General features: G+C 69.0%; 84 protein-coding genes and 2 tRNA genes (1 of these 86 running past the window's edge). 44 read left to right on the top strand and 42 right to left on the bottom strand.

Annotated features, from left to right (window positions below; all coding sequences use genetic code 11):
• Together D7X99_RS10980 and D7X99_RS44435 are read left to right on the top strand one after the other, a co-directional pair.
• Nucleotides 1-1,026, top strand: the 3' portion of a protein-coding gene (locus tag D7X99_RS10980) for a hypothetical protein (protein WP_147476113.1). 567 nt of this gene lie to the left of the window's left edge; the window shows 1,026 of its 1,593 coding nt (coding positions 568-1,593); the start codon falls outside the window, past its left edge; the stop codon is at nucleotides 1,024-1,026.
• 461 nt (nucleotides 1,027-1,487) lie between these two features.
• Nucleotides 1,488-2,738: a hypothetical protein gene (locus D7X99_RS44435; protein ID WP_249348995.1), complete on the top strand. Its 1,251-nt coding sequence runs from the start codon at nucleotides 1,488-1,490 to the stop codon at nucleotides 2,736-2,738.
• 11 nt (nucleotides 2,739-2,749) lie between these two features.
• On the opposite strand, the gene D7X99_RS10970 is transcribed toward D7X99_RS44435, so the two are convergent.
• The 3 genes from D7X99_RS10970 to D7X99_RS10960 all read right to left on the bottom strand — a co-directional run bounded on the left by D7X99_RS10970 (nucleotide 2,750) and on the right by D7X99_RS10960 (nucleotide 6,140).
• Nucleotides 2,750-3,286 (bottom strand): AAA family ATPase, encoded by a 537-nt coding sequence (locus tag D7X99_RS10970; RefSeq protein ID WP_121777721.1) that lies wholly within the window; start codon nucleotides 3,284-3,286, stop codon nucleotides 2,750-2,752.
• A 103-nt stretch (nucleotides 3,287-3,389) separates the two neighbouring features.
• On the bottom strand, nucleotides 3,390-4,313 hold the full coding sequence (locus D7X99_RS10965; RefSeq protein WP_169826773.1) for a DUF2381 family protein: 924 nt from the start codon (nucleotides 4,311-4,313) through the stop codon (nucleotides 3,390-3,392).
• A 27-nt stretch (nucleotides 4,314-4,340) separates the two neighbouring features.
• A complete protein-coding gene (locus tag D7X99_RS10960; protein WP_306465347.1) occupies nucleotides 4,341-6,140 on the bottom strand; it encodes a serine/threonine-protein kinase in 1,800 nt (599 codons plus the stop codon).
• Nucleotides 6,141-6,337: 197 nt separating this feature from the next.
• Here D7X99_RS10960 and D7X99_RS10955 point away from each other — a divergent pair, with 197 nt between their 5' ends.
• The gene (locus D7X99_RS10955; RefSeq protein ID WP_121777735.1) at nucleotides 6,338-6,697 is read left to right on the top strand and encodes a helix-turn-helix transcriptional regulator; all 360 of its coding nucleotides are present in this window, start codon (nucleotides 6,338-6,340) and stop codon (nucleotides 6,695-6,697) included.
• 4 nt (nucleotides 6,698-6,701) lie between these two features.
• Here D7X99_RS10955 and D7X99_RS10950 read toward each other — a convergent pair whose 3' ends face one another.
• On the bottom strand, nucleotides 6,702-7,871 hold the full coding sequence (locus D7X99_RS10950; protein ID WP_121777720.1) for a serine/threonine-protein kinase: 1,170 nt from the start codon (nucleotides 7,869-7,871) through the stop codon (nucleotides 6,702-6,704).
• A 109-nt stretch (nucleotides 7,872-7,980) separates the two neighbouring features.
• The gene (locus tag D7X99_RS10945) at nucleotides 7,981-8,754 is read right to left on the bottom strand and encodes an alpha/beta hydrolase (protein ID WP_121777719.1); all 774 of its coding nucleotides are present in this window, start codon (nucleotides 8,752-8,754) and stop codon (nucleotides 7,981-7,983) included.
• A gap of 117 nt (nucleotides 8,755-8,871) precedes the next feature.
• On the opposite strand from D7X99_RS10945, the gene D7X99_RS10940 reads away from it, so the two are divergent.
• The 4 genes from D7X99_RS10940 (at nucleotide 8,872) to D7X99_RS10925 (ending at nucleotide 11,915) form a co-directional block, all read left to right on the top strand.
• Nucleotides 8,872-9,540 carry a response regulator transcription factor gene (locus tag D7X99_RS10940; RefSeq protein ID WP_121777718.1) on the top strand — a complete coding sequence of 223 codons (669 nt, stop codon included), beginning with the start codon at nucleotides 8,872-8,874 and terminating at the stop codon, nucleotides 9,538-9,540.
• Between the two features lie 13 nt (nucleotides 9,541-9,553).
• Nucleotides 9,554-10,747 (top strand): HAMP domain-containing sensor histidine kinase, encoded by a 1,194-nt coding sequence (locus D7X99_RS10935; RefSeq protein ID WP_233613287.1) that lies wholly within the window; start codon nucleotides 9,554-9,556, stop codon nucleotides 10,745-10,747.
• Between the two features lie 432 nt (nucleotides 10,748-11,179).
• Nucleotides 11,180-11,434 carry a hypothetical protein gene (locus D7X99_RS43605; RefSeq protein ID WP_233613286.1) on the top strand — a complete coding sequence of 85 codons (255 nt, stop codon included), beginning with the start codon at nucleotides 11,180-11,182 and terminating at the stop codon, nucleotides 11,432-11,434.
• A 10-nt stretch (nucleotides 11,435-11,444) separates the two neighbouring features.
• On the top strand, nucleotides 11,445-11,915 hold the full coding sequence (locus D7X99_RS10925) for an SMI1/KNR4 family protein (RefSeq protein ID WP_121777716.1): 471 nt from the start codon (nucleotides 11,445-11,447) through the stop codon (nucleotides 11,913-11,915).
• Between the two features lie 130 nt (nucleotides 11,916-12,045).
• Here D7X99_RS10925 and D7X99_RS10920 read toward each other — a convergent pair whose 3' ends face one another.
• Nucleotides 12,046-12,582 (bottom strand): hypothetical protein, encoded by a 537-nt coding sequence (locus tag D7X99_RS10920; protein ID WP_121777715.1) that lies wholly within the window; start codon nucleotides 12,580-12,582, stop codon nucleotides 12,046-12,048.
• Between the two features lie 78 nt (nucleotides 12,583-12,660).
• Nucleotides 12,661-13,320, bottom strand: coding sequence for a LysR family transcriptional regulator (locus D7X99_RS10915; protein WP_233613285.1), 660 nt, complete (start codon nucleotides 13,318-13,320; stop codon nucleotides 12,661-12,663).
• A 176-nt stretch (nucleotides 13,321-13,496) separates the two neighbouring features.
• On the opposite strand from D7X99_RS10915, the gene D7X99_RS10910 reads away from it, so the two are divergent.
• A complete protein-coding gene (locus D7X99_RS10910) occupies nucleotides 13,497-14,204 on the top strand; it encodes a glutathione S-transferase family protein (protein ID WP_121777714.1) in 708 nt (235 codons plus the stop codon).
• Nucleotides 14,205-14,255: 51 nt separating this feature from the next.
• Here D7X99_RS10910 and D7X99_RS42775 read toward each other — a convergent pair whose 3' ends face one another.
• Nucleotides 14,256-14,492, bottom strand: a complete 237-nt coding sequence (locus D7X99_RS42775; RefSeq protein ID WP_233613284.1) for a SelT/SelW/SelH family protein — start codon at nucleotides 14,490-14,492, stop codon at nucleotides 14,256-14,258.
• 188 nt (nucleotides 14,493-14,680) lie between these two features.
• Nucleotides 14,681-15,109 (bottom strand): hypothetical protein, encoded by a 429-nt coding sequence (locus D7X99_RS10905; RefSeq protein WP_121777713.1) that lies wholly within the window; start codon nucleotides 15,107-15,109, stop codon nucleotides 14,681-14,683.
• Between the two features lie 354 nt (nucleotides 15,110-15,463).
• On the opposite strand from D7X99_RS10905, the gene D7X99_RS10900 reads away from it, so the two are divergent.
• From D7X99_RS10900 to D7X99_RS10890, 3 genes are all read left to right on the top strand, one after another.
• Nucleotides 15,464-16,714 carry a hypothetical protein gene (locus D7X99_RS10900; protein WP_147476112.1) on the top strand — a complete coding sequence of 417 codons (1,251 nt, stop codon included), beginning with the start codon at nucleotides 15,464-15,466 and terminating at the stop codon, nucleotides 16,712-16,714.
• 139 nt (nucleotides 16,715-16,853) lie between these two features.
• Complete coding sequence (locus D7X99_RS10895; RefSeq protein WP_158626980.1) at nucleotides 16,854-18,248, top strand: hypothetical protein; 1,395 nt, start codon at nucleotides 16,854-16,856, stop codon at nucleotides 18,246-18,248.
• Nucleotides 18,249-18,772: 524 nt separating this feature from the next.
• On the top strand, nucleotides 18,773-20,050 hold the full coding sequence (locus D7X99_RS10890; protein ID WP_121777710.1) for an APC family permease: 1,278 nt from the start codon (nucleotides 18,773-18,775) through the stop codon (nucleotides 20,048-20,050).
• 16 nt (nucleotides 20,051-20,066) lie between these two features.
• Here D7X99_RS10890 and D7X99_RS10885 read toward each other — a convergent pair whose 3' ends face one another.
• Both D7X99_RS10885 and D7X99_RS10880 read right to left on the bottom strand, forming a co-directional pair.
• Nucleotides 20,067-21,329, bottom strand: a complete 1,263-nt coding sequence (locus D7X99_RS10885; RefSeq protein ID WP_121777709.1) for a DEAD/DEAH box helicase — start codon at nucleotides 21,327-21,329, stop codon at nucleotides 20,067-20,069.
• Nucleotides 21,330-21,438: 109 nt separating this feature from the next.
• A complete protein-coding gene (locus D7X99_RS10880; RefSeq protein ID WP_121777708.1) occupies nucleotides 21,439-22,443 on the bottom strand; it encodes a hypothetical protein in 1,005 nt (334 codons plus the stop codon).
• 432 nt (nucleotides 22,444-22,875) lie between these two features.
• Between D7X99_RS10880 and D7X99_RS44430 the strand changes: the two genes are divergently transcribed.
• Both D7X99_RS44430 and D7X99_RS10870 read left to right on the top strand, forming a co-directional pair.
• Nucleotides 22,876-24,621 carry an FAD-dependent oxidoreductase gene (locus D7X99_RS44430; RefSeq protein WP_121777707.1) on the top strand — a complete coding sequence of 582 codons (1,746 nt, stop codon included), beginning with the start codon at nucleotides 22,876-22,878 and terminating at the stop codon, nucleotides 24,619-24,621.
• Between the two features lie 37 nt (nucleotides 24,622-24,658).
• Complete coding sequence (locus D7X99_RS10870) at nucleotides 24,659-24,997, top strand: UBP-type zinc finger domain-containing protein (protein WP_121777706.1); 339 nt, start codon at nucleotides 24,659-24,661, stop codon at nucleotides 24,995-24,997.
• A 13-nt stretch (nucleotides 24,998-25,010) separates the two neighbouring features.
• Here the strand turns inward: D7X99_RS10870 and D7X99_RS10865 are convergent, their stop codons facing one another.
• The gene (locus tag D7X99_RS10865; RefSeq protein WP_121777705.1) at nucleotides 25,011-25,643 is read right to left on the bottom strand and encodes a glutathione S-transferase family protein; all 633 of its coding nucleotides are present in this window, start codon (nucleotides 25,641-25,643) and stop codon (nucleotides 25,011-25,013) included.
• 90 nt (nucleotides 25,644-25,733) lie between these two features.
• On the opposite strand from D7X99_RS10865, the gene dnaG reads away from it, so the two are divergent.
• Nucleotides 25,734-27,485: a DNA primase gene (dnaG, locus tag D7X99_RS10860; protein WP_121777704.1), complete on the top strand. Its 1,752-nt coding sequence runs from the start codon at nucleotides 25,734-25,736 to the stop codon at nucleotides 27,483-27,485.
• 44 nt (nucleotides 27,486-27,529) lie between these two features.
• On the opposite strand, the gene D7X99_RS10855 is transcribed toward dnaG, so the two are convergent.
• Genes D7X99_RS10855 through D7X99_RS42770 form a run of 3 tightly spaced genes read right to left on the bottom strand, consistent with a single transcriptional unit; the run spans nucleotide 27,530 to nucleotide 29,388 of the window.
• Entirely contained in the window at nucleotides 27,530-28,201 is a 672-nt protein-coding gene (locus D7X99_RS10855; RefSeq protein WP_121777703.1) for a hypothetical protein, read from the bottom strand.
• Between the two features lie 9 nt (nucleotides 28,202-28,210).
• Nucleotides 28,211-29,026 (bottom strand): peptidoglycan recognition family protein, encoded by an 816-nt coding sequence (locus D7X99_RS10850; RefSeq protein WP_158626979.1) that lies wholly within the window; start codon nucleotides 29,024-29,026, stop codon nucleotides 28,211-28,213.
• A complete protein-coding gene (locus D7X99_RS42770) occupies nucleotides 29,020-29,388 on the bottom strand; it encodes an SH3 domain-containing protein (protein WP_158626978.1) in 369 nt (122 codons plus the stop codon). Before D7X99_RS42770 ends, D7X99_RS10850 begins: the two co-directional genes overlap by 7 nt.
• Nucleotides 29,389-29,486: 98 nt before the next feature.
• On the opposite strand from D7X99_RS42770, the gene D7X99_RS10845 reads away from it, so the two are divergent.
• Nucleotides 29,487-30,185, top strand: coding sequence for a hypothetical protein (locus D7X99_RS10845; protein ID WP_147476110.1), 699 nt, complete (start codon nucleotides 29,487-29,489; stop codon nucleotides 30,183-30,185).
• A 176-nt stretch (nucleotides 30,186-30,361) separates the two neighbouring features.
• Here the strand turns inward: D7X99_RS10845 and D7X99_RS10840 are convergent, their stop codons facing one another.
• Nucleotides 30,362-31,291 (bottom strand): LysR family transcriptional regulator, encoded by a 930-nt coding sequence (locus tag D7X99_RS10840; protein ID WP_121777700.1) that lies wholly within the window; start codon nucleotides 31,289-31,291, stop codon nucleotides 30,362-30,364.
• Between the two features lie 95 nt (nucleotides 31,292-31,386).
• Here D7X99_RS10840 and D7X99_RS10835 point away from each other — a divergent pair, with 95 nt between their 5' ends.
• Nucleotides 31,387-32,403 (top strand): MBL fold metallo-hydrolase, encoded by a 1,017-nt coding sequence (locus tag D7X99_RS10835; RefSeq protein WP_216672125.1) that lies wholly within the window; start codon nucleotides 31,387-31,389, stop codon nucleotides 32,401-32,403.
• Nucleotides 32,404-32,635: 232 nt separating this feature from the next.
• Here the strand turns inward: D7X99_RS10835 and D7X99_RS10825 are convergent, their stop codons facing one another.
• On the bottom strand, nucleotides 32,636-33,268 hold the full coding sequence (locus D7X99_RS10825) for a glutathione S-transferase family protein (protein ID WP_121777698.1): 633 nt from the start codon (nucleotides 33,266-33,268) through the stop codon (nucleotides 32,636-32,638).
• A 90-nt stretch (nucleotides 33,269-33,358) separates the two neighbouring features.
• Here D7X99_RS10825 and D7X99_RS44640 point away from each other — a divergent pair, with 90 nt between their 5' ends.
• The 4 genes from D7X99_RS44640 to D7X99_RS10800 all read left to right on the top strand — a co-directional run bounded on the left by D7X99_RS44640 (nucleotide 33,359) and on the right by D7X99_RS10800 (nucleotide 36,666).
• On the top strand, nucleotides 33,359-33,841 hold the full coding sequence (locus D7X99_RS44640) for a CHC2 zinc finger domain-containing protein (RefSeq protein WP_121777734.1): 483 nt from the start codon (nucleotides 33,359-33,361) through the stop codon (nucleotides 33,839-33,841).
• A 33-nt stretch (nucleotides 33,842-33,874) separates the two neighbouring features.
• Complete coding sequence (locus D7X99_RS44635) at nucleotides 33,875-34,207, top strand: hypothetical protein (protein WP_121777697.1); 333 nt, start codon at nucleotides 33,875-33,877, stop codon at nucleotides 34,205-34,207.
• Between the two features lie 1,065 nt (nucleotides 34,208-35,272).
• A complete protein-coding gene (locus D7X99_RS10805; RefSeq protein ID WP_121777695.1) occupies nucleotides 35,273-35,506 on the top strand; it encodes a hypothetical protein in 234 nt (77 codons plus the stop codon).
• A 77-nt stretch (nucleotides 35,507-35,583) separates the two neighbouring features.
• Entirely contained in the window at nucleotides 35,584-36,666 is a 1,083-nt protein-coding gene (locus D7X99_RS10800; protein ID WP_147476109.1) for a hypothetical protein, read from the top strand.
• Nucleotides 36,667-36,774: 108 nt separating this feature from the next.
• Here the strand turns inward: D7X99_RS10800 and D7X99_RS10795 are convergent, their stop codons facing one another.
• Together D7X99_RS10795 and D7X99_RS10790 are read right to left on the bottom strand one after the other, a co-directional pair.
• Entirely contained in the window at nucleotides 36,775-37,311 is a 537-nt protein-coding gene (locus tag D7X99_RS10795; protein ID WP_121777693.1) for a hypothetical protein, read from the bottom strand.
• A gap of 163 nt (nucleotides 37,312-37,474) precedes the next feature.
• Complete coding sequence (locus D7X99_RS10790; RefSeq protein ID WP_147476108.1) at nucleotides 37,475-40,183, bottom strand: T9SS type A sorting domain-containing protein; 2,709 nt, start codon at nucleotides 40,181-40,183, stop codon at nucleotides 37,475-37,477.
• Nucleotides 40,184-40,651: 468 nt separating this feature from the next.
• On the opposite strand from D7X99_RS10790, the gene D7X99_RS10785 reads away from it, so the two are divergent.
• The gene (locus D7X99_RS10785) at nucleotides 40,652-44,464 is read left to right on the top strand and encodes an SIR2 family protein (RefSeq protein WP_121777691.1); all 3,813 of its coding nucleotides are present in this window, start codon (nucleotides 40,652-40,654) and stop codon (nucleotides 44,462-44,464) included.
• A gap of 176 nt (nucleotides 44,465-44,640) precedes the next feature.
• Here the strand turns inward: D7X99_RS10785 and D7X99_RS10780 are convergent.
• Nucleotides 44,641-44,714, bottom strand: a tRNA-Arg gene (locus D7X99_RS10780).
• 408 nt (nucleotides 44,715-45,122) lie between these two features.
• Between D7X99_RS10780 and D7X99_RS10775 the strand changes: the two genes are divergently transcribed.
• Entirely contained in the window at nucleotides 45,123-46,712 is a 1,590-nt protein-coding gene (locus tag D7X99_RS10775) for an MBL fold metallo-hydrolase (protein WP_121777690.1), read from the top strand.
• Nucleotides 46,713-46,751: 39 nt separating this feature from the next.
• On the opposite strand, the gene D7X99_RS10770 is transcribed toward D7X99_RS10775, so the two are convergent.
• On the bottom strand, nucleotides 46,752-47,210 hold the full coding sequence (locus tag D7X99_RS10770) for a DUF3592 domain-containing protein (RefSeq protein WP_368667758.1): 459 nt from the start codon (nucleotides 47,208-47,210) through the stop codon (nucleotides 46,752-46,754).
• Nucleotides 47,211-47,266: 56 nt separating this feature from the next.
• Here D7X99_RS10770 and D7X99_RS10765 point away from each other — a divergent pair, with 56 nt between their 5' ends.
• Nucleotides 47,267-47,827, top strand: coding sequence for a hypothetical protein (locus D7X99_RS10765; RefSeq protein WP_121777688.1), 561 nt, complete (start codon nucleotides 47,267-47,269; stop codon nucleotides 47,825-47,827).
• A 20-nt stretch (nucleotides 47,828-47,847) separates the two neighbouring features.
• On the opposite strand, the gene D7X99_RS10760 is transcribed toward D7X99_RS10765, so the two are convergent.
• Entirely contained in the window at nucleotides 47,848-49,521 is a 1,674-nt protein-coding gene (locus D7X99_RS10760) for a protease pro-enzyme activation domain-containing protein (protein ID WP_121777687.1), read from the bottom strand.
• A 95-nt stretch (nucleotides 49,522-49,616) separates the two neighbouring features.
• Between D7X99_RS10760 and D7X99_RS10755 the strand changes: the two genes are divergently transcribed.
• From D7X99_RS10755 to D7X99_RS10740, 4 genes are read left to right on the top strand one after another with little or no spacing between them, the layout of a single operon-like run.
• Nucleotides 49,617-51,809, top strand: coding sequence for a TOMM precursor leader peptide-binding protein (locus D7X99_RS10755; protein ID WP_121777686.1), 2,193 nt, complete (start codon nucleotides 49,617-49,619; stop codon nucleotides 51,807-51,809).
• Between the two features lie 3 nt (nucleotides 51,810-51,812).
• A complete protein-coding gene (locus D7X99_RS10750; RefSeq protein ID WP_121777685.1) occupies nucleotides 51,813-53,765 on the top strand; it encodes a radical SAM protein in 1,953 nt (650 codons plus the stop codon).
• 3 nt (nucleotides 53,766-53,768) lie between these two features.
• A complete protein-coding gene (locus D7X99_RS10745; RefSeq protein ID WP_121777684.1) occupies nucleotides 53,769-54,926 on the top strand; it encodes an amidohydrolase family protein in 1,158 nt (385 codons plus the stop codon).
• 10 nt (nucleotides 54,927-54,936) lie between these two features.
• A complete protein-coding gene (locus D7X99_RS10740; RefSeq protein WP_121777683.1) occupies nucleotides 54,937-56,334 on the top strand; it encodes a SagB family peptide dehydrogenase in 1,398 nt (465 codons plus the stop codon).
• Nucleotides 56,335-56,350: 16 nt separating this feature from the next.
• On the opposite strand, the gene D7X99_RS10735 is transcribed toward D7X99_RS10740, so the two are convergent.
• The 6 genes from D7X99_RS10735 to cysD all read right to left on the bottom strand — a co-directional run bounded on the left by D7X99_RS10735 (nucleotide 56,351) and on the right by cysD (nucleotide 65,500).
• The gene (locus D7X99_RS10735; RefSeq protein ID WP_158620662.1) at nucleotides 56,351-56,764 is read right to left on the bottom strand and encodes a BMA_0021/BMA_0022 family TOMM bacteriocin; all 414 of its coding nucleotides are present in this window, start codon (nucleotides 56,762-56,764) and stop codon (nucleotides 56,351-56,353) included.
• A 1-nt stretch (nucleotide 56,765) separates the two neighbouring features.
• Complete coding sequence (locus tag D7X99_RS10730; protein ID WP_233613283.1) at nucleotides 56,766-60,857, bottom strand: TOMM system kinase/cyclase fusion protein; 4,092 nt, start codon at nucleotides 60,855-60,857, stop codon at nucleotides 56,766-56,768.
• An 8-nt stretch (nucleotides 60,858-60,865) separates the two neighbouring features.
• Complete coding sequence (locus D7X99_RS10725) at nucleotides 60,866-62,653, bottom strand: ATP-binding protein (RefSeq protein WP_121777681.1); 1,788 nt, start codon at nucleotides 62,651-62,653, stop codon at nucleotides 60,866-60,868.
• 99 nt (nucleotides 62,654-62,752) lie between these two features.
• Nucleotides 62,753-63,313 (bottom strand): adenylyl-sulfate kinase, encoded by a 561-nt coding sequence (gene cysC / locus D7X99_RS10720; protein WP_121777680.1) that lies wholly within the window; start codon nucleotides 63,311-63,313, stop codon nucleotides 62,753-62,755.
• A 10-nt stretch (nucleotides 63,314-63,323) separates the two neighbouring features.
• The gene (locus D7X99_RS10715; protein WP_121777679.1) at nucleotides 63,324-64,589 is read right to left on the bottom strand and encodes a sulfate adenylyltransferase subunit 1; all 1,266 of its coding nucleotides are present in this window, start codon (nucleotides 64,587-64,589) and stop codon (nucleotides 63,324-63,326) included.
• Nucleotides 64,589-65,500, bottom strand: coding sequence for a sulfate adenylyltransferase subunit CysD (cysD, locus tag D7X99_RS10710; RefSeq protein ID WP_167548012.1), 912 nt, complete (start codon nucleotides 65,498-65,500; stop codon nucleotides 64,589-64,591). The genes D7X99_RS10715 and cysD overlap by 1 nt, the downstream gene beginning before the upstream one ends.
• 229 nt (nucleotides 65,501-65,729) lie before the next feature.
• On the opposite strand from cysD, the gene D7X99_RS10705 reads away from it, so the two are divergent.
• Entirely contained in the window at nucleotides 65,730-66,500 is a 771-nt protein-coding gene (locus D7X99_RS10705) for a thioesterase II family protein (RefSeq protein ID WP_121777678.1), read from the top strand.
• A gap of 2 nt (nucleotides 66,501-66,502) precedes the next feature.
• Here D7X99_RS10705 and D7X99_RS10700 read toward each other — a convergent pair whose 3' ends face one another.
• Nucleotides 66,503-67,285: a 4'-phosphopantetheinyl transferase superfamily protein gene (locus D7X99_RS10700; protein WP_121777677.1), complete on the bottom strand. Its 783-nt coding sequence runs from the start codon at nucleotides 67,283-67,285 to the stop codon at nucleotides 66,503-66,505.
• Nucleotides 67,286-67,389: 104 nt separating this feature from the next.
• Here D7X99_RS10700 and D7X99_RS10695 point away from each other — a divergent pair, with 104 nt between their 5' ends.
• From D7X99_RS10695 to uraH, 10 genes are all read left to right on the top strand, one after another.
• Complete coding sequence (locus D7X99_RS10695; protein WP_121777676.1) at nucleotides 67,390-68,577, top strand: phosphatase domain-containing protein; 1,188 nt, start codon at nucleotides 67,390-67,392, stop codon at nucleotides 68,575-68,577.
• A 194-nt stretch (nucleotides 68,578-68,771) separates the two neighbouring features.
• Nucleotides 68,772-70,025 carry a glycosyltransferase family 2 protein gene (locus D7X99_RS10690; RefSeq protein ID WP_121777733.1) on the top strand — a complete coding sequence of 418 codons (1,254 nt, stop codon included), beginning with the start codon at nucleotides 68,772-68,774 and terminating at the stop codon, nucleotides 70,023-70,025.
• On the top strand, nucleotides 70,022-71,122 hold the full coding sequence (locus D7X99_RS10685; protein ID WP_121754910.1) for a hypothetical protein: 1,101 nt from the start codon (nucleotides 70,022-70,024) through the stop codon (nucleotides 71,120-71,122). The genes D7X99_RS10690 and D7X99_RS10685 overlap by 4 nt, the downstream gene beginning before the upstream one ends.
• A gap of 32 nt (nucleotides 71,123-71,154) precedes the next feature.
• Nucleotides 71,155-72,282 carry a hypothetical protein gene (locus D7X99_RS10680; RefSeq protein ID WP_121777675.1) on the top strand — a complete coding sequence of 376 codons (1,128 nt, stop codon included), beginning with the start codon at nucleotides 71,155-71,157 and terminating at the stop codon, nucleotides 72,280-72,282.
• A gap of 110 nt (nucleotides 72,283-72,392) precedes the next feature.
• Entirely contained in the window at nucleotides 72,393-73,064 is a 672-nt protein-coding gene (locus D7X99_RS10675) for a hypothetical protein (RefSeq protein WP_233613281.1), read from the top strand.
• Nucleotides 73,065-73,153: 89 nt separating this feature from the next.
• Nucleotides 73,154-74,596, top strand: coding sequence for an FAD/NAD(P)-binding protein (locus D7X99_RS10670; RefSeq protein ID WP_121777674.1), 1,443 nt, complete (start codon nucleotides 73,154-73,156; stop codon nucleotides 74,594-74,596).
• Nucleotides 74,593-75,939 (top strand): allantoinase AllB, encoded by a 1,347-nt coding sequence (allB, locus tag D7X99_RS10665; RefSeq protein WP_121777673.1) that lies wholly within the window; start codon nucleotides 74,593-74,595, stop codon nucleotides 75,937-75,939. The genes D7X99_RS10670 and allB overlap by 4 nt, the downstream gene beginning before the upstream one ends.
• Nucleotides 75,940-75,966: 27 nt before the next feature.
• Nucleotides 75,967-76,989, top strand: coding sequence for an allantoicase (alc, locus tag D7X99_RS10660; protein WP_121777672.1), 1,023 nt, complete (start codon nucleotides 75,967-75,969; stop codon nucleotides 76,987-76,989).
• On the top strand, nucleotides 76,986-77,498 hold the full coding sequence (gene uraD / locus D7X99_RS10655; RefSeq protein ID WP_121777671.1) for a 2-oxo-4-hydroxy-4-carboxy-5-ureidoimidazoline decarboxylase: 513 nt from the start codon (nucleotides 76,986-76,988) through the stop codon (nucleotides 77,496-77,498). Before alc ends, uraD begins: the two co-directional genes overlap by 4 nt.
• On the top strand, nucleotides 77,495-77,836 hold the full coding sequence (uraH, locus tag D7X99_RS10650; RefSeq protein WP_014397447.1) for a hydroxyisourate hydrolase: 342 nt from the start codon (nucleotides 77,495-77,497) through the stop codon (nucleotides 77,834-77,836). Before uraD ends, uraH begins: the two co-directional genes overlap by 4 nt.
• A 4-nt stretch (nucleotides 77,837-77,840) precedes the next feature.
• Here the strand turns inward: uraH and D7X99_RS10645 are convergent, their stop codons facing one another.
• Nucleotides 77,841-79,472, bottom strand: a complete 1,632-nt coding sequence (locus D7X99_RS10645) for a Rieske 2Fe-2S domain-containing protein (protein WP_121777670.1) — start codon at nucleotides 79,470-79,472, stop codon at nucleotides 77,841-77,843.
• Nucleotides 79,473-79,723: 251 nt separating this feature from the next.
• The gene (locus D7X99_RS10640) at nucleotides 79,724-80,776 is read right to left on the bottom strand and encodes a carbohydrate-binding protein (protein ID WP_121777669.1); all 1,053 of its coding nucleotides are present in this window, start codon (nucleotides 80,774-80,776) and stop codon (nucleotides 79,724-79,726) included.
• Nucleotides 80,777-81,158: 382 nt separating this feature from the next.
• On the opposite strand from D7X99_RS10640, the gene D7X99_RS10635 reads away from it, so the two are divergent.
• Nucleotides 81,159-82,157, top strand: a complete 999-nt coding sequence (locus tag D7X99_RS10635; protein ID WP_121777731.1) for a TerC family protein — start codon at nucleotides 81,159-81,161, stop codon at nucleotides 82,155-82,157.
• Nucleotides 82,158-82,255: 98 nt separating this feature from the next.
• On the opposite strand, the gene D7X99_RS10630 is transcribed toward D7X99_RS10635, so the two are convergent.
• The 7 genes from D7X99_RS10630 to D7X99_RS10600 all read right to left on the bottom strand — a co-directional run bounded on the left by D7X99_RS10630 (nucleotide 82,256) and on the right by D7X99_RS10600 (nucleotide 89,257).
• Complete coding sequence (locus D7X99_RS10630) at nucleotides 82,256-82,546, bottom strand: hypothetical protein (protein WP_169828068.1); 291 nt, start codon at nucleotides 82,544-82,546, stop codon at nucleotides 82,256-82,258.
• 236 nt (nucleotides 82,547-82,782) lie between these two features.
• Nucleotides 82,783-82,854 (bottom strand) — tRNA-Val (locus D7X99_RS10625).
• Nucleotides 82,855-82,940: 86 nt separating this feature from the next.
• Nucleotides 82,941-83,225, bottom strand: a complete 285-nt coding sequence (locus tag D7X99_RS10620) for a hypothetical protein (RefSeq protein WP_120581302.1) — start codon at nucleotides 83,223-83,225, stop codon at nucleotides 82,941-82,943.
• Nucleotides 83,226-83,240: 15 nt separating this feature from the next.
• Nucleotides 83,241-83,666 (bottom strand): hypothetical protein, encoded by a 426-nt coding sequence (locus tag D7X99_RS10615; RefSeq protein ID WP_121777667.1) that lies wholly within the window; start codon nucleotides 83,664-83,666, stop codon nucleotides 83,241-83,243.
• A 9-nt stretch (nucleotides 83,667-83,675) separates the two neighbouring features.
• Complete coding sequence (locus tag D7X99_RS10610) at nucleotides 83,676-85,298, bottom strand: Hsp70 family protein (protein ID WP_121777730.1); 1,623 nt, start codon at nucleotides 85,296-85,298, stop codon at nucleotides 83,676-83,678.
• Between the two features lie 154 nt (nucleotides 85,299-85,452).
• Complete coding sequence (locus D7X99_RS10605; protein WP_121777666.1) at nucleotides 85,453-87,522, bottom strand: ATP-dependent helicase; 2,070 nt, start codon at nucleotides 87,520-87,522, stop codon at nucleotides 85,453-85,455.
• A 46-nt stretch (nucleotides 87,523-87,568) separates the two neighbouring features.
• Nucleotides 87,569-89,257: a HEAT repeat domain-containing protein gene (locus tag D7X99_RS10600; RefSeq protein ID WP_121777665.1), complete on the bottom strand. Its 1,689-nt coding sequence runs from the start codon at nucleotides 89,255-89,257 to the stop codon at nucleotides 87,569-87,571.
• Between the two features lie 134 nt (nucleotides 89,258-89,391).
• Between D7X99_RS10600 and D7X99_RS10595 the strand changes: the two genes are divergently transcribed.
• The gene (locus D7X99_RS10595; RefSeq protein ID WP_121777664.1) at nucleotides 89,392-90,240 is read left to right on the top strand and encodes a CHAP domain-containing protein; all 849 of its coding nucleotides are present in this window, start codon (nucleotides 89,392-89,394) and stop codon (nucleotides 90,238-90,240) included.
• Between the two features lie 95 nt (nucleotides 90,241-90,335).
• On the opposite strand, the gene D7X99_RS10590 is transcribed toward D7X99_RS10595, so the two are convergent.
• From D7X99_RS10590 to D7X99_RS10575, 4 genes are all read right to left on the bottom strand, one after another.
• Nucleotides 90,336-91,532, bottom strand: coding sequence for a glycosyltransferase family 2 protein (locus D7X99_RS10590; RefSeq protein ID WP_121777663.1), 1,197 nt, complete (start codon nucleotides 91,530-91,532; stop codon nucleotides 90,336-90,338).
• A 155-nt stretch (nucleotides 91,533-91,687) separates the two neighbouring features.
• Complete coding sequence (locus tag D7X99_RS10585; protein WP_121777662.1) at nucleotides 91,688-93,619, bottom strand: zinc-ribbon domain-containing protein; 1,932 nt, start codon at nucleotides 93,617-93,619, stop codon at nucleotides 91,688-91,690.
• A 9-nt stretch (nucleotides 93,620-93,628) separates the two neighbouring features.
• Nucleotides 93,629-93,928 carry a helix-hairpin-helix domain-containing protein gene (locus D7X99_RS10580; protein WP_233613275.1) on the bottom strand — a complete coding sequence of 100 codons (300 nt, stop codon included), beginning with the start codon at nucleotides 93,926-93,928 and terminating at the stop codon, nucleotides 93,629-93,631.
• A gap of 119 nt (nucleotides 93,929-94,047) precedes the next feature.
• Nucleotides 94,048-95,325, bottom strand: coding sequence for an aspartate kinase (locus D7X99_RS10575; protein WP_121777660.1), 1,278 nt, complete (start codon nucleotides 95,323-95,325; stop codon nucleotides 94,048-94,050).
• A gap of 146 nt (nucleotides 95,326-95,471) precedes the next feature.
• On the opposite strand from D7X99_RS10575, the gene hutH reads away from it, so the two are divergent.
• From hutH to D7X99_RS10555, 4 genes are all read left to right on the top strand, one after another.
• Nucleotides 95,472-96,998, top strand: a complete 1,527-nt coding sequence (gene hutH / locus D7X99_RS10570) for a histidine ammonia-lyase (protein ID WP_121777659.1) — start codon at nucleotides 95,472-95,474, stop codon at nucleotides 96,996-96,998.
• A 424-nt stretch (nucleotides 96,999-97,422) separates the two neighbouring features.
• Entirely contained in the window at nucleotides 97,423-98,007 is a 585-nt protein-coding gene (locus D7X99_RS44630) for a DUF6310 domain-containing protein (protein WP_346729766.1), read from the top strand.
• A 1-nt stretch (nucleotide 98,008) separates the two neighbouring features.
• Nucleotides 98,009-98,752 (top strand): DUF5953 family protein, encoded by a 744-nt coding sequence (locus D7X99_RS10560; RefSeq protein WP_121777658.1) that lies wholly within the window; start codon nucleotides 98,009-98,011, stop codon nucleotides 98,750-98,752.
• A gap of 279 nt (nucleotides 98,753-99,031) precedes the next feature.
• On the top strand, nucleotides 99,032-115,343 hold a 16,312-nt coding region (locus tag D7X99_RS10555), incomplete at its 3' end, for an SDR family NAD(P)-dependent oxidoreductase (protein WP_121777657.1).

The following is a 115,343-nucleotide window of genomic DNA, read 5'->3' as shown; positions in this document are numbered from 1 at the left end:
CGCTGCGTGTCCCGGATCGCCGCTGGGGGCAGCGCGGCCTGTGCGCTGCTTCGCGACGGCACGCCCTGGTGCTGGGGCGCCAACCCGCCTGGAGCGCACGGAACCGCGGAGCGGAGGCCTTCACCGCTGCGGCTGCTGGCTGGCAGTGCCGTCGCACTGGGCATGGCAAACGGCATCGAGTGCGTGAGGACCGCCACCGGCGCGGCGTACTGCGCGGGAGGCACCCTTGATGCGTCTGAAACAGATTACGGAGAGCCGGGCGGACATCCCGTGCGCGTCCGGCACCTGGAGGGCTCCACGGAGCTGAATGAAACGCAGTGCGTCCGGCTGACCGATGGCTCCCTGGCGTGCTGGGGGGCCATCGAGAGCAGCCAACCCGGCACGGGAGATGACACACCGGTCCGGGTCCCCAAGCTCCCGCTGGAGGCGGTCTCCGTCGCCGCGGGGACGAGCCACGCGTGCGCGGCCCTGCGCGACGGATCCTTGTGGTGCTGGGGGCGCAGCGAGTACGGCGCACTGGGATTGGGAGACGTCCGCTCCCGCACCGTGCCCACCCCCATCCCTGGAATGAGCGACGTGGTGCGCGTGGCGGCGGGGTACCAGAAGACGTGCGCCTGGAAGAAGGATGGCTCGCTCTGGTGCTTCGGAGACCTGCTGATGGATGAGCCCTCCCCAGCGATCGCCAGGGTGCCGGTGCAGATGAAGGAACTGGGCCACCCTGTGGAGGAGGTGGTGTTTGGCTTTCGCCACACCTGCGCGCGCACTGCGGGGAACATCTTCTGCTGGGGAGAGAACACGGAAGGCCAGAGCGGGGGCTCCGAACTTCGTGCGCTGATGTCTCCCGTGCGGATCTCCGGGCTGACAGGTCAGGCCGTCGCGCTGGCCGCCGGAGACGCGTTCACCTGCGCCATCACCGCTGAAGGCTCCGCCTGGTGCTGGGGCCGCGGCACCGACGGACAGCTCGGCACGAAGCGCAAGAACTCCAGCGCGCGCCCCATGCGCGTCCAACTGCCCTGCCCGGGCTGACACGACAAAGACATCTCCGGTTCACGGTATCCGTGGCCGGGCCCGTGTCGGCCGAAAGGCCCAGTGGGGCAGCCTGCGCAGCGAGCTCGGGTGGGCCTTCTGTGGCGGGAGCGCGGTGTCGCAGCGGATAGGACGCGAGCGCGCCCTGCACGACGAAGCCTTCCCCCATCCCCGTCCGCGAGAGGCTCCGGCGGAAGGAGGAAAGGGAATGTGCGCGCGATGCGCGACAGGAAACCGTCGGATCAAGGGCATGGACGCTCCGGGAGTGGGTACGAAGGGGATTAGCCCTGGTGGCGTGACCAGGGCGTGACGGCGCACCCCGCGTCCGCGCTGCAGGAAAAGCGCCAGACCTCAGCGCAGAACATCAGGACATAGACGTAAAAGCTGAATATCTAGTAAATACCCGAAGCGGTCCGGGTTGGCTTGACGCCGGCCCATGCCCCCGAGGGAAGGCTATGTCCATGCTCCAGAATCGCTTGCTGACGGCATCCGTGGTCCTGCTGGGATTGAACGGGTGTGGTGGTGGTGAAGGCTTGGAGGGGCCGGTGGACGGGCTGCCGGCGGAGTCAGCGGTGGCCCAGGGCGTGGTCGCGCAGGCCGCGCCCGGGTGCCTGGCTACCGACGTGGACACGGACGGCGACGGCGTCTGCGACAAGGTGGAGGCGCAGTACGGCACCAACCCGCAGAGCACCGATACGGACGGCGACCGCCTGAGCGATTACGCGGAGCTGTTCGGTTCCGGGGGAGTGGACCTGCCGGCGCTGGGCGCCAACGCACGCCGCAAGGACATCTTCATCGAGGCGGACTACTACGCCAACCGCAAGCCCACGCAGGGAGCGCTCAACCGGATCATCACCGCGTTCGCCAACGCGCCCGTGTCCAACCCGGACGGCAGTACGGGCATCACGCTGCACCTGGCGCTGGACCAGCAGATTGCGGCCGCGGACGCGGACACGGACCTGAACCCGGTGTGGACGGACTTCGACAAGATCAAGGCGAAGTACTTCGCCGCCGCCCGCGCGCCTTTCTTCCACTACATGCTGTTCGCCAACACCTACAGCGGTGGCACCTCCAGCGGCATCTCGCGAGGCATCCCGGCCCACGACTTCGTGGTGACGCTGGGCGGCTGGTCCACGCCGGGCGGCACGGAACTGCAGCAGGCCGGCACCATCATGCATGAGCTGGGGCACAACATCGGCCTGCGCCACGGCGGCACGGACAACGCCAACTACAAGCCCAACTACCTGAGCATCATGAACTACGAGTATCAGGTGTATGGCTTCACCATCAGCGGCGCGGCGAACGTGTTCGACTATTCGCGCGTGCGAGTGGCGTCCTTCAGCGAGGCGGCCATCAACGAGGTCGCGGCGTTCACGCCCGTGGCCCCCACCACGGAGACGGACCTGGCGAAGATTGGCGGGTTGCGCTTCGTCAATGTCCAGGTTGCTGGCACCGCGAGCGCCAACCTGGACATGAACGCCAACGGCACCATCCAGACGGCCACCTACGCCCGGGACCTCAACCGCGACGGCAGCAGCGCCACGGTGTTCCCCGCGTCGCAGAACGACTGGTCGGTGCTGATGTTCGACGGCGGCGGCACCATTGGCGACAGCGCGCTGGGCACGTCCCGCACGCTGGACCGCGAGCCCTTCCTGGTGGTCCCGGAGCGGGTGGAGCCCTGCCTCACCGCGGACCAGGTCGCCGCCCGGTAGTCCAGACGGCGTCAGCCTCGCTTGAGGCGCTCGATGACCTGGGAGACCCGCGAGGCACCGGCCCCGTGGACGGAGAGGACCTCCACTCCCAGGTCATAAGGATCGTCGAGCAATAGCCAGGCGAGCTTCTCGTCCACCTCCCTGCGCAGATTCGAGTCTTCGTGCGCGGGGAGGCGGATGCGATCGCGCTCCTCGATGGGGACGTAGACGACGAAGTCCAGGGTCTTGAGGGTGGAACGGATCCGGGTCAGCCACTCCTCGACTTCGAACGCATCGGAGTCCTCGTGCGTCAGGAGGTACCCGAGAAAGTCGAGGGGGCTGCGATCAAACAGGACGTTTCGCGTGTCTTCTTCTTCGAGCAGCTCCAGGGAGCGACGGAGCTGTTCGAGGAAGTCCTCCAGACACGGTGGAGACGCGAACTCGTAACCCTCTTCTTCGAGCAGGTGGTACGGCTCGTCGACGACCCGATACTCCGGGAGCTCTTCCCCCAGGTCTTCAATCAGCGTCGATTTGCCCACGCGGTGCGTGCCACTCATCGCGATGCGCATGCGTGCCGGACTCCTCTTCCTGCGACTCCGGTGACGGGGAGGAGGCGCTCGGCCCCTTCACGGCTCACCCCGGTACAATGTGTTTCGCGTGTGGACACTGGCGTCAGGGCCCTTCAGGGAACGTGATGTTCCGCAGCGTGAGGGTTCGTGGCCCGTCCGCCTCCCACAGCTTGAGCGAGAAGGGGCCCTGCACGGAGGCCGCCGGGGCCTCCGCTTCGACCACAAGGCGCTTGAGCGCTTCGTCCGAAATGGGTTGCTCCTGCCAGATGCGAAGCACCTTCAACTCTGCTCCGGCCTTGTTTCGAAGCATCGCCCCTTTCGCGCGCCAGGGTGCACCACCGGCTATTACTGCCAGACTGGTTTCCACCGCGACCCTCGCAGTAGAGCGATAGGTGTTGACAAAGGATGACGTGAACCGCTTCTCGGCATCCAGTGAGACGGCGTCGCTCACGTTACTTCCAAGCACGCCGTGTTTATCCATGGCGCTGGTGGAGATGAGCCCCGCCAGTCCAGCAGGTGCTTCATGCTCCGCCACCACCCGTGCGTTCTCCTCCTTGAAGCGCGTGAGCTCGGCCTGAAGCTCCCTCACCTCTTGCTGATAGGTCGCGACCGTCCGCCTCCGCCGATAGACCTCGACGAGGGGCTGGGCCTTCACGGGGTGAACTCGCAGGAGAAAGGACGCGCTGACTGGCGCAGCCCCGTCCCTGAAGTGCACGACCAGCCGAAACGTTTCGGCGGCAGTCACGCGAGAGGACGGCACCAGACGAAGCGTGGTCTGCCCCAGATCCACCAACTCAAAGCGGTCCCGCTCCTCCAGCTCGACATCCTCGCGCTTCAGCCCGGCATCGAAGAGGAGCGTCGTTGAGAGCCCCGCGCTGATGACAATCTCAGATGCGGCTTGGACCTCCTCCGGGGAAAGTTCGATCCGGCGCACTCTGGGCCCAAAATCCAAGGCTTCGGATTGCGCGGTCGCGGCTCCGCTTGCGAGCAGAAGTCCCAGAAGAATGGCAATGGAGGACGAGGTCACTCGGCGATTTCTCCCAGAAGCATCTGGCTACTCGAACTCACTCACCGCCTTCAGGGTCGCGAGCCCGAAGATTCGAGCACTGGTTGATGACTCGTCTCCAGGCTCTCGCTTCATGCCTCGCCCACCGCTCGTCGCATAGACCTCGAAGCACACGGGAAAGCTCTCGCCCTTCCTCGTCGTTGCCCATGTCAGTCGTCCATATACGCGGTCTCTCACGAAGAGCCGGCCCGAAAACAACGTCAGGCTCGGGATGTCCCCCGCCCGGAGCCCCAGGGTCAACTGACCTGGACCCTCTTGGACGGAGACGAACCGCTCATCGAAGTCAAAACCCGCGTCGAACTCTTGACCGATACGGATGTGCCGCTTCTCCATCGCCTCCACGGCTCCCTCAGGGCAAGGCTCGGGAGGAGGACTCGAACGCACCTGGGTTCCAGGACACCCGAGCGCCGCGCAAGCCGCCGCCGTGCCGACCGCACGGGCCATGACGCGCATGCCCTTCTTCGTGGGCTTCGAGGGGAGCTGAAGGGGCAGCGTGTCTTTCGGCGGCGTCGTCACGGTGGCTGAAACCTCCTGGAGCGTCGCGGGGAGAGCGACGGCCGCGGCGGTGGTCTTCGGTCCGGTGAAAGCCGCGGCGCGGTCAGCTTGAGGTGACTTGCCAGAGGTCGCTACTTCCTGCACCGCCCCCGCCACGACGAGCGCCCCGGCAAGCGCCATCCAGGCGCGGACGGCCCCGCGCTTCCCGGGCGCCGCACGCACGGTCGACGCGGGAGGCGGCACCTCCTTCGCCATGGCAGCCGCGCCCATCGCTGGCGCATCTCCCGGGGGAAGTCGCTTGCCCCGTCGGGGACGGTGCCGGGGCTCGTTCACCCACTGATCGAGGCTGTCGAGGTCCTGCCCTTCCGTCGTCGCGGAGTCCTCGGCATAGGCGTCGCAGAGGGGTACGTCCCACGTCGCGTCCGCGCCACGCAGCGCCTGCTCCAGGGATTCGCAAAAGACCTGGGCGCTCGGCGTGCGGGCCTCGGGTGTCTTCCCCAGCAGCCGCAGGCACACGTCACCCAGCGACCGAGGCACCCGCGCGTTCTCCTCGTGCGGCGGCGTGGGCGCGCTGGAGAGAATCGCCTCCGTCACACCGGCGGCGTCCGGGCCATCAAAGGGGAAGCGCGCCGTCAGCAGCCGGTAGGAGACAAGGCCCAGCGCCCACAAGTCGTCCGCCGGGCCCGCCGTATAACGGGCGTCCGGCGCCTCGCGGTGGGCTCGCAGGAAGCGCCACGCCTCCGGAGCGCGGTAGTCCACCGTCCCGGGCGGTAGGATGTCCGCCGTCAAGTCACGCGCGCCCGCGTAGTCGCCAATGCCGAAGTCCACCAGCTTGGCCACGCCATCCGAGGCACGCACCATGATGTTGGCCTCCTTCACGTCCCGGTGCACCACCGCGCCCGCATGGGCCGCGGCGAGCCCCCGCGCCACCCCCAGCAGCACGTGCGCCGCCTGCCGCGCCGTGGGGTTGTGCGCGTCCGCCCATTCGTCCAGCCGGGGTCCGTCCACGTACTCCATGGCGATGACGACGAATTGCGGCTGGACCACCGGTAAGTAGCCATGGCCCAGGATCCCCACCACGTTGGGGTGCCGCAGCCGGGTGAGGATGGAGACTTCGCGATCCGCCCGCTCGCCCACGCGCGGCAGGTGCAACAGCTTCAGGGCACAGCGCTGGCCCTCGCAGCGCGCCAGGTACACCGTGCCGAAGCCGCCCTGCCCCAACTGGCGCTCCACCGTGTAGCCCAGCACCTGGACCCCAGGAGACAGCACGGCCGGAGGCGGCCCCCGCATCATGACGGCCTTCCTTCGGGCTCCCAGGCGTCTTGCATGCGGCGTCCTCCCAGCGGGGGCGCGCACCCTACCAAAGACATAAAAAATCCGGGAATCCCTCCCCTTCGCGCGCGCCCGACAGAAAACCCGTGGAGTCCATCGAGACCTTTTCGACCTCCAGCATTCATCCCCTCCGTGTCCTCGGCTACGCTGCGCCCGCCATGAACGAAGAACTCGGCATCACCATTGGAACGGAGGCCCGCGCCGCCCGTCAGCACCTGGGCCTGACGCAGGCCGAAGTCGCGGAGCGCGTTGGACTGGTGCACCCCGTCTACAACCGCCTGGAGCGAGGGAAGATGCTTCCCAGCGTCCCCTCCCTCTACCGCATCTGCCGGGAGCTGCGGGTGTCCCCCGAGAAGTTGATGGGGCTCACCGCGACGGGCGACGTGCGCAAGGGCACGAAGCCCAAGCCCCAGGAAGAGGACGCTCCGGAGCTGCGGCGTCTTCTCCACCTCGCGCGCAAGCTGGACGAGGAGGACCTCGCGGCCCTCCTCCATGTCGCCTCGGCGCTGGCGCGCTGACGCCCTACTCCTCTTCCAGGTCCTCCAACCCGTAGGCGTCCAGCCCATTGCCGAAGAGGTCTCCTTCGCCGAACTCCACTTCGTCGCGAAGGACGCTGCCCTCCACCAGCACCTGGGCCCACTCCGCCGCGGCTTCCTGCCGGCCGTAGCCCGGGTGCCGCTTCGCCAGGGCGACTCGCATGGCGTCGCGCATGTCCGCCGCCGTGGCGAACCGCTCCTCGGGGTTGGCGCGCAGCGCGACATGCAGCATCGCCTTCACGTCCGCGGAGAGTGAAGCCACGGCTTCCTCGACGTCCTCCGGGCCGAAGCTCGCCAGCAACACCTGCATCTGTGTCAGCGGCAGCGAGGAGACGATTTCCGTGAAGAGATAGCGCAAGTTCGCGGGAGGGAGCGGCACGTCCTCCACGTCGAAGAGGTGCTTGCCGGTGAAGAGCTCCACCAGCAACACGCCCAGGCTGAACACGTCGGAGCGCGGCGAAAGCGGCGCTCGCGCCAGGTACTCCGGCGAGGCGTAGGCCACATCGCCCCGAACGAGGTTCGCGGGCGACTCCGCGCGCCCCACCACCAGCGAGTACGCCGCGCCGAAATTCGCCAGCTTCACCTCGCCTTGCGTCCCCACGTAGACGTGCCGGGGGTTGACGTCACGGTGAATGACACCCAGCGACTGGCCGGTCGCGTCCGTCAGCATGTGCGCGTGTTGAAGGGCCTCCGCGATCTCCGCACCGACATAGAGGGCGAACGCCTCGGAGACGGGCCGGCCGCGCACCACGCCCGCACTCACCAGCGTCTCCAGCGAAGGACCCGCCACCGACTCCATGACGACGTGCAGCGCCCCCTGGTGCACCTTACGGTGGAAGACCTGGGCAATGGCCGGGTGGCGAAGGCGGAAGGCCAGCTGAATCTCCTCCCCCAGGCGCTTGCGCTTAAGATAGGTGGAGGGGTTCGCCAGCCTTCGCACGAGGCAGAAGCCGGGCAGCGCGTTGTCGTGCTCCGGGAAGCGCTGCGCCAGCATCAGCAGCTCACCCGTCGGCATCAGCACCAGCTCGCGGACCGCCTCGTAACGAATGCCGTCGATGGTGAAGAGGTGCACGGGCCTCTCGCGCGTCGGCGGAAGCTGCCTGCGGCGCGGGGAGGCTTCGGTGCGTGCCAGGTCGTCGGTCGTCGTGTCGGGCATGGCTCCTCGGGAGGCGGAAGAGAGGCGGCGGCGTCCCTCCGGGAGTCTGAGCGAAGTTGACCTTTAAAGTCCAGACATACGAATCCCAAAGGTCCACTCCATTGGCCTGTCAGGTCTCGCCCAACCAGCGACGGACCTCGTCCAGGTACTCGCGCGGCAGGGCGTGCCCGCTGTCGAAGGCCCGGCGCGTCTTGCGCTTGGAGGGCGCGGCCTTGAACAGCTTCTGGGTGTCCTCCTCGGTGGAGAAGGGATCGCGGTTCGCGGTCAACAGCAGCCAGGCCTGATGAACCTGGCCCATCCTGTTCACCGGGGCGGCGTCGTCCAGCGCGGGGTCGACATGGGGTGGCACCATCGTCACCAGATGGGTGATTCGAGGCTCGCGCGAGGCCAGCAAGAGTGCCACCTGGGCCCCCATGCTGTAGCCGGCGACGAGCACCCTCGGCGGCTTCTTGCCGTTGGCGAGTACCTTCGTGAGGAGCGCCTGCGCATCGCGCACGGTGTCGACAATCATCGCTTGATAGGGACCGGGCTCCCCTGCGTGCGCTCGCTTCGCGAGGGCTCCGGGCCGCGCGTCGGGGGTCGCGCGTGCGCCGTGCCGCCTCGCATCCATGAGGTAGACGCGATAGCCGGCACTCCGCAGATGCTCCGTCAGGGCCCCCCCGAAGGTCGGCTCCGAATCCGACAGCCAGTCGTCCTTGCTCCGGGTGAGGCCGTGAAGCAGGACGGCCACGGGCGGATTCGTCCCCTTCCCTTCCGGCTCCAGGACCCACGCGGGAATCCGCTCTCCATCCTCCGCGCGGACCTCAAGGGGGACCGCGGAGCTCGCGGCGTGGGCCATGGAGGTGACCAGGAACATCAGACCCAGGAACAGCGAACGCATCATCACGGGACTCCTCGTTGGAGAGAGGCCGTGAAGGGTGCGGGAGCGGCGGTCAGCCAGGCGTCACCCACGCGCTGACATTCGTTTGACGTAGCTGCGGGTAGCATCCGGATTACTTCCATGCGCGTGCTCGTCATCGAGGACAACCGCGACCTCCAGGCCAACATCGCGCGGTTCCTGGAGCCGGACTTCCAGTTGGACTTCGCGAGCACCGGGCCCGAGGGGCTCGCGCTCGCGCTGGGCCACCCGTACGACGTCATCGTGCTGGACGTGATGCTGCCCGGAATGAGCGGCCTTGAGGTGTGCGAGCGATACCGGCAGGTCGCGCCCCGGCTCGTCCCCATCCTGATGCTGACCGCCCGGGACACGCTCGAGGACAAGGAAGCGGGCTTCCAGGCGGGCGCGGACGACTACCTGGTCAAACCGTTCTCGCTGCGTGAGTTGCGCTGGCGCCTGGAAGCCCTGGCGCGCCGGCCCGTGCCTCCGAGCGGACGGAAGCTCACGTGGGGCGGGCTCACGCTGGAGCCGGAGAGCGGGCTCACGCGCTGGGGTGGGCGCTCCGTCCGGCTCAACCGCACCGAGGCACTCCTGCTGCGGTGGCTGATGGAGGCCGCCCCCGAATCCGTTCCCGCGGCCACGCTGGCGGAGCGGCTCTGGGGGGACGACGCGCCCGAGTCCAGTGCGCTGCGCACGCACGTCTATGCCCTGCGCAAAGCGCTCGCGGGGCTGGGGCTCGACGATGCCATCACCACCCTGCGCAACGAGGGGTACCGCCTGGATGCGCGCTAGGTCGAGCAGGTCGGTGCGCGCCGTACTCCAGCGCGCCATGGGGCTGTCCGCCGCGTTCGCGCTGGTGCTGATGGGTGGGTTCTTCACGCTCTTCAGCTACGACCTCGAGGACGTCATCTTCAGCCGCATTGTCGCCGCGGAGGCGGACCGGACCGAGCCAGGTCACGTCCCCGGAATCACGCGGTATGACGGCCACGCCGCGCTGCCGCCCTGGCTCGCGGAGCGCCTGCGTCCGGACGCACCTCCGAGAGAGTACGAGGTGGCCGCCGGGAGTCACGGACACTTCCACGTCGCGGTGCGCCCCGGCGCTGGAGGGGACCGCCGGTACTTCGCGTTCGACGTGACGCGCCTGACGAGCACGACGGACCACCTGAAGCGGACCGCTGGACTGCTTGTCACCAGTGCGCTGCTGGCGTTGCTGGCCGCCGCGCTCCTCGCCCGCCTCGTGGCTCGCAGGCTCGGTCGTCCGCTGGAGCGGATGGTGGAGTGGATCCGAACTGAAGGAGCAATGGCGCCCGAGGATGACGGCGGAGTGGCCGAAGTCCGGGCGCTGCGGGACGCGCTGCTCGCACGCGACGCGCGCATCCAGGAGCATTTGGAGCGTGAGCGGCGGTTCAACCGCGACGCCAGTCACGAGCTGCGCACCCCCCTGGCCGTGGCCCAGGGCGCGGTGGAGATCCTGGAGTTCGATCCGCCGCGAGACACGGAGACGTTCGACCGGCTGCGCCGGGCCGTGAGCCAGATGGGCCTGCTGACGGAGGGCATCCTCTGGCTGGCCCGCGAGCGCCGCTCCGAGGAGCGCTGCGACCTGCACCGCGTCTCGCGAGAGCTGCTCGCGTTGTACGGCCACCTGCGGCGCAGTGACGGCATCGAGCTCACCATCGAATCCGCGGGCGAAGTCCACGCGCCCGTCCCTGCATCCGTCGCCAGGGTGATGATGGGAAACCTCCTCAAGAACGCGCTCGCCTACACGGACGAAGGGCGCGTCGTGATCACCATCGAGCCCCAGGCGTGGACCCTGACCGACACGGGGGCTGGCTTTGGCCGCGCCGAACCCGGGAGCGAGAGCCACGGCATCGGCCTGTCGCTGGTGGAACGGCTGGCCCAGCGCTTCGGGTGGACGCTGTTCATCGAAGCCCTGGAGCCCCGAGGTACGCGCGTACGGTTGAACTGGCGCCGAGAAGGCGACACGCCAACCATGAGTTGAAGCGAACGTTTGGCCTAGCGACCCTGGCCGTGCTGTCATCGATTGCCATGACAGCTGCATTCGTCTTCCGCGACACCGTGAGCTCAGCCGCGCTCCTCGCCCTCGTAGGGTGCGGTTCGGCCACCGTCGGCGGAGGAGGAGGCCCGGCGCACACGAAGTGGGTCAGCCCCAACTTCACGACGCCGGACGGCGGACAACTGCGCACGACCATCTACTACGGGCCATGGCAGTGCACGCCGCGTTCCTGTCCCGCTGCGAGTCGAAGTGCGCGGCCCAGGGACTCCCCCTCATGGGTTGCATGTGGCTGGCCGACATCAAGGGCGACTGGCAGGGGCGCTACCTCTTCATGCCCGCGGAGGCCGGTGGTCGCCTCGCAATCACCCACTGCTGCTGCGACTACCGACAGTCGCCGACCCAGAAAGCCTTCGGAAGGTGTGGTCCCGCTCCCGCATCCGCTTCCGTGAGGAGTGGGCCAAGGAGCTTGGCACCTGGCCGAACACGGCGGGCCGAGCGTGGCCCGGTCACCACCTCCGCGACTTCCTCCATGGAGGGGCTCCAACGGCTCCTGGGAACATCCTCCCCGTTCCCGATGAGGTGCACACCGTCATCAACGCCGAGTCCCCGGCCTGCTACGCGCCCGGAGGGAAGTGGCTGACGCCCGGCCCCGAGCGCCCGTACGCGGACTGAGCGCACAATCATGTCCACGAACATTCAGCGCCTGCTGGCGGAGATTACCCACCGCCACTTCCCAAACCCACCTGCGACGCCAGCGCAGATCGTAGCGTTCGAGGAACGCGTAGGCTGGAAGCTCGATGAGGACCTCCGAGCCTTCTACCTGCACTGTGACGGAGCCGCGCTTTTCAGGCCCTGGCCGGACACCAACTTCTGGATTCTTCCTCTCGCGCAGGTGCGCCGCGGGCGAGTGGCAATCCAGGGGAGAGATGCGGACGCCAACGGCCCCCCCGACTGGTATGCACTCGTGGATCTTCAGGACACGGACTTCATCCTGGTGGACGTGTCGCAACGCCGAGGTCCCTACCCGATGCGCGACGGGTACCATGGGACGTTCCCGGACCCGGTCCATACGAAGGTCATCGCGCCGTCGTTCAGCGAGTTCCTGGAGAATGCGCTGGCCAGCGAGGACGATTTCTTCTGGCTGGACGGATGAACTCCCCTCGCGCTTTGAGTTCCTCGTGCCCGGTGAGCAGCCATTGCCCGCTCTGGACTCACGCGAGAAGGTGCACCCGGGCCCTTGCCTGCGCACCGGCAAGGGCCCGGTTTTGAGCGGGCGGATCAACTCAGAGCAGGTAGCCCCAGCCGATCTTGGTGTCGTAAAAGAAGCCATTGTGATCGCTGACTTCGATGATGATCGTCCAGTGGCCGTTGCCCCAGTTGTAGAAAGCGATCTTGAACAGGGACATCTGGCCTGACTGGCCCCAGGGGCCGATGAGCGTGCCAGCCATCACCGTCGCCTGAGCGTCGCCGTCCGGCAGCTCGTAGGTCGGCAACTCACTGCCGAGCACGTCGGAGAGCTCACCCGTCGCGTGCAGCAACGCCTCGATCGCGAGCGCGCCTTCCCCGTTGGTCACGACGTGGGGCGCGAGCCTCGGCGCTCGCCCCTCGGCCCACGCCTGGCGGAGTTCCGACGCGCTGGCGGTGCCCACCGTGTCGAGCAACACCTCGCCACCCGTCACCGGAATCGACCACACGCAGCTCGGGAATCCGGACGGCGGCGAGCCTTCCCCGGCACACACATCCCCCACGTCAGGTGTGGCAGCGAAGCTCGCGCTCGTGGACATCACCAGAACAGCCAGCGTGACAATCGACAGGTTCATTCTCGTATTCATGAGTCCTCGCAAGTTGGGCCGTCGACCGACCGCGTATCCAGTCGCGGCAGGCGTCTGCACAAGCAGTCACAATCCCACCGCAATGCATATCATGCTCCAGCAATTCCGGCGAACAGTGATTTCACAACCTCGACGTTGATCAGTCCGGCTGACGTAGCAGGTCGGCGAAGCGCGTCGATGCAGGTGGCTCACGCCTCGCCGGCGCCCTCCATCAGGAAGTCGATGACGGCGCGCACGGCGGGCAGCTGGCCCCTGCGGTGTGGCGTCAGGATCGTCGTCGTCACCGTGCCCGCGGTCCAGGCGGGAAGCACACGCACCCTCGGGCCTGCGAATCCTGCCGCGACTGGACAGGTAGCCGGGCGACGCCACCAGGATTGTGGACTCCACCAGGTCCACGAAGCGGTCCGTCGCGTGAAGCTCGACGCGCACCTTGGGATGCGCCAGCAGCGGCAGACGGTCCGCGAACCGGAACTGCGCCGTGGGGACCGACGTGGTGATTCGCACCACGCCACGGGGCTCCGCCTGCCGGCGGCGCACCACGTTCTCCGCGGCCTCCGCCTCCATCACGGCTGCGCGGGCATGGTCGAGGAAGTCCCGCCCCACGTCCGTCAGCGTGAAGCTCCGCGACGTGCGCTGAATCAGCAGGGCGCCCAGCGCGTCCTCCAATTCGGCCACGCGCTTGCTCACCGTGGATTTGGGAATGCCCAGCCGCCGCGGCGAAGCCACCGCTCTCCACGGCCTGGACGAAGAGATGGATGTCATTGAGATTCAAGGGCCGCGCCTCATCGTCCACGGGTGTGGACCTTGCGTTCGCGTTCCGCTGTCTACACGGCGCGCGTTGCCACGGCCATCTTGTCCCCATCGAAGGCATCACGCCTTCCCCTTCGGACAGGAGCATCACCATGGCACTGCCTACCCTCTTCTACGGTGTCCCCTCTGACTGCTCGTTTGGATCCATCGTCGCGCTGGAGTGGCTGGGCCGGCCCTACCAGCTGTGCCGCATCGCCATGCCGGAGGACGTCACCACCGCGGACTACCGCCGGATCAACCCCATCGCGGAGACGCCCACCTTGATGGCGGAGACAGGCGCGCGCATCAGCGAAAGCATGGCCATCCTCAACCACCTGGGCGCGCGCGGCGTGGGCACCGGACTGTCGTTCGCCCAGGGCACCGAGGACTTCGACCGGTTGAACCAGATGCTCGCGTACCTGAACACCACCTTCTTCGGCGCCTTCTCGCCGCTCTGGTACGCGCTCGAGCACGCCGAACTGCCGGAGTCCGAAAAGCAGGCGCTGCGGAACCTGGGGGCCCGCAAGGTGGTCTCCGCGCACGCGAACCTGGAGGCACTGATGGGCGATACGCCATGGCTTCTGGGCGACCACCGCACGCTGGCGGACGCCTACTTCATCGGCATCGCCCGGTGGACCCGGTACCACGAGGTGCTGGACCGCCGCGACTACCCGAAGCTCCAGGGCCTTTTCGAGCGGCTGGAGGCGGACGCTGGCGTGCGCTTCGCCCATGCCATTGAAAAGGGCGAGACGCCGCAGGGCAGCGGCGCATTCCAGGGGCACATCCGCCTCGCGGAGGCACTGCGACGGCTGCTCGCGTGAGGTGGGAGGCCCCGCCCGCTCTCCCAGGAACGGGCGGCGAAGCCATCGACGTCACGGGTTCAGGGCGCGGTACACCGCGTCCACCACCTCCTGCTCGGTGGGGAACGCCAGGCCGGTCTTCTTGATGACGACCTTCCCATCCACCGCCACTTCAAAAACCCCCGACCCGCCCTTCTTCAGCTCCGCATCCACTTCCAGTTCGTCCTTCAGTACTGCCGCCGCACGGGCGGCCCGGGGCAGGTAGCCTCAAGCGGTACAGTAGGTGATGGAAACCTTCGCGTCGGCCATGGTGTGCCTCCTGACGGAATGGGACACCGCGCGGGGATGCGCGGCACCTGCACCATCGTGACTCCCCGCCCCGCCCCGCGCCAGCACTCCGGAGGCGCAGCGGACGGCCCTGTGTCGCGATCAGAGCGTTGGACGTCGCGGTCGCGGTCAGAGTGCCAGGAGTAACGGCGCGGACGTAGAAGGACCCTTCATTCATTTTGCACGTTCTGGAGGCTCACCGCCGCGTCTGAGCAGTCCGGACTCAGGTGGCAGGCCGCACCTACGTCCGACGCGGCCAGCGTCACGGTGAGCACCGGCAGCGCCGCCAAGTTGGCCGTGCTGTCCCAGCCCCGTACCGCCACCACCTCCGAGCAAGTCCCCGCGTCCATCACCTGGGCCGGCGTTGCGAAGCACACGCTGCGAAATGGATTTACCACCGCCTGGACGACCACAGGAAAGATGTGCGGACGCGTTGCTGGGTCGTATCCGCTAACGCTGACCCGGTTGAGGATGATCCAGTTCGGCGTCCCAAGTCCCGGATGGCGACCTGGGAACATCAGCCCCTCTACCTTCGCCTTCTGTGCCTCGGCCAGGAGCGTCTCGACGCCGCGATACGCCGCTGCGGCGCGGTGCTCCATCGCATGGCGCGGGGCAGCCTACTGTCTGCGGGCGTCCTCGCTCAGATGCGAGGCGGGTTGGGCGACGGTCGATACGCCCGGAGGCCGCCCAGGCCCAACGAGCCGCTCCGGCCATGCATCGGGGCTCCTTGCGGCGGACCCTCTCCAGGCGCGGGTTCAGGATTGCGGACGGTCTGGAGCTAGTCCTGTAGGGGCTTGTTAGCCTTGAGTAGAGCCTCACCTCGCTGGCTCATCTTGCTCAACTGGTGGTGAGTTCCAGGTCCTGATGGTCCTCCAGCAATAGGGCCAGGGGCGAGGCGAAGAGGCCCTTGGGACGCAGGGATGACGGGGTGCTCATCTACCTATTTGGGGTTAATGAGCAAGACGCAGGCTCTCATTAGGATGGTGGCTCCAATTTCGTCCGGTCTCAACGGATGGCTGATTGTTCAGGAGCACCCCATGCCGTCGTCGTTACCCCTCATCGGTCTGATCGGGCTGGGATTCGAGCCCAAACTTGACGATCTGCTTGGCGAGCTGTCCACGGGCGCGCTGTCGGCCCTACTCAAGCATCCCGTGAAGTCGTGGAAGGCGGCACGGCAGCATGTCGCGACACTTGGAGCTGACGAGTGCACGAGGCTTCTTCTCATCGTGCAGAGGCTCGTGACAGGGTGCCGCATCGACAAGGAGTTGTTGGAGGACATCGCCCGAACGCACTCCATCCCCTACCTGAAGGCGACCCCTGCGGATGTAATCGTTTTCCACCTGGTCGAGAGGCTTGGGATCTCCAGCGTGGACCCCATCATCGAACAAGCACTGAGGCCCGGGCTTATCGAGTTCTCGGGCACCTTCGGTTCATTCACCGCTCCTAAGATTGAGCTCGAGAAGGTCGAGCCGAATGAGTTCGGGACCGCCTTGGAAAAGCACCTGCAGGCGATGCTCTCCGGAAGCAAGAAGGAGGATCGTCAAGTCAAAGTCCGGATTGAGCGTGTAAAAGGCGGGTTGCTCGTGGTGGTCTACTACGAGCGTCCCAATAAGGATGGCCGTGAAATCACGGCCAAGAAGCAGTTGAGGATCGCCTCGTTCAAGCGAGGGGCGGGGTGGACGTACTTCCGGTTATCACCCGACAAAAAAGGGACCTTGCTGACACAGCGTACGCCCGGGCAGAAGCTCGCGATCGGAGTCCGCAGAGCCCTGGGTGCGGTGCTCTGGGGAAACCCGGATGCAATTCCGATCTCGGCGGCCCATAAGTACAATCTGGATGTCTTCAAGGATCCGGGGTTCTTGATGCCGGCGGTCTCCATTCCCGGTTTCAATGTCACCGGCGTGCGGTTGCGACAGATCGAGGTCCTATCGGCGAACGGCAACCTCCTCAAGGTGACCGCGACCACAGACGCTCAAGATGCATTGAGCGACTTCCGCAGGCTATCCAGGGAGGCGAAGGCCTTCACGAAGGAGGTGGAGGTAAAGACCGTGGAGGTGCGAATCTCGTATCTGAGCGACAACGGCAGGACGAAGGTCGCGAAGGCTATGCTCAAGCCCGGCGCCATCCATATGCACGAGGAACATTTCCTACTCATGGAGTCCCACTTGCATGCCTGGGGGATCACCGATGCTACAGGCGGCTGACCGCCTGCTGAGCATCCTCCTGGCGATCGGGAGTGAGCGGGTTCGGTACTCAGCCGCCTCGGAGGCACTGGAGGAACTCGCGTCAGTCGGGGTCATTACACTGACCGCAAGTTCAGTTCCCGACTGCGACGAGGACGTGATGCCGGAGCTCAGTGCAGATGACACCCGGTTCATTCCGGTGGATGCGCGACAGGTGCTGCGGGAAACGGTCGAGCGCTCCGGATTCACTGTGGGAGAGGAAACACAGGGCTTCGTCGAACTCCATCGTTCCGGGCTGCCAGCGGGATGTGCCGTCTATTTCCTTCTAAGGAACTCGCCAGCGCTCTATGCGATCCGGGCGCTCTCCAAGGCATCGGCCCTAATCGTCCTCCATGTCAACGACGACATCGAGGATGCACGGGAGAACATGTTCCTGCACACGCTGGGCGTCCATGCGGCCCGCCTGCGCACCCTGGAGGCCATGCTCTCCCCAGGCGCACTTGAATCCCTGGTGGAGATGCTGCAGGCGGCCTTTTCCGTGGCGTCGACCGCACTTGGGGAAGTGCCATCTCCTGCGCTTGTTCCTCAAATCGATCCAGAACGGCGCGAGCTTTCGGAGGCGGATCCCCTCCTGCTGCCGATCTACGCATCCACGTGCAAAGACCGTCTCTTCGAGGAGGCGACGGCCCGGGTGCTGGATGCGATGTTCCAATGGCACCTCCCGCTGGGAATCGCCTTTTCTGGGAGAACCGTCCCTGACGGAGTCGTTTTCCGCGGCCGCAACGGCCCATCGAACCCGCAGGAGGTCGCGCACTACGACTGCAAGTCGAAGTCGACGGACTCTTACAGTCTTTCGACCGGAGATGGAGATCAACAAGGGCGCTACCTGGGCATCCAGCGCCGTCTGGAAGCGGAGCGCGGTTGGAGAGGACGGGGCGTCCTTATGTTCACGCCTGCAGTGGAACCGGATGTCATCGCGGGGAAGACCCAGAAGGACGCCTGGGCTCGTGTCCTTGTCGAAAACCGAGAACTCATCTTCATCCCCGCGCAGGTGACACACCGTTGGTGGGAGCTTCAGCGGTTAGAGGCCACGTGGCAGCTCAAGGCTTTCGTTTCGCCTGCACTCATATGGGCGGCGCTATTTGATTTCAAACTAGAGGGCATTGGTACGGATGTCGCCCAGCGCCTCTTCCCCTCGTCGAGGAACTCCGCTCGCCTGCTGAACGTGGCTGATGCGGAGTTGATCTGGATCGCAGGCCTGCATGGATTTCCTCCCGATTTGGATGCGGTGACGGAGAGTCTTCAGTCCGCAGATCGAGAAGCCAGGATCGAGGAGAAGCTGAGACTGCCCGCATTGGTGACTCGATTCGTCGATGCACTGGCAAAGAAGGATTCAAGCCTCGACTCCATCATGCGTGCGACAGGACTTCATGCTCCAGCGGTCGAGTACCTTCTACAAAGCAGGCCCATGTCGAATCGATGGCGCGTCGACACAAGTCCTTATCTGAGCGCAAGCCTCCTGCGTCTTCGGGGCCAGGTAGAGCAGAGCGCTTGAGCCGGTTATTCTGCGATCCCGTCCCGCAGGGCGTGCGGATGCCCACGTTGGCGCCGCTCTTGGTGTCGAGCGGTGCCAGCCGGTCCACATCCTGGCTCACCGAATGGGGCGGCAACCGCGTTGGCAGCATCAGCGGAACCGGGGCGATTCAGCTGCCACGCAAAGACCAGCGTGTCCTACGACCCGCTCACGTCGGCGCCTCCGAACGTGAACGGGATGAGCGCCTCGTACTTCTCCTCGTCGGTGAGCCAAGCGGGTGGCGGCGTCGGGACGATGAACAACACGTCGGAAAATCCGCGCCGCGCAGGGAGACGCCGCTCAACAGACAGCGATAGTCGTACGCGCCCACGAGTCGGCGAAGCTACTGCCTTGCCCATGCCCTTCGGAACCAGTTCGATTGGAGGCGAAGGACAGGAGCACGGCTTCTCGCGAATTCGCGGATTCGCCGCATCTGTGCTCCAGTGGGTTCCCCTCCCCCTCCGTCCATGACCACCGGAACCCATTCGCCTCCTCCTGAGCCAGGCATGCGGCGCGCGGTATCGCGCTGGGAAATCGTCGGCTTCTCCATCAACGACGTCATCGGCAGCGGTGTCTACCTGCTGCCCGCGGCGGCCGCCGCGAACCTGGGCTCGGCCAGCACCGGCGCCGTCGTGCTCGCGGGGCTGGCGGTGCTGCTGCTCGTGCTCTGCTTCGCGGAGGCGGCCAGCTACTTCGACAAGCCCGGCAGCGCCTATCTCTACACGCGTGAAGCCTTTGGAGAACGGGTGGGGTTCCAGGTCGGCTGGATGACCTGGCTGGCGCGCGTCTCGTCCGTGGCCTCGTTGTCCGTCGGCTTCTCCCGCGCGCTGGGCTTCCTGTGGCCCGCGGCGAACTCGGGCCTGGGCCAGGGCCTGGCCATCGCCGTGCCCTTGCTCGCGCTCACCGCCATCAACGTCGTGGGCGTGAAGAGCGGCGCTCGCACCGCGGTGTTCCTCGCCGTCACCAAGACGGTGCCACTGCTGGTGTTCATCGCCGTGGGCCTTTTCTCCGTGTCCGTGCCGCTGGCGACGTCGGTGGCTCCCAGGGATGGAGGCAACCTGGGGTCCGCGGTGCTGCTGCTGCTGTTCGCCTATGCCGGCTTCGAGAACACGGCGGCTCCAGCGGGTGAGTTCAAGAACCCACGCCGCGACGTGCCCTTCGCGCTCATCGTGCAGATAGGCGTCGTCACGCTCATCTACACGGCGGTGCAGTGGGTGGCGCTGGGCACGCTGCCCGGGGTCGCGGACGCGCAGACGCCGCTCGCCAACGCCGCCGAGCGGTTCCTCGGGGGTTGGGGTGGGCTCCTCATGGCGGTGGGCGGGGTGCTGTCCATCCTGGGGACCAACAGCAACACCGTGCTCGCCGGACCGCGCTACCTGTACGCGCTGGCCCAGGATGGCTTTGGCCCGGCCGCGCTCGCCACGCTGCATCCGCGCTACCGCACGCCGACGGTCGCCATCCTCACGCAGACGGCCATCGCCCTGCCCCTGGCGTTCTCCGGCTCGTTCGAGGTGCTCGCCACGCTCTCCGTGGTGGCCCGGCTCGCCACGTACTTCGGCACCGCCCTGGCGGTGCCCGTGCTGCGCCGCAAGCTCCAGGCGCCCCCGAACGCGTTCCGCATCCCGGGGGGGCCCGTGATTCCCCTCGCCGCCGCCGCACTGTGCGTCGTCTTCGCGCTGAGCGCGGAGCGAGAGAACCTCGTCGCCGGGGCCATCGCGCTCGCGGTGGGCTTCGTGCTCTACCGGTTCCAGCGAAAGCCGGACGGCAAGGCTGCGCTCGGATAGCGCGAAATGAAGGGCGCTACGGCTTGCGCTTCGGGGGAGCGGCGGCGGCGGCTTCGCGCAGCTTGTCCTTCTTGCTCTTGCGCCGGCCCTTCACGCCGCCGTTCGGATCCAGCGGCGGTGCGGCGGACACGGCCGTCTGCGTCGGCTCAAAGCCCGCCACCTGCTCTCGTGCGACGGACAGGTTGTTGCGCTTCTCGATGAGGCGGAAGTGGGCTTCGGTGTCCGCGCTGACGAAGCTGATCGCCACGCCCTGGTCGCCCGCACGCCCCGTGCGGCCGATGCGGTGCACGTAGTCCACGGTCGAACGCGGCAGGTCGTAGTTCACGACCGCGGGCAGGCCCGCGATGTCCAGGCCGCGCGCGGCGACGTCGGTGGCGACGAGGACGCGCACGCGCTTCGCCTTGAAGTCCGCGAGCGCCTGCGTACGGGCCCCCTGGCTGAGGTCTCCGTGCAGCGACGTCGCGGGGATGCCGGCGCGGTTGAGCTTCAGCGCGACATGGTCCGCCGCGTAGCGGCTGGCGACGAACGTGAGGACGTGGGACCACGCGTGGGTTTCCAGCAACTGCCGCAGGAGCATCGTGCGCCGGGGCGCATCCACCTGGATGGCCCGCTGGAGGATGAGATCCGCGGAGGGCAACTCGCCGTCATCGACGTCGATGCGCGTGGGCTCGTGCAGCAGTCGCTCCGCGAACGTACGCACGGCGGGCGGGAACGTGGCGGAGAACAGCAGGTTCTGGCGGCGCGCGGGCAGGAGCGTGAGCAGGCGGTTGAGCTCGTCAGCGAAGCCCAGGGAAAACAGCCGGTCGGCCTCGTCGAGCACCAGCGTCTCCACCTCCCCCAGCCGGAGCGCGTTCTGCTCCACGAGGTCCAGCGCGCGGCCCGGTGTGGCCACGACGACGTCCGCGCCGCCCCGGAGCGCCAGCATCTGCGGGTTCGCGGAGACGCCGCCGACCGCGAGGCAGGTCTTCAGCGGCTTCTTCAGGTGACGGCCATACCGCTGGAGGGAGTCGACGATCTGGGCGGCGAGCTCCCGCGTGGGGACCAGGATGAAGGCCCGCACCGGCCGGACCGTCCCACCCGGCCGGGCGCGCAAGGCCTCCAGGAGGGGCAGCAGGAACGCCGCGGTCTTCCCCGAGCCCGTCTTCGCCGAAGCCTGGACGTCGCCGCCGCGCAGCACCACGGGGATGGCCGCGCGCTGCACCGGCGTGGGTTCGTCGTATCCAAGTTCGGCCACGGCGCGGACGAGCGCGTCCGACAGGCCCAGTGAAGCGAAGGTCATGGGAGGGGAGCCCTGGGTAGCACGACGCGTCGAACCCTATCCTACCTGGCGCGGGGGGCGGCGGCTTCACGCGCGGCGGGGCCACGATGGCCTTGGGTGGCGTGATCCATCAGAGGTTGCTTTCCTCGGTGTCCGGATCCAGGCGCACGAGGTACGGCGGGACGGTCCACTTCAGGGCCTGGTCCAGGTTGCCCGTCCTCGCGCTTCCGAGGAGCAGGATGGGGGCGAGCCCCATTCCCGTGATGAAGTCCCCGGTGCCGTCGGTGCGCCGTCGGTACTCGGCGATGGCATCCTTGAGGTGGGTGGTACCACCGCGCGAGGCGATCAACGCGTTCAACATGCCCGCGGCGTTCACGCCCTTGGTCACCGCCGCCCGCAGCGCATCCCTGTACTCGTCGTACTCCTCTTGCGTGAGCACGCTCTGCTGACGGATCCGCTTGAGGTAGCGGAGCTTCGGAATCAACGCGTCGCGCTGGTCACGCAGCAGGCTGCCCATGAGCGGGACCTGTCCCGCCGGGTCGTTGTGGAAATACTGCTGCGTCAGGTCCATGTCGCCCAGCGAGATGTCGACATCCATGTGGATGCCCCCGACGAAGTAGAGATAGAGCAGTCGCGCCAGGTCCGAGAAGTATTTGACGTCATCCCAGATGCCAGCCAGCGCGGATTTGCCGGCCCGGCTCGCCAGCTCCGTCAACCAGCCACCGCTGTCGAGCCGCTCGATGGCGAGGACCCGAAAGCCCGCCTGCTCCAGCCTGCGCCGTTGGGTGGCGCGCAGGGGCCGCTTGTCCTGGGGCGCTTGAGGGCGCTTGGAGAAGATGAAGACGCCCTTCGTCTTCGCGATCGCCCCTTCGAGGTGCGAGTCCAGCACCCGCTCGACCTCGTCGGAATACCAGAGGTGACACGTCCAGCCCGCCCGCTTCGCCCGGATCCCATCGGCGATCAGCTCTTCGACCACCGCGGGACTCATGGGTCCGCCGGTCCAGAAGCGATGGATGTTCTTCGGGATGGCGTGCGTCGTCCCCATCGGAGAGCCGAGGATCCCCGAGATGATCAGCGCCTCCTGGGCCTGACTGGGATGCAGGTGCACCTGCCCGGTGGTCGAAGCACGGGGCATGGCGAAGAGGCCTCGAGGGACCTCCAACAAGGGCGCGGGCGTGAGGCTCGCGGACGGGCGGGACCTCCGGATATCGAACAGCCGAACGGGAGTCTCACCCACGCTCGGCCCCTGGGGACCGTGCTCCGCGCAGATGCCGAGCGAGCAGAAACGACACGTGTCGCGAACCCACTCACCGATCAGCGCTCCACTTCGATGCGCCGGGTCATGGCAGATCCCCAGATCACAGAATGCACACATGGCCTGCGTCCTCGAAGGGTGAACGAGCGTCGAAAGCGCGCAGTCTGTCCGCAGGCACGTGTCACGGGAATGGGTGCACCGAGACCTCCTGTCCCTGCCTCCGTTTTGACACGGGCACGGCAGGCGGCCGGTGGAGCACCCTGCCCGTGCGCTGTCGCCCGCGCGTCCCGTGCCCATGCATTGAGCACGGTCATGCCTCCCCCTCCCTTGCCTCCGAACCTCGAGTCGCGCCGTCCCCAGATGTTCCCCGTCCTGGACGCCCGGGACATCGAGCGCATGCAGCGCTTCGGTGAGGTCCGGCACTTTCGTGATGGGGAGTGCCTCTTCGCGGCCGGGCAACCGAGCCCTGGGATGCTCGTGCTCGCCCAGGGCCGGGTGGCCCTCTCCCGGCGTGATGGCCTGGGACACTCGATTCCCATCGTGGAGGAGGGCCCGGGCCAGTTCCTCGGTGAAGTGGCCCAGCTCTCCGGACGCCCCTCACTTGTCGACGCTCACGCGGTAGGGGAAGTAGAGGCGCTGGTCATCCCCCCGCACCGGCTGCGTGCGCTGCTCGTGGCGGAGGCGGACCTCGGCGAGCGCATCATGCGCGCCCTCATCCTGCGCCGCGTGGGCCTGCTCGAGACAGGCGCCGGTGGGCCCGTCCTGGTGGGCCCTCCCGAGGGCGCGGGCAGGGTTCGTCTGGAGGGTTTCCTCTCGCGCAATGGCCACCCGTATCTAGCGCTGGATCCGGCGCAGGGCGCGGAGGCGGCTTCACTGCTTGAGCGCTACTCGCCACACGCGGAGGAGCTCCCGCTCGTGGTGTGCCCGGATGGCTCGGTCCTGAAGAATCCCTCCGAGAGCACCCTTGCCCGAGCGCTCGGACTGCTGCCGGAGGGGGCCTTCGAGACGCACTATGACGTCGCCGTGGTGGGCGCGGGGCCCGCGGGGCTCGCCACCGCCGTGTACGCGGCCTCCGAGGGACTGCGGGTGCTCGTCCTGGATCAGCGGGCCTTCGGGGGGCAGGCGGGCGCGAGCGCGCGCATCGAAAACTATCTGGGGTTCCCCACGGGCATCACCGGCCAGGCGCTCACCGCGCGCGCCTACGTGCAGGCGCAGAAGTTCGGCGTGGAGATGGCCATCCCGGCAGAGGTCGCCTCCCTGCGCTGCGCCGCCCCTGGCGCGCCGCTCACGCTCGCGCTGACCGACGGGCGCAAGGTGCGCACGCGGACCGTGGTGGTGGCCAGTGGCGCGCGCTACCGCCGTCCCGCGCTCGCGAACCTCGGCCAGTTCGAGGGCCGTGGCGTCTTCTACTGGGCCAGCCCCATCGAGGCGCGCATGTGCGCCGACGAGGAGGTCCTGCTCGTCGGCGGTGGCAACTCCGCGGGCCAGGCGGCCGTGTTCCTCGCGGGCCACGCGCGTCGGGTCCGAGTGCTCGTGCGTGGCAGGGAGCTCGCGGCGAGCATGTCCAGCTACCTCGTCGAGCGCCTGGCCGCGTCCCCTCGCATCGAGCTGGTGATGGAGACGGAGGTGGTAGAGCTGGTGGGCTCGGACGAGCGCGGCCTGCGGCGCGTGCGCTGGCGGCACCGACCCAGCGGGCGGGAGGAGTCGGACGACGTGCGTCACCTCTTCCTCTTCATCGGGGCGGATCCGGCCACGGAGTGGCTCACGGGCTGCGGTGTGGCACTGGACGCGAAGGGATTCGTGCGCACGGGCGCGGTGCTCGGCGAGGAGCCACTCCATGCGGAAGCCTGGGAGGCCGCCGGGCGGGAGCCGTTGGGGTTCGAGACGAGCCTGCCAGGAGTGTTCGCCATCGGCGATGCGCGCTCGGACTCCGTCAAGCGGGTGGGAGCAGCGATTGGAGAGGGTGCGGCCGTGGTGGCGCAGCTGCATGCCTGCCTGGCCTCCGCCGCCACGCGCGTTGCGACAGCCCCCCTCTCATCCCCATGTTCGACACCATGAGGCCATCGGTCGGAGACCCCAACACGGAGCGCGAGCCATGAAGAAGGCATGTCCCCACCTGGAAGACACCCAGCAGCACCGGACGGCTCCCGTCCACCCCAGCGGCCACGGATGCATGGAGTGTTTGAAGGACGGAGGGGACTGGGTCCATCTCCGGATGTGCCTGACCTGTGGGCACGTGGGCTGCTGCGACGACTCGCCGTCACGCCACGCGACCCAGCACTTCCACGCCAGCGCCCACCCGGTCATCAAATCGTTCGAGCCTGGAGAGAACTGGGCCTGGTGCTTCGTGGACGAGCAGTTCCTCGACCGGATCCCCACCTTCCCAGGCGAGTCCCCGCCGGTGCACTACTCAGCCCCCATGGGCGCGCCCTAAGCAGCTCAGCCTCTCATGCCCACTCCGTCAGCCCCTCGCGCTGGTACAGGGTCGCGAACGAAGGCCGCGCCTTCAATTGGGTCGCGACCGCGGCCAGGTGCGGCCACTCCGTGGCGGGCTTCGGCATGGCGCGAGACCAGCGCATCAGCATGACGAGGTAGAAGTCCGCGACGCTGAGCGTCTTCCCCAGCAGGAAGGGGCCGTTCGCGGCGAGGTGCGCATCCAGCACCTGCCACGCGCGCTCGATGCGGCCCGCGACGGTGGAGCGCACGGCTTCGGCATGGGCCTCCCCCGCAGGCTCGTGGGGATACCACCACTGCCGGAACAGCGGCTGCACCATGTTCGCCAGGTGGAACATCCACTGGCAGTAGGCCATGCGCGCCGCGCTTCCCTGTGCGGGAGCCAGGCCCTCCTCCGGATGGCGGTCCGCGAGGGACATCACCAGGGCCGCGGCCTCGAAATGCGGCTTTCCGTCAATCAGCAGGGTCGGCACGACGCCATTGGGGTTGAGCGCCAGGTACTCGGGGCGCTTCTGCTGCCCGGCGCCGGTGTCGACGTGTTCCAGGGCGTGCGGCTGGCCGAGTTCGAGCAGCACCCAGTGCACCAGCATGCTGGCGGCACCCGGCGAATAGTAGAGCGTGTACATGCGGTCTCCGTGCGAGCGGGGTAACGGTCCTGGAGTGTGGGCAACGGGCCCTGCGTCCGTCCAGGGTAGAGTGGCCCTCCGGAACGGCCCATGGCATCGCGGCGGATCTCTCCCCAGACCCTTGAGGAACTGCGTCACCGGGTGGACCTGCCCGGCCTCATCTCACGTCACGTGGCGCTGACGCCGAGTGGGAAGGAATTTCGCGGCCGGTGCCCCTTCCACGAGGAGCGCACCCCGTCCTTCTTCGTCGTCCCGGAGAAGGGCTTCTTCTTCTGCCACGGGTGCCGCGCGCGCGGAGACGCGGTGGACTTCCTCCGGCGCATGCTCGGGCTCTCCTTCGGGGAGGCCGTGCGGGAGCTGGCACGGCAGGTGGGACTTCCGGTGACCGAATCCGAGGCCTCGGCGGCGGACTCAAGCCAGCGCTTGCGCGACGTGACGAGGCGGGCCCAGGAACACTTCCAGACCCTGCTCTGGAGCAGTGAAGGCGCATCGACGAGGGCCTATCTCCAGGCGCGAGGCGTCACGGAGGAGACGGCGCGCGCGTTCGGGTTGGGCTGGGCTCCCGAAGCCTGGGACCGGCTCGCGGAGCGGCTTGAGCGCGCGGGGCTGCGGGAGGCGGGACTCGAGACGGGACTCGTGCAGCCGCGCAAGAAGGGCGCGGGCTGCTACGACTTCTTCCGGGGCCGGGTGATGTTGCCGCTGCGCTCACCGGACGGACGGCCCCTGGGCTTCGGGGGGCGTCTCATGGCCGGTGGCGCCGAGGGGCCCAAGTACCTCAACTCGAAGGACAGCCCGCTCTACCACAAGGCGGACACGCTGTTCGGGATGGACCTCGCGCGGGCGGAGATCCGCCGGCTGCATCGCGCGGTGCTGGTCGAGGGCTACTTCGATTGCGTCCTCCTGCATCAGGTGGGGGTGCGCCACGCCGTGGCGCTCTGTTCCACGCACCTGACGCCGGGCCACCTCCAGATGCTCGCGAGAGCGGAGGCCCGCGAGCTGGTGCTGCTGCTGGACGGGGACGCGGCGGGGCTCGCCGCGGTGGAGCGCCTGGCCGGACCGCTGCTCGCCGCCGGAGTGGCCACCTCCGTGGCGCTGCTGCCCCAAGGCGAGGATCCGGACACCTTCGCGCTGCGGGAGGGCGGCGCAGGAGTGTCCCGTCTGCTTGAGGACGCCCGTCCGCTCACGCGCCACCTCTTCACCACCGTGCTGCCCGAGGGACGTGAAGCCAGCTTCGAAGCGAAGATGCTCGCGCTGGGACGGCTGCGCGAGGTCGCGGCGAAGATCCCCCCGGGCCTCATGCGCACGGCCTTCCTCCACGCGCTGTCCGCCCATGTGGGCCTGCCCTCCGCGGAACTGGAGGGCGTGCTCACCGGGACACCGGGAGCGACGGCGGCCCAGGCGCCTTCCCCGCCCCCCGCGGTCGTCACGCCAGCCGAGCGCGGCGTGGATGCGCTGGAGGCCCGCGCGGTGGCCTGTGTGCTGCGCAATCCCAGCGTGCGGGACCAGGACGCCTTCGGGGCGCTGGAGCATCTTCAGGAGGCCGGGCTGCGAATGGCGCTGGGCACCGCGACCACCGGAGGCCTCACGGCCACCGGCGTGGTGGCGCGAGCCCTCGCGGGCGCCACGCGGACCCTGCCCACGGAGGCGGACGCCCTGGTGAAGGTCTTCCGCGCCACCTGCTGTGAGCTGTCCCTTCGCAGGCTGGACGCGGAGCTGGCGAAGCTGGCCGAGCTCACTCGCGACCCCCGACCCAGTGGCGCGACCCTCGCGCGACTCTCCCAGCGCTCGGAGCTGCTGGCCCTGCGGCACCGGGTGCGACAGGTGCTGCAGGGCCTTCGCTGAGACGCCAGCAATGCGTTTCAGACCGTCAGCGCGTGAGGGTGTAGTCAGGGCGTCCGGAACGCGCTCTCGCCATCGGGGCGGTAGAGGTTCAAGGCCCCTCCCCCGCTTCCTCCCCGAAGAGCAGCCTGTGTCCTCTGCTCATCTCGGAAGATGAGTTCGGAGAGACGGGCGTCATCGTGTTCTGTATACCTGAGTTGTATCCGCGGTGCGTCGCTCCCCCTGATGACCAGGCCTTGGGAGTCTGTATCAAGATACAAGGCAAGGCCTGGATGCCCCTCGGATTCGTAGAGGACCAGGCCATTGTCGCGGCCGGAAGCCCCCAGCAAGACCCGAGCCTTGCCTGATTCATCGTGGAGCGTGAGTGACGCACTCTGGTGCGCAGGTGGCGCACCGGGCGGGGTTGCCATGGCGAGCGAGGCCCAGCGTTGCCCTTGCGGCTGATAGAACGCCAAGGAGGGCTCTTGCGCACCTGGCATGAGCCCCAACTCCCCCCGCACCCGCCCATGCTCATCCTGGATGATCAGGCGCGACACCCGAAGTTCGCTTGGCCTCTCGCCAGGTGCACCCAACGCGCTCTTCCACCGGAGCAACTCACCCACCAGAAGCAGGGCGAGCGAACCGACCAGCAAAATGCCCAGCCAGCGAACCTGCCGGCGGAGCCGCTGGTGCTCTGCCTCCATGCGCATGAGCGCGGTATTGGTATCGCCCGTGTCCATCCCGCCATCCTATTTGAGCTTGAGCGTCGATGCATGCTGTTCGGCGGCCTGGAAGTTCTCTTCGGCGGCCTTCAGCGCTTTCAGAGCCTGGCGCGCGACTGTCCTGCCAAGATCTACATGAGGGCTCAGGTGCTCACCCGGGCAGACCTTCGGCTTGCCATCCCGCTTGACCTCGGAATGCTTCAAGATGGACTCAGGGGAGAGGCCATACTTCAACACAAGATGATTGAGGAGCCGCTGCAGGCTGGCGAGCTGTGCCTGCGTGGGCTTATCTGGCGACCAGCCATTCTCGATCCTGCTCTCGAAGTCGCCAGTCAGAACAATACCAATCGCCCCATGGTCAGGATCCCGGGTGATGTCCTTGTTATTCTTGAACTCTCCCGCATGGGCACCCACGACATTGATCCTGCGTCCCTCGTAGATCTCACCGTTCTTGGTGATGACGAAGTGGTAGGGCATATCAGCATAGCCCGCCTCTTGCTCCTTGCGCTCCAACTCCTTGACAGTCTGCCCCAGCGGGTCGGCGGTATGGTGGACGACAATGCGGGTGAGCGGCAGGCGGGTGTCTGGGGGATATTCGTCCCAACCCCTGCTTTTGTCCGGCGAACGGGCTCCCCAGGTCTCACGAGAAACCACTTTCACCTGGAACTTTGCCTGCGCTGATTCGAGGGCACTCTGCGCGGACCACAACTGCGTTCCCGCAATCGAGGCGGAAAGACTCAAGCGTTCGATGGCTTCGGTGACACGTTGATACGGGCCCGACTTGGAGGAAAGCACGCCCAGGGTGAGGTGCGCGAACTCACTCGCGCTGCATAACTTCAGCAAATCACAAATCTCGGTTTTTGAAGAGCACCAAGGTGCTGCGCTGCCGCTGGCCAATCCTCGGTGGCCAGGGCATCCTCGAAGCCAGGAGCACGGGGCGAAATATGCTCGACCAACTCCTGCGAGATATATCCCTCGAAGGATTTACCATCCTGAATGGCGTTGACATGCAAGTTCGCTCCTTCCTTGCCAATCACCGTCACGCGGGTGCCCTTGGGCAGGTCGACGACGACATCGTGAATTTGACCTTGGGGATTCCTGTGCGGCTTCTTGTGAATCCGCGCGCTAGAGGGGCGGATCCTGCCGAGCCAACGAAACTGGGGAGGGGCTGGGGTCGACAAAGGCTTGCTTGGGCTCTGAAGCATGGGGCTTCCTTGCAGCAAGGGTCACGACCCAAGAGGTGGTGACAGTCCATGAGCAGCGAAAGCAGATAATAGCACGAAGGCCACGGGTGGAGGGCAGCATGCACACTCGACTGACAGCCTCCAACTTCACCCAGCCCCGCTTCACGTGCGACAACCTGCTCGTTCCGAGCTACGTGTTCGACAATGGGAAGCCCTATCCGAGCGGCCCCATCTCTCCCGGGCTGAAGGCGCACTTCGCCAACCTGGGCATCGGCAAGAGCGGCCAGACCACCCACTGCGACGTGCCGGGCCCCGGCGGCAAGCCCGTCTGCATGCCTTCACCCGGCGACATCGGCTGGCTCAGCTACCGGTTGAAGGGCTCGCAGGTGAACTTCACCGACTCCATGGGGCGCCCCACCCGGCTGGCGAACTCGGTGACAGAGGGAGGCTTCGCCAATACCTCGTCCTGCATCAGCTGCCACGCTCGCGCGGGCACCACCGGCCAGGGAACGGCTCCTCCGGCACTGGGCGTCTTCGTCAACTTGCTGGGCGAGGAAGGCTATGGCCAGAGCAACTTCGGCATCCCCGTGGCCGATTGGTATCACCGTAGCGGCCAGCCGCCGACCCTGGAGGTCCTCCAGACCGAGTTCGTCTGGGGCTTCCTCTCGGCCAACCGCATCCATCCCGCGCCCCGCCAGCTGGGAGGGGAGGCCGTGGCGCCGCCCGCGAAGCCGCCAGCCTTGGTGCGCGCCCGCACCGAGATGCTTCCCACGCCACCTGCTCCGAGTTCCTCCGCGCCCGAGCGGCGCACCCGATAAAGGAGACACCTCCTCCGTCAAGGAGGTGGGGGCGGCGATGGGAGAGGATGAGGCCGTGGTGGCGCAGCTGCATGCCTGCCTGGCCTCCGCCGCCACGCGCATTGCGACAGGCCCCCCTCACATCCCCACCCTCCCAGGCGAGTCACCGCCGGTGCACTCCTCAGCCCCCATGCGCTCTAGGCACCTCCCTCATCGCGCCACAGGTTGGGCCGGCTCGCGAACAGCTCCGTCAACCAGTCGATGAAGACCCGCGCACCGGCGCCCAGCTGGCGTGTAGGTGGGTAGACCAGGAAGAGGGGCCGGGGTTCGGGCCGCCAGCCATCCAGTACGCGCACCAGCTCCCCGGACGCGAGGTAGGGCTCCAATACGAAACGCGGAGCGAACATGACGCCCAGGCCCGCGAGTCCCGCGGCCAGGTACGCATTGGTTTCGTTGAGCGTGAGCAGGCTTCGACCCTGGACCTCCAGCCGCTCGCCCTCGCGAACGAAGACGAGGGGAAGCTCCTTGCCGCTCAGCGACGAGAAGTAGCTGACCACCGCGTGCACCGGACCCGCCAGCTCCTGCGGGTGGAGGGGCGCGCCGTGGCGCTCCAGGTAGCGGGGGGATGCGCACAGCCAATAGCAGAGGTCCCCCAGGTGTCGTGCCACCAGGGACTCGTCCTTCACCGGTCCTCCGCGAATGGCGCAGTCGACGTTGTCCGCGAGGAGGTCCACGACGCGATCGCTCACGCCCAGCTCGATGTGAATCTGGGGGTAGCGCGCGTAGAACGACGGCAGCGAGGGGATGAGCAGCAGCCGGGAGATCGTTCCACTCGACTCCACCCGCAGGCGCCCCCGAGGACCGCGCCGTGACTGGGACAGCGTGGCTTCGAGTTCCCGCACCTCGCCCAACAGCCGCAGGGCCTGCTGGTAGTAGGTCATGCCTTCCGGGGTGACCGTCACGCGACGCGTGGTGCGGTGCAGCAGCTTCACGCGCAGGTGCGCCTCCAGCTGTTGGATCAGCCGGGTCACCGCCGCCTTCGGGCGGCCCAGCGCGTCCGCCGCCTTGGTGAAGGTGCCGGTCTCCACCACGCGGACGAAGGCTTCCATCGCCGTGAACGTGTCCATCTTCCACCTCCCGCTCCGGATTGTTTCAGCGGTGAAACGCAGTGTGCGAAGTGCTCCCGTTTATCCCAGCGGAGGCGGGGCGTATCTCATCGCGCATGACAACTCCCCTTGCTCGCGGTGCCTTCCTCGCTGTCTCTCGCGCCCTCACCCTGCTGGTGCTGAGTGGTGCTCCCCTGCTTTCGTCCGCCGTCCACGCCGCCGCGCCCCAGGTCCGGGCCCAGGCCCCCGGGTTCCACCGGATGATGCTCGGCGACTTCGAGGTCACCGCGCTGTCCGACGGCACCGTTCCCCAGACCGTGAGAGAAGTGGCGACGGGCACGACGCCAGGGCGAGTGAAGGAGCTGCTCTCGCGCGACCACCTGGAGGATCCGGTCGAGTTGTCCATCAACGCCTTCCTCATCAACACCGGCACCGCGTTGGTGCTCGTGGAGACGGGTGTGGGGAGCTTCTTCGGCCCTGGCGTGGGAGGCCAGCTCCAGCAAAGCCTCCAGGCGGCGGGCTATCGTCCCGAGCAGATTGACGTGGTGTTGCTGACGCACATCCATTCCGACCATTCCGGAGGGCTCATGTCCAAGACGAGCCGGGCGTTCCCCAACGCCATCCTCCGGGCGCACGCGCGAGAGGTGAGCTTCTGGCTGGGTCGCGATGACCGGGCGAAGGGAGCGGTGGACCCGAAGTTCTTCGAGGAGGCGCGGGCAATGGTGGGGCCGTACCAGGACGCGGGGAAGCTGAAGACGTTCGGAGATGGGGACGCCATCGTTCCAGGCATCCGGGCCATCCCCACCCCGGGACATACGCCGGGGCACAGCGGCTACGTCGTGGAGAGCCGTGGAGCACGGTTGCTCCTGGCGGGCGACCTGATGCACTTCGGCTCGGTGCAGTTGCGCGAGCCTTCGGTGACGGTCGCCTACGACGTCGATGAGCGCGCGGCAGCGGCACAGCGGGCCCGTGCGTTCACGGAAGCGGCGAAGCGCGGCGATCTGCTCGGCCTGGCGCACATGCCCTTTCCGGGTCTGGGCCGGCTGAGCGCGGAGGGCAAGGGCTACCGGTGGATCCCTCTCAACTACAGCTCCGGCCAGCGCTGGGAGGGCGCGAAGGCCAGGGCGGAGTGAGAGGTGAAGGAGCACGGCCGCTCGCGAATTCGAGAACCCACGGCAACTGTGCTCCACGGCCGCCATCCTCACGCAGACGGCCATCGCCCTGCCCCTCGCGTTCTCCGGCTCGTTCGAGGTGCTCGCCACGCGCTCCGTGGTGGCCCGGCTCGCCACGTACTTCGGCACCGCCCTGGCGGTGCCCGTGCTGCGCCGCAAGCTCCAGGCGCCCGCGAGCGCGTTCCTCAGCCCCTCATGCCCACTCCGTCAGCCCCTCGCGCTGGTACAGGGTCGCGAACGAAGGCCGCGCCTTCAATTGGGTCGCGACAGCGGCCAGGTGCGGCCACGATGTGGCGGGCTTCGGCATGGCGCGGGACCAGCGCATCAACATGACGAGGTAGAAGTCCGCGACGCTGAGCGTCTTCCCCAGCAGGAAGGGGCCGTTCGCGGCGAGGTGCGCATCCAGCACCTGCCACGCGCGCTCGATGCGGCCCGCGACGGTGGAGCGCACGGCTTCGGCATGGGCCTCCCCCGCAGGCTCGTGGGGATACCACCACTGCCGGAACAGCGGCTGCACCATGTTCGCCAGGTGGAACATCCACTGGCAGTAGGCCATGCGCGCCGCGCTTCCCTGTGCGGGAGCCAGGCCCTCCTCCGGATGGCGGTCCGCGAGGGACATCACCAGGGCCGCGGCCTCGAAATGCGGCTTTCCGTCAATCAGCAGGGTCGGCACGACGCCATTGGGGTTGAGCGCCAGGTACTCGGGGCGCTTCTGCTGTCCGGCGCCGGTGTCGACGCGTTCCAGGGCGTGCGGCTGGCCGAGCTCGAGCAGCACCCAGTGCACCAGCATGCTGGCGGCACCCGGCGAATAGTAGAGCGTGTACATGCGGTCTCCGTGCGAGCGGGGTAACGGCCCTGGAGTGTGGGCAACAGGCCCTGCGTCCGTCCAGGGTAGAGTGGCCCTCCGGAACGGCTCATGGCATCGCGGCGGATCTCTCCCCAGTCCCTTGAGGAACTGCGTCACCGGGTGGACCTGCCCGGCCTCATCTCACGTCACGTGGCGCTGACGCCGAGTGGGAAGGAATTTCGCGGCCGGTGCCCCTTCCACGAGGAGCGCACCCCGTCCTTCTTCGTCGTCCCGGAGAAGGGCTTCTTCTTCTGCCACGGGTGCCGCGCGCGCGGAGACGCGGTGGACTTTCTCCGGCGCATGCTTGGGCTCTCCTTCGGGGAGGCCGTGCGGGAGCTGGCACGGCAGGTGGGACTTCCGGTGTCCGAATCCGAGGCCTCGGCGGCGGACTCAAGCCAGCGCTTGCGCGACGTGACGAGGCTGGCCCTGGAACACTTCCAAACCCTGCTCTGGAGCAGTGAAGGCGCATCGACGAGGGCCTATCTGCAGGCGCGGGGCGTCACGGAGGAGACGGCGCGCGCGTTCGGGTTGGGCTGGGCTCCCGAAGCCTGAGACCGGCTCGCGGAGCGGCTTGAGCGCGCGGGGCTGCTGGAGGCGGCACTCGCGACGGGACTCGTGCAGCCGCGCAAGAAGGGCGCGGGCTGCTACGACTTCTTCCGGGGCCGGGTGATGTTGCCGCTGCGCTCACCGGACGGACGGCCCCCGGGCTTCGGGGGGCGTCTCATGGCCGGTGGCGCCGAGGGGCCCAAGTACCTCAACTCGAAGGACAGCCCGCTCTACCACAAGTGGCGCGACCCTCGCGCGACTCTCCCAGCGCTCGGAACTGCTGGCCCTGCGGCACCGGGTGCGACAGGTGCGGCAGGACCTTCGCTGAGACGCCAGCAATACCTTTCAGATCGTCAGCGCGTGAGGGTGTAGTCAGGGCGTCCGGAACACGCTTTCGCCATCGGGGTGGTAGAGGTTCAAGGCCCCTCCCTGAGCTATCCCCTCATTTGAAACTTCCCCTCGGAGAACGCACGGGCAGCCGACCAAGCGAGCTCCGAGGGGGAATCAGAAATGAGGGGATGCATCAGGGCCCCTCCCCCGCTTCCTCTCCGAAGAGCAGCCTGCATCCGCTGCTCATCTCGGAAGATGAGTTCGGAGAGACGGGCGTCATCGTGCTCTGTGTACCTGAGTTGTATCCGCGGTGCGTCGCTCCCCCTGATGACCAAGCCTTGGGAGTCTGTATCAAGATACAAGGCAAGGGCTGGATGCCCCTCGGATTCGTAGAGGACCAGGCCATTGTCGCGGCCGGAAGCCCCCAGCAAGACCCGAGCCTTGCCTGATTCATCGTGGAGCGTGAGTGACGCACTCTGGTGCGCAGGTGGCGCACCGGGTGGGGTGGCCATGGCGAGCGAGGCCCAGCATTGCCCTTGCGGATGATAGAATGCCAAGGAGGGCTCTTGCGCACCTGGAACGAGCCCCAACTCCCCCCGTACCCGCCCCTGGTCATCCTGGATGACCAAGCGCGACACCCGAAGTTCGCTTGGCCTCTCCCCAGGTGCACCCAACGCGCTCTTCCACCGGATCAACTCCCCCACCAGAAGCAGGGCGAGCGAACCGGCCAGCAAAATGCCCAGCCAGCGAACCTGCCGACGGAGCCGCTGTTGCCCGGCCTCCATGCGCATTAGCGCGGTATTGGTGTCGCCCGTGTCCATCCCGCCATCCTATTTGAGTTTGAGCCAGGAATGCGCGCAGGACTTCCACCTCATTGGAGAAGGGCTACCGGTGGATTCCACTCAATCACAGCTCCGGCCAGCGATGGGAGGGCGCGAAGGCCGAGGCGGAGTGAGAGGATTCCGTGCCGACGTGGATGTCGGCACGGCGGTCTTCAAGCGTGACCTGCCAGTCCTCGCGTCAGCCTGTCCCCTGGATTGCTCTCTTCCCCGCCGCTTCCTAGGATTTCGCCCTTCGCCGCCTCCACTCCGCTCAAGGAAGCCCGCCATGCGTTACACGCGCAAGAACATCTCCGAGTTGCTCGATACCGTGCAGGGCAGCCCCGACGTCATGGGCTTCTGGACGTCAAACTTCGCCGGCTCCGCCTTCACCCTGGTCCCCTCCCCTGGAGGCATGATCTGGCAGGACGTCTATGCGCCCAGCCGCCAGATCTGCGAGGACGGCATCCCGTACGGCACCGAGGACGGCATGAACAATCACTGCGGCGGCGCTGGCTACTGATCAAGATGCGATGCGGATCCCATCGGTGGGCCGCCTTCGGCCCTCACCTGACCATCGAGCATGACGTCCCTCGCTTCATGAGAGGGGCGTGCAAGGTTGTGCTGGTCGCGGCGCTCGCCTTCCCCGGCGTTGCCCTCTTCGTGCCCTTCCTCTGGAACACATGGCAGGCATGGGCCATGGCGCTACTCGCCTGCGCGTGGGCCGCATATCAACTGACGTCCGACTGGAAAGCGCTGCTCAACAAGGAAACACAGCTCTTGAAGCTGCGGTCTGGCGTCGGCGTGTTCTTCTCCGCGCACACCCATCCGCTCGAGTCGTTTACGTCCGTGGCCCTCTCCCACCGCGGCAAGGGGACTGGGGGAGGCTCCAAGGACTGGGGATTCTACTCCGTAGGGTTGAAGTCCCCGACACGAGCCGTGCAGGTTTCGGGCAGTGACGACCGGGAAGAGGCACTCGAACTCGCCCAAGCCCTCTCTTGTTTCCTGGGCGTTGATTTGAGCGTGGACGGCGGGCATGCGCGCCCCGCGGATGCCCGTCTCGAAGCAGCGCCACTCGAACGCGAGCAGGCGCCACCGTCACTCCCCCCAGGCAGCCGTATCCGAGTCCGACAGGGTGCACAGGGGTTGGTGTTGCAGCTGCCAGGCTGCGGCTGGAGGCCTCTCTTCGTAGCGAAGGCGAGCATCGCGATTGTCATCGCCGTTGGTGGGCCCACCGTCTTCGGGCTGGCCTGGGTGCGCTCGTTCGGCCTCCGACATCTCGCCTCCATGTGGCCGCTGATTGCCCTCGTCGTGCTCCTTTCCATGGGAGGACTCCTGTTGTGGAGCGTCATCCGGGAGGTCACCATGGGTTGGTCTCTCACCGCCTCTTCACGGGGGATTGAGTATTCGCGCACCGGGAGCGGGAAGCAGAGAGAGAGCACACGACTCCCAGCGTCGCAAATCGAGGACATCGACCTCCGTGAGACGGATGAACCGAACTTCCGGAGTTTGACCGTCGTCATCGAGCACAAGAAGGGCTTTGTCTGGATTGGGGCGGGGCTGTCCCGAGAAGAACTCGAATGGACGGAGACCATGCTGCGCCGGGCGCTAGCGACCCATCGGTTGCCGCGCGACGATGGCGAGTCAGCTGCCTTGAGGAGGGCCTCGACGAGAGGCAGATGAGTCCCCAGCAGGCTGGGCGGGTTTCGCCCAGACCCACCGGGCCCTTGCCTGCGCACTGGCAAGGGCCCGGCGTTGAGAGGGTTTGTCACCCGGCACCGCGGGGGCATTTCAGAACAGGTAGCCCCAGCCAATATCGGTGTCGTAGAAGATGCCGTTGCCCTCGCTGAACTCGAAGATGATCGTCCGGTGGCCGTTGCCCCAGTCGTAGATATAGACCCCGAACATGGCCGTCTGGCCTGACTGGCCCCACGGTCCAATGAGCGTGCCACCCATCACCGTTGCCTGGGCGTCGCCGTCCGGCAACTCGTAGGTCGGCAGTTCGCTGCCCATCACGCCGGAGAGCTCACCCGTCGCTTGCAACAACGCCTCGACCGCGCCCGCGCCCTCCTCGTCGGTCACGACGTGGGGTGCGAGGTTCGGCGCTCGCCCCTCGGCCCGCGCCTTGCGGAGTTCCGACGCGCTGGCGCTGCCCACCGTGTCGAGCAACACCTCGCCACCCGTCACCGGAATCGACCACACGCAGCTCGGGAAGCCAGACGGCGGCGAGCCATGAGCCACACACACATTCCCTGCGCCAGCTGTGGCGGCGAAGCTAGCGCTCGTGGACATCGCCAGAACCACCAGCGTGACAATCGACAGGTTCATTCTCGTTTTCATGAGTCCTCGTGAGTCGGGCGCCGCACCGGCGACACCCGCGATGGTTGCAGCAAGATGTGAAGGCTCTCAGGGACGACTGAGCTGATAGAGAGAGATGAAAGACAGGAGCGCCACGCCCGGACATTGGGCGTAGCGCTCACGGACCGCGCGATTACTGGATCGCCACCTTGCGGGTGAGCACGCGGTCCCCGACCTTCAGCTGTACCGAGTAGACGCCGGGGGCGAGGTTGCCGCGGGGCAATGCCAGCGCATGGCGCCCGGCGGACTGAAGGCCGGCGGCGCTCAGCTCACGGATGGGCTGGCCCCGGACATCGAGGAGCATCGCGGACACGGTCGCGGGAGACGCCAGCTCGAACTGGAGCTGGGAGGCCTCCACCATCGGGTTGGGCGACACGTGGAAGCGCTCGTGGCTGTCCTCCCCGCGCAGGGCCAGGGCGTTTCGCTCCACTTCGGGCACCGCGACGCCGTACTGGCGCTGGAGGAGCTTGCGGACATAGTTCTTCGCGTTGGCCAGCGAGGAGGGCGCCACGTACGCGCCGTCCAGCGTGTAGCTCTGCTGACGCCACTCCTGCTTCACCTCTTCCATCAGACCGCCGTGACGCTCGCCGGTGAGCCGGCCCAGGGCGAGCGCCGCCAGCATCGCGTCGCGGTCGTCCTCCCGCTGCTCGGCGATCTTCCGCATCAGGGCGGGCACCGCCACGTCCTCGTGCGTGCGCAGCCAGTTCTCCAGGCGGGTGTACTGCGGCTGCGCGAAGAAGACGTCCAGGTCGCTGTGAGCGGCCAGCTCCGGTGAGCCCACCCGCGCCATCCAGTCCGCGTAGAGGCTGTCGAACCGGGCGCGGGCCGTGGCGTTGCCGGCCTGGAGCTGGGCGAGCCGGTCCGACTCCTCCCGGGTGAGCTGAACGTGGGGCTGCACGGTGAGCCCCAGGGCCACGGACTCGTCCAGGGTGAGCGACGGCGTGCTCACCCGCTGCGCCGTCCCGGGCGCGAACCAGGGCATGTACGGGTCCTTCGCCGCGTCCCGGTAGTACCCGATGATGCTGCCGTAGGCCGCACCGCTCAGCGCGTCGCGCGGATGGAAGATGCGCTCCAGGCCGCCCGGCTTGCTCTCCCAGTCATAGCCATGTGGGTGGCGGTTGGCCTCGCGCCGCGCGGAGAAGTGGGTGGCGCCGGAGATGTCGCCGTTGGTGGACCAGACGGCGACCTCACCGTTGTATCCGTCCGCGTCCGTGCGCGTGAAGGTGATGGCGCCCGTGTAGCGCAGCGGGCTGTTGCCGAAGAAGCTGTCCCACGTGTACCAGCTGTAGGGCGAGCTGTACCACGTGCCGTTGATGCAGCTGCCGCCGCTGTTGTTGGCGAAGAGGCAGCCCCAGGTCCACCCGTTCGTCATGCCGCCCGCCCAGGACGCGCAATTGTAGACGTTGGTGGAGGGCGCGGTCTGCATGGCGTCGCCCTGCTTCAGGTTCGGGAAGTTGGCGAAGGGCGAGTTGCTGGGGTGCTTCACGGAGCCGTAGAGGTCCGCGTTCCCCCAGTAGATCCACCAGGCGCCCTCCGCGCCCACCAGCAGGTACATGTCCATGTACGCGCTCGTGTTCTTCACGATGCGGAAGCGCGCATCGTCGAACCAGTTGAAGTCCATGGGCGGCAGGTACCAGTACTGGCCGCCCGTGAAGCGCAGGGGAGTCTTGAAGCCCTCGGTGGACAACCACAGACGGGGCGTGCCGGTGGAGTACCCGGTGAAGTAGTTGAGCGTGCCGGTCTGCGACGTGCCCACGCTCGCGATGTAACCCGAGACCGGGGCGCCCTCCTGGAGCAGCAGGCCGTTCTGATAGACGTTGACGGTGCCCGCGGAGGCCGAAGGCGTGGATGCGTAGTAGCTGCTGTAGGAGCGCAGCACCAGCTGGTAGTCACACGTCTTGGGGATGGTGACGGAGATGCGCGGGTGGAGGCCCACGTCGTCGTCGTTGGACCACGCCACTGTGTTGTCGGTGGTGCAGAACAAGTACATCACCGGATCCACCGCGTAGTAGTCCTGCCCCGCAATGGGCCCCGTGTTGAATGTCACGTTGGTGCCGGCGTTCAGCGTGATCGTCCGGTAGTACGTGTAGACCACGGGCACGTTCATCGTGTGGCCGTAGTTGCCGGACGGGTTGTCGAACACGTACGGGGTCCGCTCCCAGCTGGAAGAGGTCGTGGAGGCGGCGCCCTGAACGGGGCCCGGCAGGGTCGGCGGCCCCAGGGGCACGGGCGCGGGATCCACCTTTTCGTGCCGCCCCACCCGCAGGTCCGCCTGCTGCTTCAGGCCGGCCACGTAGGCGTCATAGCGGCCCATTTCGAACGTGGCGGCGCGCGCGTCGGGCGCGAGCTTCACCGCGTCCACCTCCGGGAAGTGCGGCGCCGCGCTGGAAAAGGTCAGCGTGTGGCGGCCAGCGCTCAGGTAGATGGCGCCCAGGTCCCGGACACGGGCCGGCTGCCAGCCATTCTTCTGGAGGTCCAGCTCACCCAGGCCCTTATCGTCCAGGGCCACGCGGATCCGCTGGAGCGGGTACGCCTTGTCGGTCGCCTCTCGCAAGTCCGCCGGGACCGCGTTCACCGCCAGCGCATGCGCGGCGAGGAAGTACTCCCCAGAGCGCTCCACTTCGATGACGAACCGCTTGAAGGGCGAGCCGTCCTGCTGGCCCCGCTCGGCGTACAGATACACCTGTCCGCCCTCGAAGAACCGGCCGCGTGAGGCCAGGTCTGCGGCCGCATGCGACAGCCTCTGGGATGACAGGGATTCAGGGGCCGGGGCGACGTCTGGGGCGGCTGCTGCGGGAAGCGACGCCAGACACAACCATGCGGCAATGGAAGGATGTTTCACGGGACTCCTCCTGGGAAAACTACACCTTCCTTCATTTCGTGAACATCGATCAATCCTGGACGGTGCTTTTCATTGATTTCAAATTGACCTGGCACCGAAAAATTCCAGCCCGGTGAAGAGCCGAGGCGTCGCACCAGCAGACAGCGGTCGCTTCACTGGGTAGCCAATGCGGCCCCCTTTGCACGTGACGCACACTGCGGACTGGGAGGGGCGCAACTTTTCCTGGCCGTGGCGACTGGTGGCCGCCTCGCCATCACCCACTGATTCTGTGACTACCCGAACGTGGCAGACCTGAGGTGGCGTCGGTCAATTACGACTCTCCTGGTGGGTCCGTCGCCTTCGCGTCCGAATGACCGGGCTGGATCCTGAGAGGCCCGTCCCCGGTAGAATCATCCATCCGGAAGTTCGGGCCGGTGTGCCGCACCGGTTAGGCCTGCTCCCAGGTGGCTCTCCTCTCGAGGCGCTCGCATGTCTTCAGACTTCCCTCACGCAATGCACGTGGACCATATCCGGCGTGCACTGTGGAAACCTCAGAGCCGCGCAGTCGTAATGGTCGGCGCTGGCTTCAGTCGCAACGCGGACGCCATAAGCAGCGCGGCTCCGCCATTTCCGCTTTGGTGGCAATTCACCGACCGGCTCCGCAAGGCCCTCTATCCCACCACGAAGCCGGAAGACACTCCCGATGTACTGCGCATGGCGGAGGAATACGAACTGGCGACCGGCCGTACCGCGCTTGACGACCTTCTGCTCGAAATGATCCCAGATGCCCAGCATCAGCCCGGTCCCCTTCATGAATTGCTTCTGAGCCTCCCCTGGGCAGACCTCTTCACGACGAATTACGACACTCTCCTGGAGCGAGCCCGAACCAAGGTTCACGAGTACAAGTACGATCTCGTTCAGACCCCCTCTGACGTTGCACGGGCCGAGCGGCCGAGAATCGTCAAACTCCACGGCAGCTTTCCGTCGCATCGGCCATTCATCTTCACCGCAGAGGACTATCGCACCTACCCAACGCGCTTCGCGCCCTACGTCAACATGGTGCAGCAGGCCATCATGGAGAACGTCTTCTGCATGATTGGCTTCTCTGGGAGTGATCCCAATTTCCTGCAATGGACAGGCTGGGTTCGGGACCATCTAGGCAGCTCCGCCCCCAAGATCTACCTGTGCGACGTCCTGGATCTCACCCCGGCCAAAGAGCGGCTGTACCAAAGCATGCGGGTGATTCCGGTCGACCTGGGTCCACTGGTTCCAGCGTCTCGGTGGACGACCGCCATGCGCTACCGCAAGTCGCTGGAGTGGCTGCTGCTCAGCCTGCACAACGGAAGACCGCTGGACATGAGCTCGTGGCCGGCACGTCCCAAGCACGCGACGCCGTCCTCCAGAGCGTACACGGCGCCTCCGGCACTCCTCGAACCGCCAGCCATACCGCAGTTGGTGGCCGGCCCCGAGACTCCAGTCCAGACTGACAACCTCTCCATGGAAGCGCTTCGCCGCCACGTCCAGAACTGGCGCAGCGAACGCCTCCTCTACCCTGGTTGGGTCGTCATTCCCGAGCCCAACCGGCTGAGACTGCAGCTTGAGATCGGCCACTGGTTGGACAACCCTCGCGACCAGCGAATTCTACCCCTGCTTAAATCCCAGCCAATCGCCGAGCGGGCAGAAACGCTTTATGAGTTTCTATGGAGATTTCGCCGGGCTCTTGTCCCCCTGACGCAGTGGCTTGCCCAGGCGTTGCATGAGTTCCTGGAAGGCGTGAACCCCAAGCCAGACCTCATCGATCTCCAGAGCCTCACAACACGGCCTGAAATCCCCCAGGGCAACAGCGACCGACTGACGGAACTCTGGGTGGAGTTCGCGTTCGCACTGATCAACAACGCTTGGCAGGATCGGCTTGAGGACCAGCATGTGCTTTGGCTCAAACGCCTTGAACAGGTCGTGTGTCTGCAATCGGCCTGGAAGGCTCGGTGGTACCATGCCCAGTGCTGGCATTACCTCCTACGGCTCGATGAGCAGGCAGTGCGCGGCGTGCTCAGGAAGTGGCCGGAGAACTGGGGGCTTCCTTTCTGGGAAGCCAAGAGGGCCTCCGTCCTTGCGGAATTGGGGGACGCTCAAGCAGCGCTGAGCCATGCAGAGATCGCACTCGATCATGTTCGTCAAGGAATCAGCAACGTCTCCGTCAATCACACAATCCTCTCTGAAGAGGGATGGATCATTGGATTGATTCAAACGATTGAATCCGCAACATCCCGGCACGGCATCGAACCCCGCCAAGGGTTCCAGACGCGGATCAATCATCTACGCTCATTACGTTGTTCCCCCGAGGAAGATCTCAGCTATCGGGAGCGCGAGTTGCAGCAGAAGGGCGTCGAGAAGACAAAATCCAACACTCATGGCTTCGACCCAGGCTCGGTCTCGACAACGCACCACTTCTCGCTACGAGCATCCCTTGAGCACTGGATCCTCATCCAAATGTTTCACGATGGAGCTTGGCCACTTCGCTGCGGCAATATCGTTCCCGCGCTAAAAGGAATGCCGCAAGCGGTCCGTCGATTCTGGGAGCATCAGCCTCCACTGGCCATTTCAATAGGCCTCCTCTCCGGATCGGCGGAAGCACTGAAGCAGATGCTCGGACGTGTGGACGTATCCGCCATGGATCCAAGCATGGCACGCTCAATCTTCACGTGGCTTTCAGGGGTCTTCCTCGCCGCATTGGAGGCATCTCCCGTGATCCCGCAAGACGGAGAAAGTGTCGAAGGGCTTCGTGCTCGCCTGCTGCATTCCTGCCCGCTCATCCTGTCCAGGATGACAATACATCTCACGCCAGATCAGCTCGAGCACGCATTGACGATATCAATCAAGATGTACCGGCACGAAGCCTGCCAACGCAACTCGCTGACCCATGCACTGATCAGCCAGATGTTCCAACGCACGTTGTTTGCGGCATCCGTGGATCAGCGCTACGCATGGCTACCCAGATTGCTGGAACTCCCGCTCAAGGGGGAACTTTCGTTCGTTGGCAATGAGTCCCCCGATTGGCCGGAACCTTTGCTGTTCATTCCTTGGAATACCGACTGGCGCCTCCCAATCGAACACGAGCGCACATCTTGGGCAGGAGGAGTTGTCCACTTGCTCCGCCGCATGAAGGAGAATGCCCCAGAGGTGAGAGCAAATGCCGCTCTCCGCCCGGCACGGCTCTCGAAACTGGGAGGGCTCACCGACAAACAAGGGCGAAGCTTCGTTGGCGCGCTATGGGAGCAAACAGATGGTGGAGGCTTCCCTTCCCATACCGGATTCGTCCCATCATTCCTCGTTGCGCTTCCGTTTGAACGTACTCCTGGGGACAACCGGATTGCGGTGGCAAGGTATCTGCTGGCTTTGGATGTCGCCAATTCCCAGCACTACTTCAGCGAAATCGACAATGCCACCGCTTGCCCGTGGCATAACAGTGAAGAGCGCAAGGCCGGCGTCGAATGGGCTTCGAATGAAGCGGAGAGTCTGCTCAGCAAGATTCAGGAATGGTGGCCCAAACAAGCTCCGCTCCTCAAGGCCAGCCACCAAAAAAAGAATTTCTTCCATCAGCCGAGCATTCTTGATCGGCTCGTCCGGCACCTGGGAGTTGCCCTCATTCCGTATCTGAGGAACTGTGCGGAGACCCAAAAGCAAGCTGTGCTCAACCTGGTCGCCGAGATTGAGGACCTGGGCCAGCAAACGCTCCTGGCACAGCCTGCTCTCCTGATCTTCGATGTAAACCGTGCTGAGGACACCGCACAACGCATTCAACGCGCGCTGCATGGCGCAACGGACCTCGACGTCAGTAGAGGACACTCCGCGCTCACCATCTGGTTCGGGCTGTCTCAATCCAGGGGTATTCCTCTCCCCCCACCCTATCTCCTGGATGGATGGATAGAGGGAGTCGTTTCTCGCCGGCAGCCAGGCCTGCTGGATGCGGTCCACCACCTTGCGGCCTTCACTTCACGATTCGGCGAACTCCTTCAGGAGCATCACCTCCAGAATCTCAATGAGGGGCTGGAGTTCCTCTTGCTTGAGACCCGTCCGACCAAAGTAAATGACACCGAAGATGAAATCCCTCTCACTACCGAACAACGCATCGTTTTGCGCGGGCATGCGTCACACCTCGCGGCTCGGCTCTCCGCCGAGCAGCAGCGAAGGGGCAGCGCCATTCCTCCCGTGCTCGAAGAGTGGCGCAAGGTAGGCTCCACGGATGCACTCCCAGAAGTGCGCCGAGCCTGGGCCCAGGTTGCGAAACCGATACCAGGGTAAAATCGCATCGCGCTCGTCCGTTGGTGACCAAGCGCACGAGGCGTCTGGACCACGAAAGGAGGCTCGGGTGGGAGGTGAGCCCCAAAGCTCCCACCAAGCTCCCACGGCCCCGGCACCTGCCCGCCCACGCGCCCCCGTCCCGACGAAATCCTCAGTCGGAACAAGGGGTTGCGGAGTGACCCCGACAGGAATCGAACCTGTGGCCTGCGGTTTAGGAAACCGCCGCTCTATCCAACTGAGCTACGGGGTCGGAAGGTGGCCGGCGTTATAGCAGGGGACGGGGGTCGCGCAACGGGTCTGACGCTAGGCCGGGCCCACTCTGTCCACCGCCTCCCCGGACGGGTACGAGGCCGGCGGGCGTTCAGCCCCACTCTGGGCCCGTCCAGGCCAGCCGCTGAAGCCTGCTCCCAAGCTGTCTGCCTTTGACGGATACGCCTGCCCGCCACGGGACAGGGCGGACACGTCAAGTGTGATCCGCGTCCGCCCGCTTCCGAGCCTCGCCCGGAAGTCGGCGCCTTGAGTTCAGGCGCGGAATCATCAACATTGGCGGTTCACGCGTGCTTCCGGGCTTGCCCGGGAGCCTGCCTGCTCACACTGGCAGCCACATCCCCCCGCGCCGGTCCCCTCAGGTCCCGGCGGACGCCCTCGCGAGACCACCATGCTCGACCGCCCGATGTACCTGAAGCCCGATGTCGCCATCGAGCCGTTGTTCAACCAGTGGTACGTCTGGTGGTACCTCATCTCGCCCGCCACGGCGCCGCTGTTCGTCTCCCGCCTGCACCTGAAGCTGATGCAGTCGTTCGTCGCGAACCCGGACGTGCACGTGGCCGCGCTGCAGAACCCGGCGCTGATGGGCGGTCCCTTCATCAACCACCCCGTGTCGCGCGTGAACGAGGTGAAGGCGCTGCTCGACCGCACCACCCGCGAGCAGGCGGACATGCTGGCCTACACCAAGGCCGTGTCGGACCTGGAGCAGCTCTTGGCCAGCTCCAAGGGCGAGTCCCTGGAGCCGCTCTACGCCAAGGTGCCGGACATGCTCCGCGGCTTCGTGGAGCTGCACTACGACCTGGCCCACCGCGCCAACGCCCGCATCATGGAGCCCCTGCTCTACCGCAGCAGCCTCTACAAGGAATCCGCGCAGAGCATCTCGCTGATGCGCGTGGCCGGTGACGCGCGCAAGTACGTCTTCAGCACCCCGCGCCTGGAGGGCGATTCGCCCCTGTGGCTCCAGGTGCCCTACAAGCACGAAGGCATCGACGCCCTCTTCCGCATGCGCCACACGCCGGGCAGCCCCGGGCAGGTGGCGGAGATGCTGGGCGTGCCGTCCACCGCCTCGGAGGCCTTCGCGGACCTCTTCACGGAGACCGCCCCTCGCAAGCCCGAGCCGTACACCGGCCCCGGCGTGCGCGTGCGCTACTTCGGCCACGCGTGCGTGCTGATGGAGACGCGCGAGGTGTCCGTCCTCACCGACCCCGTCATCAGCTACGAGTTCCCCACGGACCAGCGGCGCTTCACCCACGCGGACCTGCCGGAGAAGATCGACTACGTCCTCATCACCCACGGCCACGCGGACCACCTGATGATGGAGACGCTGCTGCAGCTGCGTCACCGCATCGGCACCATCGTCGTGCCGCGCTCGAACGCGTACTCGCTGGCGGACCCCTCGCTGCGCCTGGTGCTGGAGCAGACGGGCTTCAAGAACGTCATCGAGATCGACGACCTGCAGGAGATCAAGATCCCCGGCGGGTCGCTGATGGGCATCCCCTTCATCGGCGAGCACAGCGACCTGGCGGTGCAGGCGAAGACGGCGCACCTGGTGCGGCTGGCCGGCCGCTCCATGCTGATGGCCGCGGACTCCAACGCGCTGGAGCCGCGCATGTACCAGCACCTGTCGAAGCTGGTGGGCCCGCTGGACGCGCTCTACCTGGGCATGGAGTGCGAAGGCGGCCCGATGAGCTGGATGTACGGCCCGCTGCTCAGCCAGCCCCTGCCTCGCAAGATGGATCAGTCGCGGCGGCTCAACGGCTCCGACAGCGCCCGCGCCACGGAGATCCTCAATCACCTCAATCCGAAAGAGGTCTTCATCTACGCCATGGGCCAGGAGCCCTGGCTGCGCCACGTGATGGTGCTCCAGTACGACGAGACCGCGCCCCAGATGATCGAATCCAACAAGTTCATCGAGGTCTGCAAGGGCCGCAACATCCCCGCCGCCCGGCCCTTCCTGAGCATGGAGCAGATCCTGGAGTAACCCAGGACGTGACACGGCCCGGCGGATGACGCCGGGCCCTCAGGGCGCGTGCGAACCGTCGCGTCGGGACCAGGAGAACAGCAGCACCGCGCACAGGCCCAGCACCGCCGAGGCCAGCGTGAAGCCGAGTGCGACGCCCGTGTTCACCTCCAGCACGCTGCGCCCTGGGATCCTTGGGTCGTAGTGCACGGGCACCGTGGCGCCCACCGGGTAGCGCGCCAGATACTGCGTCAGCTCCGGGCTCGGCTGGGGGTTCCAGAGCCGGTACTCCCTCGGAGGCGAATTGGACAGGTCCTCGCCGACATACGACCGGCCCTTGATCTCGTAGGCGTAGCGCGGCTTCACGCTCCAGTAGTCGCGGGATTTCCCGACCCCGGGCTCCACCGAGATCGCGAGCATGCGCCCCGGCACCGTCGGCCGGGCCAGCAGTGCCTGCTCCGTGCCATGAAGGCTCCAGGCAAGGTACCCAAACATCAGGCTGAAACCTGTTGTGCTCATCACGAGTGCTTGCAGGTTGGCGCGCAGCCACATGGCCAGGAGACGTTTACTCCACGATGAAGACCTCTGTCCTCACCCGGTCCGCGGCACTCGTCCTCCTCGCCTGCGCGCTCATGGGCGCGGACTGTGGCGGAGAGCCACCGGATCCCGACGTCGTGGATCCGGTGGGCGACGCCGAGTGCTCGAAATACCAGTCGAGCAGCTACGCAAAGGCCTCCGGACGCTTCGGGGTCACGGTGGACGGGCGCGAGGTGCGCACGTGGCGGCTGGCCGTCTCGGATGTGCCGCACGCGGGCGGCGTCCATGACGTCTGGTTCTCCGCATGCGTGCTGGCGGGCGGCGGCGTGGAGACGTGGCGCTACTCCTCCATCGCCTTCCTCCCGGGGCCCGTGAGCGGCACGCCCCTCAAGCTCCCGGTGCCCCGAGGCGAGGCCCCCGGCTTCTATGGCGCGGCCCTGGATGTGCTGGGCAACCGCGAGCACCACTTCCTCATCCAGGGCGGTGGCGAGCTGGAGGTGCTGGAGTACGACCCCGTCGCCCGCCACTTCGCCGCGCGCGGCGAGGTCTTCACGGAACAGGGGAGCACCCTTTCGCTCTCCTGGGACGTGACCTGGTGAGGAAGGCCTGAGCGCGCGGGTCAGTGCTTGCGGCGCTGGAGCCTGCGCAGGCCCGCGAGCAGCGCTTCGCCGTCCGGCGTGCCCAGGCCCGTGCACGCGTTCCACAACGTCGCGTCGCTGGCGAAGTACGCGCCGTTGCCTCCGTGGGTGATGCGCCGGATGACAGGCTGTCCCTCGGTGACGAGCGCGTACAGCCGGGGGTGGAGGAAGCCCACGCGCTCACCCAGCGCCTCGTTGAGGCGGACGATGAGCGCGGCCCACATGGGCGCCGCGGCGCTCGTGCCCGCGGCCACGCCCTGCTGGCCCTTGAAGACGATTTGATAACCGGTGTGCAGGTCCGCGTTCGCCGCGACGTCCGGCACGCCTCGGCCGGTGCTGCGGGAGACCTCGAACACGCCGTTCTTCCACGACGACTTCACGAGGTCCGGCACGCCCATGCCCTGCTGGTACAGCGGCAGCGCGTTCATGGTGCTGACGCCGCCGCTGCTCGCGCCCGCGGCCGTGGCGCTGGGGCCCATGGACATCGCCTCGCCCAGGCGGTTCCACACGCGCTCGTGGTGGAGGACGTCGCCCACCGCCTCCAGCGTTGTGCCGCCGCAGCCCAGCACCAGCGCGCTCGCCGCGGGGTAGCTCGTCGCCGCCAGGGTGATGGCGCCCGTGGGTGAGCGGGCATTCACCGGCACCTGCGAGCCCAGGTCTCCGGACGCGGCGCACACGGTGATGCCCAGGAGCGCCGCCTCGATGAAGAGCCGCTCGAAGGCCAGCTCCTCGCCCTGCTGGATGAGCGACCCTTCGTAGAAGGACCAGCTGGTGGTCAGCACCGACGGCCGGTTCTCCCGGTCGCTGATGGCCTCCGCGAGGACGCGGTGGTAGTCGCGCAGCGAGTAGTCCTTCGACCCCGCGTTGTAGACGACGACGCGCGCGGCCGGACACACCGAGGTCACCAACTCCACGTCCATGGTGACCTCCGAGTTGGAGGCGGTGTTGAGGAGCCCCGCCTTGTTAGGCCCCACGTTCACCACCGGCGCCGTGCGCTCCACCCCCACGGACTTCAGGTACGCATCCAGGTCCGACTGTTTGTAGCCGCCCGCCAGTTCGATGATGCCCACGCACTGGCCTTCCCCCTGGTTGCGGGGGTAGCGGTAGAGGCTGGCCACATGGGGCGCCGTGTACGTGCGCAGCCCAGCCTGCTTCGCCATCTCCGCGGGGATGGGCAGCGCTGCCGCGTTGTGGGTGACGAGCGGCCGCGTGTCCAGGCCCAGGACCCACTCCGCCACGCCTTGCAACGCGCGCGGCAGGTGCACCGGCTTCGTGTGGGTCAGGTAGGAGGTCTTCCCGTGGGTGTAGCGCCGCAGGTCCACCTCGAAGGCCTTGCGAATCGCGGCCGTGGACCCCTGGAGCACGACGTAGCTCCGGTCGCGCCGCTCGGAGGTGATGGTGAGGCCATGGCTCTTCGCGAAGCGCCGCACGGCGGCCAGGTGCTTCGGGTTCGTGCCGTACTTCGCCTCGAACTCATCGTGGGTGAGCGGGCGGCGCGGCGGGTTCGCGCACAGCGCTTCCACCGTGGGCAGCGGCGCCCCGTGACGCAGCAGCAGCGTGACCTCCACCGTGCCGGTGGCCGAGCGGCTCCGGAGCGGGGGGTGGAGGGACGCCGGGGAAACACGCGCGCTCTGCGTCAATGGGATGCGGGCCATGCGCGGCGTTCTACCACGCGGAGTCCAGGCCCCCGGAAGGCCGGGCCAGGTCGTATCCACGAGCGCGGGCCCCGGATAGGCTCGCCCGCCTGCCCATGGACCGAGTCCTCCGCATCAAGCCCCACCTGCGCGCCGAGGTGCTCGACACGCGGCGCGTGTTCCTCGTCGGGGAGCGCGCCCAGTTCCTGCTGGAGGGGGAGCTGCACGCGAGCATCGTGCCCCTGCTGGACGGCGAGCGCACCGTGGAGAACGTCATCGCCGCGCTGGCGGGACGGGCCTCCGCGCCGGAGGTGCTCTACGCGCTGTCGCTCCTGGAGGAGCGCGGACACGTGGAGGAGGCACACGACGTCTTCGACGCCAGCGTCGCCGGCTTCTGGGAGTCGCTGGGCGTGGGCGCGGCCACCGCGGCCGGGCGGCTGTTGGACGTGTCCGTCTCCGTGCATGCGGTGGACGGCGAGGATGGCGAGGGGCTGGAGGAGGCGCTGCGCGACACCGGCCTGGACGTGCGCGAGGACGCCGAGCGCCGCGTGCTGTTGGTGGACGACTACCTGTCGACCGAAGCGCTCACGCTGGCCCGGGAGGCCCGGAGCGCGGGCGCCGCGTTCCTCCCGCTGAAGGTGTCCGGCACCGCGTGCCATGCGGGCCCGGTGGTCGGCACCGGCGAGCGCGCCTGCTGGACATGCCTCACGGCGCGGCTGTTGGACAACCGCCCCATCGAGAAGTACCTCGCGCGCAAGGGCCCCCCGCCGCGCGCCATCCGCCCACCGCGCACGGGCCTGCCCACCACCGCGAAGGCGGGGCTGTCCTTCGCGGCGACGCTCGTGGCCCGGTGGGTGGTGGACGGACCTGGAGGCCCGGGACAGACGCGGCTGTGGACGCTGGACTTCGCCACCTGGCAGCTGGAATCGCACGCGGTGGCGAGGCGTCCGCAGTGCCCGGATTGCGGCGACCCCCACTGGATGGAGGCGCGTGCGAAGAAGCCCCTGGAACTGGCCTCGCGCTCCAAGCGCTTCACCGACGACGGCGGCCACCGCATCCTCACGCCCGAGCAGACATGGGAGCGCCACCGCCACCTCATCAGCCCGGTGACGGGCGTGGTGAGCGACCTGCGCGCGGTCCCGGGCGACGCACCGCTGGGCCACATCCAGTCCGCCGTCTTCCGCGTGTGCCCATGGACGGACGCGCCGGCCTCCGACGACTTCCACCGCGTGGCCAGCGGCAAGGGCCGCACGGAGGCCCAGGCCCGCGCGGGCGCGCTGTGTGAAGCATTGGAGCGCTACAGCGCGGTGTTCCAGGGCGACGAACCCCGCGTCCACTCCACGGCGTCCCAGCTGGGTGCGCAGGCCGTGCACCCGGACGCGCTCCAGCACTTCAGCGCCGCGCAGTTCCAGTCCCGGCCCGAAAGCGCGAGCCGCGACATGCGCACCGCGGTGCCCAATCCGTACGCGGATCAGCCCATGGACTGGAGCCCCGCGTATTCACTCACGCACGGGGTCCACAAGTACGTGCCCACGTCGTTCGCGTACCTCTTCGCGCCCACGCCCCCGCTCGGAGACGGGCCGTTCTGCTTCTTCAACTCCAACGGGAACGCGGCGGGCAACTGCGTGGAGGAGGCCATCCTCCAGGGCTTCCTGGAGCTGGTGGAGCGCGATGCGGTGGCGCTCTGGTGGTACAACCGCCTGCGCCGTCCACGCGTGGACCTGAGCTCCTTCGACGAGCCGTGGTTCGCGTCCGTGAGCGAGCACTACCAGTCGCTCGGCCTCCAGTTGTCGGTGTTGGACCTCACGCACGACCTGGGCATCCCGGTGTTCGCCGCGCTCGTGTGGTCGCCGGAGCGGGGCCGGGCCTGGGCCGGGTGCGGCTGCCACTTCGACGCGAAGCTCGCCGTGCAGCGCGCGCTCACGGAGGTGGCCCAGTGCTACGACCCGAAGGACCTGTCGCCGTCCCCCTGGGACGCCAGCGCGCACGGCGACGTCAGCTGGCTCTTTCCCAACGACCTGGTCCCCGCGCGCGTCCGCGCCGATTTCCCGCGCGTGTGGCATGACGACCTGCGGGACGACGTGCGCGAGTGCGTGGCCCGGGCCGCGAGCGTGGGACTGGAGACGCTGGTGGTGGAGCAATCACGGCCCGACGTGGGCGTATCCGCCGTGAAGGTCATCGTCCCGGGGCTGCGCCACTTCTGGCCGAGGCTCGGCACCGGACGGCTGTATGACGTCCCCGTGAGGATGGGGTGGCTGAAGGCCCCGAAGACCGAAGCGCAGCTCAACCCCGTGCCCTTCTACTTCTGAGCGATGGCGCCTCCTCCTGAACCCAAGCCTCGCATCCTGCTCGTCCAGTGTGGCCCCGACCGGCGCCACGTGGACCGGGAGACGGAGGACTTCGACCCCGAGCGCGGCCTGGTGAAGCGCGCGACGATGACGCCGCTGGCCTGCGCGACGCTCGCGGCGCTCACGCCGGACAGCTTCACCGTCGACATCTGGGACGAGGAGCTGCACGGCCAACTGCGCGCGGACACGGAGCTGCCTGACTACGACATCGTCGGAGTGTCGGTGATGTACTCCGCCCTCACCTACCAGGCGCGCTTCCTGGGCGGGCACTTCCGCGACCTGGGCGCCACCGTGGTCGCGGGCGGCCCCGCCATCTCCGCCGCGCCGGAGGACTACCGGGGCTTCTTCGATGCCCTCTTCGTCAACGAGGCGGAGCGCACCTGGCCGCGCTTCCTCGCGGACTGGCTCGGGGGCGAGTACGCGCCCGAGTACCGGCAGCTCGACAAGCCCTCGCTGAACGAAAGCCCCCTGCCCCGCTGGGACGCCATCGCGGCGGACCTCCCGCGCTACGCGTGGGGCTCCGTGCAGACCACGCGCGGCTGTCCGTTCGACTGCTCGTTCTGCGACGTCATCTACCTGTACGGCCGCAAGCAGCGGCACAAGCCGGTGGACCGAGTGCTGGACGAGGTGCGCGCCCACGCGGCGCTCGGAGCCGAAGGCGTCTTCTTCGCGGACGACGAGTTCATCGGCGACGCGGCGTACGCGAAGGAGGTGCTCGCGGGGCTCGTGCCGCTCAACCGCGCCCTGCCCCGTCCGCTGCGCTTCTTCACCCAGGTGACGATGAACCTGAGCCGCGACGCCGCGCTGCTGGAAGGCATGGCGGACGCGAACTTCTACACCATCGTCCTGGGCATCGAGTCCTTCGACACCGGCGCGCTCAAGGAAGCGCAGAAGCACCAGAACGTGCGCGCGGACCTCGTGGGCGACCTCTTGCACATCCAGGCGCATGGCATCGGGCCCCGGGGCAGCTTCATCGTCGGGTTCGACCATGACACGCCCGCGGTCTTCGACTCGCTGCACGCGAACATCCAGCGCACGCACCTGCCCTGGGTGGTGGTGGCGCCGCTCCAGGCCCCGCGAGGCACGAAGCTGTGGACGCGGCTGCGCGCGGAAGGCCGGCTCGCCACGCCCCGCAAAGCGCACGCGAAGGACCGGGGCGCCATCGTGCTCAACGTGATGCCCCTGGGCATGACGCGGCCCCAGTTGCTCGAAGGTTTCCGCGACCTGGTGGAGCGGCTGTCCACCTGGGACGCCGCCTGCGAGCGCATCCGGGGCTTCATCGCTGGCATCCAGCGCCCGCCCCAGGTGGAGGAGCCCCACTGGCCTGAGGCCATCACCGACCGCTTCCTGCGCGAGGCCACCGCTGCCTGGGCCCTGACGCCGACCGAGCGGCTCGCCCTGGGGGACACGCTCGCCCAGGTGCGCCGCACCGCCCCGACGATGCTGCCGCGCGCGGTGTTCTTCCTCGCGCGCAACCAGAACGAGCGCCGCCGCCATGAGCGACTCTTCACGGACTTCGACGCGGTGCTGGCCGCCGAGCGCCAGGGCGACCTCGTCCCGGACACGCAGCCCGTCTACGTCCCGCCCGGCTTCGCCACCGCGATGCGCGACGTGTTCCCGGATCTCTTCGTGCGCCTGAGCCGCGACCTGCCGGACCGCCGCGACGTGCCGGAGGCTTCACGCGACGTGCTGGTGGACTTCGTCGCCCGCTGGGGCGAAGGCTTCCAGGCGCTCCAGCCGCAGCACCACGAATTCCTTCGCGAGCTGTGCGACCGGCAGGTGGCCGCGCGCGGTGGCCATCCAGGTACGCTGGAGGCCTCGGAGGAGCAGGCCCTGCGCACCCAGGCCCGCCGCACCGGCCTGCTGGAAGCACTGCTCAAGGACGTGCGCGACGAGCTCGCGAGCTGGGGACCCTGACGGATGCGCGACGGCCTTCACATCTTCGACGCGGACAGGCACGTCCTGGAGCCGCTGAGCCTGTGGGCGGAGCAGCTGGAGCCCGGCCTGCGCCGGCACGCACCCCGCCTGGGACGCCTTCCGGAGGAAACGCTGGAGGAGCGCCTGGCGCGGCTGGGCCCCCAGGGTCTGCTGCCCGTGCTGCCCCTGCCAGAAGTGGACGGCAAGCCGCTGTGGAACCACATGCCGGAGAAGGCCTGGCTGGAGTTCTCCGCACGCTCCTACGCGCAGCTGGGGCGCAATGAACTGCTGCAGCGGCCAGACGTGTACCTGGCCCAGATGGATCGCGACGGCGTGGACATGGCGGCCCTCTTCCCCACCTATGCGTTGCTCCTGGAGGGCTTCTCCCCCCTCGAGCCCCGCGTCGCAACCGCGTTCGCGTCCGTCTACAACACCTGGCTGCATGGCTTCTGCGCACACCAGCCGGAGCGCCTGCGCGGCGTGGGGCTCATCAGCCGGCACCAGCCGGAGGCCATGGTCGCGGAGGTCCGCCGCGTCGCGGGCTTCGGCTGGCGCGCCGTGATGGTGCGCCCCAATCCCATCGGCGGCCGGCTCCTGTCAGACGCCGCCTATGAGCCCTTCTGGTCCGAGTGCGAGAAGCGCTCACTCGCGGTGGTCCTCCACGGCAGCGGCCACGTCTACGTGCCGTCCGCGGGCGCGGACCGCTTCGACACCCGCTTCGCCAACCACGTCTGCGCCCACCCCATGGAGCTGATGATGGGGCTGCTCGCGCTCCTCCAGGGGGGCGTGCTGGAGCGGCACCCGGCCCTGCGCATTGGCGCCATGGAGGCCGGCTGCGGCTGGCTGCCGTACTGGGCGTGGCGTTTGGATGAGGAATATCGCGCTGTGGGTGCAGAGGTCTCCGCCACCATCCGACAGCTCCCTTCAACCTACCTGCGCCAGCACTGCTTCGTTTCCATGGAACCGGACGAGCCGTACTTGTCCGACATGGTGCGCCACCTCCCGGAGGACCGATTGGTTTTCGGAAGCGACTTCCCGCATCTCGACCACGGCGAGGATGTACTGGGTGCGATGCTGTCCTTGCGTGACGTGATGACCGAAAGTCGTCTACGAAAGGTTCTCTGGGAAAACCCGACTCGGTTCTACGGTGTGGAACCGTGAGGCATCACGAATGAGATTGTCGCTCGCCGAAGGTGTGGCGCTGCGTTGCCCCGACGCGGAGGACGCGCGCGTGGAGGGCCCTGGCCGCTCACTGCGATTGGGCCCGCTGGCCCCCGGTGTGCGCGCCGTCTTCGAGTCGCTCGCGGACGGAGGCATCCACGAGACGGAGGTGCCGGCCGCCGCGGGCTCGGACACGACGCTCGCGTGGTACTGGCTGGACCTGGCGGGAGACGGCGGCCTGCTGTCGTGGACGGTGGAGGAGCGCGGCAACCTGCTCCTGACGCTCACACCCGCATCCGCGTCGTTCCTGCGCCACCGCGCGACGTTCGACGCGGCCCAACCGCTGCAGCTGTCACGCTTCGCGCACACGCGCATGGCGGAGGGCCGCGCGGTGCTGGACTGCCCCACGGTGCACGCCACCGCGGCGCTGCATGACCGGCGCGTGGTGTCGCTGCTCTTCGACATGGCCCGCCCCACGCTGCTGGCGCGGCTGAACCAGTTCAACACCGGCATCGAGTCCTTCACGCTGCGCGAGCTGGTGCGCCTGCTGGCCGAGACAGGCATCCTGGTCCCCAACGGACTGGACGTGCCGGCGTCGGAGGAGACGCAGACGGCGCTCAAGCAGTGGGAGCCGCACGACCTGCTCTTCCACCTGCGCTCACGCGGCTGGGGCCACCAGACGCGCGCGGGAGCCACCTACCGCTTCCGGGGCGAGCTGCCCAACCCGCCCGCCCTCAAGCCCACCGTGACCGAGGAGGTCGTGGAGCTGTACCGGCCGGACCTGGAGGCGCTGCGTGCTGGCGGCGACCGCTCCTTCACGGAGGTGCTGGAGGACCGCCGCAGCCTGCGAGGCCGGGGCGCCTCGCCGCTCACCGTGAAGCAGCTGGGCGAACTGCTCTACCGCGCCGCGCGCGTGCGCGACGTGCGGACCACGCAGGACGGAGAAATCACCGACCGGCCCTACCCCGGCGCGGGCGCGGCGTACGCACTGGAGCTCTACCCCATGGTGGGCGAGTGCCAGGGCCTGGCCCCGGGCGCCTACCACTACGACCCGCTGGGCCACCGGCTGGAGAAGCTGAGCGGCCCCACGCCGGAGTTCCACGCGCTGCTGGACGAAGCCCGCGCGCCGGTGGAGCCCTTCGATCGGCCAGAGGTGTTGATGGTGGTGGCCGCGCGCGTGCCCCGGCTCGCGTGGAAGTACGAGACGCTGGCGTACTCGCTGGTGCTGCAGGACACGGGAGCGCTGGTGCAGACGCTCTACCTGGTGTCCACCGCGCTGGGACTGCGGCCCTACGCGCTGGGCCGGAGCGATCCGGACTTCTTCCAGCGCGTGGCGGGCGTGGACGGCTTCGGCGAAGCCAGCGTGGGCGCCTTCGCGGTGTCGGGAGGCGATGCTCCGGACCGCTGAGCGCCCCGCGCGCCGTTCAGCAGCAGGGGCTGCCGCAGCAGTGCGAGCGGCCGTAGGTGTCGGTGAGGCTGGAGAGCGCCACGGCGTGGTCCGCCACGTCCGCCGGCTTCTTCGGCAGGTGCAGCTCCACCTCCGCGTTGTTCACCTTCCAGGTGCCGTCCGTCACCGCGTCCTTCGCGGTGGAGGGGACGACCTTCAGGTGGATGCTGGCGGGCAGGTCGAAGTCGAAGCGCTTCTTGAGGGCCTGGCGCGGATCCTTCTGGAGGGCCGCCTCGAACTCGGGCTCCTTCCACGCCAGCGCGACGGCGCGCATCCACACGGCCTGCCAGTCATTCACCGAGGCCTTGGACTCCGGACCCCGCGTGGGCTTGCGCGCCACCGGACGGGCCCGTGCGGGCGCGGCCTTCGACTCCGGCTTCTTCTTGCTCATGTCAGCCTTCTCCTCCCAGCGCATCCAACAGCACGCGGGCCTCCGAGACGGGCGGGGTTCCCCATCCTTCGGAGAAGGTACTGTAGACCGTTTGCAGGCGTTGCCGGGCTTCTTCCTGTCGCCCGGATGCCTGGAGCACCCGTGCCAGAGCGGTGACGGCCTGCAGCTCCCGCATCCGCGCGCCCTGTGCGTGTGACACCTCCGCCGCCTGCCGGAAGCACGTCTCCGCGGAGAGTGCAGTGTTTCCATCCCGCTGCAGCAGCACCCGCCCTTTGACGTGAAGCATCTTGGACTCGTGGTACGCCTCGCCCAGGGCCTGCGCGCGCTGCCGTCCGCGCTCCACGGAGGCGAGCGCCGCCTCCACGTGGCCCAGCTCCAGCTCCAGCTCCGCGAGCATGGCGTAGTACGCCGGCTGATCCATCTCCGTACCGAACGCCTCGCGAAGCGCGATGCTGCGCCGCATCGCCTCCAGGTCCTTCATGGCCCATGCGCGCAGGATGCCCACGTAGACGGACTGCTCCAGCAGGCCGTAGCGGTGGGACAGCTCCGTGTGCTGGGAGATGAGCTGGAGCGCCTCCGTCCGGTCCCCGTGCTCCTGGGCAATCAGCAGCAGGTAGATGAACGACAGGCCGATGCTGGTGCCGTGGTTCAGCTCGCGGCCCCAAGCCACCGCGGCCTCGCCGTGCGCCTTCGCCTGATCCGGGAAGCCCAGCAGCCACTTCCCCCGGCACAGCACGGACTCGCCGCCCACGCGCGTGTCCTGTCCGTAGAGGATGCGGTGCATCCGGTGCGCGACCGGGTCGAACAGCGCCAGGCACCGGTCCGCCTTCGCCTTCGCCTCGCCCAGGCGGCCTTCCAGCAACTCGATGTTGGAGAGGATGGTGAGCGCCACCGCCTCCTGACCCGCGTCTCCGGTGCGCTGCGCGAGCGCGACCAACCGGTCCAACAATCCGCGCACCCGGCGCTGGTCACCTCCCAGGTGGTAGAAGATGGAGAGGACCCACAGCGTCGGTGCCGTGTAGGGGCTCTCCCCCACCGTGAAGAGCAGCTCCAGCGAGCGCTCGGCCACGTTGCGCAGCTCCTGTGAGCGCCAGCCCTGCGTGGACATCAACGCCGGCGCGAGCACGCCGTTGAGGCTCAGCTCCAGCTGCGCGCGCTCCACCGGGTCGTCGATGGCGTCCAGCCACGACAGGCCCAGCCGGGCGAAGAGGATGGCCTCCAGGTAGGCGGAGCGCACCAGCGCGGCGAACGCGGCCTTCTGCGCGTAGATGATGGCCTTGCGCTTCAGGTTCGCGGCGGCCCAGTGGTGCGCGAGCAGATCCGGCCGCGACTCCATCTGTTCCTGGAAGTGCGCCTCCATCGCCTCCGCCGTCTTCGCATGCATCTGCTGGCGGTACCGCTTGAGCATGGAGTCGTAGGCCGCGTCCCTCACCAGCGCGTGCTTGAAGAGGTACACGGGCCCCTTCGGCCGGCGCTTGCGGTGCAGCAGCCCCGAGCCCACCAGCCGCTCCAGGTCCGCCTCCAGCGCGTCGGGCGTCAGCGGGCTCACGTGGCGCAGCAGCTCATGCGTCAGCTCACGGCCCAGCACGGAGGCGATCTGCGCGGTCTCCTTCGCACGGCCCAGCCGATCCAGGCGCGCGACGAGCAGATCGCGCAGCGTGCCCGGCACCGCGGGGCCCGCCTTGCTCGCCTCCAGCGCGAAGCGGCCCTCGCGCTCCACCAGCGCGCCGGACTCGCGCAGCGTGCGCACCAGCTCCTCCACGAACAGCGGGATGCCGTCCGTGCGCGTGGCGATCTCCTCCAGCGCCTCCGGCGAGAGCGGGCCTCCCGCGGCGGCGGTGGCCAGCCGCTCCACCTCCCCGCGAGCCAGCGCGCCCAGCTGCACCTGCGTCACCGCCGACGCGGCCCAGGGCGGCTCCAGCTCCGGCCGCGCGCTGAACACGGCGAGCAGGCGCGACGAGGACACCTCCTCCACCAGCGCCTTGAGCAGCTCCAGCGTGGACGGGTCCGCCCAGTGCAGGTCCTCCAGCGCCAGCACCACGGGCTGCCGCTCCGCCATCGCGGCGAGGAACGCGAGCAGCGCGTTGCGCGTGAGCTCCCGGTGCTTCAAGGGCGACACGTCCAGCGGAGCCCAACGCTCCGGCGGCAGCGGCAGGGACAAGAGCGACGCGAACAGGGGAAGCGTCTCCGGCAGCTCGAAGCTGTACCCGGACAGCAGCGCCTCCAGGCCCGTCAGCCGGCCCTCCGGCGGCAGGTCGCGGTTCGGGTCCAGCATCCGCGTGAGCAGGTCCACCACGGGGGCATACGCCTGGCCGGAGCTGTCCTCCGTGCAGCGGGACTCCAGCCACGTATGGGGCTCCGCGCCCAGCCGGTCTCCCAGCTCGCGCATGAGGCGAGACTTGCCGATGCCCGGCTCACCGGTGATGAGCACCGCCTGTCCCTGCCCCGAGCGCGCCTGCTCCCAGCGCGCCAACACCAGGTCCAGCTCGCGCGAGCGGCCCACCAGCGAGAGCGCGTCGTCGGTGCCGCTCCACGTCGCGTCCGCGCCCTGGAGCACGAACGTCTCCAGGCCCGGGGGCAACAGCTCGTTCGGGGACGTGGGCGCGGGATCCAACGGGAAGTGCTTGCGCACCAACTGCTGCGTGTCACCCGTGACGAGGATGGCGCCCGAAGGCGCGGAGGTGGACAGCCGGAAGGCCAGCTTCGGCGTGGTGCCCACCACGAAGCCCAGGCCGGAGAGCGTGGGATCCCGCTGCTCGCGCGACACCACCAGGCCCGTGTGCAGGCCCACGCGGATCTCCACCCGCGTGCCGCGCTCGGCCTCGATGGCACGGCCGCGCCGCTTCACCTCCGCGACCATGTCCAGCGCCGCCTGCGCCGCTCGCCGCGCGTCGTCCTCCCGCGCCGCCGGATAGCCGAAGTAGAAGAGGACGATGTCGCCCAGCGCGCTGGCGATGTGGCCGTTGTAGCGCCGGGCGATCTCGATGCAGACCTCCTGCTGGGCGCCCAGCACGTGATCCAGCTCCTCGATGTCCACCGGCCCCGGCGTCGTCTGCGTGGCGGACAGCGTGCAGCACACCACCGTCAGCTGCCGGCGCTCACCCTCCGCCCACCGGCGCGAGCGCGTGGACATGGCGTTGGGAGTGCGGCTGGACAGCTCCACCGTCGCCGTCTCCGCGTTGGGAGCCGCGGGCTGGATGCGCACGGGCGCGGGCCGGCGCGGCAGGTTGGACACGTCCACCGCCTCCAGCTGGCGCAGCAGCACCTCCGCGGACACGGTGCGCTGGGACGGGTCCTTGGAGGTGACGCGCTGGAGCAGCTTGCCCAGCGGATGCGCGGCGATGGCCGGCGGAATGGGCACCGGCTCCGAGGAGAGCTGCTGGAAGATGACCTCCGCGACGGTGGCGCCTTCGAAGATGCGGCGGCCGGTGAGGCACTCCAGGAACACCAGCCCCCACGCGTACAGGTCCGAGCGCGGCGTGGGCGCCTGCCCGCGAAGCTGCTCCGGCGCCGCGTACGACGGCGTGCCCAGCGATTCATTGGTGGACGTGATGCGCGGCTGCGCTTCCGCGCGCGTCAGCTCGTCCGTCACCGACCCGATGCCGAAGTCCAACACCAGCGCGTTGCGACGGGCGCCGGTGGGCACGACCATGATGTTCGCGGGCTTCAGGTCGCGGTGCACCACGTTCTGCGCGTGCGCGCACGCCAGCGCGTCCAGCAACTGGAGCATCAGGTGGCGCGTCTCCACCGGATCCAACACTCCCTCCTCCGCGAGCACCTGCGCCAGGTTCTTCCCCGGCACGAACTCGAAGATGGAGTAGACGGCGCCACCCTGCGCGCGGCCCGAATCGATGAGCCGCACGATGTTCGGGTGGTGCATCTGCGCGCACAGCTTCATCTCGCGCTCGAAGCGCGCGCTGCGGCGCTCCACGGACTCCGGCGTCGCGCCGTCTGTCAGGCGCAGGAGCTTCACCGCCACGTTCTGGCCGGTGGTCACCTGGCGGGCCTTGTAGACGCGGCCGAAGCCGCCCTCGCCCAGCTCCGACAGGAGTTCGTACCGGCCCTGGAAGGCTTCCAACAGCTGGGGATCCATTGGGTTCTTCATCGCGTTCCCGAGCCTCGCTCCATTGATGACCGTCCCCCCCGCCTGGGCAGGGTGATGACGAACTCCGTGAACTCACCCGGCACCGACTCCATGCGGAACGTGCCCTGGTGGCCCTGCACGATGATGTCATGGCTGAGTGACAGCCCCAGCCCCGTCCCCTGCCCCGGTGGCTTCGTGGTGAAGAAGGGGTCGAAGATTCTTCCCGCACTCTCCGCGGGGATGCCCGGCCCGTTATCGCGCAACCGGACCTCCACCTGCTCCTGACGCGCGAGGGTGCGAACCTTGAGCACCGGCACGTACGTGGCCCCCTGCGTCTGGCGCTTCTGACGCATGGCGTAGAGCGCGTTGTCCACGACGTTGATGATGACGCGGCCCACGTCCGCGCGACTCAACTCCAGCCGTCCCACGGCCGGGTCGTACTCGGCCTCCAGGCGGACGGTCAGGGGTTCGCCGCGCATGCCGCCCTGTCCAAGCGCGATGCTCTCCGCGACCAGCGCGTTCAGCTCCACCTGCTCGCGCAGGCCGGGCGAGCGGCGCGCGTGCTGGAGCATGTTCTGGATGAGCGCGTCCGCGCGGCGGCCGTGCTCGTTGATCTTCCGCACGTTGGTGCGCAGGCACGCGAGCGCTTCGTCCACGTCGCGCACGGAGTCCTCGGGCAGCCGTTCGCGCTGCGGCTCCAGCACGCTGGCCAGATCCTCCGTGAGGCCCACGGAGAGGCCGGCGAAGTTGCTGATGAAGTTGAGCGGGTTGCGCAGCTCGTGCGCCATGCCGCCCACCAGCGCCGCGAGCGAGGCCAGCTTCGCGTCCATGATGAGCTGCATGCGCTGCACCGTCTCCTGCTCGATGCGGCGGTAGAGCCGCGCGTTCTCCAGCGCGAGCGCCGCCTGTCCCGCGAACGCGACGAGGAACTCCAGGTCGTCCTCGGAGAAGCTCTTGGGCGTGGAGACGTTGTCCACGTACAGCACGCCCAGCACCTCGTCGCGGGGCTTGAGCGGCACGCACATGGAGGCGCGGATGGAGCTGAAGATGACGGACTCCGCGGCGCCCAGGCGCGGATCATTCACCGCGTCGGAGAAGAGCGCCGCCACGCTCCGGCGCAGCACGAAGTCCACGATGTTCTGGCTGTAGATGGGCCCGCGCACGGCCGTGCCCTCGGCCGTCTTCGTCACGCGCGGCTCCAGCTTCCCGGTGCCCTCGTCCATGAGCAGGATGACGCCCCGCTCCACGTGGAGGATTTGGAACGCCAGGTCCAGCACCCTACCGGGCAGCGACTCCAGGTCGTCCGTGACGGACAAGAGCTTCGCCACCTCCTGGAGGATGCGCATCCGCTCGCGGGCGCGCGTGGCCGTGCCGGGGGCCTCCTCCGCGGACTTCTCCGAACCGGACACCGCCTTCACCAGCGTCTTCAGCGGCACGCGGGTGAGCGCGCGCGTGAGCTGGGGACGGGGTTCGTCGGGCGCGCCGGACGCCGAGCCGGGCGGGCCCGCGGGTGCGGCCGGTGGTGCTTCGTGGGTGAGCAGGAAGACGAGCTCGCCCAGCGTCAGCGTGTCGCCGGGGCGCAGCTCCTTGCGGCGGATCTGCACGCCGTTGACGAACGTGCCGTTCTTGCTCTGCAGGTCGGTGACGAAGAAGCGCCCGTCGGAGGACTCGATGCGGGCGTGCTGGCGCGACAGGCTGCGGTGGGGAATGCAGATGCCCTGGTCGTCCGCGCGGCCAATGGTGATGGGCACGTCCCCCAATGGGTAGGACAGCTCATCCGGTTGCCCAGGGTTGTAGACGAGCATCGGCACGGCCTTCAGACCCCCTCCAGGGTCGCAAGCCTAGCCGAAAAGGACGCGCGCGAACCGCCCCGTCGGATTCAGCCGGGGCGGCGGGCCCTTGCCTTAAGCGGCGCTCGCGGCCGGAGCCAAGAGCCCCCGGTCGCGCAGCGTGTCGAGGATGCGCTCCAGCCCCGCATCCACCGTCTCCGCGTCGGAGCGGACGGTGATTTCCGGGGACTCGGGCGGCTCGTACGGGTCCGACACGCCGGTGAAGTGCGGAATCTCCCCGGCCAGGGCCTTCTTGTAGAGCCCCTTCACGTCGCGGGCGATGAGCGCGTCCAGGCTGGCCTGGACGTAGCACTCCAGGAACGGGATGCCGGCCTGGGTGGCCAGGGCGCGCACCTCGTCCCGGGAGTTCTTGTACGGCGAGATGGCGGCGGTGATGACGCCCACTTCGTGCTTCGCCAGCACGCGCGCCACGTAGCCGATGCGCCGGACGTTCTCCTCGCGGTCCGCGCGGCTGAAGCCCAGGCCGCGGGAGAGGTACGTGCGCACCTCGTCCCCGTCGAGCAGCTCCACGCGCTGCACGGGCGACAGCTGCCGTGCCACCGCGCTGGACAGCGTGCTCTTGCCCGCGCCGGACATGCCAGTGAACCAGAGGATGAAGCCCGGACGCTGTTGCATCGCCATTCCCCTACCTGTCCACCGCGGGACCGTTGATCATCCCCGCGCCCACGGTGGCGTTGGTGCCCTCGTCCACGAGGATGAAGCTGCCGGTGCTGCGGTTGCGCCGGTACTCGTCGAAGAAGAGCGGCACCGTCGTGCGCAGCGTCACCCGGCCCACCTCGTTGAGCTTCAAGCCGGGGCTCTGGTCGTCGCGGTGCAGCGTGTTGACGTCCAGCCGGTAGTGCAGCTGCTTCACCATGGCGCGCGCCATGCGGGTGGTGTGCTTGATGGCCAGCCGGGACCCGGTGTTGAGCTGCGACGCGTCCGACAGCCAGCACACCATCGCGTCGATGTCCTGGCTCGCGGTGGGCGGGTTGCCCGGGCGGCACAACATGTCGCCGCGGCTGATGTCCAGCTCCTCCGCCAGCGACACGTTCACCGACATGGGAGGGAACGCCTCCGTCAGCGGCTTGCCGGCCAGCTCCAGCGACTTGATGCGCGTCGTGAAGCCGGACGGCATCACCATCACCTCGTCGCCCGGGCGCATCACGCCGCCCAACAGCTGCCCGGAGTACGCGCGGTAGTCGTGGAACTTCTTCGCGGACGCGGGCCGGATGACGCCCTGCACGGGGAAGCGCAGGTGGATGAGGTCCCGGTCGGACGCGATGTGCACGTTCTCCAGGTGGTGCAGGAGCGTGGGGCCCTGGTACCAGGGCATCTTCTCCGAGCGCGTCACCACGTTGTCCCCGCCCAGCGCGGAGATGGGGATGAACGACAGGTCGGACACGTCCAGCTTCATGGAGAACTGGCGGAACTCCTCCCGGATGCGGTCGAAGACGCCCTGGTCGTAGTCCACCAGGTCCATCTTGTTCACGCACAGCACCAGGTGCGGCACGCGCAGCAGCGACGCGATGAACGCGTGGCGGCGCGTCTGCTCCAGCACGCCCTTGCGCGCGTCCACCAGGATGAGCGCCAGGTCCGCCGTGGACGCGCCCGTCACCATGTTGCGCGTGTACTGCAGGTGTCCGGGCGTGTCCGCGATGATGAACTTGCGCTGCGCCGTGGAGAAGTAGCGGTACGCCACGTCGATGGTGATGCCCTGCTCGCGCTCGGCCTTCAGGCCGTCCAGCAGCAGCGCCAGGTTGACGTACTCGTCGCCCCGGGCGTGGCTCGTGCGCTCCACCGCGGCGAGCTGGTCCTCGAGGATGGACTTCGTGTCGTACAACAGCCGCCCGATGAGGGTGCTCTTGCCGTCGTCCACGGAGCCCGCGGTCGCGAATCTCAGCAGTTCCACTAGAAGTATCCCTCGCGCTTGCGGTCTTCCATCGCCGTCTCAGAGAACTTGTCGTCCGCGCGGCTGGCGCCACGCTCCGTCACGCGGGAGGCCGTCACCTCATCGATGACCTGCGCCACCGTGGACGCGGTGGACGGCACGCACGCGGTGCACGTCATGTCGCCCACGGTGCGGAAGCGCACCGTCTCCGTCGTCACCGTCTCGCCGGGAATCATGGACATGAAGGGCGACCAGGCCATCAGCATGCCGTCCCGGCGGAACACCTCGCGCCGGTGCGTGTAGTAGATGGACGGCAGCGCCACGTTCTCCCGGCCGATGTACTGCCAGATGTCCAGCTCGGTCCAGTTGGACAGGGGGAACACGCGCAGGTGCTCACCCCGGCGGTGGCGGCCGTTGTAGAGCGACCACAGCTCCGGCCGCTGGTTCTTCGGATCCCACTGGCCGAACTCGTCGCGGAAGGAATACACGCGCTCCTTCGCGCGGGCCTTCTCCTCGTCGCGCCGGGCGCCGCCGAAGACGGCGTTGAAGCCGTTCTTCTCGATGGCCTCCAGCAGGGGCTGCGTCTGCAGGCGGTTGCGGGACGCGCGAGGACCCTTCTCCTCCGTCAGCTTCCCCGCGTCGATGGCCTCCTGCACGGACGCGACGATGAGCCGCGCGCCCAGCTCCGCCACCCGTTCATCGCGATACTGGATGACCTCCGGGAAGTTGTGCCCCGTGTCCACGTGCATCAGCGGAAACGGCAGCGGTGCGGGCCAGAAGGCCTTCACCGCCAGGTGCAACATCACCGCGGAGTCCTTCCCACCGGAGAAGAGCAGCACCGGCCGGTCCAGCTCCGCCGCGACTTCCCGGATGATGAAGATGGACTCGGCTTCCAGCGCCTCAAGATGTGAAAGCTCGTAGCTCACGGTCAGGCAAGCTACCACAACCCTTCCCACGCCCAACCGTGGCCGTGAAGGTTTCCGCTTCCGCGAGTGTGAGACACGCCGGATGCGACATGCCGGAGGGGGCGATGAAACATGGCCGGAGGACCTGCTGGGATGGATGTTTCACGGCCCCACTCCCGGTGCGTGCCCGGGGCCCCCACGCGGTGTGCGGGAGGCGGTTTCCGTGAGGGGCGCGCATGGTATAGACGGCCGCGCCATGGCAAGCGCAACCCCTCCCGTCCTCGACCGTTGGTTCCCGTCCCGCAAGCCGCTCCCGGAGCCGCGCCTGCGCCTGTTCTGCCTGCCGTTCGCCGGCGGGAGCGCGGCCATCTACCAGTCCTGGGGCATGGCGCTGCCCACGGGCGTGGAGCTGTGCGCGGTGCAGCTGCCCGGGCGCGAGCGGCGCCTGATGGAGCCCGCGCTCAAGTCCATGCCGGAGCTGATGGACGTGCTGATGCCGGCGCTGACGCCGCTGATGGACCGGCCCTTCGCGCTGTTCGGCTACAGCATGGGGGCGCGCATCGGCCTGGAGGTGGCCCGGACGCTGAAGCGCCAGGGTGGCCCGAAGCCGCTGGGCTTCATCGCCGCGGCGGCGCCCCCGCCGTCGCACAACGACCGGGAGCCCATCCACACGCTGGATGATCCGGGCTTCATCGCGAAGCTGCGCGAGTACGACGGCACGCCGGAGGAGGTCCTCCAGCACAAGGAGCTGCTGGAGCTCATCCTCCCCACGCTGCGCGCGGACTTCGCGCTGGCCTGGTCGGAGAACGGCAAGGACACGGCCCCGCTGGACATCCCGCTGTCCGTGTACGCGGGCAAGGGTGACAAGCACGTGGGCCTGGACGTGATGGAGCACTGGCGCGCGGAGTCCACCGCCGACGTGCGCCTCCGCCACTTCGAGGGAGGCCACTTCTTCATCCGCACGCACGGGCCGCCGGTGCTGGCCGCCGTGCGCGAGGACCTGACGCGCTGGATGACCGCGGCGTAGAGTCAGGCCGTCTTGATGACCGGGGCCATGTCCCCGGCCAGCGGCACGGTGTGCTGCCAGCGCACCGTGAGCGCCCCGCTCCGGGGCCTGCGGAAGGCCAACGCCGCCTGGTGCCGGGCGGACGGCTTGTGCTGCATGAACTGCCACACGTCCGGCAGGTCGTTCATCCGCGGGTCGAAGCTGATGCGGGGCATCTGCTCCGGAACCAGGTCGAAGCCGAACTGATCCAACGGCAGGGACAGGCCCGCGCCGCGCGCCTTGATGTAGGCCTCCTTCAGGGTCCAGTACTCGAAGAAGCGCTCGCGCTGACGCTCCTTGGGCAGAGAGCGCAGGGCCTGCACCTCCGTCTTCGCGAAGTAGTGGTCGGCGATCTCCACCGTCTCGCCGGGCCGCTCCGCGTCCTCGATGTCCGCGCCCAGGTCCACGTCCCGGCCCACCGCGACCAGGGCCATGCCGTCCGTGTGGCTCAGGTTGAAGCGCAGCCACTGGCCTTCGGGGCCCACGATGGCGGGACGGCCGTACTCGTTGGGGACGAAGCGCCAGGCCTCCGGCGCGACGGGCGCGTAGCGCGACAGGGTCAGCCGCACCAGCGCGTGGGACACCAGGTACTGCCGCTGGTGCCGCTCGAAGTGGAAGCGCCGCTGCCGCTCGCGCTCGCTGGGGTCCAACAGGGCCTTGTACGCCTCCAGGAGGCGTGGGTCGTCGATGCGCTCGGGTTCGACGATCCACACGTGGACCTCGTCGGGGCGCAGGTCGAGGGGCGTGGAGGAGGGGGACACCGTCATGTCGTGCAGGCAATCAGGAACCGCCGCGCCTGTCACGGGGGCTGGTCCGGCCGCTCGGCGGACGCGTAGGCTTCACGGCCCCAAGCCCAGGGGGAGAGACACGCATGGACCTGACCACCGCGACGACGAAGCTCCAGGCGCTGCGCCGGGACATGACGGGCCACACGGACCGGAACGACGAGCGCCGCATCCTGGACCTGCTGGAGGGCGCCACCAGCGAGGAGCTGAACTTCCTCCTGTCCAACGTGGACCTGGTGCGCCTGCTGTCGGACCTGGACGACCGGCTGGTGGGACCGGATAACCACACGGCGCTCCTGGACCTGCTGTGCACGCGCCGCGCGGCGGAGCTGTCCCTGCCGGTGCGCGCGTCGCTGGCCACCGCGCTCCAGAAGGGCGCCACGCCCGCGCAGGCGGAAGCGCGGCTGCGAGACCTGTTCCTGGGACTGAAGGGCCGAGAGCTGACCGGGTTCAAGAACCTGCTGGAGGCGGGCGGCGAGTACCACGACCTGCACAAGCTGGTGTTCGACGACGTGGACGACGTGGTGGTGCGCACCGAACTGCTCGCCCACTTCCAGCGCGAGGCGGACGCCTTCCCCAGCGGTGAGAACAAGGTCCTGAGCGACATCGACGACACGTTCTTCGCCAACTGGGTGGACCAGCGCTACCCGCCGAAGACGGTGTACCCGGGCGTGCTCGCGTTCTACCAGGAGCTGGACCGGGGGCCGGGCATCATCCCGGGCCGAGCGGGCGACCTGGTCTTCGTGAGCGCCCGCCCACAGGATCCGCTGGGCCTCATCGAGAACGCGACGCTGGACTCGCTGAGCAAACGCGGCGTGCCGCTGGCGGTGATGCTCTCCGGCAGCTTCTTCTACCTCGTGGGCAACACGCGCATCGCTCAGAAGAAGTTCGAGAACTTCGAACAGTACGCGCGCCTCTTCCCCGAGTACGGCTTCGTCTTCGTGGGCGACAGCGGCCAGGGCGACGTGGAGTTTGGCGCGAGGATGCGCGAGTCCCTGCCCCAGGCAGTGCGCGCCGTGTTCATCCACGACGTGGTGGCGACTCCGCCGGAGCAGCGGGACGCCTGGCGCGCGAAGCACGTCTTCTTCTTCGACACGTACGTGGGCGCGGCGGTGGACGCGTTCCACGCGGGCGTCATCTCCCGCGACGGCGTGGACCGCATCGCCGCCGCCGCGACCGAATCAATGGCGGCCATCGCCTTCCCCTCCCCGGCCCTGCGTCAGGCGCGGGAGGCGGAGCTGGAGCACGACCTGGCCCTGTTGCGGACGCTCTGAGCCCGCGCTGAAGGCCCGCGCCGCACGGTTTCCATCACCGGGCAGCCCACCGGTCCCGGACAGTTGGCGGGACGTACGAGGCACCCCAACCTTCCGGGCGCTTCACAGGGGTGGAGCGGCCGTCTGGGGACGGAAGGAAGGGCTCCGGGAGGTTCCCGGGGCCCTTCCGGGGCGTGAAGGGGCGCGCGGGACCGATGGAACTGTTTCCCATCCATTTGCTGTTCATCGTCGTCTTGATGAACCGCTACATCCTCGGCCCCTTCTTGCGGCGGCTGAAGGGGCGGCGGTTCGAACGGGTGGACGACACCTTCCGCCCGAAGGTCGCCATCGTCGTTCCGCTGTTCAACGAAGGCCAGGGCATCTTCCACACCGTCAGGGCGCTGCTGGACCAGGACTACCCCAGCGAGCTCACCGAAATCATCGTCGTGGATGACTGCTCGCGCGACGACAGCGTCGCGTGGGCCACCAAGGCCGCGGAGGGCCACCCCAATGTCCGGGTGATGCACAACCCGGAGAACATGGGCAAGCGCAAGGGCATCAACCGGGGCGTCCGCGCCGCGACGGACGCGGAGATCATCGTCTCCGTGGACTCCGACGTCGTGGTGGAGAAGAGCGCCGTGCGCCAGCTCATCCGCCGCTTCGTGCACCCGAACGTCGCCGCGGTGGGCGGGCGCACCTTCGTCATCAACCGTCACCAGAACTGGCTGACGCGGATGATTGAAATCAAGTTCCACTTCGCCCAGAAGTGGCTGAAGGACCTGGAGCGCTCGTTCCGCCAGGTGATGTGCCTGTCTGGTTGCCTGACGGCGTATCGCCGGTCGGTGCTGATGGAGCTGGAGCCCATCCTGGAGGCGCGCGCCATCGCGGGCATCCCCATCAAGTACGGCGAGGACCGCTTCCTCACGCGGCAGATCGTCAAGCACGACTACGAGACGGTCTACACGCTGGACGCGTACTGCTTCACCGCCGCGCCCTCCACGCTCGCGGGCTACTTCAGCCAGCAGCTGCGCTGGCGGCGCTCCAACCTGGTGGACCTCATCTGCGGCCTGTCGCACGCGTGGCGGCTGCACCCGGTCATCACCGTGCACTACGTATCGCAGCTGGCGCTGCTGCTGGCGTACCCGGTGGTCATCGTCCACAACCTGCTCAACGGCGAGTTCTGGGACATCCTCGCGTTCCACTTCCTGGTGATTGGCCTGTTGGGCTTCATCTACCGGATGGAGACGCGCTACCTGCCGGAGGACCGGCGCGTGCACCCCGCGAGCTTCCTGCCCATGGCGCTGCTCATGCCGGTGACGTACGCGCTCTTCACGCCGCTGGCGCTGCTGACGCTCGACTCCGGGAGCTGGGAGACGCGCGGCAGTCCCACGACGGCGCCGGCGCCCTCCCCCGTTCCCGCCCCCGCGAAGCTCACGTCCAACTCCGCAGGCGAAGGAACCCCGTCATGAACCAGCAGGTCGCCAACCGGCTCAACTCCATCGCGGTGACCGCCTACAAGTTCATGGGCTCGGTGCTGCTGGCGCTGATCCTCCTGGGCCTGATGTCGTTCCTCGTGGTGCAGGGCTTCTTCCTGGCGAGCAACAGCTGGGCGGCGCCCACCATCCTGTCTCCCACCGACCCCAACGTGCTGGCGCTCAACGCGCAGGCGGCGCAGCAGGAGTCGGAGCGGGACGGGTTGATGGCCCGAAGGCGAGAGGCGTCGGACCGGCTCCTGGAGGCCGAGCGGACCGTGGCCGCGGAGCGGTCCTTCCAGCAGCGCTTCGTGGTGGCGCTCAAGGGGGAGAAGCGCTCCCGCGACCGGCTGGCGAGGCGGCTGTCCGCGCTGCGCCAGGAGTACCTGCGCACGGGTGAGGAGATCGCCGAGTCCAACCGCGCGTTCAGCGGCCTGTCCCGCACGCGGACGAACGCGCTCTACGGCGCGAAGCTGATGGAGCGGGAGGACGTGCTCACCGCCAACCACCACCTGGCGCAGATGGCGCAGAGCAACCTGTCCCTGGCGCAGGAGACGGTGGACCTGGACATGCGCCTGGACACGCTCCGGCGCGAGAGTGAGGGGCTCACCGCCGCGGAGAACGGCCTGGGCCGCGACACCGCCTCCGAAGGCCTGACGACGGACACGCTGCTGCTGGAGCGTGAATACACGCAGTCGGTGCTGGCGCTGGCCCGCGCGGACGCGCAGCGCAAGAGCCTGGAGGCGGACGTGCGCGCGCTGGACGACCGCATCCGCCGCTTCGACCACCTGCTCCAGGTGGTGCATGGCTCGCCGTACCTGAAGGCGGTGGAGCAGAACCTCAACGTGGCCTTCGTGCCCTACGAGAACCTGCCCAACGCCCGGGCCGGCACCCCGCTCTACACCTGCGCGCTCAAGATCTTCTGGTGCCGCGAGGTGGGCGTCGTGGGGCCCGTGCTGGAGGGTGAGATCTCCCAGCAGCACCCCATCCGCCAGTACCACTTGCGGGGCGTGATGGTGGAACTCCAGCTTCGGGATGCGCCAAGCGCGCGCGAGCCGCTGCTTCACCTGGGCCATCCCCCGTTGATGCTGTGAACCCCGTCGTGAAATCGGAAAGGAAGCGGAGGATGCGGACGAGCCTCGCGAGGGGAGCCCTGCTGGGGCTCGGGTTGTGGGCGGGCGTGGCGCCGGCGGAAGAAGCGGGGACGGTGCGGGCCCAGGGAGACCTCGCGAAGGGCTACTGCGAACGCGTGCGCGGCACCGCGAAGGCGGAGGCCGTGCTGGAGCTGGCGCCAGAGGTGTTCGCCAGCGTGGGCGCGGTGAATGCGGGCGACGCGATGGGAGGCTCGGACGACACGCCCCTGGGCTCTCCCAAGCTGCGCGTCACCGCGGGGCTGGGCTACGACTTCGTGGGCCTCTACCGGGGCCACACGCTGCGCTCGCGCGCGGAGGCTGAGTGTCGTCGCTACCAGGCGCTCGCCGCGCTCCAGAGCGCCGTGGACCAGGGCTCGCGGCTGGGGGAGGCGGCGGCGCTGGACGCACGCTCCCGGGCGCTGGCCACGTCCCTGCCCCGCGCGGAGGAGCTGGTGGCCCATCTGCGCGACGACCTGCGCGACGGCGGCGCGACGCTGGAGGAGCTCAACGCGGTGCAGGTGCGGTTGGATCATCTGCGCTCGCTCGCGCGCGACACCGCCCAGGCCCGCGAACGGCTGGAGCTCGAACCCGCGCCGCCAGAAGGACAGACACTGGGCACGCTGCTCAGCGCCTTCGAGGCCGCGGATGATCAAGTCGAGGTCCTGTCCGGCGGCCTGCGCACGGCGGGCGCGTGGCGCCTGAGCGTGCGCGGCGGCTACGACGAGGTCTTCGACGTGGACCAGAGCACGCCCCTCTTCGGCCAGCTCACGCTGGGCTACAACCTGGGCCAGCTGTGGCAGGGCCGGGCCAACGCCCAGGCTCGCGAGGGCCGCCGTTTGGAGTCGCGCGACGCGGTGGATGGAGCGCCCCGTCGGGTGCGCCAGCTCCTGGGCGAATTGCGCATCACCGAGCGCAGTGAACAGCAACGGATGGGCGAGGTGTCCGCGCTGGTGTCGGACCTGCAGGGCCAGCTGCGCGAGGTGGAGCAATTGCAGACGCGGCAGGTGCGCCGCTTCCGCGACTACCTGCTGCTGGAGCTGGCGCGGCTGCAGGCGGAGCAGGCCTACCTGGGCGCGCATCTGAAGACCCTCCGCACGCTTCTGGGGGAAACGGGCCCATGAGCGACGCAAGGCAACGGCGATGGGTGGCGCTCGGGACATCGGGCGTGTTGATGCTGTGGGCAGTCGCACTGCTCCTGAGCCACGGCGCCTGCAACAGCGCGAGGAAGCCCATGGAATCCCCCGCCTCCTCCAGCACGCGCGCGCTGCGCGCCGACCCTCCGGCCACGAAGGACGGACTGGCCCCCGTCACGCGGGGGCAGCTGCACGTCACCGAAGGCCAGGTCGAGAACCTCCAGGAGGAGAAGGAACAGGACGGGACGCAGTTCACCATCGAAGGGCCACGCCAGCGCGCGGTCGTCCCGGAGACGACGGGGGACGAGGCGGAGCTGCGCTTCACCTGGCTGGGCGCCACCAGCGAGGTGGTTCCGCTGGCGTCGGGCCAGCAGCGTGAACAGGTGGGCCTCAAGCTGCGCGCCCGTGACGGCTGCAACGTCATCTACGCCATGTGGCGCATCGCGCCCTCCGCGGGCATCGTGGTCCAGTTCAAGTCCAACCCGGACGACCACGCGAGCGGCGAGTGCGGCAACGCGGGCTACACCACCGTGCGGCCGCGCTTCATGGAGCCGTTGGATCGGTTGTCCCCCGGTGAGTCCCACGTGCTGCGCGCCCGCATCGACGCGAACGTGCTGACCGTGTACGCGGACGGCCTGCGCGTCTGGGAGGGATTGCTGCCCCCCGACGCGCTCGGCCTGGAAGGCCCCGCCGGGATGCGCACGGACAACGCGCGCGTGCGCTTCGAGTTGCTCGTGCCCCAGGCGGCCGGCCCCACCTCGCACCTCTGAGGCGGTCGTCTGGAACCCGCCCGTCGTGGCGAATGGCTGGGGGGCCCCCCTTGCATGGAAGATCCGGGCGTGGGTTGCTTGAGGCACCGATGCCCGACCGCGATCCGCTGGCCTCGACGTATCGTCCACCGCAGGGCCTGGAGGCGTTGGAAGACGCCCTCCGCCGCGACCTGGACATCCTGTCCTACCCTGCCCGCGGCTGGGTGCCGCCGCGCTCCACTCCGGACGGCCGTCCCATCCTGGACGTGCTCATCGTGGGCGGAGGCCAGAGCGGGCTGGGGGCCGCGTTCGGGCTGATGCGCGAGCGCGTGACGAACGTGCTCGTGCTGGACGACGGCAGGGACGGCTTCCACGGGCCCTGGAAGACGTTCGCGCGGATGATCACCCTGCGCACGCCCAAGTACCTCACCGGTGCGGACTACAACATCCCCAACCTCTCCTTCCGCGCCTGGTACGAAGCGCAGCACGGCGCGGAGGGCTTCCAGCAGGTGGCCCTCATCCCGAAGGAGCTGTGGGCGGACTACCTCCTCTGGTACCGGCGCGTGCTGGGCATCCCGGTGAAGTGCGGCACCAAGGCGGGCGCGCTGCGCTGGCGCGCGGACCTGGACTGCTTCGAGGTCCCCGCCGCGCACAACAACGAGGCGGAGTTCCTCCTCGCGCGCAAGGTGGTGCTGGCCACCGGCATCGACGGCTCCGGCCGCTGGGAGGCGCCGCCAGAGGTGCAGCCGCTGCCGCGCGCGCTGTGGGCACACACGCATGACCCCATCGACTTCGCCGCGCTGAAGGGCAAGCGCGTGGGAGTGCTGGGCGCGGGGGCCTCCGCGTTCGACAACGCCTCCGTGGCGCTGGAGATGGGCGTGGGCCAGGTGGACCTGTTCTACCGCCGCAAGAAGCTGCCCAACGTGAACCCCTACCGCTGGGCGGAGTTCGCGGGCTTCCTGCGCCACCACGGCGACCTGCCGGACGCGCAGCGCTGGCGCTTCATCCGGCAGATCATCGACATGGGCCAGCTGCCGCCGCGCGACACCTTCGAGCGCGCCCGCCGCCACCCGCACTTCCACCTGCACGCGGAGAGTCCCTGGGTGGAGGTGAAGGCGCAGGACGGCATGGCCGTGGTGCGCACGCCGCACGCGACGCACGCGTTCGACTTCCTCATCATCGCGTCCGGCTTCACCACGGACCTGTCGCTGCGGCCGGAGCTGGCGGAGCTGCACCCGCACATCGCGCTGTGGAAGGACCGCTTCACGCCGCCGGAGAACGAACGGAACGCGGACCTGCTGCGCCACCCGTACCTGGGCCCCTCCTTCGAGTTCCAGGAGAAGCAGCCCGGCACCGCGCCATGGCTGGGCGGCGTGTTCAACTACACCTTCGGGTGCCTGCTCTCGTTGGGCTTCGGCGGCGCCAGCATCTCCGGCATGAAGTACAGCCTGCCCCGCCTGGTGGGCGGCATCACGAAACAGCTCTACCTGGATGACAGCGAGCGCCACTTCCGCGCGCTCGCGGACTACGCGACGACGGAGTTCGAGACGTGAGTGCATCTGTAACCGTGTTTCGCAGCGAGCGCGTGGTGACGCCCGAGGGCACGCGCGCCGCGGCGGTGGTGGTGCGCGACGGGCGCATCGAAGGCATCCACGCGACGGTGGACGTGCCAAAGGACGCGCAGGTGGTGGACCTGGGCCGGGACGCGCTGTTGCCCGGCATCGTGGACAGCCACGCGCACATCAACGAGCCCGGCCGCACGGACTGGGAGGGCTTCGCCACGGCGACGGCGGCGGCGGCGGCGGGCGGCATCACCACCGTGGTGGACATGCCGCTCAACTCCATCCCCGCGACCACGTCCCTGGCCGCGCTGCGCACCAAGGCGGAGGCCGCCTCCGGCCAGTGCGCCATCGACTACGGCCTGTGGGGCGGCGTCATCCCCGGCAACGCCCACGAGCTCCAGGCGATGGTCGAAGCGGGCGCGCCGGGCTTCAAGTGCTTCCTCGTGCACTCGGGCGTGGATGAGTTTCCCGCCGCCACGCGCGAGGTGCTGGACGCGGCCATGCCCATCCTCGCGAAGGCGGGCGTGCCGCTGCTGGTCCACGCGGAGCTGACGGACCATGAACCGCCCTTCGCGGGCGACGTGCGCGCGTATGCCAGCTACCTCGCGTCCCGTCCGGCCGCGTGGGAGGTGGACGCCATCCGGATGATGATCGACCTGTGCCGCAAGCACCGCGGCCCCGTGCACATCGTCCACCTGTCCGCGGCGGACGCGCTGGACGACATCGCGAAGGCGAAGGCGGAAGGGCTGCCCTTCACGGTGGAGACGTGCCCGCACTACCTCACCTTCACGGCGGAGGAGATCGAAGCCGGCGCCACCCACTTCAAGTGCGCCCCGCCCATCCGCGAGGCGGCCAACCGCGAGCGGCTGTGGGACGCAGTGAAGAGCGGCCTCATCGACCTGGTGGTGTCGGACCACTCGCCCTGCACGCCCGCGCTCAAGAAGCTGGAGGCCGGGGACTTCTCCGGCGCGTGGGGCGGCATCGCCGGCTTGCAGCTCAGCGTGTCCGCGGTGTGGACGGGCATGCGCGCGCGCGGCCTGGGCCTGGACGCGCTGGTGGAGCGCATGGCGCACCGCACCGCGAAGCTGGCCGGATTGTCGGGGCGCAAAGGAGCCATCCGGCCCGGGCTGGACGCGGACTTCGTCGTCTTCGCTCCGGAGGCGCGCTTCAAGGTGGCGCCAGAGGACATCCGCCACCGGCACCGGCTGACGCCCTACGCCGGACGCGAGCTGGAAGGCCGGGTGATGAGGACATACCTGCGCGGCCAGCGTATCTTCGACGCCACCGAGGGACTGACGGGCCCGCGCATCGGCCAATGGCTGCCGCGCGGCTAGCCCCGGCGGTCCGGGAGAGGAATACCGATGCAAGCCGAAGCACCCGGGGCGATGCACGTCGCCTTCGCTGACTTGATTGATCTCGCCGCACGCAAGGTGGGCGGCAAGGCCCTGCTGGCCAACGACGAGTTCTTCGCGCCCAAGGAAGCGATGCTGGAGCCCGGGCGCGGCGTCTTCATCGCGGACAAGTACACGGAGCGCGGCAAGTGGATGGACGGCTGGGAGACGCGCCGCAAGCGCGTGCCCGGCTACGACTGGTGCATCGTGAAGCTGGGCCTGCCCGGCGCCATCCACGGCATCGACGTGGACACCAACCACTTCCTCGGCAACTTCCCCGAGTACGCCTCGCTGGAGGCGTGCGAGGTGGACGGAGACCCGTCGGCGGAGTCGCTGGCGGAGGACGTGTCGCGCTGGACGGAGCTGGTCCCCAAGCAGCGCCTGCGCGGCGGTTCGCGCAACCTCTTCCCGGTGGCGAACGAGCGGCGCTTCACGCACGTGCGCCTCAACATCTACCCGGACGGCGGCGTCGCTCGCCTGCGCGTGCACGGACAGGTGCTGCCGGACTGGCACGCCCTCAAGAAGGCCGGGCTGGTGGACCTGGCGGCGGCGGCCAACGGCGGCTCCGTCGTCACGTGCAATGACCAATTCTTCGGCACGAAGGACAACCTCATCTTCCCGGGCCGCGCGGCGAACATGGGCGAGGGCTGGGAGACGCGCCGCAAGCGCGTGCCGGGCTTCGACTGGATCGTCGTGAAGCTGGCCACGGCGGGCACGCTGCGCCGCGCGGAGGTGGACACCCACTACTTCAAGGGCAACTTCCCGGACCGCTGCTCGCTGGAGGGCATCCACCTGGAGGAGCCGCTGCTGGACTTCGCCAACGCGACGCACCTCCCGTGGAAGGAGCTGTTGCCCCAGTCGAAGCTCCAGGCGGACCACTGCCACGTCTTCGAGAAGGAGCTGAAGGACGTGGGCCCCATCACCCACGTGCGCCTCAACATCTTCCCGGACGGCGGCGTCAGCCGGCTGCGCCTCTTCGGGGAGCCGGCGTGACGACGCCGCTGGAGCGCCTGAACACCGCCACGACGGAGGAGGCCACCGAGGCCTTCACCCGCTGCTGCGGCAGCACGAAGTGGGTCCAGCGGATGCTGGCCGTCCGCCCGTTCCGCGACGCGGAGCACCTGTACGCGGAGGCCGTGGACGCCTGGGCGCGCACGGGGCCGGAGGACTGGAAGGAGGCCTTCACGCACCACCCGCGCATCGGCGACGTGTCGAAGCTGCGGGAGAAGTTCGCCTCCACCGCGCAGTGGTCGTCGCAGGAGCAGAAGGGCGTGGCTGGCGCGGACGAAGGCGTGTTGCAGGCGCTGTCCCAGGGCAACCGGGACTACGAGTCCCGCTACGGCTTCATCTTCCTCGTCTGTGCCACGGGCAAGAGCGCGGCGCAGATGCTGGACCTGCTCCAGGACCGCATGCACCACACCCCGGACGAAGAGCTGAAGATCGCGGCCGGGGAGCAGGCGAAGATCACCCGCATCCGACTGGAGAAGCTCCTCGCGTCATGAGCACCCTCAGCACGCATGTCCTGGACACGAGCACGGGCCGTCCCGCGGAGGGGCTCTCCCTCACGTTGGAGGCCCGCTCGGGCGAAGACTTCCGGGAGCTGTCCCGGGGCGTCACCAACGCGGATGGACGGGTGAAGGACCTGTCGGGCGCGAACACGAAGCTTCAGCCCGGCGTGTACCGCCTCACCTTCGACACCGGGGCCTGGTTCCAGGCCCGGGGGCAGCGGGGCTTCTACCCGTATGTGCAGGTCGTGTTCGAGGTCACCGCGACCGACGAGCACTACCACGTCCCGCTGCTCCTGAGCCCCTTCGGCTTCTCCACCTACCGGGGAAGCTGAAGCTTCAGACGCGCGGCGGTTCGACGGGCGCCTTGTCCACGGCGGGCGCCTTGTCGCCGGCGCGCTCCACCTTCTCCGGCTTGTCCGCGACGGGCTCCGCGCAGAGCGAGGAGTTGTTGGACTTGCACACGCCGCCGTTCTGCAGGTCGAACCGCCAGCGGTGGCGCGGGCACACCACGTAGCGGCCCTCCTCCACCCAGCCCTCCTCCAGGTCCGCGCCCTGGTGCGGGCAGAAGCGCTGGATGGTGAAGCGCTTGCCGCCGGCCTCCACCACGGTGCGCTCCTTCTGGGCCTCCGTGGCGCGGATGCCGTCGCAGAACTCGCGGATGTCCTCCACCTCCACGCCCAGGAAGCCGTGCAGCACGGGCTCGTAGACGTCCGGGTTGCGGGACAGCCGCAGGCGGAAGGACAAGAGGAAGTCCTCCCAGTTCAGCTTGCGGTCCAACACGCGCACGATGTCGCTCGCGCTCACCTTCATCGCGTAGCGGCTCTTGTCGCGCATCTCCGTCACTTCATCCACGCGGCGGCCCTTGAAGTCCACGCGCAACAGCCGCGTGGGCGCCTCCGTCAGCTCCACGTAGAACGGCATGCCCACGCGGTCGTGCAGATCCAACAGGTCCAGCTTGCGCTGCAGCTCCACGCGCAGGCGGGCGTGGATTTCATCCACCTCCTCGCGCATCAGGTTGCGGCGGCGCTCGCGGAAGACGTAGGCCATGTCCTTCGCGTACGTGTGGAGGTACTCCTTGAAGTTCTCCGTCGTCACGCGCTCCGGCACCTGGGACACGAACTCCAGCGAGCCCGCGTCCAGCACGTCCCCGGGCATGGGCTCCAGGTAGCGCGTGGGCAGCGTGGGCATGCGCTTCTCCAGGTAGGAGAAGAGCACGGGCGCGCGCGGGAAGATGTTCACGTCCTGGAAGTTCAGGTTGAAGAGCGCCGGGTCCAGGAAGGCCGCAGGGCCCGCCGCCGCGATGTACGCGCGGGGCTGCACCACTTCCAACGCACGCGACACCGCCTCGAACTTGCTGTCGCGCTTCTTCAGGCTGATGGCCGAGTACGTCTCCTGCGGGTACTCGTAACAGGTGGGGTGCCAGATGGCGCCGGAGAACTGGGCGGAGAAGACGTCGATGGGCCCCTCCTCCGCGATGACGCGCACCAGGCGGTCGTGCATCTTGCAGTCGTTGATGTTGAGGAAGCACTGCCCGTCGCCTCGCACCATCACGCTGGAGTCGCGGTTGGTGCCCTGCTCCGACACGAAGAGCTTGATGTAGCCGCCCTTGATGGGAATCTCGCGCGAGTCCTCGCACGCGATGACGCGCTTGCAGCCGTACTTCTCGAAGATGTCCCGCAGCTCCGAGCGGCGGAACCTGGGCACCAGCACGGTGAAGTCCCGCTTCGCGATAGTGGCCAGGAACTCCGGGTCGAAGTGATCCTTGTGCTCGTGGCTGATGTAGAGGAAGCGCTCCTTGCCCGGCGTCTCCAGCAGCTCCTTCACGCGCGGCGCCAGGTGGTGGTTGCGAGGCAGCTGCATCCACGCGGAGTCAAAGGCCCCCTGGGGCGTCAGCCACGGATCCATGACGACGAGCGCTCCAGCGGTCTCCACCGCGAAGCCCGCATGACCCAGGAAGGTGATCCGCATGAACGTCGTCCCTCGTGTGGAAGGCCCGGCCGGGAGGACCGCGCCCTGGAGTGGCTGTGCGCCCGGGCAGCCCGTGGCCCCGGCGTCAGCTAGGCTGCGAAGCTAGGGCGTCTCTTTCCAGCGGCACCCCGGCGCGCCCCTCCTGTCGGAAAGCCCACGCGCGCCACGTCAGGCCGCGAACAAAAAGAGAGGGAGGCCCGAGTAAGGCCCCCCTCTCCTGCTGACTTCAGGACGTGCGGCGTGCGGCCTGACTAGGGCTGGATCTCCCGGACGCTCATCCACTTGAAGTCCACGTCCGTGGCGTTGTCCCAGCGGAACGTGGCGATGGGCCCGCCCCACGTAATGGGCATGGCCCCCACGGATCCGCCGCAGTGCTGGGCATCTCCGCCCCACTTCCCGTCGTCGGTCATGTCGTAGACCTTGGTCCAGGTGACCTTGTCGGCGTTGTCGTTGAGGTACAGCTCCAGCTTCACCGCTTCCGCGCCGTTCGCGCCCGGCACGTTGTGCATGACGGCCTTGAAGCCCACCCAGCGGCCCTTCAGCGCGGAGGTGGCCGGCTTGTACGGGGCCTGGTCGTAGGACACGTGCCAGGTCTCCTTCTCCCAGCGCACGCGGCCGTCGTAGTGCAGACCGCCCTTGTAGCTGCTGCCCTCGCAGCCGGAGTTGTTGTCGTTGTGCTTCCCGCCGCGCGCGTACCAGGCGAAGTTGTCCTGGGTGTTGTTCACCGCGTTGACCTTCACGAAGCCGGTCATCTCGATGTTCTTCCAGTCGTTGGCCGCCTGCATGTAGCCGCGGCTCGCCAGCACGTCGCGGTCATACGTGGCGATCTGCTTCGCGTCGTAGCCCGAGGCCGGCAAGGCGCTCATGCGCACCTTCGTGCTCTTCATCTTCCAGGAGCCGTCCGCGTTGCGCGTGATGGTGCCCTGCGGATCAAAGCGCTTGTCCGCGGTGGCATCCTCCGCGAGCGCCCAGGACTCACCGCCCGGCAGTGAGGGGTACAGCATCGTCACGCCGAAGCCATCCACACCCGACGGAGCAGGAGCTGGCGTGTCCTCCGGCGGTGCGGTGGGCGTGGGCGCCGTGGGGTCCTGCGGGGCCTCCGTCTCCGAGGGGACGGGCTCCGGGGTGCCCTCCGGCTCGGGGGCCGGCGTGGGCGTGGCAGGGACGCCAGGGGCGGGGCCAGGCGCGGGGGTGCTCACCTCGCCGGTCGGGGTCGTCGTGTCGCCTTCGGGGCTCGCGCCACAGCCAAAGGCATGGAGTGCCACCAGCAGCGCGCTGGACGTGAAGACAAATCGGTTCCGCATCGGGCAGGGGGTTTCCGTGCTCGGGGGCCCTCGAGACGGGCAGCGGCCGCGACGCCTTCGCCGGCGGCCCCGTCACCCACGCACCGTGCCTCCTGGCTCACGTGCCACGGGAGGTGCGGGCGCTCGGCTGGTCTCAATGGCCCGGTGAAAGCGTTCTCCAGCCGGGGTCATTGAAAACCATGGCGGAAATGAACACTTCCCCTGGCGACAAGGACCTCAAGAGCCCCCGGCCGTCCGGCCCCCCTGCCCCGGCGGGACGCCTGCTCCCGGGCGATACTTCTGTTTTCCCGAAGCATCGCGTCCGGATTCTCTATTTGCCGAAGATAGCCGACGCTCCTATTTGAGAGGGGTTGGCTCCCCGTGCCTTCCCCAGGTGAACTCGTTGGAATCCTTCCAAACCATCGGCAGCCCCCTCATGTGGGGCGGCTTCATCGCGTTCGTATTCGCGATGCTCGCGCTGGACCTCGGTGTGTTCCACCGCAAGGCGCACACGGTGAGCTTCAAGGAGGCCGGGGCCTGGAGCGCGGTGTGGGTGAGCCTGTCGCTGGCGTTCAACGCCTTCCTGTGGTGGCGCTACGGCGCCGGGCCGGGCATGGAGTTCCTCACCGGCTACCTCATCGAGAAGTCGCTCTCCGTCGACAACATCTTCGTCTTCGTCGTCATCTTCTCCACGATGAAGGTCCCGGCCCACTACCAGCACCGGGTCCTCTTCTGGGGCATCCTGAGCGCGCTGGTGCTGCGCGCGGCGATGATCTTCGCGGGCGTGGCGATGCTGGAGCGCTTCCACTGGCTCATCTACGTCTTCGGCGCCTTCCTCATCATCACGGGCGTGAAGCTCTTCATCCAGCGCAACCACGAGGAGCACCCGGAGGACGGCTGGCTGATGCGCACCGCCCGCCGCGTCATCCCCTCCACGCCGCACTTCCACGGGCAGCACTTCCTCACGGTGGAGAACGGCCGCAAGCTGGCGACGCCGCTGCTCATGGCGCTGATGCTGGTGGAGGCGTCCGACGTGCTCTTCGCGCTGGACTCCATCCCCGCCATCTTCGCGGTGACGCGCGACCCGTTCATCGTCTTCACGTCGAACATCTTCGCCATCCTGGGCCTGCGCTCGCTCTTCTTCCTGATGGCCGGGGCGATGGAGAAGTTCACCTACCTGAAGGTCGGCCTGTCCGGCGTGCTCGTCTTCGTGGGCGCGAAGATGGCGCTGGTGGACGTGGTGCACCTGTCCCCGGCCGTCTCCCTGGGCGTCATCGCGCTGGTGCTGGGCGGAAGCATCGTGGCCTCGCTGGTGAAGGCCCGGAACACGCCGCCGCACGCGCCCAACGCTGAGGCGACTTCGGACGTGAGCCGCGACGCGGCGGCCCCCGCGAAGAGCTGACGCTCCCGCGGAACCAACATTTTTCCGGCTGTGGGTCCCATGGGGTGTGGGGCTCCGGGCCCGGGCCCTCGAAGCGCATGGGGGCTCGGGCCTCTTTTTTAATGGCCCCGGGACAGCTCCATGAACTCCAGCCAGGAGCGGATGGCGTCCTCGAACTCCTCCAGGGGCAGGTCCTGGGAGCGGCCGGGGATGGCCACCTCGCTGTGGATGGAGGCCCGGGCCCGGTTGAGCTCCAGGCTCCAGGTCTCTCCGGTGACGTCCCACCGATCCCGCTGTCCCTGCCGCAGCGCCGTCAGTTCGCGCAGCATCCCCTGCGCCCGGTTCGCATCCGGCCGCAGCTCCTGGGCGAGGTAGTCCGCCAGCACGTCGTCGGGCGGCAGGCCACTCACGACCGCCCGTCCCTGCTGATCCCACGTGAATCGCAATGTCCTGGGCACGGCCGTGAAGGTCGCACAATCGGCGGATCGCCGACCACGCCCCGACCCTGACGATTGCGCCGGAACCCGACACTGCGGCCCGGCCGCGTGCGACAGCCAACGGGCGCCTCCGCCCCGCGAACAGCAACTGTCAGGAGCTGGAAAAGCGAAAGGCCGTGAGCCCCTGAGGACTCACGGCCTTTCTTGAGTGGGCGCGGCAGGTTTCGAACCTGCGACCCCTGCCGTGTGAAGGCAGTGCTCTACCGCTGAGCTACGCGCCCTGCTGTCTGTGCCGCCCGCCGCGCCACCGCTGCGCAACGGACGCGGCGGTAAATGCCATTCGTGCGCGTGGGTGTCAACGCCTTTTCTAGGAGGATTCTTCCGCGAGCGCTTCCAGCTTCTCGTCCAGCTCGCGCAGGCGGCGCTTGAGGCCCGCGAGCTGCTTCCCCACGGCCTTGAAGTCGCCCTTCGGCGCGAAGTGCAGGGCCTTCATGACCTCTTCCTGTCCGCGGTCCAGGGCCTGCTTGCCGCGCTGGACACGGCCAATGGCCTGGGCCACGGCCATGGCGCGCTTCTCGTCGGCCATGAGCTTCTCCATGGCCATGCTGGACAGCCCCAGCGCCTGCTTCTTCAAGTCGTCCCGGATGCCCATGGGTGTCCTCTGGCCTCAGGGGCCGTCGGGGAACTCGGTCTTCAGCGCGGCGAAGACGCGGTCGGCGATGCCCTTGTAGCGCATGCGTTCGATGAGCGGCTGCAGGTCCCCCCGCATGGAGATGCGGCGCTTGAGCACCGCCTCCACCGGGTCCAATGTGCCCAGCAGCAGCTGCTTCCAGACGGAGTACGGCGCGCGGGCCAGGTACACCGGCTCCAGCTCGTCCAGGTCGTCCGGATCCGACAGCACGCGGGCCCGCTTGATGTCACAGTCCCCGGGCTCCACGTGGACGACGAAGGGCTTGTCCAGCTTGCCCTTCTCCGCCTCGATGATGGCCCCGAAGTCGCCCTTCCAGCCCTTGCCGGCGATGGCGCACTCCGGGTCTGCATTGGTGAGCCGGACGGCTTCGTCCAGCCATTCCTTCGACGGAAACTTCGGCATCGCGCCTCCCTACCCCCTACGGAAGATGCTCTTGATGCTGGAGAAGAGGCCGCGGTCATCGCTCGGCCCGCTGCTGCTCGACGGAGCAGCTGGCGTGTTGCGCGAGGCGACTTCCTGCAGGGCCTTCTTCAACTGCTCGGGCGTGTCGCGGGTGGCCAGATCCACCTTGCGCGACATGCCGTTCGCGTCCTCCACCTGCACCTGGAGGAGACACTCCTCGGTGAGGCGGAAGTCGATCTTCCGGCCCGCGGCGGCGGCCGGCACGCGGACGGTGCCCAGGTACTCGTTGTCCACCATCAGGTCGCTGTCGCCCTGGTAGATGTCCAGCTCGATGAACTGCGCGCCCGGCTGCTGCGGCGGCGGCAGGCGGAAGCTCTTCACCATCGGGATCAGCGAGTTCTTCTCGATGATGCGCTTCACGCGGCCGTTGGGCATCGCGTAGCCAATGGGCATGGACAGCGCGTCCAGCAGCGTCACCGCGTCGATGCTGCCCAGCGAGTCGCCCAGGAGCGCGGCGCCCAGGGCCACGCACTCGTCCGGGTGCACGCCCTTGCGCGGGGCCTTGCCGAAGTGGGCCTGGATCTTCTGCTGCACCAGCGGCATGCGGCTCTGGCCGCCCACCAGGATGATCTCGTCGATCTCCGAGCGGCTGATGCCCTTCTCCGCGAGCACCCGGTCGCAGATGTCGAAGGTGCGGTCCACCAGGTCGCCGGTGAGGTTGTTGAGGTACTCGCGGGTCAGCGGGATGCGCAGATCCAACGGCTTGCCCTTGCGCTCTTCAATGTAGGGCAGGTCGATGACGACGTTCGGGATGAGCGTCAGGTCGATCTTCGCCGCCTCGGCGGCGTTCTTGATGCGCTGGAGGGCGATGGGGCTTTCGGTCAGGTCGACCTTGGTCTCGTCGCGGAAGCGCTCCAGCACGTACTCCATGATGCGGTTGTCGAAGTCCGCGCCGCCCAGGAAGGAGTCGCCGCCGGTGGCCAGCACCTCGAAGACGTTGCCGGCCAGGTGCAGCACGCTGACGTCGAAGGTGCCGCCGCCCAGGTCATAGACGAGGACCTTCTGATCCAGGCCCCGGTTGAAGCCGTAGGCCAGCGCCGCGGCGGTGGGCTCGTTGACGATGCGCTTGACGTCGAAGCCGGCCAGGCGCCCGGCCTCCTTTACGGCATTGCGCTGGTTGTCGTTGTAATAGGCGGGGACGGAGATGACGGCCGCGTCGATGGGGCCGCCCAGGAACTGCTCCGCGATGGTCTTCAGCTGGGACAGCACGAAGCTGGAGACCTGCGGCAGCGTGTAGAGCTTGCCGCCCATCGTGACGGCGGTGTCCCCGTTGGGGTCCTCGACGATGTCGTAGGGGAAGTACCCCTTGAGGTCCTCCACCGCCTTCGAATGGTACTTGCGGCCGATCAGGCGCTTGGTGCCCCAGAGCGTGTTCTTGGGGTTGGTCACCATCTGGTCCTTGGCGACGCCGCCGACCAGCAGGTCGTTCTTGGCGGACAGCGCGACCACGGAGGGCAGGATGAGGTTGCCGCGGTCCGTGGGGACGATCTTCGGGATGCGGTTGCGCACGGATGCCACCAAGGTGTTGGTGGTGCCCAGGTCAATCCCGACGATGCGAGGTCTGTCCGCCATGAAGGTCAACGTGCACGGCTCAGGGGGAGAGGCCGCGCCCGTCCTCACTCTCTAGCACGTCGAGGCGTCGCGTGCGCGTTTCTAGGCGGACGCTTCCTCCCTGACTGTAGTTCTGGCCAGCCTGCCCACCAGGGGGGCTGATTTCGGGCCTGGCCTACAACTCCCGGTCTGGATCCGGCCCCAGGTCGCGCAGGCGGATCGGCCCGTCGGGCTCCGGGGGCGGGTGCGTCTCACACACCGCGTCAGGCCCCACCGGCAGCTCGGCCAGGAAGCGGGACGGGGTGAGCAGCAGCCGCCCGTCCTCCCGGGGCAGTGAGGTATGGGGGTACACGAGCCACAGCGCCTCCCGGGCCCGGGTGACGGCGACATAGAAGAGGCGGCGCTCCTCCTCCTCGTTCTCCAGGTCGCGCGTGGCGAGCGACAGGGGGAAGCGCCCGTCGGTGAGGTTCAGCACGAAGACGGTCCGCCACTCCAGCCCCTTGGCCTGATGGACCGTGGTGAGGGTGAGCACGTCGTTCGGGGCCTCGCCGTCGCCCTCCAGGGCGGCCCGGGCGGAGAACTCGGCCACCAGGGCGATGGCGGACAGGAAGCGGGGCACGTCCTCGAAGCGGCCGGCGAACTCCTGGAGCTGGCGCAGGTCCTCCGCGCGGGGGTCGACCCCGTCCGGGGTGGCCGGGGGCTCGCGAGCCGCCAGCACCTCCGCGAGCAGCGCGCCGGGGCTCCCCGGGCTCTGGAGACCTCCGACGGACAGGGCGGTCATCAGGGTCTGGAAGCGCTGGAAGCCGGCCTTCGCCTTGCGCGGCACGTGGGCCTGGACGTCCGGGTGGGCCAGCGCGTCCGGGAGGGACAGCTCCGGGGGCAGCGCGGACAGGGCGGTCCACAGGTGTTCCGTGCTGGCGGTGCCCACGCCGGAGAGCTTCCGCGCGAGCCGCTTGAAGGCCAGCTCGTCGTTCCGGTTGTGCGCCCATCGCAGGTGGGCGAGCGCGTCCTTGACGTGGGCCTGCTCGAAGAAGCGCACCCCGGAGCGCACGCGGAACGGCAGCCCGTGGCGCGTCAGCTCCAGCTGGAGCTCCAGCGAGTGCAGGTGGGCGCGGTAGAGCACCGCCATGGACTCCAGCCGCTGCCCCCGGGCGCGCAGCTCCAGGACGCGCTCGGCGACGAAGGCGGCCTGGGCCTTCACGTCGCGGGTGGGCACCACCTGGGGCACGGGACCGGGGGCGCCGTCGGACACGAGCGCCTTGGGGAACTGGCGGGTGTTGCGCTCGATGACGGCGTTGGCCAGCCGCAGCACCTGGGGCGTGGAGCGGTAGTTGCGCGTGAGCGGGTAGATGCCGCAGCCGGGGTAGCGCTGGGGAAAGTCGATGATGTTGGTGAACTCCGCGCCCCGGAAGCTGTAGATGGACTGGCAGTCGTCGCCCACGACGGTGAGGTTGCGGCGCTCCCCCACGAGCAGGTCCACGAGGTCGCCCTGGAGGCGGTTCGTGTCCTGATACTCGTCCACGAGCACGCCCTTGAAGCGCCCGGTGAGCTCCGCGCGGACGGACGGGTGGTCCTCCAGCAGCCGCTTCAGGTGCGCCAGCAGGTCGTCGTAGTCCATCAGGTGCAGCTGCGCCTTGCGCTGCTGGAAGCGCCGCGCGGTGGCGAACACCTCCGGGGCCACGGGCAGCATCTCCCTGCGCCGGTCCACCAGCACCTGCGACACGGGCTGCTGGAGGTTGGTGGCCAGGGAGACCAGGTCCAACAGCGCGTCCGGACGCGGGAAGCGCTTGTCGCTTCTCAGCTTCCGCTCCGCCAGGCACGTGGCCATCAGGTCGCGCGCGTCCTCGCGATCCAACACCGTGAAGCCGGTGGAGAAGCCGAGCGCCCCCGCGTGCTGGCGCAGGAGCACGTGCGCCGCGTGGTGGAAGGTGCCGCCGAGGAGACTGCCCACGTCCGCGAAGCCGCCGGCCAGCTCCTCCACGCGGCGGGTCATCTCGCGCGCGGCCTTGTTGGTGAACGTGAGGAGCAGCAGCGAGGACGGCGGGACGCCCCGCTCCAGCATGCGCGCCACGCGGTACGTGAGCGTGCGCGTCTTGCCGGAGCCCGCACCGGCGATCACGAGCACGGGCCCCTCCCCTGCTTCGACGGCCGCGCGCTGCTCGTCGTTGAGCGCGCCATCCAGGTCCAGACCGCGCGAGGGCGCTCCGGTGGGGACGGCGTGGATCAGCGGCAGGGGGGCGGCCATGGGGGGCTGGGACTCTAACCGCCGCCGTCGGGTCCGCCAGTCCGTCTCAGGGAGGGGTGGATCCAGCCAACCGGGAGGCCGCCGCGGCGCGGACCTCCGGGGACGGATCGCGCTCGCGGGCCAGCTCCAGCAGCAGCGTGCCCACGGGCTTGGGCAGCTTCGCGCTCGACGCCTGCTGGAGCGCCTGGGTGCGCTCCTTCACTCCCTGCGACAGGCGCTCGGCGACCTGTTGATCCGCGCAGGTGCGCACGCCAGGGTGCTGCTGACGCAGGAGCAGCTCCGCGTCCGCGAGCTTCGCCTCGGCCAAGCGGACCGCGTCCTGGGCGGTGCGCTCGAAGGTGTCCATGTCCTCGGGGAACTCCGTCTTCTCGTTGCGGACCCGGGCGATGGCCTGGGCCGCGAAGCGCGCGTCCACCACCGCCGCACAGAGCTGACGGGCCGAAGCCAGGGGCACCCCACCCTCCGCGGACACGAGCTCCTCGCGCGCGGTCGTCTGGGCCCACACCGCGAGCTGCCGGGCCGCCACCGCCGCGGAGAACGCCTGGCGGCGCTGCTCTCGCAGCTGCACCCAGCGCCAGAGCACCACCGGATCCGTGCCGCCGGACTCATAGACGCGCTGGTACTGGCTGGCGGCCTGCTCCAGCTGGCCGTTCAGGTCCAGGAGCGTCGCCACGGTGATGTAGAGTTCCGGGCTGCTGGCGCGCTCGCGCAGGGACTCCAGCCGCACGGCGATTTCGTAGCCGGCCACGGGGGCGGGCAGCGCGGAGAGCACCGAGCGCAGGGACGACAGCGCGTTCTGGCGGATCAGCGGGTTGCGCGCCGTGCGCAGCGCCTCCAGCAGCGGATCCACCGCGCGCACGGAGACGTGCTGGCCCAGCTCCTCCGCCGCCTGCCAGCGGTCCAGCGGATCCGGCGCCACGAGCGCGCGCTTCAAATCCTCCAGGTCGCGCAGGTAGTGGCCCGCCTGCATCGCGCGAACGGCGGGCTCGGTGCGGGAGAGAGCGCCCTGCTCCTCGCGGGCGCGGGCCAGGCGCGCGGGGAAGCCCGTCAGCTTCGGCCCCAGCGGGTGGACCTTCACCTTCGCCTCGGCCTCGTCCACCAGCCCGGAGACGAGCAGTCCCTCCACCTCCAGTTCCAGCAGCTTGACGCGGACCTCCTCGCGGTGCGCGCCCGCGGGGAAGTCGCGCAGGTAGGCGAAGAGCTGCCCGGCGTCCTTGGCCTGGGCGAAGGACTCGTCGTCCAGCTTGCGCTCCAGCTCCTCGCGGCGCGCGCCGGCGGCCTCGCCCTGGAGGAGCTGGGACACGCGCTTGAGGTCCGTGGTCGACTGGACGTCGCGCTCCTGCGCCGCCTGCAGCCGGGTGCGCGCCTCGTCGCGGTGGGTGCCGTCGGGGTGCTCGGCGAGGAACTGCCGCCACCCGGCCTCCGTGTCCGCCTCCTTCGCCGCGTTGAAGCGCAGGCCCTCCAGCAGCGACTTCGCCCTCTGCAACTGCGGCGCGTCCGGGTACGTCTCCAGGAAGCGCTTGTAGGCGATGACCGAGTGCAGCCGCTTCGCCTCGTCGAACTCCAGCCCTTCGATGCGCCCCTGGGCCGTCAGGGCCTCGGGATCCTCCGGGTTCTCACGCAGGAAGTCCTGATAGGCCTGCACGGTGTCCAGCTCGCTGGCCTTGTCGAAGGACATGTGCGAGCAACCGGTGGCCAGGAGCACGAGGGCGAGAGCGCGGCGGAAGGTGGGCATTCCCCTTCAGCAATACCCCACCCGCCCCCGGTCGAAAACCCGAGCCGCTCCGCCCGGTTGCCTGGGTGGTTTTCTTGCCTACACGCGCCAGCGGAGGGAGCCTCTGTCCCAGGACGCTACAGGACGAGGTGGCCATGAAGCTGGGCGCATGGATGGCGATGCTGGCGATGACGACGGGCTGTGCGACGGGCTCCCCCACGGGGGCCTGGGTGGCATCGGATGCCGTGCGCTACCGCTCCGCCTCCCCGCCGGCCTTCCCGCGCGCCGCGCTGTCCGAGGAGGTGGCGGTCCGTGAGAGCGTCCCCGCGAAGACCTCCGCTCCGAACAAGGCCCCCGCGGTAGCGAAGGCACCGGCCAAGAAGGCCCCGGCGAAGGCGCGCGTCACGCCCGCGAAGCAGACAGCCAGCCCTGCCCCCTCGGCCAATCCCCGGGAGCGCGTGCTGGCCACGGCGCGCTCGCTGGTGGGCCAGTCGTCGGTGCAGGTGAACGGCAAGCGCTACCCGGCGGACTGCACGGCGCTCATCGACGCCACCTACTCCCAGGCGGGCGTGAAGTTCCGGGGCACCCTCAAGCCCGGGGACAACGGCGTCACCGCGATGTACCGCTACGCCCAGGCGAACGGCCGCGTGTACACGAGCGGGCGTCCCGTGCCGGGCGACCTGGTGTTCTTCCGCGAGACGTACGATCAGAACCGCGACGGCCGGCGCAACGACGGCCTCACCCACGTGGGTTTGGTGGACGGCGTGGACGCGGATGGCACGGTCACCGTCATCCACCGGGTGAAGCGCGGCGTGGTCCGCTACCAGATGAACCTGGCGCGCCCCCACATGGCCCGCGATCCGAAGACGGGCGAGGTGCTCAACGACATGCTGCGAAGCCCCGGCCCCGGCCAGCCGCACGTGCTCACCGGCCAGCTCTTCGCCGCGTTCGGAAGCGTGCTGCCCTCCGGCCCGGCGAAGCCCATGGCCGTGGCGGCCCGCTGAAAAAGGAAAGCCCGCCGATTCCATCCGTGCGCTTCCGGAACCAGCCGGAGCGCCGCGGGGAACCGGCGGGCCTGGACTGCCAATTCGGTTGAAGGTCAGGTCGACGTGGACGTCGGCACGCGGGCCGTGCGGTCCCACGCGGCGCGCTGCGAGTTGCGCAGGAAGCGCCAGAAGCCCACGGCGATGGCCGCGTTCATGGTCACGAAGTAGTACGCGATGGACGTGGCCTTCTTCGCGGCGCCGCTCTTGAAGACGCCGGCGCGGCCCAGGTACGCCAGGGCGTAGAAGCCCAGCTGCGCGCCCAGCGTGAAGCGGTAGAACACGCTGTCGAGCAGGAACAGGTTGGCGACGAGCGCCAGCGCCATCAGCGCGGGAGCGCACCAGCGCAGGAGCTTGTGCGACCAGAAGGCGAACGCGGCGAAGCCCGCCGTGGGCAGCAGCAGCCCGGGCACGAGGCCCAGGCTCTGGAAGTTGCCCGCCGCGATGCGCGCGCGCCGGCCGAACTCCTTGCCGTAGTCCTCCGTCGTCTCCTCGTGAGCGACAGCGCCCTCCTCGTAGACGACCTTGAAGCCGCTCTCCAGGATGCGCAGCGGAATCACGAAGTCATCCACGATGGTGGACGGCGGCAGCTGGGTGAAGAGCGAGCGCCGGATGGCGTAGAGGCCGCCGTTGGCCCCCACCACCGCGCCGCGCCGGCCCTCGTACATCTTGATGAGGGACTCGTAGCTCCAGTACGCGCTCTCCTCATAGTCCTGCTTCGTGGGGTTGTAGAGGCGCAGCTTGCCGCAGACGGCGCCGACCTCCGGATCCTCGAAGTGGCGGACGATCTTCCGCACCGCGTCCGCGTCGATCATCGTGTTCGCATCCGACAGCAGCACGATGTCGCCGTGCGCGGACGGGATGCAGCGATTGAGCACCGTCGTCTTGCCGGCGCGAGCCGCGGGCGACAGGCGCACGCGAGCATCCGCGCACTGCTGCACGAGGCCGTCCGTGCCGTCCGTGGAGCCGTCCGAACCGATGACGACCTCGAAGCGGTCCGCCGGGTAGTCCAGCGCCAGGCTGTTCCGCAGCTTGGACTCGATGCAGTCCGCCTCGTTGTAGGCGGCCACCACCAGACTCACCGAGGGCAACGGCCCGGCCTTGACGCCCACGCTGGCCGCCTCACCCGAGCGCATCTTGCGCAGGTTCTGGAGGACCTGGGCCGCGCCCTCCAGGGCGAACAGGCTCAAGGGATAGAGAAAATAAGTGTGCACGAGCGCAAGCGCCGCGCACCAGAAGAAGACCTCCGCCATCGACCCACCCTCCGAACCCCGAGTCCTCGACGCCCAGGGACGAAGCAAGGTGCGTGCCTGAGCATCCAGAGGGACTTCAGGGCGAGGGAGCCAGCGAGCCCCCGGGACGGACTGGAGTTTCTCCAGGGTGGGGCGGAGGTGATCCGGTCAACGTTTCAGGGCGAGGGCTCGGAGGCCGCGGTTTGAGCGAGCATGCGCCTGGCCAGGTCGTGCTTGGGGTTGAGCGCCACCACTTCGTCCAGCAGGTTCCGGGCCGTATCCGGGTCGCCCTGGCGGATGGCCAGCCGGGCGCCCAGGACGAAGGCGCGGAAGAGGTACCGGTCCTGCGCGCGCAGGGCTTCCAGCTCCTTGGAGACGGCCTCGACGGTGGCGGGTGTACCGGAGCTGAGGGCGTATTCGGCGCGGGCGAGGACGCTCCACGACGGCGGGAGCTCCACCTGGCGCAGGCGTTCCGCGAGGCCCAGGGCGTTGGGGGCACCGGTCACCGCGGCGTAGAGGGCCTGGGCCTTGAGGCGCGCGGCGACGGTGGCGGCGGGCTCCACGTCCGGAGCAGCCCGGAGGGTCTCCATCAGCGCGTCGAGCGCATTGCGCCGCTCGGCGATGTCGGCGCGCAGCGGCTGCATGTCGCGTTCGGTCGCGCGCAGGTCGTCATGGAGCGCGTTGGCCTGGCCCATCCAGTTCGGCGACGCCTTCGCGGTGGTGACCGCATCGATCTCCCGCTTGATCGCGGCCGCCTGGAGGTTCAGCCGGTCGAACTCGGCGTGCAGGTCGCCCAGTTGGAGGGTGTAGGCCACGGCCAGCTCGGCCTGGACCTCGGCGTATTTTGGGTGGGCGGTGGCCAGGACCTTGAGGTCCTGGATGGCCTGTTCGCGCGCGGGAGCGTCATCGCGGCGCAGCGCCCGCACGGCCTCTTCCTTCTTCGCCACGGCCTCCACGGGCATGGCCGAGTTGCGGTCACGGAAGACGGGATACGCCAGGTACCCGGCCAGGACGATGCCCGCGAGCACCGTGAGCCCGAGGAGCACCCAGCTCATCCCGGAGGAGCGCCGGTCGCCGTCCTCGATGACGATGGCGTCAGCGCGGGAAGACGCTCCGAGCAGCTCCGGGGGAAGGTCGCCGGAGGGCTTCCGGGAAGGAAGGGGCCGGTCCAGCCCGCCCCCGAGCACCGACGCGCCGGAAGGCGAAACCGCGGGCTTCGAGGGCTCGGTGCGAGCGAAGGGCGCGTCGTCCCCGGGCAGGGAGACGGTCGCGGTCGGCGAAGAGGTCGCCCAGGGCGCGTCGCCGTTGCCTTCCGGAACGAGCTTGGAGCGCGAGCCGCCAGCCGCCGACCAAGGCGGATCCGCGGGGTCGCCCGAAGGCGAGATGCTCTCGAAGGAACGGGGAGCGGAGGACACCGGAGAGGCCGACACCGAAACGGAATCCGAGGGGCCCGACACCGCGCCAAACGCACGGGTCGCTCCAATGCTTGCATCGGCGGCACCCGACGGCGCGGGACCCGACACCGCGCCGAACGCACGCGTCGCTCCCCCACCCTCCGGCCCACGCCATGAAGAGCCAGGCTCCGCGAGACGAAACGAACCCGAGGACGACGCGGAGACAGCGCCGAACGCGCGCGTCGTCGCACCAGGAGCCGCACCCTGCTCCGGCGGCGCCGCGGGAGGAGGCGCTCCCATACCGGCGGGGCCCACCGCTCCGAAGGCCCGCGTCGTGCCCATCACCGCCGGAGGCTGCGCCGCGACCGGAGCGATGGACGGAGGCGGAGGAATCACGCCGGAGGAAGTCAGCGCACCCGAAGCCGGAGTCGGCTGCGGAACGAACGAGCCGGAGGCCGTGGTCGAACCCGCGAACAGGTTCGTGGACTTCAGGTTGGAAGCGCCCTCACCGCCGAAGATCTGCGTGGACGACTGCGCGCCCGTCCGGTCTCCCCCACCCGCCGGAGGAATCTTCGGCGCGGGAGCCATGACGCCGGTAGGCGAAGCCATGAACACGTGGCCACACCGCGTGCACTGCACCGACGCGCCGCTGGGCGGCAGGAGTCGGGCATCCAGCACGTACTGCATCGAGCATTGCGGGCAGGCGATCTGCACCGGCCGTGCTTACCACACGCCTCCATCGGCCGCCGCCGCGTCCAGCACGGTGGCTGCCCGGAGGGTCTCCAACTTGGCAGCGCCCACACCGGGCACCGCGTCCACGTCCTCCCAGCTCGAGAACCGGCCCTGCTCCTCGCGGGCGGACACCAGCCGTTTGGCCAGGTCGCGGCCCACACCGGGCAACAGGGCCAGCTCGGACTCGGAGGCGGCGTTGAGGTCCAGCTTGAGTCCCAGCGCGAGCGCCTGCGCCCCCGTGGGCACCGCCCCCGGGCCGCACGTGGCCAGTCCCGCCGCGTCCAGCCGCACGGCCTCCGGCGGGCAGTCGAGCGAGGGCCGAGAATCCGGCCACCGCGCCCGGGCGGTGAAGCCCAGGGCGAGCAGCCCCAGGGACAGCGCCGCGAGCGCGGACGTGCGCCCGAACCGCTTCAGGCCTTCTGCCCCTTGAGCGCGTCCACTTCCGACACGGTGGGCGTGGCCGTCACGGGGGGCGGCGCGTCCAGCCCGAAGGCCGTGTGCAGCGCGCGCACCGCCAGCTCCGTGTACTTCGTGTGGATCACGCAGGAGGTCTTGATCTCCGACGTGGAGATGAGCTGGATGTTGATGCCCTCCTGGGAGAGCGTCTGGAACATCCGCGCCGCCACGCCCGAGTGGTTGCGCATGCCCACGCCGACGATGGACACCTTGGCGATGGTGTCATCCACCTCGACGCCGGTGGCGCCCACGTCCTGCGCGGCCTGCTTCACGACCTCGTGGGCCTTGGCGAAGTCCGACTTGGCGACGGTGAAGGTGACGTCGGTGCGCCCCTCGCGGGACAGGTTCTGCACGATGAGATCCACCACGATGTGCTTCGCGTCGAGCGCCCCGAAGAGCTTCGCCGCGGCGCCCGGCTGATCCGGCACGCCCACCACGGTGATCTTCGCCTCGTTCCGATCGTAGGCGACCCCTCGAACCAGCACGTCCTCCATGGATGCGTCCTCCTCGCAGACGAGCGTGCCCGGATCCTCGGTGAAGGAAGACTTCACCCACAGGGGCACCTTGTACTTCATGGCGAATTCGACCGAGCGGATCTGCAACACCTTGGCGCCCAGGCTGGCCAGCTCCAGCATCTCCTCGTAGGTGATGCGGTCCAGCTTCTTCGCGGCCGGGCACACGTTGGGGTCGGTGGTGTAGACGCCGTCGACGTCCGTATAGATTTCACACGCGTCGGCCTTGAGCGCGGCCGCCAGCGCGACGCCCGTCGTGTCGGAGCCCCCGCGGCCGAGCGTGGTGACGCTGCCCGTCTCGTCCACGCCCTGGAAGCCGGCGACGACGACGATCTTCCCCTGCTTCAGCGCGGCGCGGATGGGCTCCGCGTCGATGCTCTTGATGCGCGCCTTGGAGAAGGTGCTGTCGGTGACGATGCGCACCTGGTGGCCGAGGAAGCTCACGGCCTTGCCGCCCTGCGCATGGATGGCCATGGCGACGAGCCCGATGGACACCTGTTCGCCGGTGGCGACGACGACGTCCTGTTCGCGCTCGTCGGGCCGGTCGGTGATCTGCGACACGAGCTTGAGCAGGCGGTTGGTCTCACCGGACATGGCGGAGACGACCACCACGACGTCATGGCCAGCCTTCTGGGCGGCGATGCAGCGGCGCGCGACGTTCTTCATGCGCTCGGTGTCACCCACCGAGGTACCGCCGTACTTCTGGACGATGAGGGCCACGGGGTTTGCGACCTCCCTGCACGGACGGGCGCAGGCTATATGAGCGCCGGGGCCTGGGTGTAAAGGGCCCTCAACCTGCCTGCCGCGAATCCGCTAGCGTTCGTGGCCCAACGACTTTCAAGCCGCATACCCGGAGTAGCCCGCACATGTCCCGCACCCGCCTCCTCATCGATGGTGACACCCTGAAGCTGGAGGAGATCCTCCAGGTCTCCCGCCACGAAGTCACGGTCGAGCTCGCCCCCGAAGCCGCGAAGCGCGTGCAGGCCTCCCGAGCGCTGGTGGACCGGGTGGCGGCCGGAGACACGCCGTCGTACGGAATCAACACGGGCTTCGGCACGCTGGCGGAGGTGCGAATCGACCGGAAGGACCTGCGAGACCTGCAACGCAACCTCATCCTGTCGCACGCCTGTGGCGTGGGGAATCCGCTGCCCCTGCCGGAGGCCCGGGTGCTCCTGCTGCTGCGGTGCAACGTGTTGGCGAAGGGCTTCAGCGGCATCCGGATGGAGACGCTGGGGCTGGCCATCGACATGTTGAACAAGGACGTGGTGCCGGTGGTCCCCGAGCGGGGAAGCGTGGGCGCGTCCGGAGACCTGGCCCCGCTGGCGCACCTGGCGCTGGTGCTGATTGGCGAGGGCGAGGCGTTCTTCGAGGGCGTGCGAATGCCGTCGAAGCAGGCGCTGGAGAAGGCGGGCCTGAAGCCGGTGGTGCTGGAGGCGAAGGAAGGCCTGACGCTGATCAACGGCACGCAGGCGATGTGCGCGGTGGGGACGCTGACACAGCTGCGAGCGGAGCTGCTGGCGGACGTGGCGGACATCGCGGGAGCGATGACGGTGGAGGGCCTGCTGGGAAGCCACAAGCCGTTCCTGCCGGAGATCCACGCGGTGCGCCCGCACGCGGGTCAGAAGGCGGTGGCGGACCACCTGCGCCGGATTCTCAAGGGCAGCGAGCTGGTGGAGACGCACGTCAACTGCAGCAAGGTGCAGGACCCCTACAGCCTGCGGTGCATTCCGCAGGTGCACGGCTCGGCGCGAGAGGGATTGGCGTTCGCGCGGCGCATCCTGGAGGTGGAGGTGAACAGCGGGACGGACAACCCGCTGGTGTTCGCGGACACGGAGAGCATCATCTCCGGAGGCAACTTCCACGGTCAGCCCATCTCGCTGGCGATGGACGTGGTGGCCATGGCGCTGACGCAGCTGTCGTCGATTAGCGAGCGGCGAGTGGAGCAGATGGTGAACCCGAGCCTGTCGGGTCTGCCCGCGTTCCTGGCGAAGAACTCAGGCTTGAACTCCGGGTTCATGATCGCGCAGGTGACGGCGGCGGCCCTGGTGGCGGAGTCGCGCATCCTGAGCCATCCGGCGTCGGTGGACTCCATCCCCTCCTCCGCGGGCCGCGAGGACCACGTGTCCATGGGCATGACGGCGGCGCTGAAGGGCCGTCAGGTGTCGGAGTTCGCGCGCTCGTGTCTGGCGATTGAGCTGCTGGTCGCGGCGCAGGCGCTGGACTTCCGTCAGCCGGTGAAGCCCGGCAAGGGCGTGCTGGCGGCGTATGAGCTGATCCGCGGCAAGGTTCCGCACATGGACCGTGACCGCGAGCTGCATCTCGACATCTCCGCGGTCACGGCGCTGGTGGAGTCCGGGGCGATCCGGGAGGCAGTGCGGTCGGCGACCGCCTGAAGCCTCGTCACCGAAAGGCACCTTCGGAGAGTCCGAAGGTGCTTCCAGACTGAGCTGGTCAGCAGTGACACGCGAGCCGCCAGCTCGCCAGAAGGGATGTCGCCATGCGGCTGCGGGTCTGTGCTGCGCTTCTGCTCTTCCTCTCTGCCTGCGCCACATCGGCACCAGGTTCGAGGGAGCATGTATCCCGCCCCCTGAGGCGCACCAACCTCCAGCGGGCCGCGGCGTTACCTTGGACGGATGAGGGCCATTGTGCTGTCCGAGAGGCGGCCCAACCGTGGTCTGTCCTTGTTGAGAGGTGCTTTCAAGCACTCGACCACGACCGGATCCAATTCAACGACCCCTCGGAAGGTGCGCGGTCGCCTCGGCAGGCGCGGCTGCGATTGGAATCGGATTCTGTGTCCTGACAGCGCCGGAAATCGCAGTGGGCGCCGTCATCGTCATTGGCGTGCTGGTGGTAGCAGTCGCCATCAAGGAAGCGCTCGCCGACTACGAGATGAAGGGGACCTGGCCTCAAGAGGAAGTCGTGACCTCGACCAAGCCCGTTCTGCCAGCAGCAATAGCACACCGAAAACCCAAGCCCGAACCGTCAGCGCAGGACGTGTTTCCCCCGGCACCGCCAGATTCACTGGATTACGAGCGCCGTCCGGAATGCAAGCCTATTCCGGGCCCACCCCGTGGAGGGAACGAACCACACAACGAGTGCGCCGACGGCGTTCCAGGCAATGCATTCTCGGGCCTGAATGTGCTTGTCAACGGGAAGTACTTCGATGCCCTGGTGCCAGCCATACGTACGCTGTGGGAAGTCAAAACAGACGACTTCGAGAAGCAATCGCCCAGATCGCAGGACTTCTTCGTGAAGATGAAGCTCCCTGAACTGCGACGAGAGAAAGCACTGGCCAGGGCCTGCGGATACGACTTCATCATCGGAGTGCGCAGCAAGGCCCACAAACAAGCGTTGCTCCGAGCCGACCGGACCCTCAACGTTGTTCTCATGGACTGGTGTTGAGATGGTCTCCACACAGGACTACTTGAGCCTCCTTGTCTACGCGCCTGCGCTGACCCACGCAGACAAGCGTCCACTCGGCATTGTTCATGGCGTGGAGCGTGCCCTTTCAGGTCTGCGGCTGGGATGGACGACTTCGGAACGAGATGACCTCATTGTGCTGGCTCACCGCGATGAGTGGGTAGTGGCCAACACAACGGACGGCGGGCTTCCGTTCCTCTGTAACGATGACGACCAGGCTCTTGTGACACTCTATGGGCTAGAAAATCCGGATCGCCCAGGTGGCAACCCTCAGCTTGAAATCCACATGAGGCTGCCACTGAATGCATCTGTGATTACACAGGCAGAAGTAGTATTGGCGGCCATCGCGGAGGCAGTCGCTGCATGGTGGGGAGGCCTGACGCCTTTCACGGCTGCGGCGGAAATCGCAGAGCAGACAGCGCCCACATTGGATGGGCCACCGTCACCACCGCGAGGACTCCCCATTCTCATGGCACCGGGTGTGCTCTCCTCTCCTGCGGTTCCGCCGCACCTTGGATGGCTGAACTATTGGTCGGCGGCTTCCGCGCAAGCGCTCGGATTTCCGGACCCTTCGCTCGACGCGGAACTGCTCTCGCGTGCACGACAAACAGCGACAAATGGGTGGATTGTGCGACTCACTGACGCGCCCCTCGATCTCGACAAACCAGACCATCTGGCGGCGCTCCTGCGAGCCTACGAGCGCTTCCCGGAGATCGGCGGACGCTGAGCACACCCCTGCTCCGCCGCACGACCCTTCACATCCCGCCGGGCGCGTCCGCCTGCCTCGCGCTCCAGGCTGGATGCCCCGTGAAACCTCACGGCGTCGGCTCTATGAAAACAAGCGCAGCAGTCAACTATTGTGACAAATGCATCCCGTCTCCCGCCGAATGTTTCTCACGGCTCAAGCATTTCTCGAAATCCGCGTCCGATCCACACATATTAAAATATTTCGCCCCAATAAAACAACACGCTGAGTTATGTTGCACGGTCTCCAGGATAAATCACCGTGCCCGACTTGCGACACGCGTTCGAGTGCAGCACCACGATCAGCCATGAAGATCCGCTGGTCCGGGATCACCGGGTCCACGGGGTCCGCATCCTGCCGGGAGTCGTCTTCCTGGACCTGGTGCTCCGAGCCCTGAAGGCCCGCGGCTTCGACATCCCGGCGGTCGAGCTTCGCAACGTCCTGTTCAGCGAACCCATCGCCACCACGGAGCAGTTCGACCGGCGCGTGCGCCTGCGCTTCGAGCCCCAGGACGCGGACGCCCGTCACTGGCGGGTGGTCGCGGAGAGCAGCCCCCTCCCCGCTGGCGGCGGGAGCGCGGCGGGCGCCGTCGAGAACTTCCGCTGCGAGGTCCACGTCACCCAGGAGCCCTTCGAGGGCCGGCTCGACGTGGAGGCCTTGATGAAGCAGGCCACTCGCACCGCGGACGTGGACGACGCCTACGTGTACGCGCGCGGCGCGGCCATCGAGCACCTGGAGTTCATGAAGGGCCAGGGACGGCTCTACTTCCACGACGGCGGCGTGCTGGCGGCGCTCCAGTTGAGCCCGCCCGCCCGGGAGCACCTGGAGGACTTCCTCATCCACCCCGTCCTCCTGGACAGCTCCACGCTCCTGCCGTTCCTCTTCATGCAACAGCGGCCGGAGCTGGCCCTCCAGCCGTTCATCCCCATCCACATCGAGTCGTTCCGCGCCGTGCGCGCCCTGGGCGAACGCGTGTTCGTCCACGTGCGCGAGGCCAGCACCGGACTGGTGGCCGACGACCTCTTCCACAGCGTCATCGACTTCTACTCGCCGGACGGGCACCGGCTCGCGTCCCTCCGCAAGCTGTCCACCAAGCGCATCCGCTCCGAAGCCCTCATCTCCCGCCTGCGACGACCCGAAGGCGCTGCGCGGGCCCCGGAGCCTCAAGCCGCGCCGGCGGCCCCCACGACAGGGGCGAGCCCCTCTTCCGTCCTGGACTCCCTGCGCGGCCTGCTCGCCTCCGAATTGTCGGTGGCGCCCGAGACGCTCGACGACGCGGAGAACTTCTACTCCCAAGGGCTGGATTCGACCCACCTGCTGCGGGTCGTGCGGCGGCTGGAGCAGGACCTCGAGTGCAAGCTCTACCCGACGCTGCTCTTCGAGCACAGCACCCTGCGCGAGCTGGCGGCCTACCTCGAACGGAACCATGCCCAGGGCGTGGCGGGGCTCGTCCTCCGGCAGGCCCCTCCACGAAGCGCGGGAGTGTCCGCGCCCACGCCGCAGGACGTCCCCGCGCCCGCGGCGCCTTCGCCGCTCCCGCGCCTGGACGAACCCATCGCCATCATCGGGATCGCGGGGCGCTATCCGCGGTCAGGGGACCTGGACGCGTTCTGGGAGAACCTCCAGGCCGGGCAGGACTGCATCACCGAAGTTCCCAAGGAGCGCTGGAATCACGACCGCTGGTTCGATCCCACCGGCAGCCGCCCGGGAACCACCCAGGGCAAGTGGGGCGGATTCCTCCAGGACATTGATCAGTTCGACGCGCGCCTGTTCAACCTGTCGCCGCGCGAGGTCGAGCTCATGGACCCCCAGGAGCGGCTGTTCCTGGAGACGGCCTGGCAGGCGCTGGAGGACGCGGGCCAGCCGGGCCGGGCCCTCCGGGGCCGGCGCGTGGGCGTGTTCGTCGGCGTGATGTGGGGGCAGTACGCGCTGCTGGGCCTGGAGGAGACCCTCCAGGGGCACCCCGTCGCGCCCTCCTCGTTCGCCGCGTCCATCGCGAACCGCGTCTCCTACTTCTTCGACTTCCGCGGCCCCAGCCTGGCCCTGGACACGATGTGCTCGTCGTCGCTGACCGCGCTGCACCTGGCCCGCGAGAGCCTGCTGCGCGGCGAGTGCGAACAGGCGCTGGTCGGCGGCGTCAACCTCATGCTGCACCCGAGCAAGTACGTGTTCCTGAGCGAGCACCGCATGCTCTCCGGTGACGGCCGGTGCCGCGCGTTCGGCGAAGGGGGCAGCGGCTACGTCCCGGGCGAAGGCGTGGGCGCGGTCCTGCTCAAGCCCCTGTCGCGCGCGGAGGCCGACGGGGACTTCATCCACGGCGTCATCCGCACGACCGCGCTCAACCACGGCGGCCGCGCCAACGGCTACACCGTCCCGGATCCCGACGTCCACGCCACGCTCATCTCCGAGGCGCTGGAGCGCTCGGGCGTCGAGCCCGACACGATCGGCTACATCGAAGCGCACGGCACGGGCACGAGCCTGGGAGACCCCATCGAGATCTCCGGCCTGGGCAAGGCCTTCCGGGGCAGGACCGCGCCGGGGTGGAGCTGCGCCATCGGGTCCGTGAAGTCGAACGTCGGTCACCTGGAGGCCGCCGCGGGCGTCGCCGGCATCACCAAGGTGCTGCTCCAGCTGCGCCATCGCAAGCTCGTCCCGTCCCTGCACGCGCGGCGGCTCAACCCCTTCATCGACTTCGCGGCCACGCCCTTCCGCGTCCAACAGGAGCTGCGCGACTGGCCGGAGCCCACGACCCGCGCGGGACAGCCCGCCCCCAGACGCGCGGGGCTGAGCTCCTTTGGCGCGGGCGGTGCCAATGCCCACGTCATCCTCGAGGAGTACGTGGCGCCCCGGGCCGCGCTCCCGGCGACTGAACGGCCCTGCCTGGTCGTCCTGTCCGCGCACAAGGAAGACCGGCTCCGCCCCTACGCCGAGCGGCTCCTGCGCTTCGTCGAACGGCAGGCCGCCTCCGGAGGCACGGCGCCCCGGGCCAGCCTGAGTCAGATCGCCTACTCGTCGCAGATCCGCGGCGAGCCCATGGCGGCGCGGCTGGCGTTCGTCGCTTCGAGCCTGGAGGCGTTGCGCGGGCAGCTGCGGCGCTACCTGGAGGGCTCGTCCCCTCCGGAGGACAGCTTCCAGGGAACGGGCCGCGCCGGACAGGCCACCCGCGCCCTGTCCGCGCGCGGGACGGAGGCCCCGGCGCTGCGCGAGCTCGCGGCGCGTTGGGTGGAGGGGCAGGACGTGGACTGGTCCACGCTGTATCCCGAGGGTCCCCCCCGGCGTCACCCGCTGCCCACCTACCCCTTCGCCCGGCGCTCGTACTGGCTGCCCCGGACGGAGGCGGAGCATGGGAGCCCCTCCGGTGGCGCCGCACCGCGGCTGCACCCGGTGCTGGGACGCAACACCTCCACGTTCTCGTGCGTGCGCTTCACCACCGCGTTCTCCGCGACGGAGCCCCTGATCGCCGACCACCGCGTCCGCGGCCAGCCGGTGCTCCCGGGAGTGGTGTGCCTGGAGATGGCCCTCGCCGCGGCGCGGCTGGCGGGAGCCGCGACCGTCCACGCCCTCCGCGACATCACCTGGGCGAGCCCCGGGGTGCCCTCGCAAGACAGCGCGACCCTCGACGTGTCCCTCGAACTCCAGGTCGAGGGCGAGCACCTGGGCTTCCGCCTCGTTGGAGCGAACGGGCTGCTGCATGCCCAGGGCCGGTTGTCGCAGGGAGAGCAACCGCGCCAGGTGGAGCCGCTCCAGGCCCCCGGTGACATCCAGGCGCGGTGCCCGCACCTGCTGTCCGCGGAGGACGCCTACCGCCTCCTCGCCGCGCGGGGGCTGGAGTACGGCGAATCCCTGCGCCCCATCCGCACGCTCCACGTGGGACGGGACGAGGCGCTCGCCGCGTTGCGCCTGCCCGGGTCGCACCCCGCGCCGGCGGACGTCACCCTCCCCCCCGGCCTGCTGGACGGCGCCCTGCAAGCCGTCATCGGGCTCCTGGCGCGGGAGCCCGAGGGCGGCGCCGCGTCCTCCGAGCGGACCTGGCTTCCGTTCTCCCTGGCGGCGGTGCACCTGCACCGTCCCCTTCCGCCGGAGTGCTTCGTCCACGTCGCCCGCAAGGCGCGGCGCAAGGACGTGGAGACCTTCGACCTCCGTCTGCTCGACGCGGCAGGGGCGTTGCTCGTGCGACTGGAGGACTTCGCGATCCGGGAGGTTCGCGGACCGGCGCGCGAGACCACCCGCGTCCTGGGCGAGGCCTGGGTCCCCGAACCGCTGGAACGCACGTCCACCGAGTCGACCGGGGCCCTGCTGCTCTTCGACCGGGACACCCTCCTGCGCGATGCGCTTCGCGGCGGGACCCAACGGCCCGTGATCCTCGTGCGGCCGGGGACGGGCTTCCGCTCGCTCGGCGACGACGTCTACGAGATCGCGCCCGCGCGCACCGAGGACGCCGCACGGCTGCTTCAGGCCCTGCGACAGGAGGGCCGCGTCCCCTCGGCCGCGATCCATGCCTGGACGGGGCAGCACGTCCCTGGCGCGGAGCAGCCGTCCCTGGAGCAGGTGCTGGAGCTGGGGCTCCACTCGCTGATCAGCTTCACCCAGGCGTGGCTCCAGGCCCGGCCCGTGCCCCCGCTCCAGCTGCTGTGCGTGGAGGCCGGCGACGAGACCTCTTCACCGCATGCCGCGCTGTCGGGGTTCTGCAAGACGATCAACCGCGAGCACGGAGCCCTGCGCTACCGCGCGGTGCGGCTCGGGGATGGAGTCGCGCGCCCGGCCGCGGAGCTGTTGCTCCAGGAGCTCTCCCGGTCCGACGCTCCGGATGATCTGGTCCGTCTGGACGCGACAGGCCGCGCCCGCCTCCGCCTGCGACGGCTCTCGCTGCCCGAGCCAGACGCCACGCCCCTGCTGAGACACCGCGGCGTCTACCTCATCACCGGTGGCCGCGGCGGGCTGGGCCTGCTCTTCGCGCGGTTCCTGGCCCAGCGATTCCAGGCGCGGCTGGTGCTGGCCGGACGCGCGCCGGAGGACGCGGCCGTGCGCGAACAGCTCCAGGCGCTCGCGGCCCAGGGAGCAGAGGCCGTGTACGTGCGGGCGGACGTGGCCCGCGGGGACGACGTGGAAGCGCTCGTGAACGAAGCCGTGCGCCGCTTCGGCGCGCTCCACGGCGTCATCCACTCCGCCGGCGTGTTGCGCGATGGCATGGTCGCGCAGAAGCGCCCGGAGGACGTGACGGAGGTCCTCCGCCCCAAGGTCGATGGCGCCATCCACCTCGATCGCGCCACGCGGCGGTTGCCGCTCGACTTCTTCGTCCTGTTCTCCTCGCTGGCGGGCGTCATCGGCAACGTGGGGCAGTGCGACTACGCGTTCGCCAACCGCTGCCTCGACCAGTTGGCGCGAAGGCGCGCGGCCCAGGTCGTCCAGGGCCAGCGCCACGGACGCTCGCTCTCCATCGCCTGGCCGCTGTGGCGCGAGGGTGGGATGCGCGTGGACGCGCACGTCGAACAGCACCTGCTGCGGACGCTCGGCATGAAGCCGCTGAGCACGCAGGCGGGGCTGGACTTCTTCGTGCGGGCGTTGAACGCCACCGAGCCCGTGATGGCCGTCGTGGAAGGCGACCTCGCGGAGATCGACAAGGCCTTCGCGGTGATCCAGGCCTCCGAGGCCGCTCCAGCTCCACCGCCCTCCGGCTCCGTGTCCGTGCCCGCTGACATGGACGCGGTCCTCTCGACGATCGCGGAGGTGCTCCGCGTGGACCGGGCGGACGTGGATCCGGACGCGAGCCTCGAGGATCACGGCTTCGATCCCACCACGCTCGCGGTGCTGAGCGCCCGGCTGGGTGAGCGCCTGGGCCGCACGCTGAGCGCACGCCGGCTGGCGGAACAGGCCTCCGTGCGCGCCCTCTGCCAGACGCTCACCCCGGTGGCGACGCCCTGCCCGCCCGAGCCGCCGCCCGCGCCCGCGCCGCCGCCCACGACGAGGCCCGAACTCCGCGCCGTGGCCCAGGACGGACACCTGCGCGAACGGGTGCAGGCCCGGGTCGTGGAGACCGCGGCGTCGATCCTCAAGATGGACGTGGCGGACGTGGATCCGGACACGGACCTGCGCGACTTCGGCTTCGACTCCATCTCCATGACCCAGCTCGCCAACCGGCTGCGTGAGCAGCTGGGCGTGGACCTCACGGCCGCGATGCTCTTCGAGCACGACCGGCTGGGCGCGCTCGTCGGACATCTGCTCGCCACGCAGCGCGAGGCCCTGGGCGCACGGTTTCCGGATGCGCAGCCGCCAGCGGCCACCCCGGCCCCGGCGGAGGTGGCCTCCGCACCAGAGCAGCCCGGGCCGCGGCCCCCGGCGCGCATCGCCCCCTCGGGCGGCGTGCACGACTCGCCGGAGCCCATCGCGATCATCGGCATGGGCGGCCTCTTCGCCCAATCCCCCGACCTGGACACCTTCTGGCGGAACCTCGAGCAGGGCCGGGATCTCATCGAGGAGATTCCTCCCACGCGGTGGGACTGGCGCGCGTTCGAAGGCGACCCGCTGACGGAGCCGAACCGCACCCATGTCAGGTGGGGCAGCTTCGTCGACGGGGTGGAGCACTTCGACGCGGCCTTCTTCCGCATCACGCCCCGCGAGGCGGCGCTGATGGACCCCCAGCACCGCCTGTTCCTCCAGCTGGCGTGGAACACCCTGGAGGACGCCGGCTACCGGCCTTCCTCCCTCGCGGGCAGCCAGACCGGGGTGTTCGTGGGGATCGGCACGACCGACTACCACGATCTGCTGAGGGACTCCGGCATCGCCGCGGACGCGCACACCGCCACGGGCAAGGCGCACTCGGTGCTGCCCAACCGGCTCTCCTTCCTGCTCGATCTGCATGGCCCCAGCCTTCCGGTGGAGACCGCCTGCTCCAGCTCGCTGGTCGCCATCCACCACGCGGTCCAGGCGCTGCGCTCGGGCCAGTGCACGCTGGCGCTCGTCGGCGGCGTCAACCTGCTGCTCAGTCCGCACCTGTACTTCGCGTTCAGCCGCGCGGGCATGCTGAGCGAGGACGGACGCTGCAAGACGTTCGACGCCTCGGCCAACGGCTACGTCCGGGGCGAGGGCCTGGGCACCCTCCTGCTCAAGCCGCTGTCGCGCGCCGAGGCCGACGGGGACACCATTCACGCGGTCATCCGTGGCACGGCCATCAACCACGGCGGCCGTGCCCAGGCGCTGACGGCCCCCAACCCCAAGTCCCAGGCCGAACTGCTCGTGGCCGCCTACGAGGATGCCCGGGTGGACCCGGCGACCGTGGGCTACATCGAAGCGCACGGGACGGGCACCTCGCTGGGGGACCCCATCGAGATCGCCGGCCTGCGCATGGCCTTCGAGCGGCTCTCCGCGCGCTGGCAGCGGCCCCTCCCGTCCCAGCCCCACTGCGCGCTCGGCTCGGTGAAGACGAACATCGGACACCTGGAGACGGCCGCGGGCATCGCGGGGGTCCTCAAGGTGGTGCTCGCGCTGCGCCACCGCACCCTCCCCGCCAGCCTCCACTTCCAGACGCCCAATCCACAGCTGCGGCTGGAAGGCGGCCCGTTCTACGTCAACGCGCGCACCCGCCCGTGGCCCGCCCCGGTCGACAGGGAAGGACTCGAAGGGCCCCGGCGCGCGGGCGTGAGCTCCTTCGGCTTCGGTGGCACCAACGCGCATGTCGTCCTGGAGGAATACCGACAGGCGCCCCGGCCGGCCGGGGCCTCCCCTCGGCCCCAGCTGGTGGTGCTCTCCGCTCGCGACCCCGCCCTGTTGCGGACCAGCGCCGAGCGGCTGCGCGAGGCCCTGCGCGCTCCGGAGCCGCCGCGCCTGGAAGATCTGGCCTACACGCTCACCGTGGGACGCGAGGTCTTTGATGAGCGACTGGCCATCGTGGTGCGCGATCTGGATGAACTCGCCGCGCGGCTCGACGGCTGGCTCCAACAGGGATCCGCCGAGCACGTGCACGCCGGCAACGCGGGTGGGGCACGCGCGAACGAAGCGCTCCTGGGCGGTGCCGCGGGCGCGGCCTTCCTGGACGCGTTGATCTCCGGAGGTGAACTCGACCGGCTCGCCCGCCTTTGGGTGAGCGGGACCACGTCGGATCTCTCGCGGCTCCATCCGCTCCCGCCGCGGCGCGTGTCCCTGCCGGGCACTCCCTTCGCGCGGACGAGGCACTGGCTGCTCACGAGTCCGGCGGATCGGCTGTCCGTGGCGAGCACGGCGCCAGTGCCCACCGCGGAGGAGGCGCCGGTGGAGGCCACCGAGCCCTGGCGCGACGTGCTCCACTTCCTGACCCGGGAGCTCGCGGCCACGGCGCGGCTCGATCCAGCCAGCGTGAGCCCCACGGCCGACTTCGAGAGCTACGGGATGAACTCCATCCTCATCGCCGAGCTCCACCAGAAGCTGGAGGCAGCCTTCGGCAAGCTCCCGATCACCCTGTTCTTCAAGTACAAGAACCTCGCGGACCTGGCGGCCTACCTGGGCCAGGAGCACGGCGCGCGGGTCCAGCGGCTCACTCGCCCGGCCTCGCTCCCCGCCGCGCTGGCACCGCCGCAACCCGCCGTGCCCGCACCGGGGAACGGTGACGCCACCGGGGACATCGCCATCATCGGGATGAGCGGCCGTTATCCCCAGGCGGAGGACCTGGAGCAGTACTGGCACAACCTGGAGACGGGCCGGGACTGCATCGAGGAGATCCCAACGGAGCGTTGGGACTACCGCCCCCTGTTCGATGCCACGCGCCGCGAGCCGGGGTCCCTCTACGCGAAGTGGGGCGGATTCCTGAAGCGGGTGGATCGCTTCGACGCGACCTTCTTCCAGATCTCGCCGCTGATCGCTCGCTTCATGGACCCGCAGGAGCGCCTGTTCCTGGAGACCGCATGGTCCTGCATGGAGGACGCGGGCTACACCCGCGCGGGGCTGGCGAAGGCGGACGCGGGAGATCAACGCGCTCCGGTGGGCGTGTTCGTCGGCGTCACCTACAACGAATACGCCCTCTTCGGAGCGCAGGAGTGGTCGCGGGGCAACCGCATCCCGTTCAGCACCCAGAGCTTCTCCATCGCCAACCGGGTCTCCTACGCGCTCAACCTGAGCGGCCCGAGCCTCACCATCGACACCGCCTGCTCGTCGTCGCTCAACGCCATCCACCTCGCCTGCGAGAGCCTGCGCTCCGGCGCGTGTGAGGTGGCCATCGCGGGCGGCGTGAACCTGTCGCTGCACCCGAGCAAGTACGTGATGCTCTGCGCCAACCGCTTCGCGTCGAGCGACGGCCGCTGCCGCAGCTTCGCCGCGGGGGGCGATGGGTACGTCCCCGGCGAGGGCGTGGGGGCCGTGCTGCTCAAGCCCCTGGCCATGGCCCTGCGCGATGGAGACACCATCCACGCGGTCATCAAGGGCAGCGCGCACAACCACGACGGGAAGACCCACGGCTACACGGTGCCCAACCCCGTGGCGCAGACGGAGGTCATCTCCACGGCCCTGCGACGCGCCGGGGTGGACGCCCGGACGCTCAGCTACGTGGAGGCGCACGGGACGGGCACCAGCCTGGGCGACCCCATCGAGGTCACCGGACTGACGGACGCGTTCCGGAGCCACACCCCGGACCGGGGCTTCTGCGCCATCGGCTCGGTCAAGGCCAGCATCGGACACCTGGAGTCGGCCGCGGGCATCGCCCAGCTCCACAAGGTCCTCCTGCAGATGAAGCACCGGCGGCTGGCGCCCACCCTCATCCATGGTGGACAGCTCAACCCGCACATCGACTTCGCGAGCACGCCCTTCCACGTCCAGCGCGAGGCCGCGCCATGGCAGGCGCGGCCCGGAGAGCCCCTGCGCGCTGGCATCAGCAGCTTCGGCGCGGGCGGCGTCAACGTGCACCTCGTCGTCGAATCCTGGGAGGCGCCCGCCCCCCGGAGCAGTCCGCTCCCCGCGCGGCCCCACGTCCTGGTGCTGTCCGCCCGCACCTCCGAGCGGCTGCGCGTCCAGGCGCGCCGGCTGCTCGACCTCCTCGATGCCCGGCGGGACTGGGGCACGAGCGAGTTCGAGGCGCTGGCGTTCACGCTGCAAGAGGGACGGGAGGCGATGTCCGCCCGGCTCGCCTTCGTGGCCCCGGACCTGGCCACGGCCCGCGAACGGCTGCGCTCCTATGTGACGCACGCCGAGGACCCGGTGGCGCTCCAGGCCCAGGGCCTCTTCACCGCCAGCCTCTCGCCATCGCACGTGGCGGGCGCCGCGCCCACCGAAGCCGAGCTGCTGGCGCTCGTCACCCGGGGCGAGCACGCCACCCTCGCGCGCACCTGGGCCGAGGGCACGCCCTGGCCCTGGCGGGCCCTGCACCGGGCTCATCCGCCGCGCAGGCTGCGGCTCCCCACCTATCCGTTCGCCGGGGAGCGCCATTGGATCGAGACCTCGCCCGAGCCCCAACAGCGCCTGACGATGCGGGAGCAGCTGCGCGACGCCCCCCAGGCCGAGCGGCACGCGCTCCTGATCCACCTGCTCGGCGAAGTGGTGGCCCGCGTCCTGGCCTATGCCCCTTCCACCCAGCCGTCGCCGGACGAAGGCTTCTTCGACCTGGGGATGGAGTCGGTGCAGGCCACCCAGCTCGTGGAGCAACTGGAGGGCGAGCTCGGGCTCGACCTCCATCCGACGCTCGCGTTCGATCACCCGACGCTGAGGTCCCTCGCGGACTTCCTCCTCGAACGGATCCCCACCGGGACCGAGGCACCGGCCGAACCCCGCGCCGAGGTCCCGGCGGAAGGGGTGTTCGCCCGTCAGGAATGGCGTGACGCCTCCTCCCCGGCGACGCGTGGATCCGCGCCTCGCGGCATCCTGCTCGTGGGGGGAAGCGAGGCGCACGTCAGGGCCTTCCGCGAATGCCTGCACTCACGGGGACTCGATGTGCCGGTGGTGGGAGCGCGCCTGGGTCAACGCTTCGCTGGAACCGGCGCGGAGCCCGAGTTCGACCCCGCCGACGCGCGACAGGCGCGGGAGCTCCTCGCCTGGCTGGACGCTCGGGGACTCCAGCCCAGCCACGTCTTCCATCTCGGGGCGCTCGACGAGGCGTTCGGGATGGATCCCACCCTCGGGTTCACCCACCTGCTGGGGCTCGCGAAGGGGATGCTCGCGCACTCGGCCGACGGCGCGATGCGCCTGGGCTACGTGCACTCCACGGTGGACGGGGTGCGCCATCCCGCCCACGCCGCCCTGGGTGGATTCTGTCGCGCGCTCGGACTGGAAGCGCCGCGGCTTGGCTTCCAGACCCTGGCCCTGGAGCCGGAGGCGTGCGCGCCGTCCGACGTGGCGCGTCTGGCGCTGGCCAACAGCGAGCACGACGACGTCGAGGCCCGGTACGTGGCGGCCCGACGGCAGGTGCGCGAGCTGGTGGAGCTGCCGCCCGGGACGCCTCGTCCGTCACCGCTGCGACAGGGCGGGGCCTACCTCATCACCGGTGGAGCGGGCGGACTGGGCCTGCTGCTGGCCGAGCACCTGGTGCGCACCGTCCGGGCGCGCGTCGCGCTGACGGGACGAGGTGAGCTCGACGAGGTCCGCCGCCTCCGGCTGGAGGCGCTGCGCGCGGCGGGCGCGGAGGTGATCTACCTGCGCGCGGACGTCAGCGACCGGGACTCGGCCGCGCGCGGGGTCCGCGAGGCGTGCGAGCGACTGGGGACGTTGCACGGCATCATCCACGCCGCGGGCGTGACGCGGGACTCGCTCGTCACGGCCAAGGATCCGGAGCAGTGGGCGGCGGTGCTCGGCCCCAAGGTGCACGGCACGCTCCACCTGGACGAGGCCAGCCGTCACCTGCCCCTGGACTTCTTCGCCCTGTTCTCCTCCACGGCCGCCATCACGGGGAACGTGGGCCAGGGCGACTACGCCTTCGCCAACGCCTTCCTCGACGCCTTCGCCGAGGAGCGCGAGGCACGAAGGGCTCGCGGAGAACGGCACGGGCGCACGGTGTCGTTCAACTGGCCCTTGTGGGCCGAAGGCGGCATGCGGGTGGAGGCCAGCACGCTGCGCTTCATGGAGCGCCGCGGCGGTCTCACGCCGCTGCCCACCGCGCTCGGGCTGTCGGTGTTCGAGGCGGGGCTTGCCCAGGAGGGCTGCCAGCGCGTGGTGTTCCACGGCGCTCGCGACACGATCACGCAGCGCTTCGGCATCCGGACCGGGGCCACGGCGCACGAGCCCGCTCCCGTCCCCGCCGCCGCGCCTCCCGCGCCCGCCCCGGTGGCCGGGACACGTCCCGCGGCATCGCACCCGGAAGGCCGGGAGCCCATCGCCATCATCGGGATGGCCTGCCGGTTCCCCGGTGGGTGCGACAGTCCCGAGGCCCTGTGGCGGTTCCTCCTGGAAGGCGGCGACGCCATCGTCGACGTGCCCCGGGAGCGCTGGGACCCCGAGGCCTTCTTCCACGCGGATCCCGACACCGCCGGAAGCGTGTACGTGCGACAGGCGGGCTTCCTGAAGGAGGCGCCCGCGCTCTTCGACGCGCGGCTCTTCGGCATCTCCCCGCGCGAAGCCGCGGACATGGACCCCCAGCAGCGCCTGTTGCTGGAGGTGTCGTGGGAAGCCCTCGAGCGCGCGGGGCTCGCGCCCGACAGCCTCGCGGGCAGCCCCGTGGGCGTCTTCGTGGGCATGGGCAGCGCCGAGTACGGACTGCTCCCCCGCGCCGCGCGGCAGTTCAGCGCCTACGCCGCCACGGGCCTGGCGGCCAACATCGCCTCGGGCCGCATCGCCCACCGGCTGGGGCTCCAGGGGCCCGCGCTCACCGTGGACACGGCGTGCTCGTCGTCGCTCATGGCCGTGCACCTGGCGTGCGACAGCCTGCGCCGGGGCGAGTCCACCGTGGCCCTGGCCGGCGGCGTCAACCTCATGCTGTCGCCGTACACGTTCGTCTCGCTGTGCCGCTTGCGCGCCCTGGCGCCGGATGGACGTTGCAAGACGTTCGACGCCTCGGCGGACGGCTACGGCCGCGCCGAGGGTGGCGGGATGCTCGTGCTCAAGCGCCTGTCCGACGCGCGGCGGGACGGCGATCCCGTGCTGGCCGTGCTGCTGGGCTCGGCGGCCAACCATGACGGCGCGAGCAGCGGGCTGACCGTGCCCAACGGGCTCGCCCAGCAGGCGCTCCTGCGCAAGGCCCTGGAGTCCGCGGCGCTGGAGCCCGAGCGCATCTCCTACGTGGAGGCCCATGGCACGGGCACGTCCCTGGGAGATCCCATCGAGATGCAGGCCCTGGGCTCCGTCTATGGGCAGCGCCCGGCCGCCGCCGAGCCCTTCACGGTCGGCGCGTTGAAGGCCAACCTGGGGCACCTGGAGGCCGCCGCGGGCATCGCGGGCCTCATCAAGACCGTGCTCTGCCTCCAGCACCGGGCCATTCCGAAGCAGCCCCACCTGCGCCAGCTCAACCCCCACATCCGCCTGGACCGCATGCGCGCCCGGCTCGCGTGGGACACCCTGCCGTGGGACGGGGAAGGACGGACCGCTGGCGTGAGCGCGTTCGGGTTCTCCGGGACGAACGTCCACGTCATCGTGGCCGAGCCCCCCACTCCGCCCGGCCCCATCGCTTCGCTTCCGCGGCCCGTCCACCTGCTGCCGCTCTCGGCCCGGGACGACGCCGCGCTGCGCGCCCTGGCGCGCTCCTGGCGGGAGTACCTGTCGCGGGAGCCGGAGCACGGCGTGGGCGCGGCGTGCACCGCCGCCGTCTCCTCACGCAGCCACCTGGAGCACCGCGCCGCGGTGGTGGCCTCCGATGGCGCGGGGCTGGCCGCCGGCCTCCAGGCCCTCGCCGAGGGCGGGAGGGCCGAGGGCCTCCTCCACGGCGTCGTCGAACAGGCCGCCATTCCCCGGCTCGCGATCGCCATTCCCCACGCGGGGGACCTCCGCGCCACCGTGGCGGCGCTCTACCCGGTGGAGCCCGTCTTCGCGGCGGCCTTCGACGCCTGCGGCGCCGTGGCCCAGGAGCTGTCAGGCGGCGATCCCCGCGTGATGGAGGCGCCGGAGGTCACCACCTTCCGCGCCCGGTTCGCCCTGCTCAAGCTGCTGGGGCACTGGGGCTATCCACCCGACGCGCTGCTGGCCGACGGACGGGGCCTCCATGTCGCGGCGTGCGAGGCCGGTGTGATGGACCTCCGGGACGCGCTGCGCTGCCTCCTGCGCGACCTGGGTTGGCATGGCGGCTTCACCCTGGAGCCGGGGCGGCTGGCCGAGCCCCGCTCGCGCCTGCTGCGCACGACGGCCGACGCGCTCATCGATGCCCGGAAGGCGGCCCGCGCCGACACGTGGGCGGCCCACGTCGAAGCGACGGGGGACTGGGAGGCGGCCCTCGCGGGCCTGGCGTCCACCGATCGCCGGATCATCGTGGCGCTGGGAGACACGGGACGCCCCTGGCTCCGCGCCACGTCGGAGCACGCCCCCTGGCGGACGCTGATGGAGTGCGTGGCGGAGCTCTACACGCGGGGGCTCGGCCCGGCACGGCGCGCCTTCACCGAGGCAAGGCCCCGTCCGGAGCGCACACCGCCGACCTACCCGTTCCAGCGCAAGCCCTACTGGCTGCCGGACCTGCCCGTGGAGGCAGCCCCCACCGGAGCGGACAAGTCCCCCTCGCACGTGTTCGACGGCACACCGCTGCACTCGCCCCGCCGCGAGCGCGAGTTCGCGTACCGGATCAGCCACGCGCGCCTGCCGGAGCTGGCGGACAACCATGGCATCGCCCATGTCGGCCACTTGCAGGAGCTGCTGACCCGCGCCATCCGCCAGCACCTGGGCCTCACGTCGTTCGCGCTGCGGGACGTGCGCTACCTGGCCGCGCTGCACGTGGAGCCCGGCGAGGAGCGCGAAGTGCGCCTGGGAGTCGAGCCCCTGGAGGCGGACCGCGCGAAGCTGCTGCTCCATGGCCGCGTGAACGAGCGGAGCCCGTGGACACTTCACGCCCAGGCGGTGATGGAGCGCGCGGAGCCCACGCGGGAGCCCCTGGACGTCCCCCCGCGCCTGGAGCAGGGCACCCGCTGGGACGGCGCCACGTTCTACCGGCGGCTCGCCGAGCTGTCCTTCGACCTGGGGGAGAGCGTGAAGTGGGTGGACGCGGTGAGCTTCCGTGACGGCGAGGCCGTGGCCCGCTTCCGGCGGCAGCCCCGCGCGGAGCGGACCTCGCACGCCCTGGGCTTCCACCCCGGCATCCTCGACGCGTGCGCGCAGCTCTTCGCCGTGGCGGGCGCCGCCCACCTGGACGAGCGCATGAGGTTCATGGTGGTGGGCTGGGAATCCTTCCAGCTCCACCACGCCCCGGCGGACGACACGCTCCAGTGTCACATCACCTTCCCCGAGCCTCCCGACGCGAACGGGCACGTCACCGGCCACTTCCGGCTCCTGGACGGAGTGAACCAGCTCATCGCCGAGGCCCGGGGACACCGGCTGCGGCTGCTGAGCGCCGAGCGGGTGGAGGCGCTCGAAAAGGCCCTCCAGGAGGCTCCCCCGTCCCCACCGCCCGCGAGCGCCCGCGCCCTGGACGGAAGGGACCTGTCCGCCCGGCGAGAGGAGGTCGTGGCCTTCCTGACCGCACGCGCCGCGCATCACCTCCAGTTGGAGCCGGACGCGCTGACGCGCCAGGTCCCGCTGCGGGACCTGGGCCTCGACTCCATCATGGGGCTCTCCTTGCGCCGGGACATCGAGGAGACCCTGTCGCTGCGGGTGCCCGCGGAGCTGCTGCTCGAAGGCCCGAGCATCGACAGCCTCGCCCAGGCCCTGTCGCAGGACCTCGCCCCCGCGCGGCCCGCGCCGGACGCGCCCTCCCCGGCGGAGCCCGCGGTGTCCCACGCCTGGTTCAGCCACGGGGTGCGCCGTCCCCGGCCGCGCGTGCGCCTGTTCTGCTTCCCCTACGGCGGCGGCGGCGCATCGCTCTACCTGGACTGGGCGCGGCTGCCCGAGCACATCGAGGTGTGGCCAGTGCAGCTCCCGGGACGCGAGACCCGCATCCACGAGCCGCCCCTCCACCGCCTGGACGACCTGCTGCCACGGTTGGAGGCCGCGCTGTCGCCCCACCTCGACCTGCCCTTCGCCTTCTACGGGCACAGCCTGGGCGCGCTGCTCGCGTACCTCCTCGCGAGCCGGCTGCGCGCCCACGGGCGGCCCCAGCCCGAGCACCTGTTCGTGGGTGGCGCCAGCGCGCCCTTCCTCTGCCCCGGTCCCTTCCTGGAAGGGCTCCAGCGGCGCTTCCGCGAAGCCGGCTTCCAGGGCGTGCCGGATCCCGGCACGCGCGAACCCCTGGGGCCGCTGCTCGACATCGCGATGAACACGGCCGAGGGGCGGGTGATGGCGGGCCGGGACGCCGACTTCGCGCGGGCGCTGCTGCCCATGATGCTCGCGGACCTGAAGCTCATGGAGGGCTACCGCTACCAGCCCGAGCCGCCCTTCGCCTTCCCCATCACCGTCCTGCACGGCGACGCCGATGACCGCATCACCGCCGAGGCCTCCGCGGCCTGGCGCGCGGTCACCCAGGGGGCGTTCCACCTGCACGTGACGCAGGGGGATCACTTCTTCCTGCGCGCGAACCAGGCCCAGCCCTGGCTCCTCCAGCGGATCGCCGCCGCCC

Origin of the sequence: Corallococcus sp. AB032C (assembly GCF_003668935.1) — a bacterium.
GTDB lineage: Bacteria > Myxococcota > Myxococcia > Myxococcales > Myxococcaceae > Corallococcus > Corallococcus exiguus.
The sequence above is the reverse complement of the archived record's forward strand: the minus strand, read 5'-3'. Positions and strand labels throughout refer to the sequence as shown.

Bases quoted from the DNA above. Each gene is read 5' to 3' on its own strand.
- D7X99_RS44435 (WP_249348995.1), top strand. From the start codon at position 1,488: ATGCTCCAGAATCGCTTGCTGACGGCATCCGTGGTCCTGCTGGGATTG.
- D7X99_RS10970 (WP_121777721.1), bottom strand. From the start codon at position 3,286: ATGCGCATCGCGATGAGTGGCACGCACCGCGTGGGCAAATCGACGCTG.
- D7X99_RS10960 (WP_306465347.1), bottom strand. From the start codon at position 6,140: ATGATGCGGGGGCCGCCTCCGGCCGTGCTGTCTCCTGGGGTCCAGGTG.
- D7X99_RS10955 (WP_121777735.1), top strand. From the start codon at position 6,338: ATGAACGAAGAACTCGGCATCACCATTGGAACGGAGGCCCGCGCCGCC.
- D7X99_RS10950 (WP_121777720.1), bottom strand. From the start codon at position 7,871: ATGCCCGACACGACGACCGACGACCTGGCACGCACCGAAGCCTCCCCG.
- D7X99_RS10945 (WP_121777719.1), bottom strand. From the start codon at position 8,754: ATGATGCGTTCGCTGTTCCTGGGTCTGATGTTCCTGGTCACCTCCATG.
- D7X99_RS10940 (WP_121777718.1), top strand. From the start codon at position 8,872: ATGCGCGTGCTCGTCATCGAGGACAACCGCGACCTCCAGGCCAACATC.
- D7X99_RS10925 (WP_121777716.1), top strand. From the start codon at position 11,445: ATGTCCACGAACATTCAGCGCCTGCTGGCGGAGATTACCCACCGCCAC.
- D7X99_RS10920 (WP_121777715.1), bottom strand. From the start codon at position 12,582: ATGAACCTGTCGATTGTCACGCTGGCTGTTCTGGTGATGTCCACGAGC.
- D7X99_RS10910 (WP_121777714.1), top strand. From the start codon at position 13,497: ATGGCACTGCCTACCCTCTTCTACGGTGTCCCCTCTGACTGCTCGTTT.
- D7X99_RS10905 (WP_121777713.1), bottom strand. From the start codon at position 15,109: ATGGAGCACCGCGCCGCAGCGGCGTATCGCGGCGTCGAGACGCTCCTG.
- D7X99_RS10900 (WP_147476112.1), top strand. From the start codon at position 15,464: ATGAGCAAGACGCAGGCTCTCATTAGGATGGTGGCTCCAATTTCGTCC.
- D7X99_RS10895 (WP_158626980.1), top strand. From the start codon at position 16,854: ATGCCGGAGCTCAGTGCAGATGACACCCGGTTCATTCCGGTGGATGCG.
- D7X99_RS10890 (WP_121777710.1), top strand. From the start codon at position 18,773: ATGCGGCGCGCGGTATCGCGCTGGGAAATCGTCGGCTTCTCCATCAAC.
- D7X99_RS10885 (WP_121777709.1), bottom strand. From the start codon at position 21,329: ATGACCTTCGCTTCACTGGGCCTGTCGGACGCGCTCGTCCGCGCCGTG.
- D7X99_RS10880 (WP_121777708.1), bottom strand. From the start codon at position 22,443: ATGCCCCGTGCTTCGACCACCGGGCAGGTGCACCTGCATCCCAGTCAG.
- D7X99_RS44430 (WP_121777707.1), top strand. From the start codon at position 22,876: ATGCCTCCCCCTCCCTTGCCTCCGAACCTCGAGTCGCGCCGTCCCCAG.
- D7X99_RS10870 (WP_121777706.1), top strand. From the start codon at position 24,659: ATGAAGAAGGCATGTCCCCACCTGGAAGACACCCAGCAGCACCGGACG.
- D7X99_RS10865 (WP_121777705.1), bottom strand. From the start codon at position 25,643: ATGTACACGCTCTACTATTCGCCGGGTGCCGCCAGCATGCTGGTGCAC.
- dnaG (WP_121777704.1), top strand. From the start codon at position 25,734: ATGGCATCGCGGCGGATCTCTCCCCAGACCCTTGAGGAACTGCGTCAC.
- D7X99_RS10855 (WP_121777703.1), bottom strand. From the start codon at position 28,201: ATGGACACGGGCGATACCAATACCGCGCTCATGCGCATGGAGGCAGAG.
- D7X99_RS42770 (WP_158626978.1), bottom strand. From the start codon at position 29,388: ATGCTTCAGAGCCCAAGCAAGCCTTTGTCGACCCCAGCCCCTCCCCAG.
- D7X99_RS10845 (WP_147476110.1), top strand. From the start codon at position 29,487: ATGCACACTCGACTGACAGCCTCCAACTTCACCCAGCCCCGCTTCACG.
- D7X99_RS10840 (WP_121777700.1), bottom strand. From the start codon at position 31,291: ATGGACACGTTCACGGCGATGGAAGCCTTCGTCCGCGTGGTGGAGACC.
- D7X99_RS10835 (WP_216672125.1), top strand. From the start codon at position 31,387: ATGACAACTCCCCTTGCTCGCGGTGCCTTCCTCGCTGTCTCTCGCGCC.
- D7X99_RS10825 (WP_121777698.1), bottom strand. From the start codon at position 33,268: ATGTACACGCTCTACTATTCGCCGGGTGCCGCCAGCATGCTGGTGCAC.
- D7X99_RS44640 (WP_121777734.1), top strand. From the start codon at position 33,359: ATGGCATCGCGGCGGATCTCTCCCCAGTCCCTTGAGGAACTGCGTCAC.
- D7X99_RS10805 (WP_121777695.1), top strand. From the start codon at position 35,273: ATGCGTTACACGCGCAAGAACATCTCCGAGTTGCTCGATACCGTGCAG.
- D7X99_RS10800 (WP_147476109.1), top strand. From the start codon at position 35,584: ATGAGAGGGGCGTGCAAGGTTGTGCTGGTCGCGGCGCTCGCCTTCCCC.
- D7X99_RS10795 (WP_121777693.1), bottom strand. From the start codon at position 37,311: ATGAACCTGTCGATTGTCACGCTGGTGGTTCTGGCGATGTCCACGAGC.
- D7X99_RS10785 (WP_121777691.1), top strand. From the start codon at position 40,652: ATGTCTTCAGACTTCCCTCACGCAATGCACGTGGACCATATCCGGCGT.
- D7X99_RS10775 (WP_121777690.1), top strand. From the start codon at position 45,123: ATGCTCGACCGCCCGATGTACCTGAAGCCCGATGTCGCCATCGAGCCG.
- D7X99_RS10770 (WP_368667758.1), bottom strand. From the start codon at position 47,210: ATGAGCACAACAGGTTTCAGCCTGATGTTTGGGTACCTTGCCTGGAGC.
- D7X99_RS10765 (WP_121777688.1), top strand. From the start codon at position 47,267: ATGAAGACCTCTGTCCTCACCCGGTCCGCGGCACTCGTCCTCCTCGCC.
- D7X99_RS10760 (WP_121777687.1), bottom strand. From the start codon at position 49,521: ATGGCCCGCATCCCATTGACGCAGAGCGCGCGTGTTTCCCCGGCGTCC.
- D7X99_RS10755 (WP_121777686.1), top strand. From the start codon at position 49,617: ATGGACCGAGTCCTCCGCATCAAGCCCCACCTGCGCGCCGAGGTGCTC.
- D7X99_RS10750 (WP_121777685.1), top strand. From the start codon at position 51,813: ATGGCGCCTCCTCCTGAACCCAAGCCTCGCATCCTGCTCGTCCAGTGT.
- D7X99_RS10745 (WP_121777684.1), top strand. From the start codon at position 53,769: ATGCGCGACGGCCTTCACATCTTCGACGCGGACAGGCACGTCCTGGAG.
- D7X99_RS10740 (WP_121777683.1), top strand. From the start codon at position 54,937: ATGAGATTGTCGCTCGCCGAAGGTGTGGCGCTGCGTTGCCCCGACGCG.
- D7X99_RS10735 (WP_158620662.1), bottom strand. From the start codon at position 56,764: ATGAGCAAGAAGAAGCCGGAGTCGAAGGCCGCGCCCGCACGGGCCCGT.
- D7X99_RS10730 (WP_233613283.1), bottom strand. From the start codon at position 60,857: ATGGATCCCCAGCTGTTGGAAGCCTTCCAGGGCCGGTACGAACTCCTG.
- D7X99_RS10725 (WP_121777681.1), bottom strand. From the start codon at position 62,653: ATGCTCGTCTACAACCCTGGGCAACCGGATGAGCTGTCCTACCCATTG.
- cysC (WP_121777680.1), bottom strand. From the start codon at position 63,313: ATGCAACAGCGTCCGGGCTTCATCCTCTGGTTCACTGGCATGTCCGGC.
- D7X99_RS10705 (WP_121777678.1), top strand. From the start codon at position 65,730: ATGGCAAGCGCAACCCCTCCCGTCCTCGACCGTTGGTTCCCGTCCCGC.
- D7X99_RS10700 (WP_121777677.1), bottom strand. From the start codon at position 67,285: ATGACGGTGTCCCCCTCCTCCACGCCCCTCGACCTGCGCCCCGACGAG.
- D7X99_RS10695 (WP_121777676.1), top strand. From the start codon at position 67,390: ATGGACCTGACCACCGCGACGACGAAGCTCCAGGCGCTGCGCCGGGAC.
- D7X99_RS10690 (WP_121777733.1), top strand. From the start codon at position 68,772: ATGGAACTGTTTCCCATCCATTTGCTGTTCATCGTCGTCTTGATGAAC.
- D7X99_RS10685 (WP_121754910.1), top strand. From the start codon at position 70,022: ATGAACCAGCAGGTCGCCAACCGGCTCAACTCCATCGCGGTGACCGCC.
- D7X99_RS10680 (WP_121777675.1), top strand. From the start codon at position 71,155: ATGCGGACGAGCCTCGCGAGGGGAGCCCTGCTGGGGCTCGGGTTGTGG.
- D7X99_RS10675 (WP_233613281.1), top strand. From the start codon at position 72,393: ATGGAATCCCCCGCCTCCTCCAGCACGCGCGCGCTGCGCGCCGACCCT.
- D7X99_RS10670 (WP_121777674.1), top strand. From the start codon at position 73,154: ATGCCCGACCGCGATCCGCTGGCCTCGACGTATCGTCCACCGCAGGGC.
- alc (WP_121777672.1), top strand. From the start codon at position 75,967: ATGCAAGCCGAAGCACCCGGGGCGATGCACGTCGCCTTCGCTGACTTG.
- uraH (WP_014397447.1), top strand. From the start codon at position 77,495: ATGAGCACCCTCAGCACGCATGTCCTGGACACGAGCACGGGCCGTCCC.
- D7X99_RS10645 (WP_121777670.1), bottom strand. From the start codon at position 79,472: ATGCGGATCACCTTCCTGGGTCATGCGGGCTTCGCGGTGGAGACCGCT.
- D7X99_RS10640 (WP_121777669.1), bottom strand. From the start codon at position 80,776: ATGCGGAACCGATTTGTCTTCACGTCCAGCGCGCTGCTGGTGGCACTC.
- D7X99_RS10620 (WP_120581302.1), bottom strand. From the start codon at position 83,225: ATGGGCATCCGGGACGACTTGAAGAAGCAGGCGCTGGGGCTGTCCAGC.
- D7X99_RS10615 (WP_121777667.1), bottom strand. From the start codon at position 83,666: ATGCCGAAGTTTCCGTCGAAGGAATGGCTGGACGAAGCCGTCCGGCTC.
- D7X99_RS10610 (WP_121777730.1), bottom strand. From the start codon at position 85,298: ATGGCGGACAGACCTCGCATCGTCGGGATTGACCTGGGCACCACCAAC.
- D7X99_RS10605 (WP_121777666.1), bottom strand. From the start codon at position 87,522: ATGGCCGCCCCCCTGCCGCTGATCCACGCCGTCCCCACCGGAGCGCCC.
- D7X99_RS10600 (WP_121777665.1), bottom strand. From the start codon at position 89,257: ATGCCCACCTTCCGCCGCGCTCTCGCCCTCGTGCTCCTGGCCACCGGT.
- D7X99_RS10595 (WP_121777664.1), top strand. From the start codon at position 89,392: ATGAAGCTGGGCGCATGGATGGCGATGCTGGCGATGACGACGGGCTGT.
- D7X99_RS10590 (WP_121777663.1), bottom strand. From the start codon at position 91,532: ATGGCGGAGGTCTTCTTCTGGTGCGCGGCGCTTGCGCTCGTGCACACT.
- hutH (WP_121777659.1), top strand. From the start codon at position 95,472: ATGTCCCGCACCCGCCTCCTCATCGATGGTGACACCCTGAAGCTGGAG.
- D7X99_RS10560 (WP_121777658.1), top strand. From the start codon at position 98,009: ATGGTCTCCACACAGGACTACTTGAGCCTCCTTGTCTACGCGCCTGCG.